This is a genomic window from Brevibacterium casei CIP 102111, assembly GCF_900169275.1.
GTDB lineage: Bacteria > Actinomycetota > Actinomycetes > Actinomycetales > Brevibacteriaceae > Brevibacterium > Brevibacterium casei.
In genome coordinates this window covers 1-91950 of sequence record NZ_FXZC01000010.1, presented here as the reverse complement: position 1 = coordinate 91950, position 91950 = coordinate 1, and the positions used below count along the sequence as shown (strand labels likewise).

The following is a 91950-nucleotide window of genomic DNA, read 5'->3' as shown; positions in this document are numbered from 1 at the left end:
CCGGATCGGCCTGAGCATGAATGACGAGTTCGACGGCGCGAGCCTTGAGTTCGTCGGTGTATTTCACTGGCAAGAGAGAATCTCCTTCTTCCAATCTCCCTGCCTCTATTATCCCCGGGGCGATTCATGGCGTCGCCGGTGAGGGTGAGGAAGGGGACGGTGACGATGACTCCGGCCTGGTTGCGCATCGCCTCGGGCCCGGATTCCATGTCGACGAGGATGGCGTACTCGAGTACTACCGGTTGGGGGCGGCCGTGGGGGAAGAACGATGCCCCAGGTGGGTAGGGGGACTCAATGGTGGTGGCTGCAGGGTCGGTTCCATCTGGTTCGGTTCCCCGTGCTTCGATTCCGTTCGTTGCGGTTGCTGAGGCGTGGGTGCCGACCGGCGGCGTCTGCGTTTGTGCCGCTTTGGATTGGTCTGCGGCTGGGGACAGCGATGCGGCAGTGCCGGTCATGTTCGCCTCGGCTGCACGGTCGGGGGTGAGGAGGTCGGTGAGTCCGGTGATGGTGGTGTCGTCATAGTGGAACCGGGGTTCCCCGTTCTCATCGAGGAGCGGGGTTTCTCGGTGGGTTTCGATGCCGGTGATGGGGTCGAGTTCGCGGACTCGGATGGCCAGTTTCGGGTGGGGGCGGAGGAACATGTCGCACATGAGGGCGCTGATGGTGCGCTCGTCGATGATCTCGACCCCGGCGGGGAGGTTGAGGGTGGTGGTTTGACCGTTGTGGATGGCACGGGCCATGGCGTTCACGCGGGCGTAGGCGGCATGGATTTCATCAGCGGGGGCGGTGATGGACAGGCAGGCGGTGCCGTTGCCGAAGGTATCGACGTCGACGCGGCGGCGCTGGGCGGCGATGTGGGACCGGTCGTCGGGGGTTTGGAGGAGGTGGATGAGTTTGCGCAGCCCGGTGCGCAGGGTGTCACTGGTGACATCGGCACGTCTGGTGGCCAGGTGCTGGTCGAGGCGGGGGAGGTGTTCGAGGGCCACGGTTTGGCAGAGGTCGGCGGCGGTGATCATGTGGGCGAGGGTGAACTCGCTGGAGCGGGCACGGGCGGTGAAGCGGGGGAGTCCGTGGATGAGGGTCACAGCTTGGGTGAGGTGGCGGTAGGTTCGGGCGGTGGTGGTGCCGAGGATCGTGGAGATCGCCCCGAGGTGTTCGGTGGCGACGTGGTCATGGACCCACGCTGAGAAGGTCGTGTCGGGGGTAAATCCGGGGAAGTCGGGCAGGTCCTGGATTGTGGGGTGTTCGATCGTCGAGTCTGCCGGTGCTGAAAGCCGGGGTGATCCTGATTCGTCAGCGGGGACGGGGACGTGACCGGAATCTGCGGGTGCGGAAGGGGCAGTGTTCGATGTGGCGTCGGCTGATTCAGGTCGGGTAGGGGCATCGTTTGCGACGTGGCTGGAGTCCGGTTGTCCGTTGTGGCGGTTGAGGGTTTCGGCGATGGTGGCGAACCGGTAGGGGGTTCCGTCGGTGGGGGTGGGGTGGTCGTGGTCGTGGATGATCTCGGCGAGGATGTGGCCGGCGGTGAGTTCGAAGACGGTGAGGTGGGCGAGGTCGGCGGTGGTGGAGGCGGTGGCGAGGTCGGTGAGGTTCGATCCCAGGTGCAGGGTGTAGCGCGACGAAGCGACCGGGGTGGGGGCACCCGTGGTGGGGTCGTCGGGTCCGCTGAGATCAGCGGTGGTGTCGCGCATGGTGTGTCACCTGTCTCTGACGTCGTTGTCGGGGAAGAGCGGTGCAGGGGGATCGGGTCGTACGGAATGGGAATGGAGATCGTGGTTGCGTGTTTGAGGGGGTGTGTGGATGGCCTCTTGTTCTGTGGTGGTGGTCTGTGTGTTGTTGTGTTTCTATGGTGGCAGACGGCACTGACACGAGAATCAGGCGTGGTTGTGTTGGTGCGGGCGAGCGAAAGTCACGGCCCGCGCACCGGTGGTCAAGGTCTGAACAGATGGGCCGTAACGATGTCACGGAGAGTCAACCGTGGATGGCTCCCGATGCCGTCGTTCCATGCCCTTTGCCAGCAGCCACCGCAGGATCAGGGTCACGGTCAGGCCGCCAATGATGCCCATCCAGCCGATGAGGACTGTCGCTGAATTGAACTGCGACCTCGCCAGCACGGGTGCCGCATACTGGATCAGCTCGACGAGAACCGAAACCGCGAATGCCGCAACGGTGCCCCAAGCGATGGTGCTGCGGCGGGTGAGCAGTCCGCATGCGATGCCGAGAGGAAGGAACATGAGCAGGTTCATCGACTGCCAGTTCACTCCTGCGAAGGCACCGAGGTTCGGCAGAGCCCAGATCCAGACCCCCGAGGATGGCAGGGCGGCCTCTGCCGATCGCGCGTGGCCTGACGGCGTCAGTGTCAGCGACGCCACCAGGGCGAGGCTCGACAGCCAGCAGAAGATCGGAACCCGACGTTCGCCGAGGCGGCGCGCGAGGTGCGTCGCAACGACGAAGGCAATGGCGAGCCCGATTCCGAACGCAGGCAGGGCGTATGGCAGTGCATGGAGATATCGCGTCAATCGTGGCCCTTAGGTGGCGGGGTGTCGGTTTCTGGCGGGGCGTCGTCGCACACGAATCCTATGCGGTGCCCGCCGCCGGCGCTCCCACCGCCTCGGCGAGGGGCTCGGTCAGCCTCCGTACGCAAACAACGGCACGACCCGCCCGCAAACAACGGCGCGACCCGTCCGCAAACGACGGCACCTCCCGCCCGCCAAGAGCGGCAGCTCCCGTCTGCAATGGGTGGGAGGCGCCCACGCACGATGAACGACACCACCCGCCCATGGACTAGAATCGAGGCATTATGGCCACGACTGATCACGCTTCCGAAATCGCCAACCTCCGCCAGACCTACCAGGCGATCCTCGACGTCTCCGACCTGCCGACGCTGCGGGACGAGGTCGCCGAGCTCACGGAGGAAGCGTCGGCCCCCTCGTTCTGGGACGACCCCGATTCGGCGCAGAAGACCTCGGCCAAGCTCTCCCACAAGCAGGGCACGCTCGAGAAGCTTGAGAAGTTCGGCGAGCGCATCGACGACGCCGAGCTCCTCATCGAGATGTCCGAGGCCGAAGGCGATTCGGACTCCCTCGTCGAAGCCGAACGCGACATCGCCAAGCTCAAGGACCAGCTGAGCGAACTCGAGATCTCGACCCTCCTCTCCGGCGAGTACGACGAGCGCTCCGCCGTCGTCACCGTCCGCTCCGGCGCCGGCGGCGACGACGCCACGGACTGGGCTCAGATGCTCATCCGCATGTACATTCGCTGGGCCGAGGGCCGCGGCTACAACGTCCAGGAACTCGACACGTCCTACGCCGAAGGCGCGGGCATCAAGTCCGCGACGATCCAGGTCAACGCCCCGTACGCGTACGGCACCCTGTCGGTCGAAGCCGGCACCCACCGCCTCGTGCGCATCAGCCCCTTCGACAACCAGGGCCGCCGCCAGACCTCCTTCGCCGCCGTCGAGGTGGTCCCGCTCATCGAGTCGACCGACCACATCGAGGTCGACGAGAACGACCTCCGCATCGACGTCTACCGCTCCTCGGGCCCCGGCGGGCAGTCGGTGAACACGACCGACTCGGCGGTGCGCATCACGCACATCCCGACCGGCGTCGTCGTGAGCATGCAGAACGAGAAGTCCCAGATCCAGAACCGCGAGGCCGCGATGCGCGTCCTCCAGTCCCGACTCCTCGAGCGCAAGCGCCAGGAGGAGGCCGCGCAGAAGAAGGAACTCGCGGGCGACATCAAGGCGAGCTGGGGCGACCAGATGCGCTCCTACGTCACGCACCCATACCAGATGGTCAAGGATCTGCGCACCGGCTACGAGGTCAACAACCCCCAGGCCGTCTTCGACGGCGACCTCGACGGCCTCATCGAGGCGGGCATCCGCTGGCGCAAGCAGCAGGAGAACGCCGAGGAGGAGTGACCTCCGCACGCCGGTGACCGTGACAGCGGTGACCGTCGCAGCGGCGGCAGTCCCGCTGCCGACCGCTGTGCCGCCAGCCGCCGCCGACCCCGCAACAGCCGCGACTGTGAACTTCATCAGACGCGCAACACACGCCCAGCCGCCTCCCCGAACATCACGGAACTGTTACGTACAGTGGAAGCGGCCGAGCCATCCGCGACACGATTGAAGACCCTCTTGATCACATTCGACTCCGTTTCGAAGTCCTACGACACCCGCACCCGCAAGGCCCTCGACGACATCTCGTTCACGGCCGACCGCGGGGAATTCGTGTTCCTCGTCGGAGCCTCGGGGTCGGGCAAGTCGACGGTCATCCGCCTCATCCTCCGGGAGGAGGTCCCGACGAAGGGCCGCATCACGGTAGCCGGCAAATCGGTCGTGAAGATGCCCTCATGGCGCGTGCCCTACCTCCGCCGAGGCATCGGCACGGTCTTCCAGGACTTCCGACTGCTGCCGAACAAGACCGTCTTTGCCAACGTCTCCTTCGCCCTTCAGGTCATCGGGAAGTCACGCGCGGCGATGTCGACACTCGTCCCCGACGTCCTCGAGACCGTGGGACTGGCCGGCAAGCAGAAGCGCTACCCGCACGAGCTCTCCGGCGGTGAGCAGCAGCGCGTCGCGATCGCCCGCGCGGTCGTCAACAAGCCCGGCATCCTGCTCGCCGACGAGCCCACCGGCAACCTCGACCCGGCGACGAGTGCCGACATCATGGCCGTGCTCGAGAAGATCAACCGCAACGGCACGACCGTCCTCATGGCCACCCACGACGGCGAGATCGTCAACCGCATGGCCAAGCGCGTCATCGAACTCTCCGAGGGCCGCATCGTCCGCGACGTCGAGCACGGCTCGTACGGAGTCGCCTCATGAGGGCGGGCTTCATCCTCTCCGAGGTCGGCTCCGGCCTGAGGAAGAACTTCTCGATGGTGCTCTCGGTCGTCCTCGTCACCTTCGTCTCCCTCCTCTTCGTCGGCGCCGCGATCCTCCTGCAGATGCAGGTCGGACAGATGAAGGACTACTGGTACGACCGCGTCCAGGTCTCGATCTTCCTCTGCCCGCCCGACTCCGAGGCGACGAACTGCGTCGAAGGCGAGGTCACGGACGCACAGCGGCAGAACATCGAGGACGCCCTCTCCGGTCCCGAACTCGCCCCCTACGTCGACACCGTCTACTTCGAGGACAAGTCCGAGGCGTACAAGCACTTCCAAGAGCAGTTCCAAGGCACGAGCCTCGAGGGCACCGTGCCCGAGGAGGACATGAACGAGTCCTTCCGGGTCAAACTCAAGGACGCTGAGAAGTACGAGATCATCAAGGAGTACTTCTCCTCGACCCAGGGCGTCGAGGAGGTCGTCGACCAGAACCAGCTGCTCGACCGTCTCTTCGGAGTCCTCAACGTCGCGACCGTCGTCGCCGTCGTCATCGCCGGCATCATGCTCCTGTGCGCGATGCTGCTCATCGCCACGACGATCCGCCTCTCCGCGTTCGCCCGGCGTCGGGAGACCGGCATCATGCGCCTCGTCGGCGCCTCGAACGCCTTCATCCAACTCCCGTTCCTCCTCGAGGGCGTCATCGCCGCAGCGATCGGCGCGACCCTGTCGGCAGGTGCCCTCGGCCTCCTCGTCCACTTCGGGGTCAGCGGCTGGCTGCAGGACCAGGCGACCGGGTTCAACCTCGTCTCCGGCGTCGACGTCCTCATCGTCGCCCCGATCCTCATCGCCATCGGCGTGGTCATGGCAGGAGCGTCCTCGCTCATCACCCTGAACAAGTACACGAAGGTCTGATATGAGACGCAGGCTTCCCCTTCTCCTCACGGCCGCGGTGCTCGCGATCGTCCTGCCGGCCACCTCGGCGACGGCCGACCCCCGCGACGACAAGAGCAAAGTCGACGATCGGGTCAAGGAACTCCAGCAGGAGTTCGAGGGACTCGACGAGGAGCTCGCCCGGGTCATCGCCGAACGCGACGAGGCGAAGGAGGCCCTCCCCGCCGCAGAGGAGGCCTCCCAGCAGGCCGACGATGCCCTCGCCGAGGCGATCGAGAAGGACGAGGATCTCGCCGCCCGCCTCACCTCGGCGGAGAATGCGCAGTCCGACCTCAAGGAGCAGATCAAGGACGGCGCCGAGGAGATCGAGAAGCACCGCACGTCAGCGGCCCGGATCGGGCGCCAGGCCTACCAGAACTCCGGGATCACCTCCGACCTCGCGATGCTCCTGCAGATGGCGCAGGGCACGAGCGCCGACGGCGGCATCGGCCGCGTCGACTCGGCCGTGCGCTCCCAGCAGCGCACGATCGACAACCTCTCGGAGCAGCGGGCGCTCAACCAGAACAACGAAGAGCGCCTGTCCGGGGTCACCGACGAGATCTCCGACCTCAAGGACGAAGCCGCCGAGGCGGTCATCGCCAAGGAGGCCGCGCAGGCCGAGGCGAAGAAGAAGGCCGACGACTTAAGCGACCTCATCTCCGCCAAAGACGCCGCCGAGCAGACGATCTCGGACAACAAGGACAAGACCGAACAGCAGCTCGCCGACGAGAAGGCCGAGCAGGACCGGCTGGCGAAGAAGGTCCGCGAGTGGGAGAAGGAGCAGGAGAAGAAAGGCAACTTCGTCTACGGTGACGGCGTGCTCGCCAATCCGGCCAAGGGCTTCCCGATCACCTCGCAGTTCGGCTACCGCATCCACCCGATCACCGGCAACCGCAAACTCCACACCGGCACCGACTTCGGCGTCCCCTGCGGCACCCCGATCCGCGCTGCCGGCGACGGCATCGTCGTCTCCGCCGGCTGGGCCGGCGGCTACGGCAACCGCGTCGTCATCTCCCACGGCAAGATCAAGGGCAAGTCGATCGCCTCGACGTACAACCACAACACGAACGTCAAGGTCCGCGACGGGCAGAAGGTGAAGAAGGGCGACGTCATCTCGATCTCGGGAACGACGGGTGCCTCGACCGGCTGCCACCTCCACTTCGAGATCATGGAGAACGGCGGCTACGTCGACGCGATGCCGTTCATCTCCTGAGCCGGGTACCCCGGGTGCGGTACATGCGATAGACTTGTGGGTCTGCGTGCGACGACGGTATCGCATGTGACAGGCGCTGTCGGAGGAGAGCTGAGAGGAGGCCGACCATGGCGAAGGACACGGGCAAGAAGGTCATTGCGCGCAATCGCAAGGCACGCCACGACTACCACATCGAGGACACGTGGGAGGCCGGACTCGTCCTCACCGGGACCGAGGTGAAGTCCCTGCGCGAGGGCCGTGCCTCGCTCACCGACGGCTTCGCCCTCATCTTCCAGAACGAGGCGTGGCTCGAGAACGTCTACATCCCCGAGTACCTCCAGGGGACCTGGACGAACCACGCCGCGAGGCGCCGCCGCAAGCTCCTGCTCCACCGCGAGGAGATCCTCAAGATCTCCCAGAAGGTCAAGGAGTCCGGACGCACCCTCATCCCGCTCGAACTCTACTTCGACGGTTCCCGGGTCAAGGTCGAGATCGCCCTCGCCCGCGGCAAGCGCGAGTGGGACAAGCGCCAGTCGCTGCGCGAAGCCCAGGACAAGCGCGAAGCCGAGCGCGCGATGAAGTCCAAGCAGTATCTCTGAGCGGAAAGTGCCTCTGAACGATCAGCACCTCTGAGCGGTTTCCGCCACCGGTCGGGAATGCAATTGGATCGGCCGGTGTTGAGAGAGTATGCTGGTGTTCCTGTCCGATGGAACCTGTCAGCGCAGGTGACATGGACAGGATTGGCAACAGAATATGGGGATGATCGGTTTCGACGTTGGACACTGCGTCGGGAGAAGCGGGCCGAGAATGCAGAGTCATCTCGTTAATGTCCTCTGCAAAACAATAGGTGCTAAATCTGAAAACCGCACCGATTTCGCCCTCGCTGCCTGATAGAGCGCGAGCTGCGAATCCGTCAGCCTAGAGTTGCCTCTGCTCTAGATCCTGGCGTCGCTTAAGGGGCCACTGCTTCAGATGCACGTTGGGGGCATCTGAGGGACTCTTACCCAACTCCGTTCGTTGGTCTACGTGTTCGTGCGATGGCCAGAACCTAAGAGACTGCTTCACGAACTGCGCCCGGAGAAGTCCTGACAATCTGCCGACGGACGCGGGTTCGATTCCCGCCATCTCCACAATCACGACGGCCCCGTCCGCTTGGTGTTCACCAGGCGGGCGGGGCTTCGTCGTGCCCGGCAGCGGGCCCCTGTACCCGACGCCCCCACCGCGTGCGGCTCACGCGTTGATGCGGATGACCTCTTCCTGGTACGGCGCGATGACGCCGCCAGAGATGCGCAGGTCGAGGACGAGGAACCTCCGCTCGTCCACGGGAGTCGCCGCCCACTCCTTGAGGACCTCGAGGTCGGCGAGCGAGCGGACGACGACGCCCTGGCCGCCCGCGGCCGTGGCCAGGGCGGCGAAGTCGATCTCGTCGATGAGCATCGGCTCCGTCGCCAGCCCCTTGAGCCCGTAGAGGTTGACCTCCGCCCCGTACGCGGCGTCGTTGAAGACGACAGCGATCCCTCTGCCGCCCGCGGACCGGATCGCCGTGTCGAGGTCGGAGAGCGCCATCATCCCGCCTCCGTCCCCGGTGGTGAGCACGATCGTCGCCTCCGGGTTCGCCCGAGCGGCTCCCGCGACGCTGTGCCAGCCGAGCCCGATCGACTGGAACGCGGTGCCGACCAACGCCAGCCGGTCCGGCGCGCTCGGCTCCCAGAACATGTTCGCCCACGCGATGAAGTGGCCCCCGTCGGAGACGACGACCCGATCCTCGGGCAGAAGCTCGCCGAGGCGGGCGGCAGCGGCCCGCGGATCGAGCCGGCCGTCGGCGGCGAACTCCGTGCCGGCCTCATAGGTGCGGTCGGCTGTGGTGTCGACGCTCTCGCGCCACGTGCTCGGCCGGGCACCGGCAGCGCGCAGACGCGCAGTGAGCTCGGCGGCGGCCAGCCGGGCATCGGCGCGGATGAATCCGCCGACCCGGGCGTGCGTCGGTCGGTCGTCGACGTCGATCTGCCACACCTGAGTGCCGGGGGCGAAGAGCTCCCCGAAGCGCATCGTGAACTGGTTGAGCGAGGCCCCGATGACGACGGCGACATCGGCCTGCCGGACCCTCTCCATCGCTCCCGGCGCCCCGAACCCTCCTGCCACGCCGAGGTCGTACTCAGATCGCGGGAAGATGTTCCGCCCCAGCGCCGTCGTCACCGTCAGCGCCCCGGTCGCGTCGGCGAGCTCTCCGAGCTCCTTCGCCGCTCCTGCCAGCCATGCGCCGCGCCCGGCGAGGAGGATCGGACGCTCCGCCTCGGCGAGGAGTCCGGTCAGACGGTCGAGCGCGGCCTGCGGGAACTCCCCGGTCGGCGAGAGGGGAGAGGGCTCTCCCGGGCCCGGCACCTCGGGGATCTCCCCGATCTCGAGGGTTGCGACGTCGTAGGGGATCGCGAGCACCACCGGCACCCGGTAGGTCAGGGCGTGCTCGATCGCGGTGACGGTGGCAGCTGCCGCGTCGACGCGACCGACCGTGTACGTGCGCACGCCGACGGCTGAGGCCATCGCGATCTGATCGACATCCCACGGCCTCGGCCCCGATGTCGGCTCGTCCCCGACGACGAGGACGAGGGGCACGCGGGCCTGCGCCGCTTCGGCCAGCGCCGTGAGCGTGTTCGTGAACCCGGCGCCGTACGTCGTCGTCGCGGCCGCGATCCGCCCCGAGGTGCGGAAGTGGGCGTCGGCGGCGACGACGGCACCCGCCTCGTGGCGGACGGCGGTGTAGTTCGCCGAGGTGGTCGTGAGCAGGGAGTCGAGGAAGTAGGCGTTCCCGTTGCCCATGAGGCCGAAGACCTCGTCGATGTGGCGGGCGAGGGTATGGGCGACATGCGCCGAGGTGTGTGCCATGAGCGGCCTTTCGCGGAGCGGGATATGGAGAGATCCATATGTGTCTCACTCGCGCACCCGCGGCTTCGCGCTCTTTTTTCGAACGCCGGACTGTCATCTTCGCCACAGTCGGCGGAGCAATCGTCCTGACAGACTCGAATATAGGGCAATCAGAGTTCCGCGCCAAGTCAGAGCCGGTGTGGGCGCGAATGCGGCGCCGAATTTCAGATCCAGAATGCGAGAAATGGCTCTTGCATAGTTGGAAGAATTCACTTACTCAGAAGTAGTTAACTCCCAATACTTCTCGGTAATATAGATAATGAATTGGTCATTCACAGTAAAAGCATGATAAATATAGATAGCGAAAGATGTCGGGATGAATTCGCAGAACTGCGCTGAAAGTGAATTGGTCATTCATGTGAGCGTCATTCCTGTGTTTCCGACAATTCATCATGAATGGCACCGGTAGTGCTGGAAAGTGAAATCACATGAGAATCAATAAGAAGTCTGTCGTCGCAGGTGGAGCCGCTGTTGCACTGCTCGTCGGGGGAGGGCTCACGTTCGCCCGCTGGTACGACGAGGCGTCGCTGGGCCAGGATGCCGCTGCCGTGCAGTCGGGTGTGCTCAACTTCGCGATCGACAACCTCTCGTGCCAGTGGGCTGACGGCGGCGATAATGTCGCACCGGGTGACGCGATTGTTCCCGGTGACACCATGCAGTGCACCGGCAGCTCGAAAGTCGTGACGAATATCAAGGGAAAGAACCTCAAAGCGACGCTGAGCGCGGTTCCGACGGGTGACCTCGCAAAACTCGTCGACGACGAATTCGCGGTGCTCAAGACCACGGTCAACGGCAGCACCTCGCCGCTCGCGCTCACCGCCGCCGATGACGGTGCGACCTTCGACGTCGGCTTCTCCATCTACTTCAAGGAGTTCAAGGACTCCCAGGACAACTCGCTCAACCGCGAGAACCCGGGCACCGACTCTGCGCAGTGGTGGGGCAAGGACAAGCAGGCCTCGGACTTCTCGTTCAACACCGGCGACGTCAAGCTGCGCCTGGTCCAGAGCGACCGCTGAGACCGTCTCCTCCGGCACGGACTCTCCGTGCCGGAGGACACGCGCGAAGAATCGGAGGTGAGATGAGAGTGCGGGTGTTCGCCGCCCTGGCCGCGGCCCTGCTCCTGCTGTCGAGCGGGTTGGGCAGCGGTGCGAGGTGGTACGACGAAGCTGCCTTCTCTCAGGCTCCGATCACCGTCGAGACCGGAGAGCTCAAGGCCACCGCCGCCGATCCCGCCTATCGGGTGATGAGCAGGATCGACAAGGATGCACGGCTGTCGGGGAAGCCCTCGTGCACGGCGACCGGTGACTTCAGGTCGTGCGCCGAGATGACGAAGGATCAGGCGGAGGCCTTCGCCTTCATGCGGGGCGACCGACTCATCGTCTCCTCGTCGTTCGAGGTCGCCGCCGACGGTGAGAACCTGCGGTACGCGGTCACCCCGGACGCGGCACCCGCGAACGTCTCCGCCGCATGGTCGGCAGGGAAGGCGGCGGTGAGTCCGACCGGTCCGCTGACCGGTTCGCAGATCGTCACCGCCGAGCGGCCCTTCGACTGCCTCGGCGCGGCGGCAGGGTCGAGCGATTCCACTGCGCTGACGATTCCGTCGCTGTCCGTCACCGTTGTGCAGGAGGACCGATGATCCGGGGAGAGAACCCCAGCCGCCGAGCCCGCACGGGCCTCGCCGGTCTGTGTGCGCTGCTCTTCGTCGCCGTCGCCGCCGCTGTGGCTCTGAGTGCGAGTCCGGCCACACAGGCCCGGTTCACCTCGGAGGCTGCCGACTCGTCCGGTCTCACGGTTCGGGCCCAGCCCACGGTCATCAGAGCGAAGACCCTCGGGGTCGAGACCCCTGACTACGGAGACTGGAACTGGTTCGACCGGCAGATGAATGAGACCTCGCTGACGCTGACGAACGACTCGTCGACGACGCTGGTGGCGACGATCAGGATCGCCTCGGTGCAGCTCACCGGTGAGAACGTCTCGGAGGCGACTGACACAGCTCAGGCCTGGGTGAGGGACGCCGCCGGCGCGAAGCAGCAGATCGCCGCGAGCGTCACCTCGTCGACGTCGACCGCGCAGTTCCCCGGTGCGACCCTGCAGTGGAGACTCGCTCCCGGAGCCCGGGAAGAGGTCGAGGTCGGTGTCGGAGCGAAGCCCACCTACCTGCTCTACCAGGATCTCACCGAGGCGAGGGGAGCGAAGTTCTCCTTCCGGTTCGCCGTGGAGTGGGCCGTCGACGGCCTGACCGAGGAGGAGAGCGCCCAGCTCTATCCCGACGGTGTGCTCGGTCCCGCCCCCGGAGACCGCTCGGCCTGCCCGGCGGGAGCGACGGCGAAGCAGGAGTGCCGGGGAGTGACGGCGACGGTGAAGCAGCCGGTGATCAAGACCGAGGCGACGCCCTATGAGATCATCACCTGCACCCCCGTCTACAACTCCGACTCCTCCCACACGTTCTCCGTCAGGACGGTGCAGCGTCCTGAGTTCTCCGGGCTGGCGAAGACGGCTCGACGACTCGACGGGGACCCCGAGGACTATGCGTCCTATGTCGCCATCCCCGAGGTGGGGTCCGGCTTCACCGGGGACCGCGTCGAGGTCATCAGGCAGCCCTACGACCGAACGGTCGGCTACGACAGGACCGTCCGGTTCGTCATCCGCGGCACCGGTGGTGCTGCGGGGCACCCGGCAGGACCGAACGGAGAGCGGGAGACCCAGTCACCTGTGTACGAGATGAACATCTACCGGCCGGCGTTCGATTCCAGCCCATCGTGCACCGTCAGTCTGGCGACGCTGTGATCGCCCGCCGCGCACTCACCAGCATCCCGTGGGCCGCATGGTTCGTCGCCGGGCCCCTGGCCCTGGTCACGCTCGCGACGCTCGCGATCGTCCTCGGCGGTTCCTTCGTCACCGTCCCTGCCGCCGCCGGAACCTGCCCGGCCTCGATCGACGAGACCATCACCGTCGCCGAGGTGGGCGGGAGCGGCGAGTTCGCGCCGTCCGAGTTCGAGCGCGCCTTCCCCGAGGTGCCCGGTCTGCTCGCTCCCGGTGCGACCGGCAGCGACGAGCTGAGCATCCGGTCGATCGCCGAGGTGCCGGTGGCGGTCACCCTCATCGTCGAGTCCCAGGACTCCCCGGTGGCGAACATCGATCACGATCTGCGGGTGACGATCACGTGGGCGGGGACGATCGCTGCGACCGGCACGTACAGTCAGGTCGTCGGCGAGCGCATTCCCCTCGGGACGATCGAACCGCAGGCTCAGGACATCCTCCGCGTCGACGTCGAGCTCCCGGCCGTCGCCGAGGAGGACAACGACACCCAGGATCGGACGTGGCCGCTGCGCTTCGACCTCGGCGTCCAGGCCGACACCGAATGCGAGAGCGACCGTGCGGACGATCGGGCCGACTCCGACTCCCGGGGCGGCAGCGACGCGACCGACGATTCGGCGGGGGAGGCCGCCTCGGCGGAGGGATCGTCGTCGAACGGAGACGACGCCCACGTCGACGGCACGGACACGGCGGAGGGGTCGGCGCTGCCGCGGACGGGGATCGGCGGACTCGGGGTCATCGCACTCGCAGCCTTCGTGCTCGCGTTCGCAGGGTTCCTCCTCGTCGCCGCCGCACGCCGGCGATCGAGCGGCGGGCCGGGCGCTGCCGACAGCGAAGGAGAGGACCTCCGATGACCGCAGACACCCGAGCGTCCGCTGTCCCGACCCCAGCAGACGGTGTTCCCCGGCGACGACCGCGTCGTCGCCGCCGAGCGAACCGCATCGTCTCCTGGGTCTGCGGGATCCTCGTCGCGGCCTTCTCAGGCGTCCTCATCGCCACCGTCGCGCTGCCGCTGGCCATGGGCTGGGTGCCGCTCACCGTGATCACCGGGTCGATGGACCCGACGATCCCGCCCGGTTCGCAGGTCATCGTCAAACCGCTCACTCCGGCCCAGGCGCAGAACCTGCGCACCGGCCAGGTGATCACCTTCCAGATCGAATCCGGCGGCGACGAGGTCGTCACCCATCGCATCATCTCAGTCGACGAGGAGAACGGGGAGACCGTCTACCGCACCCAAGGCGACGCGAACGCCGCGGCCGACCCGGATCCGGTCCGTGCCGTGCAGGTACGCGGACTCGTCCGCTACCACGTTCCCCTCGTCGGCTATGTCGCCACGCTCACCTCGCCCGAGCAGAAGCGGGTCGGCACGTGGATCGCCGCCGGGCTCTTCGGCGCCTACGCGGCGTGGGAGATCGCCCGGCCCAAGCGACGCGGCTCCGGCCGGCACTGAGCATCACCGGCTCAGGCGCTCCCGCCATTCGGCCATGATCTCAGGCGGCGTCGGCTTCGAGACGAGGGAGCCTGCGACGTAGCCGAGCAGCGAGGCGAGGAGACCGAGGTAGATCGCCTCGTTCGAGTAGATGCCCAGCGTGATCATCACGACGATCGTCGTCACCGACCCGAGGATCATGCCCGCCATGACTCCGACGATCGTGCCGCGGCGGAAGACGAGACCGCCGAGGATCGGGATGAAGAGACCGGCGACGAGGAGGTTGTAGGCGACGGTGAGCGCTTCGACGACGCTCGGCATGACGAGGGCGAGTGCAAGGGTGACGATGCCGAGCCCGATGAGGTAGATCCGCGAGTCGCGGATCTCATCCCCGGTCTCGCGGACGAGGGAGCGGGTGAGCGCGGTCTTCGCTCCGCCGGATCCGTCCGTCCTCGTCCCGGCCGCGAGCTCCTCGTCGCTCGTCACCGGCATGATGTCGCGCTTGGCCAGGAGCGGTTCGACGATGTCCTGCCGGCACACGGTCGAGGCGGCCATGAGCGACCCCGAGGCCGTCGACATCATCGCCGCGAGTGCCGCGGCGAGGACGAACCCGGCGAGCACCGGTGACATCGATGCATCGACGACGGCGACGAAGACATCGTCGGCGACGGCGATGCCCGGCACGATCCGGGTCGCCGCCATCCCGATGAGGGCACCGGCGACGGCGTAGAGGAGGCAGTAGACGCCGGCCGAGAGCCCGCCCCACCGGGCCACGCCGGGACTGCGCGCAGTGAACACGCGCTGCCAGATGTCCTGCCCGATGAGCAGGCCGAGGGTGTAGATGAGGATGTAGCTCAGGATCGCCTGCCATCCGATGCCCACGGGACTCGTCGCCTCGGCGGGCAGGGACGAGAACAGCTCCGACAGCCCTCCCGCGCGGTTGATGACGAGGGGGAGCATGAGGAGGAAGATGCCGACGGTCTGGATGAGGAACTGGACGAAGTCGGTGAGCGTGATCGACCACATGCCACCGAGCATCGAGTACGTGATGACGATGCCGCCGCCGATGATCACCGACCAGAACTTGTCGAGGTCGAACAGGGCGTGGAAGACCGTCGCGTAGGCGACCGTCGAGGTCGTCGAGATCATGAGACCGTAGGCGGTCATGATCGTCCCGGACACGAGGCGCGAGCCCTTCCCGTAGCGGAGTTCGAGCATCTGGGAGACGGTGTAGATCTCGAGCCTCTGGATCTTCGGGGCGAAGAACAGGGAGAGGATGATGATGCCCATGCCGATGCTCAAGACCAGCCACATGCCTGAGAGCCCAGCGGTGTAGCCGAGGCCGACCCCGCCGATGGTCGACGCCCCGCCGAGGACGACGGCCGACATCGTGCCCGTGTAGAGCAGTCCGCCCAGCCGTCTGCCGGCGACGAGGAAGTCGTCCTGGTCCTTCGCCTTGAACCGGCCCCAGATTCCGAATCCCACCATCGCGGCGAGATAGATGATGACAACGAGTGAGTCCACAGTGACTCCTTATTCCAGGGTCGGTTCAGTCGCCGACGGTGATGTGGATGATGGTGGGAACGGCGCGTCCCAGCGCCTCGGCGACGGCGTCGGGCAGCTCTGCAGTCATCTCCGACTCCCGCATGCTCACCCCGACCCCTCCCATCGAGGCGCCGAGCTGGGCGAAGTCCGGGCGAGCGAGGCGGACGGCGAAGGGTTCCATGTCCCGGTCGACCATCTGCTCCTCGATCTCCGCGTACCCGCCGTTGTCGACGATGACGAAGGGGATCCCGAGGCCGAGTTCGGTCGCGGTCATGATCTCCTGGATCGAGAACATCGCCGCCCCGTCCCCGAGGACGCAGACGACCGGACGCTGCGGGGAGGCGACCTTCGCCCCGATCGCCGCCGGAATGCCGTAGCCGAGCGTGGCGAAGCCGGGCATGTAGAGCAGCTGGTCGGGGGTGTGGGCGAGAAGCGCGTGGACCGAGCCGTCGTAGGTGACTTGGGAGGAGTCCCCGGCGATGACGACGTCCGGGCCGGCGCCGGCGGCAACGAGCCGGGTCACCCGGGCCCCGATCCGCTCGGAGTCGAAGTCTGCGCCCCAGTGCGCGCGGATCGTCTCGACCCTCTCCCTCGCCGAGGCGGTCCCGCCGTCGGTCGTGGTCGTGTCCTCTGCGGGTGTGTCCGCAGCCGCCGGTGCGGCGTCGAGTTCGGCGGCGAGTGCGGTGAGGAACTCGCCGGTGTCGGCGCAGACGAGGATGTCCCCGCTGAGATTCTTGCCCAGCTGGTCGGGGTCGATGTCGCAGCGGATGACGACCTGGTCTGCCGACTCGTCCCTGACCCCGGGGGCGGTCTGGGCGCCGATCGTCCCGCCCCAGAGGTCGGAGTCGGCGAGTTCGGAGCCGAGGACGATGAGGACGTCGGCGGCGGCGGTCTCGGCCTGGACGCTCGGGAATCGGACGTTCGATCCCAGCGAGAGCGGATGGTCCTCGTCGACGATGCCCTTGCCGTTGGCCGTCGTCGCCACCGGAGCGTCGATCGACTCGGCGAGCGCCGCCACCTCGGCGGCAGCCGCACGCGCCCCGCCGCCAGCGACGATGAGCGGGCGTGAGGCACTGCGGATCGCCTCGGCGGCGCGGGTGACGGCGTGGGCGTCGAGACCGGGCCGGCGGGCCGGGATCGGCGCGGGCACGCTGCCGTGCCAGGCGCCCTCGAGGACGTCGAGGGGGACCTCGATGTGGACAGGACCCGGACGGGAGGACGCGAAGAGGGCGAACGCCTCGGCGACGGCCTGGGCCGCACCCTCGGCCGTGCGCGTGCGCTGGGAGGACACGAGCAGGTGGGACAGGGCCCCGGAGGAGTCCTTGGTCTCATGGAGCATGCCGATGTCGGCGCGCTCGAGCCCGGTGGGCACACCGGGAGAGAGGATGAGCATCGGACGCGACTCCGCGTACGCGGTCGCCGCCGCCGTGATGACGTTCGTCAGTCCCGGACCCGAGGTCGTGATGACGACCCCGGGCTTGCCCGAGAGCAGGAAGTACCCGTCGGCGCCGTAGCCGGCACCCTGCTCGTGGCGGGGCGTGACGGCGCGGATCCCGAACGCCGGCAGATGCCGGTAGAACTCGAGGTTGTGGGTGCCGGGGATGCCGAAGATCGTGTCGACACCATGGGCGGCGAGCGTCGAGACGACGGCGAGGCCGCCGTTGCGGTGGGTCGTCTCAGACACCGAGGGCCTCCCCGCTCGGACCCGAGGGTCCGGTGAGCCCGTTCCGCTCGGCCGCCCACAGGGAGAGGATCTCGTAGCCGGCGTGGGCGGCGGCGAGCCCCGTGATCTCCGCATGGTCGTAGGCGGGGGCGACCTCGACGATCTCCGCGCCGACGATGTTGAGCCCCTGGAGCCCGCGGATGGTATTGAGCAGCTCACGGCTCGTCATGCCGCCCGCCTCGGGGGTGCCGGTGCCGGGCGCGGCCGCCGGGTCGAGGACGTCGATGTCGATCGAGAGGTAGACAGGAGCATCGCCGAGGCGCCTGCGGATGCGGGCGACGACCTCGGGCACCGAGGTGAACTGGTAGTCGTCGCTGCGGATGATCTGGAAGCCGAGCACGCTGTCGTCCTCGAGGTCCTTGCTCCCGTAGAGGGGACCGCGGATGCCGACGTGCATGCACGATTCGAGGTCGAGCAGACCCTCTTCGCTCGCCCGCCGGAAGGGCGTGCCGTGCGTGTACGGGGCCCCGAAGTACGTGTCCCATGTGTCGAGGTGGGCGTCGAAGTGGAGGACGGCGATCTTCCCGTGCGTCTTGTGCAGCGAACGGAGGTTCGGCAGCGCGAGCGTGTGGTCGCCGCCGAGGGTGAGGATCTTCGCTCCGTCGGCGCGCAGGGCGTCGGCGTTGTCCTCGACGGTGGCGATGGCCTCTTCGATGTCGAAGGGATTGACGCCGAGGTCACCGCAGTCGGCGACCTGCTGCCACGTGAACGGGTGGACGTTCGTCGCCTGGTTGTAGGGGCGCAGCAGCTTCGAGGACTGGCGGATGTGCGCGGGACCGAAGCGGGCACCGGGACGGTAGCTGACACCGGCATCGAAGGGGATGCCGACGACCTTGACGTCGATCCTCTCACCCGGACGGGCAGCTTCGACCTCGTCGAGGCGGGGGAGGAGACCGAAGGTCGGGGGTCCCGCGAAGCGCGGGGTCTGGCTGTAGTCGGCAGGGCCGAGGGGTTGGGACGGCATGGACTCTCCTTGGGCGTCGTCGGGTGAGGGCGGCAGTGTGTGCCCTCAGCCTAGGACGTGTCATCCCCGTCACAGATATCCACCGCGGACAGTGCATCCGCCGAGCATGGACACAGTGGATAGGATGGGCGCATGGTCACCTTGGGACAGCTGTGGGCGCGGCGCGAACTCGCCCTCGAGATCGCCGTCGATCCGCCGGGCGCGCGGGAGAAGGAGGTGACGATCGTCCACTCCTCCGAGCTGCCCGAAGTCGACGAATGGCTCGCCGGCGGCGAGGTTCTGCTCACGATCGGCGTCGGCCAGGATCTCACCGCGCCCTCGGCCGGTGACTACATCGCGAGACTCACCCGGGTCGGGGTCCACGCGCTCGGCATCGGCCTCGGCAGCGACCTGCCCTCGGTCGAGCTGCCGGCCTCGCTCATCCGGCATGCTGAGGAACACGGGCTCGCGCTCTTCGGCGTGCCCGAACCCGTGCCGTTCGTCGCCGTCGTCGACGCCTTCACGAGGATGCGCGAGGAGGAGACGAACCGCGAGGTCACCCGAGCCTCGAGCGCGGGTCGCCGGTTCGCCACCGCGCTCGCCCGCACCGGTCCCGCCGATCTCGTCGCCGACCTCGCCGACACCCTCGGCGGCGAGGTCCAGTTCGTCTCCCCGACCGGGCGGGGGCTGACCGGTCCGAACCCGCCTGTGGCCGTGCGCTCCGAGCTCATCGGCGAGGCGCTGGGCACCTCGTCGGCTCCGCGTCTGCTCCGGGCAGGCGCGGGAGGGTTTGAGGCCGTGCCGGTCGGTGATGAGCGGGTCGCCGGATGGATCCTCGCTGCGGCGGAGACGACCGTGAGTCAGCGCACCCGCTCCCAGCTGCTCTCGACCGCTGCGGCCCTCCTCGGTCTCGCGATCTCCGCGGGGCCGCCTCGGCGGGGTGAGTCGCGCCTGTTCACGACGTCACTGCAGCCGGCGGAGGCCCGGACGGAGTGGGTGCTGCGCACCGGTTCGCCCGCGGTCGCCCGTGCCCGATTCACGATCTTCGGCGAGGTGCGCGGAGAGACCGCGGAACAGCTGCTCGCCGACCTCGGTCCCGACACCCTCATCGCCCGCTCCGGGTCGATGGTCGGCGTCCTCCACACCGGCGACAGCCTCGTCGATCGGGTCGCGGAGGTGACGGGGGTGGAGAAGCTCTTCGCCAAACTGCTGCCCCTGACCCAGGTCCATCACACGTGGACGGTGTGGCGGACCCAGCATGAGACGGCGAACTCCGATGTCAGGGCGCTGCTGTCGGCGATCGACGAGGCGGCGGCGAACCGCTTCGTCGACCGGGTCCTCGGCGACCTCATCTCCTCGAAGGACGGGCGCGAGCTGCTCCTCACCCTGCGGTCCTTCATCGCCGCCGGGGGAGTGCGGGACGCTGTGGCGACCGAGCTCGGCGTCCACCGGCACACGGTGCGGGCGCGGCTGCAGCGGATCGAACGGCTGCTCGGGCGCGATCTTGCGGACCCGGAGACGACGCAGGCCGTGGCGATCGCCCTCGAACTCGCCGAACTCTGACCGCCGGCGTGCCGGGTCCGGTCAGCCGAAGTGCTCGGCGCGGAAGGCCGCTGCGACCTCAAGGACCCGGTCGAGGGCCTCGGGCGGGCCGATGCTGATGCGCACCCCGTCGCCGAGGTTGCGCACGGCGATCGCGGCGGCGACGCAGGCGTCCTCGAAGGCGTCGGAGAGCGGCCCGAGCGGCAGCCAGACGAAGTTGCCCTGAGCCTCGGGGACCTCCCAGCCCTGGGTGCGCAGGCCCGCGGCGAATCCGTCGCGGATCGTGGCGATCTGCCTTGCGCGGTCGATGACCTCGTCCCAGTGGCGCAGCGACTCGAGCGCCGCGGCCTGGCTGAGGTCGGTGACGCCGAAGGGGATGACGGCCTTGAGGAGGCCGGCGATGACGCTCGGATGGCCGACTCCGTAGCCGACGCGCAGCCCTGCGAGTCCGTGGGCCTTGGAGAAGGTGCGCAGGAGGACGACGTTGGGATGGTCGGCGACGAGCTCGAGGCCGTCGACGGCGCCGGGCGTGTTCGCGAACTCCCAGTACGCTTCGTCGAGGGCGACGACGACATGGTCGGGGACCGCGGTGAGGAATTCGCGCACCTCGGCGTCGCGGAGCACCGGGCCGGTCGGGTTGTTCGGGGAGCAGAGGATGATGAGGCTCGTCGCCTCGGTGATCGCGGCCGCCATCGCCGCGAGGTCGTGGGTGCCGTCGGACCGCAGCGGCACCTCGATGCGGGTCGACCCGGCCAGGCCCGTCGTCTGCGGGTACATCTCGAACGACGGCCAGGGGTAGATCGCCTCGGTGGTCGCGTCCGAGGTGATCTGGGTGAGGGCGACGAGGAGCTCGCTCGCCCCCGTCGTGACGACGAGGTTGTCGGTGCCCACGCCGAGGCGGTCGGCGAGCTCCCGGCGCAGCGCCGCCGCCGCGTCGTCGGGGTAGGCGGCGGGGGCGACGGCGTGGGCGGCCATCGTCTCGAGCACGGCCGGCAGCGGCGGCAGGTGGTTCTCGTTCGAGGAGAGCTTGTACGGGGTGAGACCGGGCACCTCTGCCGGCGGTTTGCCCGGGATGTAGGGCGGGAACGTCGTCAGGGCGGAGCGCAGACGCGGCAGGCCGGGGGCAGCCTCGGCCGAGGGTGAGGTGTCGGTCATGCACTCATGATCGCACAGCGCTCACCACGGCTTGTCCGGGGTCGTGCGTCCGCCGTTGCCGCCGGGTCCCTGCTGCTGTTCGCGGTTCGAGTCCTCGCCGCGCTGGCGCAGCTCCTCACGCTTCTTCTCCTCCTCGGTCATCTCGCCCGAGTCGTCCTTCTGCTCCTCGCTGCCCTGATCGTCCTGGTTCTGGTCGCCGGAGCCCTGCTGGTCGTCGGTGTTCTGCTGGTCGTCGCCGTTCTGCTCGTCATCGCCCTGAGACCCCTGGGAGTCGTCGCCGGATCCGCTGTCCTGGCTCTGGCCGCCGTCCTTCTTCTCCTGGACGCGTTCGCTGGCCTCGTCGCTCTTCTGCTGGGTCTCGCTCTGATCCGGCCGGCACTCCTCGGGAGCGTCGGCGAGCGTGGCCAGCGCCTGGTCGTAGAGTTCTCCGGACTTCTTCTCGTCCTGGCCTGCGACCTGGTCGGCGAGCTTCTCGTAGACGAAGGAGAGGTTGATCCGCACCGCGCACTCGTCCCGCGGCGGGGTGAGGTCGAGCGCGGTCTCGAGGTCCTCCTGCGCGGGTTCGAAGTCACCGACGGCGGCCTTCGCGGTGCCCCGGTTGTAGTAGCCGATGTGGCGTTCGAGCGGGCTGAGCGCAAGGAAGACGGTCGCTGCCTTCTGGGCTCCGGGGAAGTCGTTGGAGTCGTAGCGGACCTGCGATGCCGCACCGAAGTAGACGGTCGTCGCGATATAGGCGAAGGCGAGACCGAGCGCCGTGCCGAGGAGGAGGTTGATCTTCGTGAGCAGACGCAGGCGCGTCCACAGGCGGGTGAGTCGCCTCATCGTCGTCCTCCGCTCTCCGGACGCGAGGGAGCACCGACCGGCATCGGGCGGCGGGGGTCCCCGTGTGGCGGTCCGGTGCGCGGTGGCGGTCCCGAACCCGGTGGGGGACCGAAGGGCCGCGGGGGTCCGCCGGGCAGCGGCGGCCCGGACATCGGCGGCCCGGACATCGGCGGGGGCGCGGCTGCACGCCGACCGCCTCGGCGCGGGGGCATGATCGCCCGCAAGCGGACGAACTCCCGGAGGGCGAAGACCATCTCCACGGCGATCCACGCGAAGACGAGCGCGAGCGGGAGCCAGTAGTACTCGTCGACGGTGACGCGTCCGTCCTTGCGCACGAGCTGCTGATCGTAGGTCGGTGCGGTGTAGACCGAGGACATCGGGGCGCTGCCGTCGCGCAGGTGGTAGGGGACGCCGAGGTCGGAGCTCAGCTGCCTGAGGTTCGCCTCGTCGATCGTCGAGATCCCGAGGTTGCCCTCGGCGTCGCGGATGTACTCATCGTCCGGGGACGCTCCCGAGTCGAGTCCGCCGCCGTCCTGGCCGGAGCTGTCCTGATCCCAGGGGTCCTGGTCGGTGCCGCCGGGGAATCCGCCGGAGCCGAAGGGCTGGGACTCCTTCATCTTCCCGCCCGCGGTCGTGCCGTAGCCGAACACGGCGCCGGAGTCGATGCGCGAGGCGAAGGAGGTCCACGAGTCCGGCTGACCGGGCGCCGTCTGCTCTCCGTCGCCGAAGTAGAAGACGAGGGTCTTGTTGCCCGGCCGGTCCTCCTCGTTCGAATCCATTCGGGCCTTGAGTTCGTCACCGGCCTCGGTGATCGACGAGCCGTTCGAATTGAGCGAGTACTCAGGGGTGAGCACGTCGACCGCCGAGGCGAAGGCCGCGTGGTCGGTCGTCAGGGGCATCGCCGTCGAGGCGGTCGAGGCGAAGGTGATGATGCTCAGGCGCGCGCCCGGCAGCTGCTCCGCGAGCGCGAGCATGTCCTCCTTGACCCCGTCGATGCGCGGGGTGGTCCCGTCGTAGTCCTCGGCGGCCATCGACGTCGTCGTGTCGACAAGGAAGTAGACGTCGGCGGCGGTCTCGTACTCCTCGGTCGTCGACTCGGTGGTGACGCCCGGGCGGGCGAGGGCGAGGGCGAGGACGGCGACGACGCCGATGCGCGCGAACCACTTCCACTTCGGGCCCCGGCCGCGGATGAGGGGGATGAGGCAGACGGTGAGGAGGACGGCGACGATGACGGCCGTGCCGATCCATCCGAGCAGCGGGTCGAAGGTCATGATCGCACCCTCCACGCGAGGACGAAGACGCCGATGAGTCCGAACGCGGCGATGAGCAGGGGAGCGGCGGGCATGTCGTGGACGATCGTGTACGAGCGCCCCGGAGTGTTCTCCGCCTCCTGGCTCTGGATCTCCGAGACGATCCGGTCGATCGTCGTCGCCGAACCCATGTCGAACTGCTTGCCGCCGGTCCGATCGGAGACGGACCTGAGCTCTTGGGTCTGGGTGGTTGCGAGGATCGACGGCGGGGAGAGGCTGTAGATCCGGACGTTCGCCTCCACGGCGATGTCGGCGGCCTCGTTGAGCTCGAACAGGGGCTCACCGGCGAGCATGTTGTCGGTGGCGAAGACGATCGAGCGCGACCGGTCCTCGTCCTTGCGGTCGAAGTTGTCGATGCAGGACACGAGTCCGTCGCCGATGAGCGAGGACCCGCCGATGTTCGGCGGCGAAGTCGACCATGAGTAGTCGGTGCCCTCCGAGCCCCACGTCCGGAACCCCTGCTCGGCGTCCTCGAGGTAGTTCTGCACCATGTCGTAGTCATCGGTGAGCGGGAACGCGGAGACCGCGGTCGCATTGAACACGGTCATGCCGATGCGCTCGCCGTCGAAGCGCTCGACGAGCTCCTGGTAGGCGGCCAGCAGGTCGGCGTCGTAGCCGAGCATCGAGCCGGAGACGTCGAGGCAGAGCATGACGTCGCGCAGCTTCTTCTCCGGGTTGACGGTCTCGATCCAGGCGGGCCGGGCGACTCCGGCGAGCGCCCCGAGTCCGGTGAGGGCGATGACGCCGAGGAAGGCGGCGGTGAGCGTCATCTTCCTCCGCATCGCACGGCGGAACCCGGGAAGGCTCGTCATCCGTGCGCTGTGGGCGACGGGCAGGGAGGAGACCGTGCGGCGCGGACGCCGGAAGACGACGACGGCGAGTGCGGCGAGGACGAGGAGCGCGAGCGCCAGCCACCAGAACATCAGGACCATCGCGCCACCAGCTTCCTCGCCTCGGCGATCTGGCCACGCAGGTCCTCGGCCTCGTCCTCGGCGAACTCGGCGGTGTAAAGCCCGCGCAGGGAATCGGCGAGGTCGTCGAGGCCGGCGACCGCGGCATCGCGGTACGTCAGATGCTCCGAGCGCACGCCCCACGCGTCGCGGGCGAACTCGCGGACGATCTTCGCCAGCGTCCGTGCGCCCTCGCGGACGTCGGTCTCACCGGCGGCGAGCTCCGCCTCGACGTCGGCGATGCGGGTCATGTACGTGCTGCGGACGGGGATCGGGATCCGCGGCTGCGCCTTCGCCGTGGCGCCGGCGGCCGCGCGCAGGAGCGGGGCGAAGAGGTTGACGAGCGCTGCGAGGAGGACGATCGCGGCGGCGACGTACCACCACACCGAGATCTGCAGCGGACCCATGAGCTCAACGGGACCCACGACGGTGCCTCCAGAGCAGGGAATGCAGGCTGCCGAGCGCCTGCTCGGGCTCGGACACCTCGGTGTGGGCGATCCCGAGCTTCGAGAGCAGGTCGGTGCGGTGCTGACGGCGCTCCGCCTCGGCGACGATGAACTCCGCCTGCACCCGGGGGTCGGCCATGACCGAGGACGGCAGGCCGACGTCGGCGCGGGCGACGTCGAAGGGGGCGGCGGCGGGGCCGAGACGCGCGAGGTCGGCGTCGGTGATGGTGATCCAGAGGATCTCGTGCTGCGCGCGCAGGCGCCTGATCGTCGCCTCCGCCTCGGGGCCGAGCGGCGCCTGGTCGGAGATGACGACGATGAGCATCCGGTGGGTGATGTGCCCGGCGATCCACTGCAGCTGCGCGTCGATCGACCCGTCGGTCGTCCCTCCGGCCTCGGCGAGGATCTGCTGGAGGAGGTGCTCGAGGTGGGCCTCGCTGCCCTTGCGCGGGGAGGCCAGCGTGTGCTCGGCGTCGCCGTGGATGAGCATGACGTCGTCGCCGTGGCGCACGGCGAGGTAGCCGGTCATCCCGGCCATGAGGATCGCGAGCTGCCGTTTGCCCGCCCCCGCCGAGGTGACGGCGTCGAAGCCGCGGGAGGTGTCGACGACGAGGGCGAGGATGTGGCGACGGTGGGCGACGTAGCGCTTGACGAGCGGATCCGCATGGCGGGCCGTGGCCTTCCAGTCGATGTCGCGGATCTCGTCACCGGGGATGTAGTCGCGCAGGTCGTCGAAGTCGAGGCTGTGGCCGTGGAAGACCGAGGAGTAGTCGCCGTCGAGGAGACGGCGCGTGCGCCGGTGGGCGTGGATGGTCATCCGCGCCTTGATCCGATTGAGCAGAGCAGTCATCAGGGCACCTGGTCACGGGGTCGGCACTGCCATGAGGAGGGCATCGACGACCTGGGCGCTCGTGATGTTCTCCGCGGCGGCCTCGAAGTTGAGCTGGATGCGGTGGGCGAGGACGCGGTGCGCGAGATCCTTGATGTCCTCGGGGATGACGTAGTTGCGACCGCGGATCATCGCCAGCGCCCGCCCGGCGTTGGTGAAGGCGATCGAGGCGCGCGGGCTGGCCCCGTACTCGATGTAGGGGGCGAGGCGACCGAGGTACTTCTGCGTATTGCGCGTGGCGTGGACGAGTTCGACGAGGTAACGGGTGATCGAGGGGTCGATGTAGATGGTGCGCGCGTAGCGCTGCATCGTCATGACGTCCTCGAGCGTGCACGAGGCCGCGGGCACGGAGTCCTTGTCGAAGACCCCGGAGTCGAGGCGGGCGAGGATCTCGACCTCTTCGTTCGGGCTCGGGTGGGTGAGGAGATCCTTGATCATGAAGCGGTCGAGCTGGGCTTCGGGCAGCTGGTAGGTGCCCTCCTGCTCGATGGGGTTCTGGGTGGCCATGACGAGGAAGGGCCTGGGCAGGTCGAAGCGCTGTCCGCCGATCGTCGTCTGCCGCTCCTGCATCGCCTCGAGCATCGCCGACTGCGTCTTCGCCGAGGAGCGGTTGATCTCGTCGAGGAGGACGATGTTGGCGTGGACGGGACCGAGGACGGTGTTGAAGGAGCCTTCGCGGGCGTTGTAGATCTGCGAGCCGATGATGTCCGCCGGCAGCAGGTCGGGGGTGCACTGGATGCGGGAGAACTTCCCGTCGACGGCGTTGGCGAGGGCGGCGGCCGCCGTGGTCTTCGCGAGTCCGGGGACGCTCTCGAGGAGGAGGTGGCCGCCGGAGAGGAGGCCGATGAGCAGGGACTCGCGCAGTCGCTGCTGCCCGACGACGAAGTGGTCGAGATACGATTCGAGCCCGCTGAGGAGGGACTTCGCGTGGGCGATCTCCTGCGTGTTGGCCGGTGCCGTTGCCGTCATGCGCGTGCTGCCCTCTCGTGGTCGTCGTTGCTGTCGGTACCCAGCATAGGAGCGGACCCTGACACGTGACTGGGTGTTCTCGTGTCAGTACCGACACATAGTGTGAAGGTCCGGACACAGTCGTCGACACGCCGGGCAACACGCCCACAGGGAACGAATTTTTCCTGTGGACAACGGTGGATAACCCAGCCCGGATCCCGACCCCGAATCGCTGTCTCGCCCGGAGTCGCGCGTGTCCGCGCTGGTGATCGAACTACACCGTTGTCGTTCACAGCCTGTGGACGACTGTGGAGGACTTCGGGCACAGGGTGTGGACGGTGCTAATCACACTGGTGTAACACTGGATATAGGGGTAGGCTCGTACCCGAACACAACATCTAGTGGTCATCGCCGGTCGCCTTGACAGTGATCCCTCCCACTCGGGAGGCCGCGTCGCCGGCATGGCCCACCCATCGGAAACACCCATCCAGCACAGAGACGAGGAGTCGCCATGATCACCGTGTACACCAAGCCCGCTTGTGTCCAGTGCAACGCCACCTACCGTGCGCTCGACGCCAAGGGACTGAAGTACACCACGGTCGACCTCAGCGTCGACGAGAACGCCCTCGACGTCGTCAAGGCCATGGGCTACATGCAGGCGCCGGTCGTCGTCACCGACAGCGACCACTGGTCGGGCTTCCGTCCCGACAAGATCGCCGCCCTCGCCGGCCAGCAGACGGCGGCCACCGTCGTGGCCTGAGATGCTCGTCGTCTACTACTCCAGCTCGTCCGAGTACACCCACCGCTTCGTGGGCAAGCTCGATCATCCCTCCCGCCGTCTGCCGCTGCTGACGAAGGATGAGACGCTGCTGGTCGACGAGCCTTTCGTGCTCGTCACCCCCACCTACGGTGCCGGTCCCAACCGCGGGGCCGTGCCCAAACAGGTGATCAAGTTCCTCAACATCGAATCGAACCGCCGGCACCTCGTCGGCGTCATCGGCGCCGGAAACACGAACTTCGGAGCCGAATACTGCAAGGCGGCGATCAAGGTCGCCGCGAAATGCCACGTTCCCCTGCTGTACCGCGTCGAACTCCTCGGCACCCCCGAGGAGGTCGCGGATGTGAACCTAGGATTGGACAAACTGTGCGAGAGCTCGCTGAAGACCGCAATGTAGAGGACATCATCCGCGAAGAGACGGACCTCGACTACCATGCGCTCAATGCCATGCTGAATCTCTACGACATGGACGGGCGGATCCAGTTCGAGCGGGACAAACAGGCTGCGCGCCAGTACTTCCTTCAGCACGTCAACAACAACACGGTCTTCTTCCACGATCTCAAGGAGAAGCTCGACTACCTCGTTGAGAAGGACTACTACGAGCCGGAGGTCTTGGAGCAGTACTCCTTCGACTTCATCGAGTCCCTGTCGAAGCGCGCGTACTCGCACAAGTTCCGCTTCCAGACGTTCCTCGGCGCGTTCAAGTTCTACACCTCGTACACGCTCAAGACCTTCGACGGCAAGCGCTACCTCGAGCGCTTCGAGGACCGCGTCGTCATGGTCGCCCTCTTCCTCGCCCGCGGGGACGAGACGCTCGCGACGCAGCTCGTCGACGAGATCATCACCGGCCGCTTCCAGCCGGCCACCCCGACCTTCCTCAACGCCGGGAAGAAGCAGCGCGGCGAGCTCGTCTCGTGCTTCCTCCTGCGCATCGAGGACAACATGGAGTCGATCGGCCGCTCGATCAACTCGGCCCTGCAGCTGTCCAAGCGCGGCGGCGGCGTGGCCTTCAGCCTGACGAACATCCGCGAGTCCGGTGCTCCGATCAAGAAGATCGAGAACCAGTCCTCGGGTGTCATCCCCGTGATGAAGCTGCTCGAGGACTCCTTCTCCTACGCCAACCAGCTCGGTGCGCGTCAGGGCGCGGGCGCGGTCTACATCCACGCCCACCACCCGGACATCTACAGCTTCCTCGACACCAAGCGAGAGAACGCGGATGAGAAGATCCGGATCAAGACCCTCTCGCTCGGCGTCGTCATCCCCGACATCACGTTCGAGCTCGCCAAGCGCAACGAGGACATGTACCTCTTCAGCCCCTACGACGTCGAACGCGTCTACGGGATCCCGTTCTCCGACGTCGACGTCACGGAGAAGTACGAGGAGATGGTCGACAACGCCTCGATCCGGAAGAAGAAGATCAACGCCCGCGAGTTCTTCCAGACGCTCGCGGAGATCCAGTTCGAGTCCGGCTACCCGTACATCATGTTCGAGGACACGGTGAACCGGGCGAACCCGATCGACGGCAAGATCATCATGTCGAACCTCTGCTCGGAGATCCTCCAGGTCTCCGAACCGTCGAAGTACGACGAGGATCTGGGCTACGACGTCGTCGGCAAGGACATCTCGTGCAACCTCGGGTCGCTCAACATCGCCCTGACGATGGACTCCGAGGACTTCGGGCGCACCGTCGAGACCGCGATCCGCGGACTCACCGCCGTCGCCGAGACCTCGGACATCCAGTCGGTGCCCTCGATCGCCCGAGGCAACGACATGTCGCACGCGATCGGGCTCGGCCAGATGAACCTCCACGGCTACCTCGCCCGTGAGCACGTCTACTACGGCTCCGACGAGGGCCTCGACTTCACGAACATGTACTTCTACACCGTCGCCTACCACTGCGTGCGGGCGTCGATGGAGATCGCGAAGGAGCGCGGCTCTGCGTTCGCCGGCTTCGAGCGTTCGAAGTACGCGACCGGTGAGTACTTCGACAAGTACATCGATGAGACATGGGAGCCGCGGACGGCGCGGGTCGCCGAGCTCTTCGCCGAGGCGGGCGTGCACATCCCCACCCAGGACGACTGGCGTGAGCTCAAGGCAGCGGTCGCCGAGCACGGCATCTACAACCAGAACCTCCAGGCCGTGCCGCCGACCGGGTCGATCTCCTACATCAACAACTCGACCTCGTCGATCCACCCGGTGGCCTCGAAGATCGAGATCCGCAAGGAGGGCAAGATCGGGCGCGTCTACTACCCGGCTCCCTTCATGGACAACGACAACCTCGAGTACTACCAGGACGCCTACGAGATCGGCTACGAGAAGATCATCGACACGTACGCCGAGGCGACGAAGCACGTCGACCAGGGCCTGTCCCTGACGCTGTTCTTCATGGACACCGCGACGACGCGCGACATCAACAAGGCACAGATCTACGCGTGGCGCAAGGGCATCAAGACGATCTACTACATCCGCCTGCGTCAGCTCGCGCTGCAGGGCACCGAGGTCGACGGCTGCGTCTCGTGCATGCTGTGACGCCGACCGACCGCTGACACCCCGCTGAACTGACGAACTAAGAAGAGAGAACACCTCCGTGGAAAACCTCACCCTGGCCTCACACGTCGACGCCATCAACTGGAACCGCGTCGTCGATCCGGTCGACGACGACGTCTGGGACCGCCTCACCGGCAACTTCTGGCTGCCGGAGAAGGTGCCGCTGAGCAACGACGTCCCCTCGTGGGCGACGCTGACCGATGAGGAGAAGATGCTGACGATGCGCGTCTTCACCGGGCTGACCCTGCTCGACACGATCCAGGGCACGGTCGGCGCGATCTCGCTCATCCCCGATGCGGTGACCCCGCACGAGGAGGCCGTGCTCACGAACATCGCCTTCATGGAGAGCGTCCACGCGAAGTCGTACTCGTCGATCTTCTCGACCCTGACCTCGACGAAGGAGATCGACGAGGCGTTCCGCTGGTCGCGGGAGAACACGTACCTGCAGCAGAAGGCCGACATCATCCTCAGCTACTACCGGGGTGATGATCCGCTCAAGCGCAAGGTCGCCTCGACGCTGCTCGAGTCGTTCCTCTTCTATTCCGGGTTCTACCTGCCGATGTACTGGTCGTCGCATGCGAAGCTGACGAACACCGCCGACCTCATCCGCCTCATCATCCGCGATGAGGCCGTCCATGGGTACTACATCGGCTACAAGTACCAGCGGGGACTCGAGTCGCAGACCGCGGAGCGCCGTCAGGAGCTCAAGGACTACACGATGAACCTCCTCTTCGAGCTCTACGAGAACGAGGTCTCCTACACCCACGAGCTCTACGATTCGGTGGGACTGGCCGAGGACTGCAAGAAGTTCCTCCACTACAACGCGAACAAGGCGCTGATGAACCTCGGCTACGAGGCGATGTTCCCCAAGGAGGTCACGGACGTCAACCCGGCGATCCTCGCGGCGCTCTCGCCCAACAGCGATGAGAACCACGACTTCTTCTCCGGCTCCGGGTCGTCCTACGTCATCGGCAAGGCCGAGAACACCCAGGACGAGGACTGGGACTTCTGAGTCGCTGACCCTCACAGCAGCGCGCTGCCGACTGGCGGCCCGGTCGATCGACCGGGCCGCCTCTGCTTTCTCCTTGACATGCGCGCCCACGCGGTTACGATCACGAGTACCCCCATGGCCGTCCCGTCTCAAGGAGGAATCGTGAACTCAGTGCAGTCGTTCAGCGAAGTGCCCGAGCCGGACCGGATGGAGCAGGCACAGGACCTCGACGACCCCGAGGGCGTCGTCGGCACGGAGCCCACGGGTGAGGACGCGCAGCCGACCGGATCGTTCCCCGCGGTCCGCGAGGCCGATGGCGCCGATGTGGCCGAACAGTCCGTCGAGGTCGGCCTCGACGACGAGGACCACCCTCAGACGTGAGCCGATTCAGTCGGTGATTCTTCGGCGTCCCGGGCTCGGCGTGCCGAGGCGACATCGTCGACGATGACGGCGATGTGGCGCACGCTCGTGATGAGCGCCCCGTAGAGCGGCCATGCCCGCTGCGGCAGCTCCTCACCGTCCGAGAGCTCCGCGGAGAGCTCGTCGAGGCGGGCGTGGATGGGAGCGACCTCGGCGTCGGGGTCGGCGACCGCCCGGCCGGCGTCGCCGACGATCGCAGCCCAGCGCTCGCGGAAGGTCTCGTCCCAGTCGCCGTCATCGTAGGTCGCTGCGTGGAGAGTGCGCGCAAGGTGGCGGACGTGGGAGACCCCTTCGTCGAGACGCTGGAGGATGTTCTCATAGCTGAGCTCGGCGACCTCCGAGGGCTCGTCGTCGTGCCGACGCAGCACCCGCCGCAGCGACCGCAGTCGGGTCCGGGGATTCGCCCGCCTGGACTCACTCGCCAGGTGTACCGTCTGCCACGCGGCGGAGAGTTCACCGCTCATCGATTCCGTCTCCGCGAACCAGACCCCAGCCCGATCAGTGTCCCAGGACACGGCGAATTCATCACCCATGTTCTCCAGCACCTCGCCGATGCGCCGGTTGACGCTGTCGATGTGCTCCGCCGCCTGCTGGTCGCGCATCGGTGGGACGATGAGGAAGTTCACCCCCACACCGACTCCGACGCCGATCGCGAGCTCGACGATGCGTTCGAGGAGGAACGGCTCCTGACTGTCGAATCCGCTGCCGAGGACGAAGATCGCCGTCGTCGCGATCGCGATGCCCTCCTCCCGGATCCACGGAAGACGGGCGAGGAGGACCCCGACGAGGAGGGCGAAGCCGAACGTCCAGAGGCTCACCCCGAGCCAGTTGCCGATGACGAAGGACATCGCGACCCCGGCGACCGAGGCGACCATCGTCTGCGCTCCGCGTGCGACCGAGCGGTGGATCGTCGCATGGACGGTGAGGAGTGCGGCCCACGGGGCGAGGAACGGCATCTGCGAGTCGAGGACGGCCACCGAAAGCCACCACCCGAGAGTGGCGGCGATGACCGTCTTGGCGACTTGGATGAGATCCGTGACCGTCTCGGGCCGTCGGAGGCGGTCGAGGATCGTTGCGAGAGAGGGTGTCACTAGGGTCGTCCTCGCTTCCTGGAAAGGGATTCTCGTGCCGGTCGAGACGAGTCGTGCGCTCGCCCGAAAAGACAAGGTACCTGTTCATTTTCGGGGACGCAAAGACGCCCGGATCATGATCCTCGAACAAGGAGGCACATGATCCGGGCGTCGTGGTCGGTGCCGGGGGAGCGGGCGCACTGCGTCAGACCCGGCAGTGCGCTGCTCCGCTCCGGCGGAGGCTGCGCTCAGGCAGCCAGCGGCGTGGTCTCACGCAGCGCCGAACCGGTGAACAGGACGGTGCGGCCGGTGGCGTCACTGATCGTGACCTCCCCGTGCTCCGTGCTGATCTGCGGGTCGATGAGGCCGGCATGCTCGACGGCACGCTGGACCCACTGTGGGAACTCAGACATGGGTTCCCCTCCTTTCTGTCGACGACAGGACAGGCAACGACGCCTGGGCCCTGTCGTGTGGTTGATGCGGCGATGGGTGGTCGCCGGTGCTCGGCGATGGGTGGTCGCCGGAAGACGGCAGGATTCCTGCAACGGTCGTCGTCGCATTCTCCTGCGGGGTTCACCGTGATGCGGGTCGATCCCGACGGTGACGGGACTGCACTGCGAAGAGACACGGTGTCCGTGGTGGTTCGTCTCGGTCGGCGGCCGTCATGATCGGCCTGCCGTCTCCGTCGTCGCCCGGCCGATGCATGCCAGGGCGGTCACGGACGCTTCGAGCGCAAGTGACCAGAGTAGACCCTCCAAGCGTCGGGAGTCAAAACGACGCCTCAGCTCAGCGTGCGATGCCGTTTCCGCAGACGCCCCCAGAGCAGGATCGCTGCGATGAGGAGGACGACACCCCCGCCGAGGAGGACGAACGGCAGCACCCCGCCCCACGGAACCGAGGTCTCATTCCCGGCTGCCTCGGCAGACGGCGCGGCATCGGCGTCGGCGGTCCCGCCGGCGTCGCTGCCGCTGCCCGAGGCCGTGGCCGTCGGACTCGGCGTCGCCGCCGGTCCGACCGGCACCGTGGCCAGCGTCTCCGGGTTCGTCTGTGCGAAGTCCCATTCGAGGAGGTCGACGGCGGCCTGCCGGGAGTTGTTCTCCGACCCGAGCAGCGCGGAGACGACCCGTCTGCCGTCGCGTTCGGCCACGGCGATGTAGGAGCCCTTCGCGGCCTTCGTGTACCCGTTCTTCAGCCCGAGGCCGCCCTCGACCTGACCGACGACCTTCGTGTGGTTCTGGATCTCGTAGCCCTTGAACTTCTCCTTCGTCTCCGGGTTCGTCCCACCCGGGAACTTATACGTCTGCGTGCCGATGATCTCCATCAGCCGCTCGTTCTCGGTCACCGCCCAGGCGAGCTTCATCATGTCGGAGACCGTCGTGTACTGGTCGGGGTCGTCGAGGCCGGTGGTGTTGGCCGCGCGCGTGTTCGTCATCCCCAGCGACTTCGCCTTCTCGTTCATCAGCGCCACGGCCTTCTCCTGCCCGCCGGCGGCCCGACCGAGCGCATTGGCCGCATCGTTGGCGCTCGACATGAGCATCGCGTGGAAGAGGGTGTCGACAGTGTACGAGTTCTTCTGCATGAGCCCGACCTTCGTCCCGTCGATCTCCATGTCCTCGAACGTCGCTTCGACCTTCTGCTCGGGGTCATTGAGGACGTCGACGAGCGCGAGCGCCGTGAGCAGCTTGATCGTCGACGCCGGCGCATGCCGGACATCGATGTTCTCGGCCACCTGCAGCTCCCCGGAGTCGAGGTCCCCGACGAGCCATGCGGTGCCGATCGGTGCCGGTGGCTTCGTTCCGTCGCCGAGGTCGGACCGCGTGACGTAGATCTTCTCCCCCTTCTCGGTCGGCTCGGGCTGAGCATGCGAGGTGCCGGGGGAGAGGACGAGCTGTGTGAGGACGAGGAACAGCGTGAGGATCGCGGCGGTGACGGCGCGCGGGCGCGAGGCGGCAAGGACACGCGGGGCGCAGCGAACGGTCGGAGAAGCAGAGCGCATGCCGACCAGTGTACGGATCCTCGGTGTCGCCGATCCTCAGGTTTCGCATCCCCGAAGCGACGGGGAAACCGACGAAGGCGGCCGTGCCTGTGCACGGCCGCCTCGGCGGGGGATCCGGTCGATCCCAGGGGGATCCGACCGATGCCGGATCAGCGCTGGATCAGAACGCGCGCTGGAGGATCGCCTGCTTCACCTCGGCGATGGCCTTGGTGATCTCGATGCCGCGCGGGCAGGCATCGGTGCAGTTGAACGTCGTGCGGCAACGCCACACGCCTTCCTTGTCGTTGAGGATCTCGAGGCGCATGTCGCCACCCTCGTCACGCGAGTCGAAGATGAAGCGGTGCGCGTTGACGATCGCGGCCGGACCGAAGTACTGGCCGTCGGTCCAGAACACGGGGCACGACGAGGTGCACGAAGCACAGAGGATGCACTTCGTCGTGTCGTCGAAGGCCTCGCGCTGCTCAGCAGACTGCAGGCGCTCGCGCGTGGGCTCATGACCGGAGGTGATGAGGAACGGCATGATCTCGCGGTACGACTGGAAGAAGGGCTCCATGTCGACGATGAGGTCCTTCTCGAGCGGAAGGCCCTTGATCGCCTCGACGGTGATGACCTTGTTCGTGTCGAGGTCCTTGAGCAGGGTCTTGCAGGCCAGGCGGTTGCGGCCGTTGATGCGCATGGCATCGGACCCGCACACGCCGTGGGCGCACGAGCGGCGGAAGGACAGCGAACCGTCGATCTCCCACTTGATCTTGTGCAGGGCATCGAGCACACGGTCGGTGCCGTACATCGTGACCTTGTACTCCTCCCAGTGCGGTGCTTCGTCCGTCTCGGGATCGAAGCGGGCGATGCGGAAGGTGCAGTCGAAGGACGGGATCTCTCCCTGGTCTCCGCTCACATGCGAGGGGAGGTCGACCTTCGACGCCGGCTCCGGGGTGGTGGTTTCGGTGCTCATCAGTACTTACGCTCCATCGGCTGGTAACGGGTGACGACGACGGGCTTGGTCTCCAGGCGCATGCCCGGGATCCCTTCGGCCTCCGATTCCGGATCGAGGTACGTCATGGTGTGGTGCATGAAGTTCTCGTCGTCACGGTTCGGGAAGTCCTCGCGGAAGTGACCGCCGCGGGACTCCTTGCGGTGGATCGCTGCCACCGTGATGACCTCGGCGAGTTCGAGCAGGAAGCCGAGCTCGACGGCTTCGAGCAGGTCGAGGTTGTAGCGCTTGCCGCGGTCCTGGATGCCGACGTTGTCGTAGCGGGCACGGAGCTTCTCGATCTCCGCGAGCGCCTCGCGCAGCGTCTCGTCGGTGCGGAACACCTGGACGTTGGCGTCCATGATCTCCTGCAGGTCCTTGCGGATCGCGCCGATGCGCTCGGGTCCGTCGGAGGTCCGCAGGCGCTCGAGCACGGCGACCGTGTCGGCCTGAGGGTCCTCGGGCAGTTCGACCATGTCGGCGCCCTTGGCGTATTCGGCGGCGGCGATGCCCGCACGCTTGCCGAAGACGTTGATGTCGAGCAGGGAGTTCGTGCCCAGGCGGTTCGAGCCGTGGACGGACACGCACGCGCACTCGCCGGCGGCGAAGAGGCCGGGGATGACGGTGTCGTTGTCGGCGAGCACCTCGGAGGCGATGTTCGTCGGAATGCCGCCCATCGCGTAGTGCGCGGTCGGGAAGACCGGCACCGGCTCCGTGTAGGGCTCGACACCGAGGTAGGTGCGGGCGAACTCGGTGATGTCGGGCAGCTTCTCGTCGATGTGCGAGGGCTCGAGGTGGGTGAGGTCGAGGAGGACGTAGTCCTTGTTCGGACCGGCGCCGCGGCCTTCGCGGACCTCGTTGGCCATCGACCGGGCGACGATGTCACGCGGAGCGAGGTCCTTGATCGTCGGGGCGTAGCGCTCCATGAAGCGCTCACCCTCGGAGTTGCGCAGGATCGCACCCTCACCGCGGGCGGCCTCGGACAGGAGGATGCCGAGACCGGCGAGACCTGTCGGGTGGAACTGGAAGAACTCCATGTCCTCGAGCGGGATGCCGCGGTTGTAGGTCACGGCCATGCCGTCGCCGGTGAGCGTGTGGGCGTTCGAGGTGGTCTTGAAGACCTTGCCGACGCCGCCGGTGGCGAAGACGACGGACTTGGCCTGGAAGACGTGGATCTCACCGGTCGCGAGTTCGTAGGCGACGACGCCGGCGGGACGACGGACTCCGTCGACCTCGGTCATGACGAGGTCGAGGACGTAGAACTCGTTGTAGAACTCCACCCCGTGCTTGACACAGTTCTGGTAGAGGGTCTGGAGGATCATGTGGCCGGTGCGGTCGGCGGCGTAGCAGGACCGGCGCACCGGTGCCTTGCCGTGGTCACGGGTGTGACCGCCGAAGCGGCGCTGGTCGATCTTGCCCTCGGGGGTGCGGTTGAACGGCAGCCCCATCTTCTCGAGATCGAGGACGGCGTCGATGGCCTCCTTTGCCATCACCTCGGCGGCATCCTGGTCGACGAGGTAGTCACCGCCCTTGACGGTGTCGAAGGTGTGCCACTCCCAGTTGTCCTCCTCCACGTTCGCCAGGGCCGCGCACATACCGCCCTGGGCGGCGCCGGTGTGGGAACGGGTGGGGTAGAGCTTGGTCAGGACCGCGGTGCGGGCCCGCTGACCCGACTCGATGGCGGCGCGCATGCCAGCGCCACCGGCGCCGACGATGACGACGTCGTAGTGATGTACCTGCATGTTTCTCCTTTAGGCCTGGCAGAACGACGCGAGCAGCGCGGGGTCGGCTCCGGCAGGGCAGGGATCGAAGGTGAAGATGACGAGCGTGCCGAGCACGAGGATGACCGCCGAGGCGATGTAGAGGATGAGCTGGAGGCTCATCCGGGTGCCGGGCTTCTCGGCGTAGTCCATGATGATCGTGCGCAGGCCGTTCGTGCCGTGCAGCATCGCCAGCCAGAGCATGAGGAGGTCCCAGATCTGCCAGAACGGGCTCGCCCACTTGCCGGCGACGAAGCCGAAGTCGATCTGCTGGACGCCTTCGCCGGCCCAGAGGTTGACGAAGAGGTGCCCGAAGATGAGGATGACGAGCACGATGCCCGACAGACGCATGAAGAGCCACGCGAACATCTCGAACTTCGAGCGCGTGGACTTGTGGCGGGAGTAACCGGTGCGGGGCGCCGGAATCGATGTTGTGCTCATATCAGCCTCCGAACGTGTGCATCAGCTGGCGGGGCACGAACGCGACCATGACGATGAGCCAGAGGATCATGACCCCCCAGAACAGCTTCTTCTGGTTCTTCGGTCCGCCCTTGGAGAAGTCGATGAGGATGACGCGCAGGCCGTTGAACGCATGGAAGGCGATCGCGGCGACGAGGGCGATCTCCCCGAAGGCCATGATCGGCGTCTTGTACGTCCCGATGACGGCGTTGTACGCCTCGGGGGAAACGCGAACGAGTGCTGTGTCGAGCACGTGGACCAGCAGGAAGAAGAAGATTCCGACGCCTGTGACGCGATGCGCGACCCAGGACCACATTCCTTCTCCACCGCGGTACAGAGTGCTCGTTGACGCTTGGGCCACGGAGCATCCTCCATCTTGGATGAATCGACGATGTACAACATGAAACTACGCCCAACGCCCCGCAGTTGCCAGTCGGTCCGCCGCTGAGCGGGATGGATCACACCCAGACCCTGGCAGTTCCCTCACAGCGACTGATTCCGCGTGCTGGGACGGCGATTTACCGCATATTCATGTGCGGTAATTCGCGGCCCGGTGCGCTCGGGTTCTCCTCACCCCGACACGGCGGAGAACTTCGCAGAGGCGGTGCCCGGACTCTGAGACACTGAGGGGGTGAACACGCACTTCCACGCCATCATCCCCGCGGGCGGATCCGGAACCCGGCTCTGGCCGCTCTCCCGCAAGGCATCCCCGAAGTTCCTCCACGACGTGCTCGGCACCGGACGCAGCCTTCTCCAGTCGACGTGGGATCGGGTCGCCCCGCTCGTCGGCGATGACAACGTCTGGGTCGTCACCGGTGAGAGCCACCTCGACCAGGTCGCCGAGCAGCTGCCCGAACTGTGCCTGAGCCGCATCGTCGCCGAGCCTTCGCCGAAGGACTCCGCCGCGGCCATCGGATTGGCGACCCTCCTCATCGCGAAGACCGACCCCGAGGCGATCGTCGGCTCGTTCTCCGCGGACCACTCGATCACGAACGTCGACGAATTCCGTTCCGTCATCGAACAGGCCTGCGCAGCCGCGGAGACCGGTGACATCGTGACCGTCGGCATCATGCCCCGGAACCCCGCGACCGCCTACGGCTACATCAAGACCGGCAGTCTGCTCGGCATCCCCGGCGCTCCCACCGCCCGCCGGGCGCTCGCGTTCGCGGAGAAGCCGGCCGCGAGCACGGCCCGCCGCTACGTCGACTCCGGCCGCTACCGCTGGAACGCCGGCATGTTCATCGCCAAGGCCTCGGCCCTCCTCGAGATCCTCCGGACGGAGGACCCGACCCTCTTCGAGGGCCTGTCGCAGATCGCCGAGGCGTGGGACACGGAATCCCGTGACGCCGTGCTCGCCGAGGTGTGGCCGGGCCTGGAGAAGCGCGCCATCGACTACGTCGTCGCCGAACCCGCCGCCGAGGCCGGTCGCGTCATCGTCATCCCCGGCGACTTCGGCTGGGACGACGTCGGCGACTTCGACTCCGTCGCCCGGCTGCGTCAGCCCGTGCCCGGCGAACCGCGCGGGGTCATCTCGATCGGCGGGTCCTGCGACCTCCTCGAAGTCGACGCCTCGGGCGTCGTCTTCTCCGAGCAGCCGCGCACCGTCGCCATCGTCGGACTCGAGGACCTCGTCGTCGTCGACACCGAGGACGTCCTCCTCATCACCTCCCGCTCACATGCCCAGGACGTCAAGAAGGCGGTGTCTCTGGCCGGTGAGCGCGGCCTCGACGACCTGCTCTGAGCCTCACTTCGGGCTCTGCGCCCAGAGGTCGGGTCCGAAGACCTCGTAGTGGATGCGCTCGGCGGGCACGCCTTTGTCGATGAGCGCGAGCCTCGTCGCCTGCATGAACGGCAGGGGACCGCACATGAACACCTCTGCCTCGGCGGGCACGGCGATGCCGCTGAGGTCCATGAAGCCGCTGCGCGCGGGGTGGAGGGTCGGAGCCTCGGTCGCGCCCTCCTCGTACCAGTTGAGCGCCTGCGCATCGGTCATCGCGAGGATCTGCCGGCGCAATCCGGCGTAGAGCGCGTGATGGGCGTGTGAGCGGTCCGCGTGGTAGAGGCGCACCGTGCGGTCGGGCTGGCGCCGCGAGAGGTCCTCCATGATCGCGGCGATCGGGGTGATCCCGATGCCCGCGGAGACGAGGACGAGCGGAGCGTCGGACTCGCCGAGGACGACGTCGCCGGCCGGCTGCGAGAGCTTGAGGACGGTGCCCGGCTCGGCATTGTCGAACAGCCAGCCCGAGACGACACCATCCGGCGCCCCGCCGACGCCGCGGACCCGCTTGATCGTCACCCGCAGCGAGTCCCCACGGGGACCCGAGGAGATCGTGTACTGCCGCGGCTGGGTCGAACCGTCGGGGAGCTCGACGAGGATCGCGACGTACTGACCGGTGCGGTGGCTCGGCACCTCGCCGGAGACGGGGGCGAGCAGGAGGGAGAAGACCTCGTCGGATTCGTCGAAGCGCTCGACGACCCGGTAGTCGCGCCACGGGTGCTCGGGATCCGTGCCGCCCTGCGCGTAGAGCCTCGCCTCCTCGGCGATGAGGGCCGTGGCGAAGAGCCAGTACACCTCGTCCCACGCGGCGGCGACCTCGTCGGTGACGGCATCGCCGAGCACGGTCTTCACCGCGCCGAGCAGGTACTTGCCGACGACGAGGTACTCCGAGGCCCTGATCCCGAGCGAGACGTGCTTGTGGGCGATCCGATTGAGCACCGGGGTGAAGTCGGGGGCGTCGGGGTCGATGAGCTGGACGGCGAAGGCGACGACCGAGGCCGCGAGGGCCTTCGGCTGCTCGCCGACGGCCTGATTGGCGGTGTTGAAGATGTTGAGGAGCTCAGGGTGGGCCTCGAACATCGAGGGGTAGAACACCGAGGTGATCTCGTCGGCGTGCGCGGCGACGACGCCGGCCGTGGCCGCCACGATCTCGTGTGACTGCGGGCTGAGCTGCATGGGGATCCTTCGTCAGGGGGCGGTTCGTTGGCTCCAGGGTGGCAGCGGGGCGCGCAGCATGCTTGGGCTTCGACCGTGTTTATTCGGCCGTGACCGTCCGTTCGGCGCTGTGACCACAGCCGTTGTCCCACTTTTCTACGCGGCGTAGAATAGTGGTGCGTTCGACGCCGAGGAACAGGATGCCGCCATGCCGCGCAGGACCACCGACTACAGAGGACTCACCGAGCCCAACCGAGTGCGCCTCCTCGGCGCCGTCCAGGAGCACCCCGACCGCTCCCTCAAGGAGCTCGCCGAGGCGGTCGGCCTCCACGTCAACACCGTCCGCGACCACCTCGGCGTCCTCATCGCCGAAGGCCTCGTCAGCTCCCGGCCCCGGCCCTGCGGCACCCGCGGCAGACCCCCGACCGTCTACCGGGCCGTCGACGATGCGCAGATGAACCCGGCGGCGCGGAAGCGCATCGATGAGGCCCGCCGCCTCGGTCCGGTGCTGCGGCGGATCGGCATGTCGTGCCGGCCACAGCGGGTGCGCGACCTCGGCGAGGACGCGGGAGACCAGTTCGAGACCCTTCTCGAGCACCTCGACGACTGCGGACTCGAACCCGTCGCCGACGAGACCGAGCTGCGCGTCTCGCTCGCCGCGTGCCCGCACCTCCAGCTCGACGGTGACGAGCGGACCATGGCGTGTGCCGTCCATGCGCGGCTGCTCCGCGACATCCTCGCCCAGGTCCCCGGGCCGCTGACGATCGACGAGGTCGAACCGTTCCTCACCCCGGACTCCTGCGAACTCCGCCTCCTCGCCGCCCGCACGAGCGCCCAGACCGCCTGAGGGGCGCGGCTGGGGAGGGAGCGAAGTCACCGAACGTGTCGAATTTGGTCACGAGGGGTCCAAACCCGCGCGCCAGTGTCTAGCATGGCCTCAATGTCACTCAACCCCGATCCCAGCACAGCGATCCACGACGGAGAGCCTCCCAGCGTCGCAGGCACCCGGTCGCGCGCGAATGCCGCTGGCTCCCAGCAGCGCGTCACCGCCGACGCGACGGCTGCCGCCGACGGCGCCGCAGCGGCGACTCCCGCGAGCGTCATCGCCTCCACGATCGCGGAGATCGGCCCCGAGCTCATCGACTTCCGCCGCGACATCCACTCGCATCCGGAGCTCTCCTTCCGGGAGTCCGCGACGACGGACAAGCTCGTCGCCCGCCTCGAGGCCGCGGGACTGACCCCGGTCCACCTCGAGGGAACAGGGCTGATCTGCGACATCGGTGAGGGACCCATCGCGCTCGCCCTGCGCGCCGACATCGACGCCCTGCCCATCGACGACCTCATCGCCGAGGAGTTCGCCTCGACCGTGCCCGGGGTCGCCCATGCGTGCGGACACGACGTCCACCTCACCGGCCTCCTCGGCGCCGGCATCGCCCTGCAGCGGGCCCACGAGAGCACTCCGGGCGGCCTCGGGGGACGGGTGCGCCTGATCTTTCAGCCGGGCGAGGAGGTCACTCCGGGCGGGGCGCTGCGCGTCATCTCCCAGGGCGTCCTCGACGACGTCCCCGAGATCTACGCCGTCCACTGCGACCCCAACGTCGACGTCGGCCGGATCGGTTCGCGCATCGGGGCGATCACCGCCGCCGGCGACACCGTCCTCATCCGGCTCACCGGCCACGGCGGCCACACCTCGCGGCCCCACCTCACCGAGGACCTCGTCTACGCGCTCGGCAAGCTCGCCACCGACCTGCCCTCGACGCTCGGTCGTCTCATCGACCCCCGGCATGCGATCTCGCTCGTCTGGGGTGAGATCAGCGCCGGCCACGCCGCCAACGTCGTCCCCTCCGAGGGAGTGCTGCGCGGAACCCTGCGGTGCCTCGACGTCGACGGCTGGAACCAGGTCGCCGAGGTGCTGCCCGACCTCGTCGAGCGCATCGCCGGCCCGTACGGGGTCAAGGTCGAACTCGACCACCGCCGCGGCGTCCCCCCGGTCGTCAACACCGAGGACCAGGTCGCGCTCATCGAAGCGGCCGTGCGGGCCGAACTCGGAGAGCACTCCGTGCAGCTGACCCCGCAGTCGATGGGCGGGGAGGACTTCGCGTGGTACCTCACGCACGTTCCCGGGGCGCTCGTGCGCATGGGCACACGCACGCCCGGGGGCACCACCTACGACCTCCATCAGGGCGACCTCCTCATCGACGAGGACAGCGTCGCGATCGCTGCGCGCATCTTCACGGCCACCGCGCTCAGGGTCCTCGACTCGAAGCGGTGAGGCGGGCGGCACTCAGGCCCGCCCGATAACCTGGAGCGATGAGAACGAACCTCGCGACCCGGGCCGCCGGTGCCGCCCTCGGCGTGCTCAGCCTCCTCGGGGTGAGCGCGTGTGCGGTGTCGACGCCCGAGGCGGTCGCGGACCCGACGACCGGATGCATGATCTCGGCCCCTGCCGGCTTCGACGACCACTCCGCCGGAGCCATCACCCTCGCCGAGATCGAGCTCGCGCGGGCGGCGGGACTCTTCACCGCGACCTCGAGTCAGCGGGTCTCGAACTCCTCCGCCACCTCGGCGGCCCTGCAGCGAACGACGGGGGAGGCGTGCACGCTCACGACCGTCGTCGGACCCGGCGGCGCGAGCGAACTCGCCGACTTCGCCCGAGGCAACCCCGACGGCCTCTTCCTCGGCATCGCCAGCGGGCACGAGGACTTCCCCGACAATGTGCTCAGCCTCGACTTCGACCTCGTGCCGCCGGCGTTCATCGCCGGCTACATCGCGGCCACGGCGAGCGAATCGGGTGAGGTCTCCGCGTTCGTCTCCCGCGGATTCCCGCAGGCCGAGCAGATCCTCACCGCCTTCGACGCCGGTGTGGCCCTCTACAACAAGGAGTCCGGCGACGAGGTCGAGGACGTCACCTCGTACCGGGAGTCGCGGATCGCCGGACGCACCGTCGACGACACCGACGGCGGCGGCCGCGACTTCTTCGAGTCCGCGCGCAGAGCCGACGCCGATGTCGTCGTGCCCTTCGGCTCGGCTGCAGCGATGGGGGTGCTCGCCGCCGTCACCGAGGAGCGCACCGCCGCGGCCACTGCCACCCCCGACCCCGAGGGCGAGGGTGAGGAGCCGGTGCTGCCGAAGATCATCTGGTACGGCGCCTCGGGCGACTTCAGCGACGCGATCATCGCGACGATCGAACCGAACATCCGCCGCGGGCTGCGGACGATGTTCCCCGAATGGCCGCAGAGCAAGAATCCCGACGAGGTCGTCGAACCCGGTCCCGAGGACCCCGCCGAGATCAACGGCATCCTCGTCACCGAGCACGAGTACAAGGGGACGATCGACAACGGCGGAGTCGGCATCTCTGCCGAGGACGGGTTCCTCAGCCGCGTCTCCGACGCCGGGCGCAGCATCGCGGATCTGCGCGAGCGGATCAAGAGCGGGGACATCGACCCGACCGCGGGGTAGCGTTCCCATGCTCCTCCCGGCCGGCAGCCGATAGACTTGCCCCGTGCATAGAACTCCCGCCGGCGTCGCCCACGACGACCCGATCCTCCAGCTGCCCAAGGTCTCCCTCCACGACCACCTCGACGGTGGTCTGCGACCGGAGACGATGATCGAACTCGCCGAGGCGGTCGGCCATGAGCTGCCCGCCACGGATCCCGAGGCGCTGGCCCAGTGGTTCGCGGAGTCCGCGAACTCCGGTGACCTCGTCCGCTACCTCGAGACCTTCGCCCACACCACCGCGGTGATGCAGACCCGTGAGGGCCTGATCCGCGTCGCCAAGGAGTGGGTGCTCGACCAGGTCGCCGACGGAGTCTTCTACGCCGAAGCCCGGTGGGCACCCGAGCAGCACCTCGCCGGCGGCCTCGACCTCGACGACGTCGTCGACGCCGTCCAGGAGGGCCTCGACGCCGGTGTCGCCGAGGCGTCGGCCGACGGCCGGTTCATCCGTGTCGGTCAGATCATCACCGCGATGCGCCAGGCCGACAACTCGATGGCGATCGCCGAACTCGCCATCCGCCACCGGGAGAAGGGCGCGGACTCCGGCGTCGTCGGCTTCGACATCGCCGGCCCCGAGAAGGGCTTCCCGCCCTCGGCCCACCTCTCGGCCTTCAACGCCCTCCACCAGGCCTACGTGCCGGTGACGATCCACGCCGGTGAGGCCGCCGGGAAGGAGTCCATCCACGAAGCGGTCACGGTCTGCCACACGCAGCGCATCGGCCACGGCGCGCGGATCGTCGAGGACATGGACATCGTCGACGGTGAGGGCCAGCTTGGCAGCCTCGCCGCATGGGTGCTCGACCAGCAGATCCCCCTCGAACTCTGCCCGAGCTCGAACCTCCAGACCGACATCGGCGGCACCATCGCCTCCCACCCGATCACCGGGCTCAAGGACCTCGGCTTCGCCGTGACGATCAACCCGGACAACCGCCTCATGTCGGGCACATCCGTGACCCGGGAGATGCGCCTGCTCGTCGACGAGGCGGGCTGGACCCAGACCGACCTCGAGTGGGCGACCGTCAACGCGATCACCGCGGCCTTCCTCCCGCTCGACGTGCGCGAACGCATGCTCGACGAGATCCTCATCCCCGGATTCGCGCGGGTGACCGTGTGAGGCCGGCGGACGCAGGTGGGGCGCCCGGGTCTCCGGATCCGGACGGTCACGGTGTGCCCACCCCGCGGGCGATGCTCCTCGTCGTCATCGTCCTCGGTCTGCAGGCGCTCGTGCTCATCGGCACCGCGATCTCGTTCGTCGTCACCGCGCTGGGCGCCGGGGCGCTCGCGAGCTCACTCATCGGCCTCGCGGTGATGTTCCTCATCTTCGCCGCCGGACTCCTCGCCGCGGCGCGGGGATCGTGGCGGCTGCATCGGTGGGCGCGGCCCGCGGCGATCGCCTTCGAGCTCCTCGTCATCGTCTTCGGCATCAGCGTCATCGGCGGATCACTGTGGCTCGGCCTCGGATGCCTCATCACTGCGATCGCCGTCATCGTCGGCTACTTCACCCCGCCGGTCGTCGACGCCTACAACCGGGCGCTCGCGTAGCAGGGGCGAGGCGGCTCACTCCGGCGACTCACTCGTACGAGGTCGACGTCACTGACCCAGGTAGGCCCCGCATGCCTCGGTGAGGTAGTCGCCGGCGACGTCGCCCTCTTCACCGAGGCTCCGCGCGGTCATCTGGATGCCCCACCACACCTGCGGGGACGCACCCCACTGCTGGCGGAACTCCTCGCGCTTCGACGGATCCGCGGAGAGGTCGTCGGCGGCCAGGGAGATCCGCTCCTGGGCGTCGTCGGCCGTGCACCGGGCCTCGTCGTCGGGTCCCTGCGGATCGAGTTCGGGGATGTCGTCGGAGTTCACGGTCGTGAGCGTGTACGCGGACTCGCCGATCTCCTCGACGTCGAAGAGTCCGTGGATGAGGACGAACGGGGCCTTGTCCGTCGTCACGTTGCCCGCATCGAGGGTGACGCTGACGCTGTTGGGGCTGTCGGGGGTGACGGTGACCTCGCCGGAGTCGGGGAGGTCCGGGTTGGCCGTGTGGACCCACGTCTTGAGGTAGGCCGGCTTCTTCTCCGCGGCGGCCTGCGCCAGGCCCTGCCACAGCGGGTCGGACTCCTTCGCTCCGCCGGGGGAGGAGTCGACGACGGAGATCTCCGGTGCATCGTCTGGCGTGGCGATCGGAGTGACCTCCTCGGGACTGACCGAGGGGCGCGGCTGGGGCCGCGTCTCCGTCGAGGTCGGCACGCAGGCGCTCGTGGTGAGGACAGCGGCAGCGGTCAGGAGGGCAAGGGAGCGAAGGCGCATGGTTCCTCGAACGTCGGAGTCGTGTCGGACATCAGCTCCAGCCTATGCCGACGGGCCGTCCGGGCCCGGCGGGACGCGCCGATCTCAGCGCCCTGTGGGGTCTCTGTGTCCTGTGTGGACCCGGCGTCTGTCGGTGCTCAGCGTCCCCTGAGCTCGCGCAGACTGCGCCTCTGCACTCCGGCCTCGTCGAAGTTCGCCGGATCGAGCCATGCGGCGAACCCCTTCCGCAGCTGCGGCCATTCGGAGTCGAGGATCGAGAACCATGCGGTGTCCCGGTTGCGCCCCTTGACGACCATGTGCTGGCGGAAGACCCCTTCGGGAGTGAAGCCGAAGCGCTCCGCCGCCCGTTTCGAGGGGACGTTGGCGTCGTTGCACTTCCATTCGAAGCGGCGATAACCGGAAGCGAAGACCGCGTCGGCGAAGAGGAAGAACGCCTCGGTCGCCCCGCGGGTGCGCGCGAGGTCGGGACCCCAGAGGATGTTGCCGATCTCGATGACCCCGTTGGCCGGATCGACGCGCATGAGCGCCTGGCGTCCCACTGCGCGTCCGGTGGCGCGGTCGACGACCGCGAAGAAGAGGGGATCGGGCGAGGCCGCGACCGTGGTCAGCCAGTCGGTGAACTCACCGCGATCGGTTGGTGGGACCTCCGGCAGATAGGCGAAGTGCTCCTCGGCTCCCTCGGCAATCGAGGCCTCGAAGAGGTCGTCGCCGTGACGGAGGGGATCGAGCGGTTCGAGGTCGACGATCGTGCCGTGGATCGTCTCCCGCCGAGGCGGCGCCACCCCGGTCCAGTCGCGCAGGGACCCGGCGGTCGCCTCGGCGGGGTGGAGCACCTCGGCGGGATCTGTCGGGTCGGTCATCGTTCAGTCCTCGTCGCCGTCGAAGCCGGTGGAGAGCTCGCGCAGGAGTGCGGCGAGCTTGCGCCGTCCCGCGGGGGTGAGGCCGGCGAGGATGTCGCGCTCCTTGACGAGGAGGTCGGCGAGTGCCGAGTCGACGGTCGCGCGTCCGGTCTCGGTCAGGCGCACGAGCACCCCGCGGCGATCGGCAGGATCGGGGAGGCGTTCGACCCAGCCGGCGGTGACGAGGCGGTCGATGCGGTTCGTCATCGTCCCCGAGGTCACGAGCGTCTCCTGGAGCAGCGTGGAGGGGGAGAGCTGGTAGGGCTCGCCGGAGCGGCGCAGGGCGGAGAGCACGTCGAAGGCCCAGCCCTCGATGCCGTACTCGGCGAAGCTCGACTTCCGTGCCCGGTCGAGCTGACGGGAGAGCCGAGTCACCCGGGAGAGGATCTCCATGGGGGAGACATCGAGGTCAGGACGCTCGTGTCGCCACGCAGCGACGATCCTGTCGACCTCATCCATGATCCGATTTTACGTCCAGATCAAGAATCTTGACGACCAAGATTCTTTTTCGCGAGACATTCCTTACGTACCGGGCCTGCGAATTTGGTTGCTCGAGTGCGGTTGGGAATAAAGTGGTCTGTGGTTGTTGCATCCGTCAACGCTCTTGCGGGGCCAAAAGACCCCGCACGAATGCTGGGTGAGAACGCCCTGCAGACGAAACGAAGGAAGACACGTGGATCTTTTCGAGTATCAAGCACGTGACCTGTTCGAGAAGCACGGGGTGCCCGTGCTCAAGGCTCAGGTCGCCACGACACCAGAAGAAGCGAAGAAGGCAGCCGAAGACCTGGGCGGCGGCGTGGTCGTCGTCAAGTCGCAGGTGAAGATCGGCGGCCGCGGCAAGGCCGGCGGCGTCAAGGTCGCGAAGAATCCTGACGAGGCGGAAGCGCGTGCCAAGGAGATCCTCGGTCTCGACATCAAGGGACACATCACGAAGAAGGTGATGATCGCCGAAGGTGCGGACATCGCCGAAGAATACTACTTCTCCGTCCTCCTCGACCGCTCCAACCGCACCTACCTCGCGATGTGCTCGAAGGAAGGCGGCATGGAGATCGAGCAGCTCGCGGTCGAGCGCCCCGAAGCGCTCGCGAAGATCCCCGTCAACGCGATCGACGGGATCGACGAGGCCAAGGCCAGGGAGATCGCCGAGGCTGCCGGCTTCGATGCCGAGACCGCTGCGAAGGTCGCCCCCGTGCTCGTGTCCCTGTGGACCGTCTTCGAGAAGGAGGACGCCACCCTCGTCGAGGTCAACCCGCTGGTCAAGACCGGTGCCGGTGACATCATCGCCCTCGACGGCAAGGTCTCGCTCGACGAGAACGCCGACTTCCGCCACCCCGACCACGAAGAGCTGCGCGACATCGACGCCGAGGACCCCCTCGAGCTCAAGGCCAAGGAACTCGACCTCAACTACGTCAAGCTCGACGGCGAGGTCGGAATCATCGGCAACGGTGCGGGCCTCGTGATGTCGACCCTCGACGTCGTCGCCTACGCAGGCGAGAAGCACGACAACGTCAAGCCGGCGAACTTCCTCGACATCGGCGGCGGCGCCTCGGCGGAGGTCATGGCCAACGGACTCGACGTCATCCTCGGCGATGACCAGGTCAAGGCTGTCTTCGTCAACGTCTTCGGCGGCATTACCGCCTGCGACGAGGTCGCCCGCGGCATCGTCAAGGCCCTCGAGATCCTCGGCGACCAGGCGACCAAGCCCCTCGTCGTCCGCCTCGACGGCAACAACGTCGAAGAGGGACGGGCGATCCTCGCCGAGGCCGCTCACCCGCTCGTCACCCAGGTCGACACCATGGACGGTGGAGCCGACAAGGCCGCCGAACTGGCTGCTGCGAAGTAAGGAAAGGTCTCCATACCCATGTCAATCTTCCTGAATTCCGATTCGAAGATCATCGTCCAGGGCATCACCGGCGGCGAGGGCACCAAGCACACCGCGCGCATGCTCGCGGCCGGCTCGAACGTCGTCGGCGGCGTCAACGCCCGCAAGGCCGGCACCACTGTCAAGCACGTCGACAAGAACGGCGATGACATCGAGCTTCCCGTCTTCGCGACCGTCGCCGAGGCGATGGAGGCCACCGGTGCCGACGTGTCCGTCGCCTTCGTCCCGCCCGCGTTCTCGAAGGACGCGGCGATCGAGGCGATCGACGCCGGCATCGGCCTGCTCGTTGTCATCACCGAGGGCATCCCGGTCCAGGATTCGGCCGAGGTCTGGGCGCGTGCCCAGGCGGCCGGCAACAAGACCCGGATCATCGGCCCCAACTGCCCGGGCATCATCTCGCCCGAGCAGTCGCTGGCCGGCATCATCCCCGCGAACATCACGAAGAAGGGCAAGCTCGGGCTCGTCTCGAAGTCGGGCACGCTCACCTACCAGATGATGTACGAACTCCGTGACCTCGGCTTCTCGACCGCGATCGGCATCGGCGGTGACCCGGTCATCGGCACCACGCACATCGACGCCCTCGAGGCGTTCGAGGCCGACCCGGAGACCGAGGCGATCGTCATGATCGGCGAGATCGGCGGAGACGCCGAGGAGCGGGCCGCCGCCTACATCAAGGAGAACGTGTCGAAGCCGGTCGTCGGCTACGTCGCAGGCTTCACCGCTCCCGAGGGCAAGACCATGGGCCACGCCGGCGCCATCGTCTCCGGCTCCTCGGGCACCGCCCAGGCGAAGAAGGAGGCCCTCGAGGCCGCCGGCGTCAAGGTCGGCAAGACCCCGACCGAGACCGCCGAACTCATGCGTGAGCTCCTCGCCGGCAAGTGAGCCGCTGACACCCGGCCGCTGAGACCGGGTCGCCGCGGTCAGCACTGCGAAGCCCGCCTCCGATCATCGGAGGCGGGCTTCGTGCCGTCTGCACTCGCCTCAGCCCCTTCATCCCGCACCCGCAGCGCCACGTCATCCCCGGAGCGTCACGTCATCCCCGGAGCGTCACATCATCCCGGCAGTTCTCCACCCCGCACCCGCAGCGCTGAAAACACCCGGTGCACGGGTAGTTCTTGGTGCTCCAAGTGCGGAATCCGCAGCTGCACACCCTCATCACCGCCGGCAGCACCCCTCATCTCTGAGAGCCGACTGGGCAGAATTCGTGTGCAAGTTGTGATCATCGTGTCCAACTTGTAATGTTTCGCTTTGAGTCCCCACTCAGCACCGATCTCCGGTCCCCTCCCGGATAGTCGACGGTGCTGTCCAACATACAAAGGAATCCCCATGACGCACGTACTTCCACGCGTCGGGGCGGCCATCCTCGCGATGTTCGCCCTGCTCGCAACGGTACTGGTCGCAATCCCCGCGAATGCTGCGCCGCCGTACCAGACCAACGCCTCGATCGACTCCCTCGAATTCCAGCAGGACGAGATCAAGAGCGGCTCCGTAGCCCGCATCGACGGCACCTGGAGTCTCCCCGACAACCCGACGACGCCCGCGGGCTTCGTCGTCGACCTGCCTGCCGAACTGCAGGGCCGTGTCGACGCGTTCGACCTCCTCGATCCCGAGGGCGTCGCAATGGGCGAGTGCACCGTGACCGAGACGCAGATCTTCTGCGACTTCGACTCGCAGTACCTCGCCGACAACCCGCTCAACCTCAAGGGCACGTTCTACTTCTGGGTCTCCGTGCAGACGGAGACGACCGAGACCAAGGAAGTCACCTACGACTTCGGTGAGGTCTCCGACACCGTCACCGTCACTCCGCCCGACGGACCCTGCGAGGGCGAATGCGAGTGGAAGGGCCAGGACTCCTACAAGTGGGGCAGCTACGACCGCGAGAACGACATCATCCAGTGGCACGTCAACATCGCCTCGCCCGCCGGCGGGATGAAGGGCGACCAGAAGGTCACGGTGACCGACCTCGGCGGGGAGAACATCGAACTCATCCCCGGTGAGACCCGTCTGGCCGGCACGAACCAGTTCAACGAGAACGGGCAGCCGGTGGGCTGGGGGCCGAAGCCCGAGGACTTCTACACCGTCTCCGAGGACGGCTCGACCGTGAGCTTCACCTCGGAAGAGGGCTGGGTCTACGCCGTCATCTACCGCACGACGGTCACCGACGGCGGCAAGGCCGGAACCTACACGAACTCGGCGAAGTTCGAGATCGAGGGCGAAGAGACCGTGATCAAGAAGGGCGAGGTCGTCCGCCAGGGCGGCGGCGGCACCGGCGACGGTGACGAGGGCTCCACCCCGACCCCGACCGACACCCCGACCGACACCCCGACTGAGACTCCGACTGAGACCCCGACCGAGACGCCCACGGGATCGCCGACTCCGACGGACAGCCCGGCCCCGACGGACACTCCGACGGACAGCCCGGCCCCGACGGACACTCCGACGGACAGCCCGGCCCCGACCGAGACCCCGACCGCCCCGGCTCCGTCGCCGTCCGAGACGCCGACGGCCCCGGGCCCCGGCGGTGACCTGCCGCGCACCGGTGTCGAGACCATCGGCACCCTCGCTGCCGGCGCGGCGCTGCTGGCCGCCGGTGCCGTGACGCTCATGCTCGTCCGTCGCCGGAAGATCAGCGAGGAGAGCTGAGACCGCGATTGACGGCTGAGACCGTCTGAGCCGGAAGGGGGGGAGTGATCGTCGATCGCTCCCCCTTCCGCCATTCACCGCTCACTCGCCGAGGCGGGATGTCGGTCCGCGGCCCCGCCTGCACGGCGGTGGGGCAGGGCGATACGCTGAGCAGGTGAACGACGAGACTCGCAACGACGCCCCCTCACCCGCCGACCAGGTCCTCGACCCCTCGGCCGAACCCGCCACGCCCGAGCAGCCGCACCTTGCCGACCGCGTGAGCACGGATCCCGTCGACCACCCCCGCAACTTCGGTTCGGACAACTGGGCAGGCGCGCATCCCGAGGTCATCCAGGCGCTCATCGACGCCAATGTCGGGCACACCCCCGGCTACGGCGGGGATCCCTGGACCGCGCACTTCCACGGCGTCATGGAAGGACACTTCGGGGCGCGGGCGCAGGCGTTCCCCGTCTTCAACGGCACCGGCGCCAACGTCCTTGCCCTCCAGTCGGCCCTGCCCCGCTGGGCCGCGGTCATCACGGCCGCGAGCGCCCACATCAACTACGACGAGACCGGCGCACCGGAGAAGGTCGGCGGGCTCAAGATCGTCGCCGTCCCGACCGCCGACGGCAAGCTCACCCCGGAGTCGATCGCCTCTGCGATGGTCGGCCGCGGCAGCGAGCACAATGCGCAGCCGCTGGCCGTGAGCATCTCCCAGTCGACGGAATGGGGGACGACCTACCGGCCCGAGGAGATCCGCGCGATCGCCGACCACGCCCACGCGAACGGGATGATCCTCCACGTCGACGGCTCCCGCCTCGGCAATGCCGCCGCCTTCCTCGGCACCGACCTCGCCACCCTGACCACGGACGTCGGCGTCGACATCCTCAGCCTCGGCGGGACGAAGAACGGCCTCCTCGGCGCTGAGGCCGTCGTCGTCCTCAACCCCGAGATCGGGCAGGGGATGCGCTTCCTGCGGAAGATGAACCTCCAACTGTCGTCGAAGATGCGCTTCCTCTCCGCGCAGCTCAACGCCCTCTACGACGGGGACCTGTGGCGGAGGTCGGCGGACCACGCCAACGCGATGGCGCGGTACCTCGAGACCAGGCTCGCCGAGGTGGCCGCCTCCGGCCGTGTCCCCGGGCTCGACCTCGTCCAGCCCGTCGAGGCCAACGTCGTCTTCGTCCGCATGCCCGCCGAGGTGGCCGCCCGGGCCCGACAGCGCTTCGCGTTCGCCGACTGGCCGCTCGAGCGGGACATCGTCCGCCTCATGTGCGCCTTCGACACGACGACCGACGATGTCGACGCCCTCATCGCCGCCATCGCGGGGGAGTGAGCGTCACCGCACGGACGCGGTCGATGCCGATCGGTCGGCGTCTGCGGCGGTGAGAGCCGTCAGCGGGAGCGATCGGCCTTGACGGAGACGACGGGGACCTCGGCTTCGAGGATGATCCGCTGCGCGGTCGAACCCATGATGAGCTTGCCGACGGGGGAGCGGCGACGGGAACCGATGACGATCATGCGGGTGTCGTCGGTCGCCTCGGCGAGGGCCAGGAGCTCCTCGACGGGGTCGTTGCCGCGGAGGAACTGGAGGATCTCGTGGGAGACCTCGGAGTTCAGCAGGGTCTGCTTGAGTTCATCCATGTCGGCGTTCGTCGCGACTCCGTGCTCGTCGGGCGTCTCCCCGATGCCGGCGTTGAGGACGATGAGGGTGTCGTCGAAGGCGCGAGCCTGCTCGATGCCGAATGCGACCGCGGCCTTGCCTTCGGGCGAGGGGGAATAGCCGACGAGAATGGTCATGGTCTCTCCTGGTGCGTCGGGGGATGAGGCTCCCTCAATTAGTAGCACATCTCACGCCGGGCCCGGTCGCCGACAGGTGCGCACGAGCGGGCGCGCATTAGACTGAGCGGATGCCCGCCTCCCTCCTCGCCTCCGACTCTGCGGCCCTGCGCACCCGCGACGACCTGCTCGCCCGGATGCCGTGGCCCGCCGACGCCCCGGGGCTCGCCCAGGCGCGGCTGCTCGCCGACTATGTGATCGGGCGTCGCACCGGTGAACTCGACGTCTCCGGACGGTCGAGCGAGGGGACGTTCACCGCCCCGAGCGCTGCCCCCGACGAGGTCATCCTCGTCGACGACCCACTCGGCCTCCAGACCCGCGTGCTCTCCGAGCTCACCGCCGTGCGCACGTACAACGACCGCCTCGACGAGGCACGGAACGTCGCCGCGGAAGCCCCGGGTGCCGAGCCCGTCGCCGACCTCGCCGACGTACAGCGCACCGAGAGCGGGGACGTGCCCGGCGAGACCTGGGCGGTCGTCGATGCGCCGAAGGCGACACATGCCCTCGCCGAGGCGATCACCGTCCTCCACCCGCTCGTCACGACACTCATCGTCATCGGCCGCAGCGACGTGATGAGCCGGGCGGTGAACAAGGAGCTCGCCCGCGCCTTCGGTCGCGTCGACGTCTCACCGGGAGTGGGGAAGAACCGTCTGATCATCGGCAGCCGCCCCCTGACCTCCCCCTCGCTCACCCGTTTCCCGCGCACCGGGGTCATCGACACGCCCGCGACCGGACCGCTCACGGTCAGCGCCCACGGCGCGTGCTTCTCCGGGACGAAAGCCGACGAAGGGTCATCGCTCCTGCTCACCGCCCTCGCCGAGGCGTCCGCTTCCCCGGATGCAGTCCCCGCGCTCGCCCGTCCGGCCTCCGTCCTCGACCTCGGAGCGGGCAACGGCTGGCTGCTCACAGCGGCGATAGCCGTGACGGGAGCGGACACGGGAGTCGGCGTCGACGTCTCGAAGGCGGCGGTCGCCTCGGCGAGGGAGACGGCGGAGGCCAACGGAACGGCCGTCGACATCATCCTCGCCGATGCGAGCGGTGCCGATGCCGGCGATACCGACAGCGGCGGTACCGACGACCCGCTCGGGGGAGCGTACGACCTCATCCTTCTCAACCCGCCGTTCCACCACGGCACAGCGATCGAGACGGACACGGCGGCGGGGATGATGCGCACGGCTGCAGCCCACCTGACCCCCGGCGGCCGCGTGCTCACCGTCTTCAACTCCCACCTGCGCTACCGGGATCGGCTCGAGGACCTCATCGGTCCGAGCGTGCAGCTCGCCCGGACGGCCAAGTTCACGGTCGTCGAGAGCCGCCTGCCCGGAGAGTGACCCACGTCACCTGCTATTCACGTCGTCGTCCTAGTCTCGGGGCATGAACGACTTCGATCGGATCGAATACAGCCAGCTCGACGACATCCTCTCGTGTGAGAAGGACAGCTCCCACCCCGTTCTGCTCACGCAGGAGGCCCTCGATGGCACCGCCGCAGAACTCGTCGACTGCAACCGCGGAATCGTCGCCGGTGCACTCGATCGCGTCGATGACACCGACGCGATTTCCCAGGACGCCCTGCGCAGCAGCTATGTCGACCTCTACCGTGCGGCGGTGAGCGAGCACGGGCTCGCCTGGTACCGGACGCACGTCCCCCGACCCGCCCGAGAGCTCGCGCTCCAGGGGCTGCGGCTGATGAGCGCCCCCGAACACCTCGACCTCGCCGTCCGGGCGATCGAGTCCGACCTCGACGACGAAGCCTTCGCGGCGGCCTTCGCCTCCGCCGAGGCGGAGCTCCCGCTCGAGGAAGCCAACGCCGCGTACCTGCGCGACCTGCCGGCGATGAGCATCCTCAAGGACGCGGACATCCCCACCGCGATGAGCATCGAGTTCACCGGCTCCGGGGCGTCGAGTGACTACCCGCGCGCGTCCTCGGGTGATCGGGGGGCCATACTCCTTGAGGTCGAGCGCCTCACTCGGCGAGATCGAGCGCCTCACTCCTTGAGATCGAGCGAGGGTGTGGGCCGGCGGAAGCCGCGGGTGACGAACGCGAGGTAGGCGACGCCGAGGGCCAGCCACACCAGCCCGATGATGAGCGTGCGCGGGGACAGGCTCGTCCACAGCCACACGGTGAGGCCGAAGCCGATGCCGGGCAGGACGACGTAGCTGAGGATCGCACGACCGCCTCGGCGACCCCTGTCGATGACGAAGTGCTTGATGACTGCGAGGTTGACCGCGGAGAACGCCATGAGCGCGCCGAAGCTGACCATCTCCGAGATGAACGTGAGGTCGACAGCGAGCGCGAGGAGGGAGACGACGCCGACGGTGACCGTCGCGAAGACCGGGGTGAGGAAGCGCTTCGACAGGCGCCCGAAGAACCCGCGCGGAAGCACCCCGTCGCGGCCCATCGCGTAGAGGATGCGCGAGACCGAGGCCTGCGAGGTCAGTGCCGACCCGCAGGCGCCGGCGACGTAGGCGGCGGTGAAGAAGATCGTGAGGAACTGCCCTCCGGCGGCGGCCATGACGTCGAGCGAACCGGACTCGGGGTCGGCGAACGCGTTCGACGGGAAGACGAGCTGGGCGATGAACGAGAGCACGATGTAGATGAGCCCGCCGGTGAGCGTGGCGATGACGATCGCCCGCGGCACCGAGCGCTTGGGATCCTTCGCCTCCTCCGACAGCGTCGAGACGGCGTCGAAGCCGAGGAAGGACAGGCAGAGGATCGCGGCACCGGCCATGACGGCCCCGAACCCGTCGACGGTGCCGTCGCCGGTGAACGGGGCGGCGAGATCGACCGAACCCGAGCCCGAAATGGTGGCGAAGGAAAGGACGGCGAAGGTGAGGATGAAGATCCCCTGGGCGGCGATGATGACGATGTTCGCGCGCGCCACCGAGACGATGCCGATGATGTTGAGGATCGTGACGAGGACGATGGCGACGAGGACGAAGACCCACGAGGGGACCATCGGCAGGGCGGCATTGAGATAGAGGCCGATGACGAGGTAGTTGATCATCGGCAGGAAGAGGTAGTCGAGCAGCAGCGCCCACCCGGCGACGAAGCCGACGCCGGCGCCGAAGGTCTTCTGCGTGTACGTGTACGCGGAGCCGGCGAAGGGCAGCTCGCCGGCCATCTTCGCGTACGAGCGGGCGGTGAAGACCATCGCGACGAGGGTGATGACATAGGCGAGCGGCACGCGCCCGCCGGTGATCTCGGTGACGATGCCGTAGGTCGTGAACACCGTGAGCGGGACCATGTAGACGAGGCCGAAGAAGACGAGTGAGGGAACGCCGAGGGCGCGGCGCAGATGCCCGGTCTCGGCGGGAGCGGTGGTGCCGTGGTCGTCGGACATGACGGTCCTTCCGGTCAGACTGTCGGGGCGGCGAGGCTGCCGCGCAGGTAGGTGGCGCGCACGCGCAGGGCTGCGAGTTCCGCGGCGGTGAGCGTGCGCGGGTCGGCGTCGAGGATGACGAGGTCGGCGCTCGCCCCGGGACGGATCTCACCCCAGGGTGTCGGCGCGCGGTCGGCGAAGGCCTGATGGGCCACGGACTGAGAGTACGCGTCGAGGGCGGGCCCGATGCCGACGATCTCATCAGGTGTCCATCCGCCTGCCGGTTCGCCGTCGGCGGTGCGCCTGCTCGTGGCGATCGCAAGCCCCTCGAGCGGGGCTCCGGAGGAGACCGGCCAGTCGGAGCCGAAGGCGAGTCTCGCTCCGGAGTCGAGGATCGAGCGCATCCGGTACTGCTCATCGGCCCGATCCTCGCCGAGACGGGGGACCGTGAGCACGGTCATGAGCGCATCGAGCTGTGCCCAGAGCGGCTGCATGGTCGCGATGACCCCGAGCTCGGCGAAGCGGCGGAGGTCGGCTGCGTCGACGAGCTGGGCGTGCGCGATGACGGGGCGGCGGTCGCGGGGACCGTTGATGGTGATCGCGGTCTCGATCGCATCGAGGGCCTGTCGGACGGCGGCATCGCCGATCGCGTGGATGTGGATCTGGAAGCCCTCGGCGTCGACGGCGGTGACCGCCTCGGCGAGGGAGTCACCCTCCCACACGCGCATGCCGTGGTTGTGCAGGGATGAGCAGTACGGTTCGAGGAGGGCACCGGTCTCGTTCTCGACGACGCCGTCGGCGAAGAACTTCACGGTCTCCGCGGTGAGCAGGTCAGACCCGGCGGCGCGGACTCGCGCACGGGAGGCGACCATGCCCGGCAGCTGTTCGGCGAAGTGCCGGGGGTCGGCGTAGAGGGCGAGGTTGACGCGGATGCCGAGGTCGCCGGACCTCGCGGCGGTGAGGTAGGTGTCGACGTCGGCGGGTTCGACCCACGCGTCCTGGACCCACGTCACCCCGCGGTCGAGGAGGTAGCGGGCAGCGCGGTCGAGCGCGCGGAGGCGGTCGTCTTCGGACTGGGGTGGGCGGACGGCGTCGATGAGGTCGACGGCACCCCATTCGCGGAGGATGCCGAGCGGGGAGCCGTCGGGCAGGCGGGGGATCTCGCCGAGGACGGGGTCGGGGGTGTCGGCGGTGATGCCGGCGAGCTCGAGCGCCCTGGAGTTGCACCACACCGTGTGGTAGTCCCACGCGCGGAGGACGACCGGACGGTCGGCCACCGCCTCGTCGAGCCAGCGGGCGTCGAAGAGTCCGCCCTCGACGAGGCTGCCGTCGTACGAGGCGCCGACGATCCAGTCGGCCTCGGGGTTCGCCTCGGCGCAGCGTCGGACCTCCGCGACGATCTCATCCACCGAGGTGCATCTGCGGACCTGGGGGCCTGCGGCCTCGAGCCCGCCGAACATCGGGTGCGCGTGCCCGTCGCCGAAGGACGGCATGAGGAACCCGCCGGCAAGGTCGACGTGTTCGACTGCGGTGTCGGCGGGAAGTTCGCCGAGGCGGGCCGCGACGTCGGTCGCCCCGACGGCGATGACGATGCCGTCACTGATGAGGAGGGCGTCACTGGGCTCGCTGCTCGCACCGCGCCAGATCGTGCCGCCTGAGAAATGGGTTGTCGTCACAGGACTCCCTTCCGCTCCATTGCGTACGAACAGTGTTCGTATTTGTGACCCTCAGCACGATACACTCTTCACGGAGTCAGGGGAAGTGGTGATCATGCGACTCAATCGGGACCGGCTTGTCAGTGCCGCCCTCGATCTCGTCGATGTCGAGGGGGCCGAGGCGCTGTCCATGCGCGTCCTCGCCGATCGGGTCGACCGCCAGGTCTCCTCGCTCTACAACCACGTCAGCGGGCGCGATGACCTCATCGAGGCGATGCGCGCGCGGATCGTCACGGGCATCGACGTCAGCGCCTTCGCCGAGTCGTCGGGTCTGGCCTGGGACGAGGCAATCGAGGTGTGGGCGCGTTCGTACCTGCGGGTCTTCGCCGCCCACCCCAACCTCATCCGCCTGCTCGCGACGACCTCGATCCGGGACCGGTCGACGTATGCGATGTACGACGCGGTCGTCGCGGGCCTGCGCCGAGGCGGTTGGCCGGAGTCCGAGGTCATCGCGGTCGTCCGCACGGTTGAGGCGCATGTGCTCGGGTCGGCGCTCGACATGGTCGCCCCCGGTGACCTCCTCGCGCAGGAGGCCGCCGATGAGCAGTTCCCTGCCGTCCATGCGGCGCTCGCCGCTCACAATGCCGACTCGTACGGGGCGGAGCCGTCGTTCGAGCTCGGGCTCGCTGCCCTTCTCGACGGGTTGCGGGTGCGACTGGCAGCCCGAGTGGCGTGAGCGGCGTTCGCGTCCTATAGGCGCGGTTCGCCCCAGATGCCCATCGCGAGGAAGATGACGGCGGCGAGCAGCGTGAGCGCGGTCGCCCAGGGGCGGAGGTTCGCGTTCGCGATGCGGGTGAAGAACGCAGAGAGTTTCGCAGAGACCTTCGGGAAGCGGTTCCATGCCCAGGTGAGGAGCACGTAGGGGGCGATCATCGCGGCGATGAAGACGAGGTAGACGATGCCGCGGATGATGATGTCCTCGCTCACGGCGCGGACGATGCGGGCGACCATGTACATCGTCGCGAAGTCGCTGAAGCTGATGACGGTGTTCGAGATGCCGATGAGGACCATCGCCCCGGCTTTGCCGGTGGGCTTCCTGTGCGGCCTCTTCGGTTTCGGAGGTCGGCGCAGCCGCACGGCCATGATGATGCCGGCGGTGAGGAAGAGGGCGCCGGCGGCGAGGTCGACGCTGTGACGGACGAGGACCTTCTCGATGTCGCGACTGACGAGGGTCTCGAGCGTGTGTGGGTCGATGACCTGGAGGGCGAGGAGGATGACCGTGGCACCGAGGATGAGTCCGAGGAGCATGAAACCCATCGCGCGCTTGGCGCGGGGAACATCGGTGAGGACCCGGAAGGACACGGCGATCGTCGTCGGACTGATGCCCATGACGAGGCCGAGGCCGATGAGGCTGATCGCAGCGCCGACGAGACGCACGAGGTCTGACACGAGCATGGAAGCAAGACTACCGGGGTAGGGTCGGTCCATGGACGACACGAGGCTTGCCGATTTCTGGGCGGGAGCGCGGGCGGCGTCGCCCGTCGTGTGCGAGCAGTTCCGAGTGGTCTACTCGGCAACCGGTGCCGCGTCGTAGGTGAGCCAGTTCGTCTTCGTCGCGACCTGGTCGTAGAGGGCCTGTGCCTGCGTGTTGTCGTCGGCGGTGATCCACCGGACGACCGAACGCCCCTCCTCGGCCGCGATCTCCTGCAGCCGGGCGATGAGCGCGCGACCGGCCCCGGTGCCGCGGGCTTCTGGGTCGGTGAAGAGGTCGTCGAGCCAGAGGCCGACGGTCCCCGTCGATGGACGGGAGAATCGTCGGTAGTCGGCGATCGCGACGATCCGCCCATCCGCCTCGGCGACGAGTCCTTCGCACTCATGGGACGGATCCATCAGCCATCCCCAGACGCGCTCGACGACGTCCTCGGATTCGGGGAGCTTGTAGAACTCCCGGTAGCCGCGGAAGAGCTCCTTCCAGCGGGACTCGTCGGAAGCGGTCACAGGGCGAACGGTGAGGTCGGCGGTTGAGCTCATGAGCCCACTGTAGAGGTCCGCTGAGCCCGCGGGAAGCGACCGCCGGTAAGCAACAATGGTTGACAGGCGGCGCGTTAGCAACGTAAATTGACAGACATGGAATCGACACAGATCGCCGATGTCGCGGCCGACACGAGTGACCCCCGGGCGGGGCTGCGGGCAGTGTCATCGTTGCGCGCACTCACCGAACGCCTCGAACTCGCCCAGGTCGAAGCCGGACTGCGAGCCGGGATGAGCTGGCAGGACGTCGCCGACGCGCTCGGCGTCTCCCGGCAGGCGGTGCACAAGAAGTACGCGAAGAGGATCGATCCGACGATCCCCGTCCCCAGGAGGGCCCGATGAGCAGGTTCACCGATTCCGCATCGACGTCGTACTCGCTGTCGATCACGGCGATGGAGGAAGCCTCGCGCGTCGGCCAGCGTGAAGCCGACATCGACCACCTGTTCCTCGCGCTCACCGTCAGCGAGCAGACCGCCGGTCAGGTGCTGCGCAGTCTCGGCATCACGATCGACGACGCCCGGGAGGCGGTTGCCGCGCAGCATGCCGAACAGCTCGCCGGACTCGGAATCCGCATGGACCCGCCCGAGCCCGGCCGTATCGTCTTCCACGAGACCGAGGGCTACGAGTGGGGTGACCGTGCGGTGAGGATCCTCCAGTCCGCGAACAGCTCCGGCAAGCGAGGTGACGCGGCCGCGGTGCTGCGCGACCTCGTCGTCGAACCGAGCGGCATGATCGAATCGATTCTCCAGCGTTTGGGCACCTCGCCCGAGGCTGTGCTCGCCGAGCTCGACAGAGTTGAGCGTCTGTCGGACCGGCGTTCGGGCTCGACGAGTGCGGATGCGCTGTCGGGCACGGCTGCGGCGTTCGTCCCGGCGCCGATCGATGACGTGTGGCGCCTGATCTCGGACGCCTCGCGACTGCCCGACTGGGATCCGACGATCGACGCCGTTGAGGACGGCGCCGCTGCCACCTCGGCGGGTCAGTCGTGGGCTGCTCGAACGCGCTCGACCCGGCGCGATGGGACGCCGGTCACCGTCAAGCCCCACGTGGTCAACCAGCGAGTGGAGGTCGTCGAGGCCGATGAACCGCGGTTCATCGAATGGCGGGCCACCTACCCCGATGCTGCGCGGGCCAACGCCCGACGCACGTCGATCGCCCTGGAACCGGCGGCCGGCGGCACCCAACTGCACATCGAGTACGCGTGGGTGCGCACCTCGACCAGCCTCGTCCGCCGCCTCCTCGGGCTGGTCCTGCGGCCGCTTCAGCGCTTCCTCATCTGGATCCAGCTGGGGCAGCTGCGTGCCGGGATCAGCCGCGCGTTCCGGTGACGGCCCGGTTGTGCTCGAGGGCCGCATCGACCCACGCGCTCAGCCCGGCGTCGTCGCCGATCGCCGTGGCAGCGACGTCGATCCACCCCGGACCCATCGTCCGTCCGGCACCCATCTCGGCCTGCCGAGCACCCGGCCGGCCGACGAGCTCGTCGTGACGGTCGGCGTCGATGCGCACGAGCAGGCTGCCGGACTTGAGTCCACTCACGGCGATCTTCTCGCTGACCATGAACGACCGACCGCCGAACATCGCGACCTCGCGCACCGCCGGCTCGTCGGCGAGCAGGGCACGGAGTCGGTCGACGAGGGCTCCTTGTTCGGGAGTCATCGCTCACTCCTCACTGGTGTGCACGCGTCGACGTCGATCATGACGGGTTCGGCGGACCGTAGGAGAGCCGGTCGAACATGAGCAGGCTCTCGGTGATCAGACCGTCCCGGACCGTGAAGAGCTCAGCGGCCGGAGTCGTCGACGTCGCAGCGGTCTGCGGGTAGTAGAAGAGGGCGACCTGATCGCCGTCGGAGAAGTCGGTGACCTCCTCGATGCCGGTGAGCATGGGGGCGAAGCCGCCGATGAACTGCCGGTAGGCGTCCTTGCCGGCGATGTCCATGCCGGGGGCGCGGCACGCGATGTCCTCGGCGACGTGCTCCATCGCCTCATCGACGCGGCCGTTCGTCCAGGCCTCGTGATACTTCCTCACGGTGTCGTATGCGGTGGTCTCGGCCATGGGATTCTCCTCATCTCTCGGTGTTCCCAGTTCCTGTGAATAGTCTTCCGTCGGATCGGGCGGAGTCAGTGCGGGCGGTCGGGCAGCGGCACCCACGTGTCGGGTCCCGCGTCGCCGCCGGTCCCGGCGATGACGAGGCGGGAGAGGAAGTGCGACCAACCGTCCGCATGGCCGGGCACACTGACCTCGGGCAGGTCCGAGTGCCGGAGATCGACGCGCGTGCCCGCCGAGGTCGGAGTGAGCCGGAATTCGACGGTCGAGGCGCCGGCGGGCAGATCGTCGCTGCCGGCGAACCCCCACGAGACGACGACGCGGCTGTGGGGATCGACGTCGAGGAACTCACCGCGGACGGGATGGCCGGCGATGTCGACGGCGAACTGACCGCCTCGGCGAGGGTCGAGGTCGGCGAACTCACCCATCCACGCCGTCATCCCCTCGTTCGTCGTGAGATAGGCGAAGACGGCCTCGGGTGGGGCGGCGATGTCGATAGAATCGGTGAACTCAGCCATGATCACTCTCCACGGCGGCCTTGAGGGCGGAGAGCTTGGTGGGCCAGAAGTCATCGAGGTACGTGCGCACCGCAGCGAGGCCGTCGGTGCTCACCGCGAAGAGGTGCCGCGTGCCCTCCCGGGTGCCGACGGTCAGTCCCGCCTTCCGCAGCACGCCGAGGTGGTGCGACGTCGTCTGCTGGGAGAGGCCGAGCTCCTCGGCGATCGTCCCCACCGGTTTCGGGGAAGTGCGGATCGCTGCCAGGATGGCCCGACGGTTCCCGTCGGCGAGCGCGCGCAGCGCCCGATCGAGGTCTGGTGCGGCCTCAGCGTTCATCGCGATCCCAATCGTTCGGACTGTGCTGTGTACCCTCACTGTAACACAAATGAGTGTTTGTACTCATAGAGATGAGTGAATTAGGACTGTGCGCCTGTAGAGTTGAAGTACAACGGCAAGACCTACGACACGTTCACGACCAATGTGCCAGTCTCGTACCGAGGGAAGAACGTGGTTACATCATTCCCTGCAACGAAGTGCTGATGACTGAGAAGATCCACGACCTTGACTACGTTCTCGCCGGGCGGCTGGCTGACATGGTAGGTGCAGTAGGCGACGTTGAAGTTCATGGCACCGAAATGACATTCCCAATGCGTGACAACGAAGGCTCAATTGTCAGTTTCAGTATCGACGTTCGTGAACTTGCAGACGAAGTCGAGGCGAATAGTTCTGACGCGGTCGTCGCGATGGGAAACAGCCGTGGACGACAGCATGCAGCGCTCGCGCTGATCGCAAACCGAATCCTCGAGGATCATCACGAAGACTGGGACACGTCCTCCAGCGATGAGGTCGAGCATCGCATTGACGATTACGAACCGATCGTGATCGACATGGAGAATTTCCCGTCGAAACGACGTAATTAGCGTCATCTCGTGTAGAACGACCAGCCCCGGGGGCTGTTTGCGTGGGAGACCAGCCGTACTTGGTTCTCCACTTATAGTTCACAGTAACTCTCCCGGGTCAGGCCGCGTGCTGCGAACATGATCGTTGCCGTCCTCACCGCCGACCACATTCACATGTGCCTGGACCAGGTCCGTGTCGACGTCCTGCACACCACTGAAGTGCGGGAGGTGTGAAAACGGCAGCGGCCAAGAGCGACTGGATCCGGCGAAATGGCAAGGACCTGAAAGCAGCGCGGCGACAAGTGGAAGAACAATCCGTCCGCGTTCTGCGCAGGGTGAGGGCGATGTTGCGCTGCTGACGAATCACTCGGGGCCGGTCGTCTTACGCGGCAGCGTGTCGACGAAGGCGGTGATGGCGGTGGCGAGTCCGGCGGGATCCTCGAGCATGGGCACGTGCCCGGTGGTCAGCTCCCGTGTCCACTCGCCGCCGAGGTTCGCCGCGAAGCGCTTCTGCAGCGCCGGCGGCAGCTCCTTATCGGTCGTCGACATCACGTATCCACGGGGTGCGCTCCACGTGCCCGGGCTGAGGTGATCGCGATAGTAGGCCTGGGGTTCGGGGGTGAAGTCGCTGATGAGACGGTCGACGATCTCACCGTCGAGGCCGCTGGCGAGGTTCTTCCGGATGGCCGACTCGGGCGGCCTGGTCCCGGCGAACCTCATCGCCGCGCCGAGCACCCACCGGTTGGGCGCGGGCATTGCGGAGACGAACGACCCACCGGCCGGCGGCACGATCGCGCTCACCGCGAGGAAGCCGGCGACCCGTTCGGGAGCGAGGCGGGCGATCTCCGAGGCGACGACGCCGCCGGCCGAATGGCCGACGAGGACGACCTGCTCGGTCGGCATCGCGGCGATAGCCGCCTCGGCGTAGTCGCGCAGACGCGCGGATTCCGAGGTGGGGCGTGGGGCGACGACGGAGGTCATCTCCTCGCCGAGGTGGTCGCGGGCCTGATCCCAGATCCACGAGGGGAGTCCGGCGCCGGAGAGGAGGAGAAGTGACTGCGAGTGCGTATTCATGGAACCATCATGACCGACTCCGATGTCACTGGTATGTCACCATTTATCCATGAATCGCATCGATCGTCTCTACGCCCTGCGCGAGGAGCTGCGCCGGGCCGGTTCGGCGGGTCGGACGGCGGAGCGGCTGTCGGAGATCTTCGAGGTGAGCGTGCGCACGATCAAACGCGACATCTCGAGCCTGCAACAGGGTGGTTTCCCTGTCTGGGCGCAGCCGGGCCCGGGCGGCGGGTACGCCGTCGACGCGGCGGCGACCCTGCCGCCGGTCAACTTCACCGAGGCTGAGGCCTCGGGGCTCGCCGCTGCCGTCGCCGCCCATCGTGGTCAGCCCTTCGACGGCGACTCTCGGGCGGCGCTGGCGAAGGTCCAGGCGGTGATGGACGCACGCACACGGGAGCGGTCGGACCGCCTCGGCGCGCGGATCTGGATCGATCATGCCGATGAACCGGGATCACCGCAGGTGAGGAGGGCCGTCGAACGGTCGCTCGAGGAACGGAGAGTGCTGTCTCTGCGCTACCGCGATCGGAACGGGCGCGAGTCGGCGCATCGGGTCGATCCGATCTTCCTCGCACACACGCAGAGTCGGTGGTTTCTCGTCGCCCACAGTCGCGACCGGGAGGCCATCCGCTGGTTCGTCCTCGACCGGATGCTCACCGCCCACCTCACGGCGGAGCCGGCGGCCGACATCCCCGTCGCCTCGGTCGGTGCCCCGCCGACGACGGCCCGGGCGGTCACAGGCGGGGCCTGAACGACACTGTGCCGCGACACCGATCGGTGTCGCGGCACAGACTGCGTACGCGAGAGGGGACTTGAACCCCTACGTCCGAAGACACTGGAACCTAAATCCAGCGCGTCTACCAATTCCGCCACTCGCGCGTGGCCGCATCAAGCCTAGCAGGACGCGGGCAGGCGGCCGAAAGCCCGAGCTCGCGGGCGAGCGGCCGCTCAGGCGGCGTCGATGCCGAGCGCCTTGCGCAACCTTCCGACGTGACCGGTGGCCTTGACGTTGTACTGGGCGAGTTCGACCTTGCCTTCGGCGTCGACGACGACGGTCGAGCGGATGACGCCCTGGACGACCTTGCCGTAGTTCTTCTTCTCGCCGAACGCGCCCCACTCGTCCATCATCGCCTTGTCCGGATCGGAGAGCAGCTCGAAGGTCAGTCCTTCCTTCTCCTCGAACTTCTTGAGCTTCTCCGGCGAATCGGGGGAGACGCCGAGGACGACGAGACCGGCGCTCGTCAGCGCGGAGAGCGAATCGCGGAAGTCACACGCCTCCGTCGTGCAGCCGGGCGTCATCGCCGCCGGGTAGAAGTAGACGACGACCCGCTTCCCGCGGAAGTCGCTGAGGCTCACGGACTTCCCGTCCTGATCGACGAGCGTGAAGTCCGGGGCGGTGTCGCCGACTGACAGACGTGGCATGAGGTCTCCTCTTCGTGATGCTGACGTTTCCGTCCACTCTATCCGCCGGGACGGACACGGCAGCCGCCGGGACGGACTCGGCCCATCCGACCTCACCGGATCCGGGCGATGGCCTCCCCGACGGCGACGACGTCGCCGACCGACGCGACATGGGTGAGCGTGCCCGCGGCTCCCGCCTGCACCCGGGTCTCCATCTTCATCGCCGAGAGCACGGCGACCTCGTCGCCTTCGGCCACCTCGGCGCCGTCATCGACGAGGAAGTCGACGAGGCTGCCGGGCACAGGCGCGGTCACCGCAGTCGATCCGTCGTCCGAGGCCACCGATCCCTCGGCGCGGTCCCCGTCCTCTCCGGTCCCCGCCGAGGCGGTCCCGCCGACCGGTCCGAGTGCTGCGAGCAGTGCGTCGGGCAGGCCGAGTGTCGTGAGCTTCCCGTCGATCTCGATGTCGACGCGGGTGATCCCGTCGTCCGATACGGGCGCGGGCCTCTCCTGCGGGGCGAACTCGGGCAGCAGCTGGGATTCGATCCACTGCGTGTCGATGCCGAGGCTCTCGCCGGCGAAGGCCGGGTGGCGGAGGATCGCGAGCGAACACGGGAGCACGGTGGCCGGGCCGACGACGTCGAGCTCGGTGGCCGCGGTGATCGTCCGCGCGATCGTCGTGGCCCGGTCAGGTCCGTGGACGATGAGCTTCGCGACGAGGGAGTCGAAGGCCGGTTGGACGGTGTCACCGGCACGGACCCCGGAGTCCCAGCGCACCCCGGGCCCGCCCGGAACGGTGAGGGTCTCGATGCGTCCGGGCGTGGGGAGGAAGCCGCGGCCGGGATCCTCGGCGTTGATCCGCAGTTCGATCGCGTGCCCGCGGACCTCGGGGGTCGCCGACAGGGAGAGCCCCTCGCCGAAGGCGATGCGGAACTGCTCGGTGACGAGGTCGACCCCGGTGACCGCCTCGGTGACGGGGTGTTCGACCTGGAGCCGGGTGTTGACCTCGAGGAACGTCATCGTCCCGTCGGCGGCGAGGAGGAATTCGACTGTGCCGGCGCCTCGGTAGTCGACCTCGGCGCAGATCGCCTCGGCCGAGCGCTGGAGGCGTTCGCGCTGTTCCTCGGAGAGGTTCGGGGCAGGGGCCTCCTCGACGAGCTTCTGGTTGCGCCGCTGGGCCGAGCAGTCCCGGTCGCCGACGGCGACGACCGTGCCCTTTCCGTCGCCGACGACCTGGACCTCGACGTGGCGGGGGTGTTCGAGGAACTTCTCGACGAAGCATTCGGGACGACCGAACGCCTCGATGGCCTCCCGGGTCGCCGATTCGAAGGCCCCGGCGACCTCGGAGATCTCGCGGACGATCTTCATCCCGCGACCACCCCCGCCGTGGGCGGCCTTGATGATGATGGGCAGGCCGTGCTCGGCGGCGAACTCCTCGACCTCAGCGGCGTCGCGCAGCGGCCGGTCGATTCCTGGCGCGAGCGGTGCCCCGGCCCTCTGGGCGAGCTGCCGGGCGGTGACCTTGTCCCCGAGCGCGGTGATCGAGTCCGGGGTCGGTCCGATCCAGATCATCCCGGCGTCCTCGACGGCGGCGGCGAAGTCGGCGTTCTCCGAGAGGAACCCGTAGCCGGGATGGACGGCGTCGGCGCCGGCCCGCCGGGCAGCTGCGATGATCGCCTCGATGCTGAGGTAGGTCTCGGCGGCGGTCGTCCCGGGCAGGGCGATCGCGACATCGGCGAGCTGCACGTGCAGGGCGTTGGCGTCCTGATCGGCGTAGACGGCGATGGAGGTGTGCCCGTTCTGGGCACAGGCGCGGATGACGCGCACGGCGATCTCGCCGCGGTTGGCGATGAGGATTCTCGACATGGTTCAGCTTTCGTCGGTGGTGGTGGAGTCGACGGTGGCGGCAGTGTCGACGGTGGCGGCAGTGTCGGCAGGACCCGAATCCGAACGCCGGAAGCGGATGCGGACACCCGGGGCGAGCTGGGCTGCGAGGTCGGTGTCGTCGACGCTGCCGATGATCGGGTAGCCGCCGGTGTGCGGATGGTCGGGGCCGAAGAGCACGGGCTGGCCGTTCGGCGGCACCTGCAGGGCACCGGTGACCGCACCCTCGCTCGGCAACTCCCCGGTTCGTGCCCGCTCGAGCGGAACCTCCCCGCTCAGCCGCAGGCCGACCCGGTCGGATTCGTGGGTGACCGTCCACTCCTGGTCGAAGAGGGTGGCGACCCCCGCGGGGGTGAACCAGTCATCGCGCGGTCCCAGGGTGACCGTGAGTTCGACGACCTCACCCGGTGTCGGCAGGTGCCTACCCTCGCCGAGGCGGGGGCCGGGATCGACGAGGAACGGTGCGTTGGCGGGCCCGTGGAGTCCGATCGTGTCCTCGGCCGTGAGCGCTGCGGGTCCGAGGTGCCCGAGGGTGTCACTCGACGCACTGCTGAGCGCGGTGGTCACCGCCAATCCGCCGCGGACGCTGAGGTACCGGCGCAGCCCACGCTCGCTCGCCCCGATCTCGAGGCGGTCGCCGTCGACGAGGGAGAACGCCTCCCCGACTTCGGGCCGGACGACGTCGCCGTTCGCACCGGTGAGCGTGATCGGCCCCTCGGCCCCGGTGACCGCGGCGACACCGTCACCGGTGACGTCGAGGACGGTTCTGCCGAGGCTCTCGAGCGCCGCCGTATCTTCGGCGTTGCCGACGAGGCGGTTGGCTTCGCGCAGGGCCGCCCGGTCCGCGGCTCCCGCGCTCGAGACGCCCATCGAGGCGAACCCGGGCCGCCCGAGGTCCTCGACGAGGAGCTGGAGTCCTGGTTGGACGACGGTGAGCGCATGGGGCGCCGAGGCTGAGCCGGATCCGGAGTCGGAGTCGGTGACAGTCTCCGTCGAGTCCGCGGTCGGTTCGGTGTCTCGTTCGGTGTCCGCGCCCCCGACCCGCACCATCTCCCGTTCGGCCTCGCGGAAGGTCACGAGGGTGCCGGGGACGAAGAGCGCAGGCGGGTCCCGGTCGAGGTCCCACAGCCGCGCGTCGGTGCGGCCGATGAGCTGCCATCCTCCAGGAGAGCTGCGGGGGTAGACCCCGGTGAACTCCCCGGCAAGGCCCACGGATCCGACGGGAACCCGGGTGCGCGGACTCGACCGGCGGGGCACGTCGAAGAGCGGGTCGTCCCCGGCGAGATAGCCGAAGCCGGGGGCGAACCCGGAGAACGCGACCTGCCAGCGGGCCCGCTGGTGGCGGGCGACCACCTCGGCGGGGGAGACGTCGAGGAGGTCGGCCACCTCGGCGAGGTCCTCCCCGTCGTAGCGGACGTCGATGGTCACGGTGCGGGCATCGTCCTCGCCTCCAGAGCTGAGGTCGAGGCCGCGGATCGTCGTCTCGAGCTCCCGCGCCGAGGTGCGTTTCGTGTCGAAGCGGACGAGCACGGTGCGGGCGGCGGGCACGAGTTCGAGGACGCCGGTCAGCGCTGCCGTCTCGAGGCTGTGGTGGAGGCGCATGGTCGCGGTGAGGTCGGCGCACTCGACGAGGAGGTGCTGCCGGGAGGCCGTGCGGAATTCGGTCACTGGCGGTAGTCGCTTTCGGGGGCGTCGGTGATGAACATCCGCCCGGGGGAGTGGGTGATGGCGAAGGGCGGCGCCGATTCGGCGATGGCGACCTGCGGGGTGACTCCGCACGCCCAGAAGACGGGGATGTCGCCTTCGGCCATGACCGGGGCATCGCCGAAGTCGGGGGAGTCGAGGTCGGTGATGCCGATCGCCTCGGGGTCGCCGATGTGGACGGGAGCGCCGTGGACGGCGGGGAAGCGGTCGGTGATGCGCACCGCCTCGGCGACCTGATGGGCGGGGATCGGGCGCATCGAGACGACCATGTCGCCGGCGATCCGACCGGCCGGTCGGCATCGGGTCGACGTCCGGTACATCGGGACGTTGCGCCCGGCCTCCTGGTGGCGGATGGGGATGCCCGCGTCGAGGAGTCCGGTCTCGAACGTGAAGCTGCACCCGATGAGGAAGGACACGAGGTCGGGGTGTGAGCCCCAGATCTCGGTGGCGTCGTCGATCTCCCCGGTGAGCTCACCGTGCTCCCACACGCGGTAGCGGGGGAGGTCCGTGCGCAGGTCGCTGCCCTTCGCGAGCGCCGATTCGACCTGTCCCGGTTCGAGGACGTCGACGATCGGGCACGGCTTCGGGTTGCGCTGGGCGAAGAGAAGGACGTCGAAGGCCCAGTCGGCGGGAACGGCGATGAGATTGGCCTGGACGAATCCCGGCGCCATCCCCGAGGTGGGGCCGGTGAAGCCGTGGCGGATGCGCTCGCGGGCGGCGGCGCCGGTCACGACCGCGCACCGGCGAACGGAGCGATGATGACGCCGGCCTCCTCGAGGACGGCGCGGGAGGCCTGCGCCATCTCGATCGAGCCCTTCGAGTCCCCGTGGAAGCAGATCGACTGGGCGTCGACGGTGATGGTGCTGCCGTCGATCGCCTCGATCTGCCCGGTCTCGACGAGGCGGAGGACCCGGGCCGCAACGAGCGCCGGGTCGTCGAGGACGGCACCGGCTTCGGTGCGGGAGACGAGCGAGCCGTCGGGGTTGTAGGCGCGGTCGGCGAAGGCCTCGGCGGCCACGGTCAGTCCCACCTCGGCGGCGACCCGGTTGGACACGCTGCCGGCGAGGCCGAGGAAGGTCAGGTTCGGGTCGACGGCTTTGACCGCCTCGGCGACGACCCTCGCCTGCGCTTCGTCGTGGACGATCGCGTTGTAGAGACCCCCGTGGGGTTTGACGTAGCCGACGGTGCCGCCGACCGCGGTGGCCAGGCCCATGAGCGCACCGATCTGGTACTCGACCTGGGCCTGCAGGGTCGCCGCGGGCACGTCGAGGGCCCGCCGACCGAAGCCCTCGTAGTCATCGTAGCCGGGGTGGGCTCCGATGACGACGCCCCGGTCGGTCGCCTCGGCGAGGGTGGCCCGAATCCCCTCGGGACTGCCGGCGTGGAACCCGCAGGAGACGTTCGCGCTGGTGACGATGCCGAGCATCGCCTCATCGTCGCTGACGATGCGGTCGGGGACGTTCTCCCCGAGGTCGGAGTTGAGGTCGATCGTGGGTGCGTGCTGGGCTGTGGTCATTCTCAGGCTCCGATTCCGATCATCGCGAAGATGGGGCCGACCGACTGGACGGCCATGTACCAGGACACCAGTGTCGCCGCCGTGCCGAGGACGAGCAACCACTTCGGGTACGAGTCGGTGCGCAGGAGCTTCGGGCGGAACCAGCCGATGTACATGAAGATCGTCAGGCCGATCGGCAGGATGAGGCCGTTGAACCCGCCGACGAAGACGAGCAGGGTCGCCGGTGCGGTACCGACGATGAGGTAGACGACGAGCGAGACGACGATGAAGGCGACCGTGGCCAGCTGGAGCGGCCAGCCGCCTGCGAGCTTCTTCGAGAACGCGGAGAGGAAGGTCGCCGAGGTGTAGGCCGCCCCGATGACCGAGCTCAGTGCCGCTGCCCAGAAGATCGCCCCGAAGATCCGGATGCCGGCGTCGCCGAGGACAGCGGCGAAGGCCTGACCGGCGGGGTTGGCGACCTGGCTCTCGAGGTCGAGGACGACGCCGGAGGCGACGACGCCGAAGATCGCGAGGAAGAGGACGTAGCGCATGATGCCGGTGACGACGATGCCCGAGAGCGCCGAGCGCATGACCGCCGGTGCGTTCTCCGGGCCGGTCTTACCCGAGTCGAGGTAGCGGTGGGCACCGGAGTAGGTGATGTAGCCGCCGACGGTGCCGCCGACGATCGTCGTGATCGTCGCGAAGTTGATCGTCTCGGGCAGGAAGGACTGGCGCAGGGCCTCACCGACCGGCGGCTGGGAGACGACGGCGACGATGACGGTGAGGATGATCATGCCGACGCCGAGGATGAGGACGACGGTGTCGACGACCTTGCCGGCGCGCTTGAAGAGGAAGATCCCGATCGCGAGGACACCGGTGAGCAGGCCGCCGAGCTTCGGATCGATGCCGAGGAGGGCGTTGAGGCCGAGACCACCGCCGGCGATGTTGCCGATGTTGAAGGCGAGGCCGCCGATCACGATGAGGATCGAGAGCAGGATGCCGGAGCCGGGCACCGCGGACGAGGCGAGCTGGGCTGCGCGTTTGCCCGACGAGGTGATCATCCGCCAGATGTTGAGCTGGATGGCGATGTCGATGAGGATCGAGATGAGGATCGCGAAGGCGAACGCCGCCCCCATCTGCGCGGTGAACGTCGCCGTCTGGGTGATGAATCCCGGACCGATCGCCGAGGTGGCCATGAGGAAGATCGCACCGACGATGGCACTGCGGCTGATCTTCTCGTGCTGCCGGCCGAGCGGACTCTCCTGGTCGGGCGGGGGCGAGACGGGCGTCTGTGACATGGGCTCTCCGATGAGGTGTCGCGGTGTGTGGTCGATGGTGCGCTCGGACGTCGGCGAAGGACGACTGCTGTGTCCTGCTTCACGCGCTGTCCGCTGAATTAGTAAACAATCTACCAACGATTGTTCAACAAGAGTAGACGTGGATCACAGAATCGTCAACGGCGGCGGTCGACACATCAGGGCGAATTGTCGCCCCGTCCAACGTGCTTCGCTGCGCGGTCACTAGGATGGAGATGTGAATCACGAATCCTCCCTGGTCAATCGGCTCACCGATCGCCTCATCGCCGGTGAGCTCCGTCCCGGCGCTCGTCTGTCCGAGGCGGCGCTGGCGAAGGAGTTCGACGTCTCCCGGAACACGCTGCGCGAGGCGTTCCGGGTGCTCGGGGAGCAGGGGCTCGTCGACCATGTTCCCAACCGCGGCGTCTCGGTCGCCTCGCCGTCCACGGCCGATGTCATCGACATCTACCGGGTGCGCCGGACCGTCGAGTGCACCGTGCTCGCCCACGCGCCCCGCAACCATCCGCGGGCCGCGGACATGCTCCGGGCGATCGAGGAGGCGAAGGCCGCGGCCGAGGCGGGGGACTGGCTCCAGGTGGGCACGGCGAACATGGCGTTCCACAACGGCGTCGTCGCGCTCTCCGACAGCGTCCGCCTCATGCGGTCCTTCGGTCATGTCCTCGCCGAGCTGCGGCTCGCCTTCCTCAAGGTCGAACTCCCCGATTTCCTCCACGCCCCCTTCGTCGAGCGCAACGAGGAGGTCTATGAGACCTACCTCGGCGACGGCCCCGCGGCCGCCTCGACGCTGCTCGGGAACTACCTCGGCGATTCCGAACGGCAGGTGCTCGGCGCCTACGCCCGCGCCGGGCAAGGGTGAGGCCCGCACCTGCGTCCGCAGACGACTGTGAATGCGAAAGAACCGCCGTCCGGATGATCCGAACGGCGGTTCTTGGCTGGTGCGCCCCCCGGGACTTGAACCCGGAACCCACTGATTAAGAGTCAGTTGCTCTGCCAATTGAGCTAGAGGCGCCTGTTGCACTTGCCGCGCAACGAGAATTAATACTACTCAGGGGCGCGGCGCTCGTGCAAACCGAGACGGGCCATTATTCGGTTTTGTGACTGAGATCGCAGGTCAGAGGTACATTCCCGCGCTCGACTGCTCGGCGGGTTCGGAAATCGCGTGGACGTCGCGCTCCCGCAGGAGCACATACGCCTGCCCCTCGAGCTCCACCTCGGCGCGGTCCTCGGGATCGTAGAGGACGGTGTCGCCGAGGTCGGCCTGCCGCACATGCGGACCAGCGGCGACGACCTCGCCCCAGACGAGGCGCTTGCCCATCGTCGCGGTCGCGGGGATGACGATCCCCGCCGCGGACTTGCGTTCGCCGGCCTCCTCACCGGGGTCGATGAGGATTCGGTCGTGGAGCATGCGGATCGGAAGAGCGGAGTCAGCCACGCCGATCTCGACCGGAGAACCCGACGACGAGGGCGGCGATGCCGAGCACGGTGCCGGCGCCGAGCGCGATGGCCTCGGGCTTCGGGGACCCGTCCTCTTCGATGACGGTCGACTTCGCCTTGTTGACGGCGCGGGTGAGGAGGACCTTGGGGTGGAGGCGTCCCACCAGTTCGTCGATGTTCTCCGAGAGGCGCTCCTCGCGCAGGCGGATCGACTCCGACAGCTGCGCGGCTGTCGCATTGTCGACGGTCACATCTGAGGTGTAGACGTTGTCTGTCATCGGGTCGCATCCTCCGGATCGCACGTGCATGTCCGCCTGTGACCGGCAGTCACAGGCCCTGCCGCCAAGCTTAGCCGTTGAGTTCTCACAGTGTCAGTTCGACGCCCCCGGATTCCCCGCGAGCTGCGTCCCCGACCTCGGAGTTCGCCCCCTCGCCGAGGCGGTGGGGAGGGTCAGGCGGTTTCGTCGCGCCGACTGCGCCGGCCGACGAGGAAGAGGATGAAGCCGACGGCCCCCATGCCGAAGGCGGCGAGGACGAGAACCGGCCACGAGCTCACGATCGTCGAGACGAACGACTCGCCGAACGACGACGAGGCCTGGTTGTTGCCGCGCGGCGCCGGCTGATCGCCACCGGTGATGAGGTCGGTGTCATCATCGGGGGTGGGGGAGTCGGGGTTGCGCGGGACGGGATCCGAGTAGTCGGGGTGCGGGCCCTCGCCGGTCGCGCCCGGCAGCCAGTCGGCACCGGTGTCGCCCGGGATGACGTCGCGCCCGGGGCCGGACCCATTGCCCGTCGAGGGAGCCTCCGTCGTGCGACCGTCCTCGGACTCGCCGTCCGCGGAGTCCGAGCCCTGGGTGCCGGAGCCGTCGGTGTCGGAGCCGGCTCGTGTCGACCCCCCGCTGTCGTCGCCGTTGCCCGTCGGGTTCGAAGCGCCTTCGGAGGAGGCGTCGGCATTCGCGCGGCTCGACGATCCGCCCGAACCGTCGGCCTGTGATCCGGAGTTCGCCGAGGCGCCCGATCCGGAGCCCGACCCCGACGATCCGCCCTCGGAGTCGCTCGGGGCGTTGGCATCCGCCGAGGTGGACGAGCCTCCGCCGTCGGATCCGGACCCGCCGCTCGCCGAGCCGTTCGAGTCCGAATCCGCGGAGTCGCCGGAGTCCGTGTACGGGGTGCCGCGGACGACGATGGTGCCGTTGTCGACCTCGAACTTCCAGTTCGGGTTCGAGGTGAAGCCGCTGAAGGTGTAGCGCTCCGAGGAACCGGGCAGGGTGACGTAGCCGTCCGAGTTGAGGGAGAACTCCGTCGGGACCTCCGGTGCCCGCACGTCGATGGGGTTGCCGCTGTCGTCGGTCTCCCCGGTCGAGTCGGCGTCGGCAGGGCTCTCGGTTCCGGAGGCATCGCCCGTCGAATCCGATCCGGAACCGGAGGTGGTATCCGAGGAATCGGTCTCCGCATCGGAGGTTCCCGACTCCGCGGACTGCTGGGCGGGAACACTTTCCGGCTTCGGGCCTGCGAACCGGGCACCGACCCAGCTGACGGGCATATTCGTCTTAGGATCGGAGTTCGTCGTCGGAAGCTTGAGGGTCTTGGCCTTCCCGTCCCAGGTCGCGATGAGAGGGACGGTCGCCGCCACGCAGGGCTCGTCGCCGGTGGCCTCTTCGGGGTTCTCGCAGGCTTCGTCGCCCTTGAATCCGTCGGCGTCGGAGCCGGCGTTGTCCGACCCCTCGGCGTTCGCGTCGCCGTCATCGGCGATGGGACCGCTGCCGGCGTCGGCCGTGCCGTCGCTCGAGGAGTCGGCGCTCGAGGAGTCGGCGCTCGCCTCGGACCCCGCGGTCGCACTCGAGTCGGCGGTCGCCTCGGCGGTGGGGGTCGGAGAGGGGGAGGGGGAGGCAGCGACGGGGGAGCCGACGGTCAGGGGCAGGGCCGCGAGGGCAAGCGCAGTGCCGAAAGCGGCCGCGGTGCGGCTGAACTCTCGTGTGGTGATCGGCACTGGGATCCTTCGGTCGGGGTTGCCGGTCATCGGCCCGTCAAGGGGACATGACGTCACGGCACGACGGCCACAATCATAGTGGCTCGGCGTGCGCTGTTAAAGCTCCGCTCATCCGTTCGCGGTCTGCGGGCGCTTCGGATAGGCCCGGATCGTCGAGTCGACGCCGTCGACGATCGCCTGGTTGCCGTTGTCGGTGACGGCGAGGAGGCGGGTGTCGCTGCGGTACGCGGTCTGGCCGGCGATGAGGCACGCCGCCTCGTTGTCGATCGTGCACGGAACGATCGTTCCCCGCGGTTCGGAGAGGTTGACGTCGGCGCGTGTCGTGTCGGCGAGCAGGAGACCGGTCTCGAGGTCGAAGAGGTAGGGGCCGATGTAGGCCCGTTGTCCGCCCTGGCCGCGGACCCACGACATCTCGCCGACGATGTCCGTCGTCGTCGTCACCGTCGAGAGGATCGAGCCGTCGTCGAGGGAGTGGACGACGAGCTGGATGCGGTGCCCGCTGTTCGTCGACGCCCCCTGCTCGCCCCACAGGGCGATGACCTTGCCGTGGCCGGCCGAGATCCATTTGATGATCCGGAGACCGTCGGCAGGGGCCTCGAGTTCGATGTCGCGTTTGTCGCCGGACTCGATGTTCGTCGCCACCACCGGCCCGTCGAAGTCGGCGCTGTAGAGCTCCCCGTTCTCCACCGCCATCGGCGTCGACCCGCTCTCCGGGGTGGGCACGTCGATGAGCCCGTCCTCGCCGAAGGTCGCGAGGCGGTTGCCGGACTTGACGAGCACGCTCGTGCCCGCCGAGGAGATCCGGGTGTTCGGGGGCAGGCTGTAGGACTTCGGGGTGGATTCGCCGTCGAAGAGCGCCTGTGCGGAGTCGCCGACCTGCCAGAGCAGGGCCGCTCGGCCCCCGATCCTCGTGTCGACGGCGAAGGTCGGCGCCTGATCGACCGTGCCCGAGTAGCGCACCGCACCGGTGGCTGAGTCGAGGACTTCGAGCTTGTCGCCGTCGACGACGAGCACGCCGCGATCCGACGCCGTTACCGAGGCGCTGCCGGGGATCTTCGCCTCCCACGTCGGTGTGTTCTCGAACGTCGGGACGATGTCGTCGGTCGTCTCCACGGTGAGGTCGGAGGCGGCGTCGAGCTGCTGGTCCGAGTTGATCGTCTGTGGGGATTCGGGGGCGCTGGTGGGGACGATGTTGGGGATGACGAAGGCGCCGATCATGAGGATCGCGATGCCGATGAGGACGAGGCCGGGCACGGTGAGGCGTCCGAGTCGGCGCTGCTTCCTGCCCGCTGGACGCTTCCGCGCGGGCTTCTGCCTCGGCTTCTGCGTGGGCGGGGTCTGGGCTGCCGGTCCCGAGTACGGGGTGCCGAGTGGGTACTCCTCCCCGGCGGCCGCCTCGGTGGACTCCGGCGCACGCCCGGCGTCCGCGCCGGTCGTCGGTGCGGGGTCCGTGCCCATGGCCGCCGCCGGTGCCGCGTCCGCCGCAGTCTCGGAGGAGGGGGAGACTCCGCTCGCCGAGGTTGTGGTCGGGTCGGTCTCCTGAGCAGCCGGTTCGGTCGGGGTCGACTGAGCAGGCGTGGTCGACTGGGCAGCCGGGGTCGGCTGGTCGGGCTGTGAGGTCGGGGCAGGTGCGGAGGCACCGGGAGCCGCGGCCTCGGCCGTCGCGGCAGGTGCGGGCTCCTTCGGCGCAGTGCTCTGGGCGGGGACGATCCGGCCTGCGGCATCGATTTCGACGTCGACGCCCTGGTCGCCGTTGTCGATGGTCACCGACACCGGAGTCTCGGTGGCGCGGGCATAGTCGCCGAGGTAGGTCATCGCCTGGCCCGTGTCCGAGTAGCGACTCGTCGCCCCATCGAGGGACAGGTAGGTGTACCCGTCCTGGGAGACAGAGATCAGCGCACGTGGCATGTACCAGGGGTCCTTGGGAAGTCGACGGCAGGGCGGTGACAATCCTAGTGAATGAGGATGGGGCCTCCCACCGCTTTTCCGAAACCGTTATACATCTCTACGGAATCGTTGCACGTCAGGAGATCTGCGTCTCATTATGCACCTGACCGCCTGTGCGTTTGCCCCACCGCAGTGCGGGACGTTAATATGTATCTTGCTGTCTGCGCCGAGGTGCAGGCTGTGTGGTGGGTATAGCTCAGCTGGTAGAGCGCCGCGTTGTGGTCGCGGATGTCGCGGGTTCAAGTCCCGTTACTCACCCCAAATGTGCGAGGTGTGAACTTTCGCCCGAGGAGCCATCCTCGGGCGGGGTTCGCACCTCGTTCTCGTTCCGGGCGTTGTCCGCCCAGGTCAGCGCATCTGCCTGGACCTCGCGGCTGGTCAGCGCGTCGAACGGTCGGGCGTACCCGGCCCGGACCTCTCCCTCTTCCTCGATGTAGATCGCGGTGAAGAAGGCTTGGTTGCACCGTCGGCGGTTCGCGTCGTCACAGCGGGCGTAGATGTCCACCGCGTGCTCCAGCAGGTTCAGCGAGTCGTCCAGGTTGTCGCGAGCCGTGGCGTACTCGTCGTGGTGGGCATCGATCCGGTTCTTGATCGTCTCCAGCCCGCCGCTGATGCGGTCCTGTTCCTTCTTCAACAGGTCCAGCGGGATCGCTCCGGCGTAGTGTGCCTGAAGCAGTTTGCCCTGCTCCTCCTCCAGCCGAGCCCGTTCCTTCGTCAGGTCCGACAGCGCGTCCGACTCCGAAGCCATGAGCGCGTCGAACTTGGCATGCAGATGTGCCCCCACGGCGTGCCGAGTCTCGCCACTGATCTGCACCTTCTCGTAGTGTCGCTCGACCAGCCGCTCGACCTCTTCGATGAGCATCGCCTGCCGGGTGCAGTCACCGCGCCGGGCGTGACGGTCGGCGCAGACGAAGTACGGGTAGATGTTCCCGGTGCTGCTCTTGGCGTTGCATACCAGCAGCCGCGAACCGCACTGCCCGCAGAACACGGTGCCTTTCAGGTAATGGTCATGCACACGACTAGCATCCGCCGCGGTCCGGTGCGACTGCAAGACCGTCTGCACCTGGTACCAAACCTCCGGTGGCACAAACGGCTCGTGCGTGCCCTTGTAGGTCACGCCCTGATAGCGGACATCGCCCTTGTAGTACGGGTTGGTCAACATCCGCTGGATCGAGGACTTCCCAATCGGGCGTGACGGCCGCCGTGGCGTCGCGGGCGTGCGCAGACCCCGCGCGGTCAGCTCCTCATGCAGTTGGCTCGTGGTCCATTCCCCGGAGGCGTAGACCATGAACGCCCAGGCCACGAGCTTTGCCCGTTCCGGATCGATCTCCACGGTACGGACCTCACGCCCGTTCTCATCACGGACCCCGACGTTGCGATACCCCAACGGAGCCTTGCCGATCGTGCCGCCCCGTGCAGCTTTCTGCGACAAACCCTTGACTGTCTCAGTCGCCAGGTTGCGCGAGTAGAACTCTGCGATCGTGGACATGATGCCGTGCAGCAGCATCCCCGACGGAGTCTCATCGATGTTCTCGCTCGCTGACACCAGCATCACACCCGCGTCGCGCAGCGCCAGATGGATCGCGACGTCATCCGCCCGGTTCCTCGCCAGACGGTCGACCTTGTGGACGATGCAGTAGTTGACCTTGTGCGTAGCGACGTACTTGATCATCCGCATCAGATCGGGCCGATCAGCCTTACGAGCAGACTCACCTGCGTCCACGAACTCTTCCACGATCGTAGCGCCCATCTGCTCCGCTTTGCGCTGGTTCGCCTCGCGCTGGGCCGGGATCGAGTACCCCTCGTCGGTGCCGCCCTTCTCCGCCTGCTCCTTGGTCGAGACGCGCAGGTAGGACACGGCGATCGCCTCACCGGGAGGGTTCGGTGCCACCAAGCTATTCACGGCGGACGCATCGTCAACGATCGTCATGGCTCTTCTCCTTCAGTCGGTGATCCTGATTCCCGACAGGAGAAGACGACTGCGGATGTTGAGCGAAGAGAATGAGCCCGATGGGCCGTAAGGACAAGACCACGAGGGTCAAGTGGTAAGTTCCCCCACCACCGTGGTGATGAGGTTCAGGATCACAACACCCGCCTCCTGGCGGGATGCTCTCATTCTACGCCAGGGCGGCTCATCGTCCCCGGGTGCCGAGTCGCCTCAGGCGCGGTCCGATCCCCTGGGGTGCTCGACTGCCGGAGCGACAGACGGATCAGCAGTTCGGTGAGCTTGTCGTAGTCGGGCGGATCACGTTGCTCAGCGCGCACCGACAGACGCCGCTCCTCCTGCCGCCGTTGGCCAGTCTTCTTCACGTACTTGCCCATCAGCCGGTCACCTCCCCAGTGACTGGGTCGGCGCCGGCGTAGAACGCGTCTTCTGCGGCGCGTCGTTCGGCGACCTGGGCGGCGACGTAGTCCACGAAGTCGCGGTCGCGGTCGGCGACGAACACGTCCTCGATGGGGTCGGCGGGCTCTTCGCCGGGCCAGGTGGTCTGCCGGGTGGGCCGGTCGCGGTCCAGGCGGGTGCCCGAGGCGGCGACCCATTCGCGCAGTCGGGCGCGGGCGTCGGCAAAGTCCCGATGCCAGCCAAACGGGGCGGACCCGTTCTGCTCAGGGTGGTAGGCGCAGAGCCAATGCAGATGCAAGCCGCTGAGCTCCCAGAGCAGTTCATCGTGACGGTGCCAGAACGGCGGGATCACGCTGGCGGGCAGCCCGTAGGTACGGCGCAGGGTCTCGACCCACCGGTTGAGCTCGTACCATTCGGCTTCGAGCTCGTCGGCGCGCAGCAGGTACCAGTTCACCGGATGCGGCGGACCAGGATCGTCCTCGTCCTCGTTCTCGCTGTCGTAGTCGTCGTACTCCTCATCGAGGTCGTCGTCGGGCAGGTCCTCGGCCTGCGGCTCATCCGCCGCAGGCTCGTCAGGGATCTGATGTTCGGGGGTCGGGTCGGTCATGATCGTGGCTCCTTGCTCTTCACAGGCCCATCGCCGGCGGCTGCTGCTCGGCCCGCTCGGGCGCGGCGAAGCCGGGCGCCTGGTCCCAGGGGCCGGCGGGCGGCAGGTTCAGCCGCGACCGGTCCGCCTCCGGGGTGTGCTGGGCGACGGTGCCGCGTTCGGCGGCCTGACGCTCGGTGGCCGGACGTTCGGTGGCCTGCTGTTCGGTGGCGTCGCGGCGGGGGCTGCGGTCGACCTCGTAGCGGGTGTGGGCCATGTCGTGGCCGAACCCGGTGGCGGCGAAGCGCTGCTTCATCTCGCCGGTGCGCTTGGAGAGGTAGTCCTCCATGCGTCCTTCGGCGATGAAGTAGTCGTTCTTGGCGAGCTGCTTGTAGGCGCGGACCGCGGCGCCCTTGTAGGCGACGAGATCGTGGTAGGTGTTCGGCAGCCTCGTGTAGGTGCCGTCGGGTTCGTAGCGCCAGTGCCGCTGCTCGACCTTGGCGTAGAACTTCGCCTTGCCCTTCGAGGTGGTGCCCAGCGTCGGCTCGGACTTGATGCGCCCCTTGAAGGACTCCCGCACATCCGCCTCCGGCGTCGGCGATGGTTCTGGTTCTGGGGCTGGGTGGGGCTGTTCCTGATCGACCATGGGTCTGCTCCTGTCTGCCTGATCGGGCCACCGGTCGGTGGTGGCCGTCGTGGCAGACAGGTGCACGGCAACTGCCCTGGGCTACCGCGGGGTGTCGGGGCGGCGCAGCAGGCCCTCGATCTCGGCCCGATCCGCCTTCAGCTGGCCGGCATCGGCGCGGTCGGGCCAGGCGCGCAGGTCGGTCACGATCGGTGGCGCGGCGCGCAGCAGGGTGACGGCGGTGCCGAAGGCCAGGGTGCGGATGCGGTCTGGCGGGAAGATCGCCACCCGGCGCACGGAACGCTGATTGCTCATCGTGCCGTGGTCGCCGAGCGTCACGCTGTCGGTGTACTCATCTCGCTCGCCGATCAGGGTGGAGAGGTCCTGGAGGTCCTTGGAGCTGGATGCGCCACCGAGGATGATCTTGACGATGCTCGCGTCCCAGATCGCGTTGGCCTGGTTCTCGTTCCACCGGTCGCGGGCTTGGGCGAGGGATTGGAGGACGGGCATGCAGGTGATCCCGGTGCCGCCGCCTTCGGCCATCAGCACCGGCAGCGAGGGCAGGGGTGCGAGGTTGGCGATCTCATCGAGGGCGAGCAGCAGCGGCGGATCCAGCCGGGCACCGGGTGAGCGGGCGGCGATGCGGCGGGCGGTCTCCACGAGGTCTTCGACCAGCGCCGCCACCAACGCCGCGCTGGCTCCAGCCCCTGCGCCGGTGGCGAGCAAGAACAGGGTGCCCTTGTTGCGGATGAACGTCTCGGGGTCGAAGTCCTCACCGGAGCCGGGGCTGACGGCATCGAGCACCCGCGGATCGGCCAGGGCACCCAGTGCCAGGCTGACGCCTTGCCAGATGGAGTCGCGGGTGCGGGGGTCGGCGTCGATCATCGACTCCAGCGAGTCCGCCCACCCGGTCGCCGCATTCGGTGAGTTGGTCAGGATCGCGACCGCCTCCGCCGCCGCAGACGGGTCGAGCGGCCAGCGGAACAGCTCGGCTGGTGAGCGGCCGTCCAGGGCGGCGGCGTGCAGCAGGGCTTGCAGCGCGGTGCGGGTCTTGCCTTCCCAGAAGCCGCCGGACTCGACCCCGCCGGCGGACAGGCCGGTGGCCGAGGCGAGGCCGGTGGCGCGGATCATCGCGGTCAAAGGGTCGGCGCAGCCGCGGATGGGTGACCAGCGCATCCCCGCCGGCACCCCTTCGGCCAGATGCTGCGGGTCGAACACGGCCACGGGGCCGACACGTGTGCGGGCGCGCAGGGTCGCGGTGAGGTTGTCTGGGCGGGTGCTGGTGACCACGACCGCGCCGGGCGCGTCCAGGATCGCGGGGTGTCAAGCCCCGGGTTTGATGGAGGCTGTTGTATCTGGTTTTCATCGGTGTTGGGATGGGTCTCAAGCAGCGAGTGTGCTCACTTCGCGGTTGTCGGCCCGGAAAGCAATCGGAGTCGCTCCAGCCAGTGACCCGTGGGGGCGGAACGTGTTGAACCAATGCACCCATTCCGCGGTCGCGGCCTCGACATCATCGATGCCTTCCCATGGGCCGCGATTACGAATCAGTTCAGCTTTGTAGAGCAAGTTCAAGGCCTCGGCGAGAGCGTTGTCATATGAGTCGCCTTTTGACCCGACTGACGCCACAGCATCCTGCTCAGCGAGAGCCTCGCCGTAGCGAATCGCACGATACTGAACTCCGCGATCACTGTGGTGGATCAGCCCGGACAGGTCATCACCTGCACGTTTACGCTGGTAGATGCCCATCTGCAGAGCATCCAGAGCGAGTGTTGTGTGCAATGACCTCGATACCTGCCAACCCACGATCTCGCGGTTGAATCCATCGGTGACGAACGCGACGTATACCCAGCCGGAGAAGGTGCGCACATACGTGATGTCCGCTACCCACAAGTGGTTCGGGGCACACGCTTCGAAATGCCGATCGACGAGATCGGTAGGGCAGAGCTCCCTCGGCGCTGAACGAGTCGTGTGCGGGGTCTTCTCCCGCCTGATCCCGCGCAGCCCCAGATCACGCATGAGACGTTCGATCGTGCACCGGGCGACATGCCCGCGGTCGGGCCTGGCGGGCTGCCGGTTGAGGACGATATGCATCTTCCTCGCGCCGAACGCATCATAGTTCTCCGCGTGCACGCGACTGATCTCCTCCTTCAGGACCTCGTCTCGTCGGTGGCGTGCAGACGGCTGTCGGTGGATTCGGGCGTAGTAAGTGCTCGGAGCGATCTGCACGCCAGCATTGCGCAGCGTGGTGCAGATCGGCTCGACTCCGAACTCTTCCTTGTACTCGTCGATGTACGAGCAGATCACCGTGATGGGCGGTCGAGCTCCGCTGCGAAAAAAGCTGAAGCGGACTTCAGGATCTGGTTTGCTCGACGGAGTTCCCGAACCTCTCGTTCCAACTCGCTGATTCGCATCGACTCAACAGTGGTCGTGCCGGGCCGATCGCCGGCATCGATCTGTGACTGCTTGACCCAGGAACGCAGAGTCTCGGAGTTCACACCGAGCTGGTCACCGATGCGGCGGTACAGACCGCGTTTCGAATCGGGATCGGACTCGAGAGCGTCGAGCACCATGCGAGTCGCGCGCTCCCGTAGTTCGAGAGGGTACTTACGTTGGTTCGGCATGACAGGAAGGTCCTTTCCGTGGCTTCACTGTCTCCAGTATTCCCGGGGCGATGCAGGTGGCTTGGTACAACCACGTCCGACTGCATTCGGCGCTGCACTACCGACCGCCGATCGAGGCGCATTCTGATTGGATCAAACAGCAGACCACTACAGGCGTGGCCGCATAGGAAACCAAGAAAAGAAGCCTCTACCAAACCCAGGGCTTGACAAGGCTCCCGGTTGGTGGTGACAGGCACGCCGACGTCCCTGCTTCCCGGCGAGATCCGCTCCTGAATCCACCCCAGCGGTGAGTGTCGGGGGAGCGCAGAGGGCCACGGCCCTCAGTACTTACTCGGGCGTGGGCCAGCACCCGGTCCGGGCCCGGGCCTTTGGCGGTCAAGTCGTGGGACGGCTGGCGTCGAGCTTGGCCTTGGCCGCCTCGACGTACTCGGCCTCCACGAGGATCTCGTAGGAGGACGCCTCCAGGCCCTGGACGCTACTGAAGTCCCGGCGCCCGCCGGTGGCCGCGTGGCCCAGCAACCCGAAGATCAGCCCCCACACCGCGCCCAGGAGCACCGCCCACAGGATTACCCACAGCCACCCCACGACCGTGAAAAGACCCAACAGCAAGCCAATGAGCAATCCCAGCCAGGCCCCGGAGGCGGCCCCGTACAGGGCGGCCTTGCCGTAGGTCATTCGCCCGGTGACCTGCTCAACCAGGCGCAGATCGGTGCCGACCAAGCGCACGTGCTCAACCGGGAACCCGGCGTCGGAGAGTTGATCGACAAGGCGCTGAGCCTGGTCATAGGAGGGCACTGTGCGCAGGACCTGGTAATGAGCCGAAGCAGTGGGTGGAAGAGAGGAGGGATGGGACATGCTTATCGTTTCCTGTTCGTGGTGACGATCCGACCCGGACGGTGGTCTGCACCCGGGGTTGCCGGGCACCTGGGTCGGGAGTGGACGGAAAGTTAGGAGGAGAAATCGCGGAACAGGCCGGGCACATCAGCACCCCTGGCCTCCCTTCTGGCCTCCCTTCCTCCCCCTCGAAATGTCGCGGACATTACCAGGATAAGCATATTTATCTCTGCAGTAAACGCCCGGCCCGTCTTCGGCGCCTCGTGCCACACATGCCTTCCCGCTCGGGTTGCGGCGGGCCATAATTCGCCTTTCACGTGCCCGGCTTGCCGTCTTCGGAGCTGGGCCTTGACACCCCTGCACCGGGTACCCCCGCATCAGTACCGCACCTGCCGCTGGGCAGTCGATGCATCACCTGTCCGAACGGAATCGACCGGCCCCACGCTGATCACTGCTCCCACACCGCCGAAGCACTTCAACCGATCCGTCACTGCAGCATCATCGAGAAGCCGTCCTCGACACCGGCAGGTCCCGGGCCCGCTGACTGTGATGTCTTCGCGCTGGCGGCGTCGGCGGGGAGAGGATTTCGCAGTGAGCAGCACCGCTCTTTCCGGGATCGAGGCGACCACCGAATCCGGCCCGCGGTGCTGCACGAAACCTTGGGGGCTCCATCGAGCCAGTGGCAGTCCGGCCCGTGGTAGCCTTACAATGGAGCGATGACTGCTGAGCGTTGCCGATCCACCGCCGATCCTGCCGAACCCCTTTCCGATGCCGAGCTGCTCATCGGCCTGGTGGTCTCACCATCCCTGAGTGCGGTGCTCGGCCCCGAGGTCACCACCTCGGTGCGCAAGATTTTGGTGCAGCGGTATCCGGGAGTGCGCTGGCAACTGAAGATGGCCGAAGACCGGCTGGTCGATCCACCCACCGAGACCTTGGACCTGCTGGAGGCGGCCCGAAACCGCGTGCTGGAGGAGAACTGGGATTTGGCCGTGGTGCTCACCGAGATCCCCCTGAAGACCGGCCGACGTCCGGTGCTCGCCCAGCTCAGCCCCGTGCACGGGGTGGGACTGGTCTCCGTCCCAGCCCTGGGAGCCGTGCACGTGCGGCAGAAGGCGCAAGAGACCACCGTGGACGTGGTCGGGCAGCTCCTGGGCTACGACGCCGAAGACCGCAACGCCCAGCGGGATCTTGCTCGAAGAGCCCACCAGCTGTCCACCGATCTCGACGAACGCCCGGACGACAACGTCGTGCAGTTCACGGTCCGAGTGCTGAGCGGCAACGTGCGGTTGCTGCTGGGCATGATCCGCGCCAACCAGCCTTGGGCCTTCGTGGCCCGGCTCTCCCGGGCGATGGTCGTGGCAGCGGCCACCGGCATGCTGACATTGGTGGCCTCGGACCTATGGGTACTGGCCATGGACTACGGGCCGGTGCGCCTGGCCCTGCTGGCGGTGATGGCGATCGGGGCGGTGAGTGCCACCCTGATCCTGGGAGCCGGCTTGTGGGAGCGCCCACGGCGGCGAGCCCAACGTGAGCAGGTGATCCTGTTCAATTTGGCCACCACCGCGACCGTGGCCATCGGGGTTGTGGTGTTCTACCTCGTCTTATTCATCCTGTCCTGGGCCGGCGCGCTGCTGCTCATCGACGAGCAGGTACTGGCCGATGTCGCCGGCCACCCAGTGAACGCTTTGGACTACGCGAGGATCAGCTGGCTCACCGCCAGCCTGGCCACCGTGGGCGGAGCACTAGGAGCTGGACTGGAGGACGAAGATGTGGTGCGCGCCGCTGCCTACACCCGGTCCAGCACCTGACACAGCCCCAGCACAGAAGAAACTGAAACATCTCCGCGTTGATGCCACGTCTATGCAGGTGTCATTGCCGGTCGCGATGACTTGGTGGGCTCAGCGCAGTGCGCTGCCTCGTACTCGGCGGGTGGGGCGTTGCCGAGGCGGGTGTGCGGGCGGGCGCTGTTGTACCTGTAGATCCAGGCCAGGGTGAAGCACTCGACGTCGTCGACGGATCGCGGCGGTCCGGGCTGAAACCGGGAATGATCCCGGACCGCTTCGTTTGACGAACGCAGGAGGTGTCTAAAAGTGCGCTGTCCGCCGTGGGAAGCGACGATCTTCTCGCGACTGGTTACCGGCGCCTGGTCATTGCCAACATGCGGCAAAGCCTTGTGGTATCCGTGTAGGGCGATGGGGACTGCCGCACGAACAGGCGACAGTTGGGGTGTCAGGCCGCGAGGCTCACGGTGAACCGGCCCAGGTTTGATGCCGCTGCTGTTTAAGTCCGAGAGGATGGACAGCATGCCGAAGAAGATCGATCCCCAGCTGCGCGCGAGGTGCGTGCGGCTCGTGCGAGAGCACCAGCAGGAATACCCCTCCCAGTTCGCCGCGGTAGTCGCGGTCGCCCGCCAGGAAGGCGTCTCGAAGGAATCCGTGCGGCGGTGGTTGGCGCAGGCCGACGTCGACGACGGCACCCGGCCCGGCGTGACTAGCGAGGAGTCCGCCGAGGTCAAGCGCTTAAAGGCTGAGAATCGGCGGTTGCGGGAAGACAACGAGATCCTCCGGAAGGCGTCGATTTTCTTCGCGGGGGAGCTCGACCCCCGCAACCGCTGATCATCGCGTTCATCGATGAGATGAGAGCCGAGGGTTTCGCAGTCGAGTCGATCCTCCGTGTCCTGCGCCAGCAGGGCCTGAAGATCGCTGCAAGGACCTACCGGTCTTGGAAGAGCCCGGCCCGAATCGCGACCCGCACCGTCACAGATGCCCTGGTAGAAGACCAGATCCGCACCCTGGCCTGGAAGGGTCAACGAGGCCACCGGACTGATCCAGATGACTCCCGAGGGTCTCTACGGGCGACGGAAGTGGGTCGACCTGCTCCGCCGCCAGGCGGGGCTTGCCGCCACGTCTCGCGGCGCAGTGGACCGGGCGATGCGCACGCTTGGCCTCGAAGGTGTTCAGCGGGCGAAGAAGCTGCGCACCACCATCCCTGATCCGGACGGGAAACGTGCCGGTGACCTGCTGAACCGTGACTTCACCGCGGCGGCTGCGAACCTGGTCTGGGTCACGGACTTCACCTACGTCCGCACCTGGGCGGGATTCGTCTATGTCGCGTTCGTCCTGGACGTGTTCGCCCAGCGGATCGTGGGCTGGCACGCGTCCTCGAGCAAGAAGGTCGACTTGGTCATGACGCCGCTGCGGATCGCGCTATGGCAGCGAGAACGGGAAGGAAACCCCATCTCACCAGGAGATCTGATCCACCACAGCGACGCCGGATCTCAGGACACAGCGATTCGGTTGACCGAGCATCTCGCGCTCGAGGGCATCGCCCCGTCGATCGGTACCGTCGGCGACGCCTACGATTGTCAGACTGTTTCTGCCGGGTTCCGCGAGAATCGGGTAGTCCCGGCCGGCGCGGTTTGACCCTTGCTTATGATTGGCCCGCATGGTGCCTTTGCGTTGATCTGTCGACCGTCCGGCCGGGGCTGTATCAAGCGCTGCCGCCGGTCGGGCGTGACCTAATAGGAGCCTGGAGCATACTTTCGACAGCGTCCCCGTGACAGTCCTGTCCACCCGCCGACGACAGCGTGAAACCCACGATAACGGGCGAAGGAGACAGCATCATGGACGATGTTGAGCAGTTCAGATCAGGGCACATCGTAATCGGCATCGACACCCACAAACACATCCACGTCGCAGCAGTCATGGACTCTGTCGGCGGGATCCTCGCGACTCTCACGATCGCGACCGACACCGCCGGGTTCAAACAACTCCTTGAGTGGGCTGCGGGATTCGAGAAGATCATCGCGTTCGGCATCGAGGGCACCGGCTCCTACGGGGCCGCGCTCACGTCTTTCGTCCGCCGTCACGGGCACAAGGTCATCGAGGTCTCCCGTCCTGATCGGCGGCTGCGGAGACTGAACGGGAAGTCCGACACCCTCGACGCAGAGAACGCTGCCAGGGCAGTGCTCGCCGGGTTCGCGACCGCGATCCCCAAAACCGCGGACGGCGTCGTTGAGATGATTCGACAGCTGAAAGTCGCGCACGATACCGCGGTGAAGGACCGCACCGGCGCGATGGTTACCCTCAAAGCGATGCTCGTCCACTCTTCTGAGGACCTTCGCCGGGAGACGGCGAAGAAAACGCAGAAGATGGTCGCGAGGCACTGCGCCGCGCTCCGTCCGCGGGGTTTGAGGACGCCAGAAGATGCGAACCGTTACGCGCTCAGATCGATCGCGAAGCGCTGGATCGCACTAAGCGAAGAAACCAAGGAACTCGAAGCACAGATCGAGCAGCTCGTGCTCCAACGCGCGCCGCACCTGCTTGACGAATTCGGGATTGGCGTCGATACCGCCGCGGAGATCCTCATCGTCGCCGGTGACAATCCCGAACGAATCCGAAGCGAGGCCGCGTTCGCGAAGCTCGCCGGAATCAGCCCTGTTCCGACCGGTTCAGGAATGACCAGTGGGAAGCATCGCATCAACCATGGCGGACATCGGCAACTCAACGCGGCGATCTACCGGACCGTGATTGTCAGGATGAGATTCCACGAGCCCACGATCGCCTACGTCGCCCGTCGCACCGCCGAGGGCAAGAGCAAACGCGACATCATCCGCTGTCTGAAACGCTACGTGATCCGCGAGGTCTACCACCTCGTCAAGACCGACCCGCGAACCGGCGAAATCATGAGTTGACAACTATAGGAGCATCAACGCCCTGGCCGAGACGGTGAACGGGTACTACAAGGCCGAACTCGTCCGCGGGCCGGCCCGGTCCGGGCCGTGAAAGACGGTCGAGAATCTCGAGCTCGCCACCCTCGGTTGGGTGCACTGGCACAACACGCAGCGCCTCCACGGCTACCTCGGCGACGTCCCGCCCGCCGAGTTCGAGAACGCGTTCTATGCTGTCCAAGCCGACCGCGAACACCTGGTCGGAATCAAATAGCGCGAGTCTCCATCAGACCCAGGGCGCTTCACTACAACCCCACTGCCGATGTTTGTTCGACGGTCGGAGGTGTAGACCCCACCTGGACGATGTGGTCCAAGCAGAGGCGCGAACGCTCGCGGGGCGAAACGTGTTCTGGCGCCAGCATGGACCCCACGTAGACATTTCGCAAGTCATTTGCTTGACGAATGGAGCCTGACCAGCTTTTCCGGACACCGACTTTGAGGCGATATCGTCTCGGAAGGAGTCCGTGACATGCCTGCTGCCCACCCGCCGGAGTTCCGGCGTCGAGCCCTCGATCTTGTTGCTCAGGGCAATCCCAATGCGCAGACCGCGCCTGACCTCGGGATCAGCGAATCCTGCCTTCGGAACTGGACGAACCGTGACGCTGTCGACTCCGGCCGCAAGGCCGGGGTCACCATCGACGAGCACAAGGAGCTCGTCGAGTTGCGGCGCCGGAACCGGGTGAATGGACGAGCCGGACGCCGTCGCGGCGCGCGATCGCGGGTGCGGAACTGACGATCACGATCCGCCGGCTCCACTTTGAGTCGGCGAAGACGATGAACGCGACGATCCCGGCGACGGCAGGCGGAACTGCCGTCGCCACCGCTGCCGACGTCTCGAACGAGGATGACATCGTCCGCGTCGTGGAGACGGCGAAGGAGTCGTTCGGCGGCATCGATGTCGTGTTCAACAACGCCGGCATCATCCGCCGCACCACGGCCGTCGAGACCACCGTCGAGGAGTGGGATCGCGTGTTCGGCGTGAACGTGCGCGCCATCTTCCTGATGTGCAAGCACGTCGTGCCGATCATGAAGGCGAACGGCGGCGGCTCGATCGTCAACACCGGCTCCGGATGGGGCCTGAAGGGCGGCGGTCAGGCGATCTCGTACTGCGCGTCGAAGGGCGCGGTCGTGAACATGACCCGTGCGCTGGCCATCGACCATGGTCCGGACGGCATCCGGGTCAACTCCGTCAACCCGGGCGACGTGGACACGGGGATGCTGCGCGACGAGGCTCGCCAGTTGGGACAGGACCAGACCGGATTCCTGGCTGAGGCGGCCGAGCGCCCGTTGAACCGCATGGGACAGCCGAGTGAGATCTCGGCGGCTGTCGTATGGCTCGCGAGCGATGAGGCGTCGTACGTGACCGGGGCGGCGCTGGTCGTCGACGGTGGCGGCATCGCCTGATCCGCTGATCACCTGCTGAGCGATCCTTCGGTTGGTAAGCCTCGCCCAACCCGTGTCACGTTAGGCGAGCCTCACCGTGACCGGCGCGTCCTGCGCCGGTCACCGAATCCGAAGGAACGCCCGTGCGATCTTTGAATCGCTCTGGGTTTCGTTCCGTTTTTCAAGCAAGTATGGAGATCCGCAAGCTCGGCCGCACCATGAAGCAACGCGCCGACATCCTCGCCTTCTTCGACCGGCCCGGCACAAGCAACGGGCCCACGGAGGCGATCAACGGCCGGCTCGAGCACCTCCACGGCTCCGCCCTCGGGTTCCGCAACCTCACCCACTACATCGCGAGATCGCTGCTCGAAGCCGGAGGCTTCAGACCCGCGCTACACCCTCATTCGTGAAGGGCCCTTTTCAGTCTCCGGGGTGGGCGGTCTGGTCCGCGAGGAGACGAGCGGCCTCCGCAGCGTATGGTGCTTCCACTTGGACCTCGTAGTGGCCCGCCTCAAGGGTCTCCAGTGAGTCGAAGTCCCGTCGGCCGCCCTTAGCCAGGTGTCCAAGGAAGTAAAGCAAAGCGCCCCAAACTGCGCCAGAGGCGACCGAGATGATCAGGATGGCCAGCCAACCGAATCCGGGGGCGAACAGCCCGAACAGCAGACCTAGTGTCCCGCGCCGTTGATTCGTTGTAGAAGTCGTCCGATGGAGGTGAGAATCTCGTCGGCGGTCTTGGTCCAGATGAAGGGTTTCGGGTTCTCGTTCCATGCTTTGATCCAGCCGCGGAGGTCT

The 91950-nt window shown here is 67.6% G+C and carries 88 protein-coding genes, 3 tRNA genes, 1 other RNA gene, 6 pseudogenes and 1 other annotated feature; of the genes and pseudogenes, 43 read left to right on the top strand and 55 right to left on the bottom strand.

All coding sequences use genetic code 11. The features are described from left to right. Positions 1 to 1691: pseudogene (locus BC102111_RS16935) on the bottom strand (hypothetical protein); the annotation flags it as partial. 270 nt (positions 1692 to 1961) lie between these two features. Beyond that, a complete protein-coding gene (locus BC102111_RS16930; RefSeq protein ID WP_095376026.1) occupies positions 1962 to 2519 on the bottom strand; it encodes a VanZ family protein in 558 nt (185 codons plus the stop codon). Positions 2520 to 2800: 281 nt separating this feature from the next. On the opposite strand from BC102111_RS16930, the gene prfB reads away from it, so the two are divergent. The 6 genes from prfB to ssrA all read left to right on the top strand — a co-directional run bounded on the left by prfB (position 2801) and on the right by ssrA (position 8079). Beyond that, positions 2801 to 3919: a peptide chain release factor 2 gene (gene prfB, locus BC102111_RS16925; protein ID WP_009379560.1), complete on the top strand. Its 1119-nt coding sequence runs from the start codon at positions 2801 to 2803 to the stop codon at positions 3917 to 3919. A 216-nt stretch (positions 3920 to 4135) separates the two neighbouring features. Then, the gene (ftsE, locus tag BC102111_RS16920) at positions 4136 to 4825 is read left to right on the top strand and encodes a cell division ATP-binding protein FtsE (RefSeq protein ID WP_009379555.1); all 690 of its coding nucleotides are present in this window, start codon (positions 4136 to 4138) and stop codon (positions 4823 to 4825) included. Further along, complete coding sequence (ftsX, locus tag BC102111_RS16915; RefSeq protein WP_009379553.1) at positions 4822 to 5736, top strand: permease-like cell division protein FtsX; 915 nt, start codon at positions 4822 to 4824, stop codon at positions 5734 to 5736. Before ftsE ends, ftsX begins: the two co-directional genes overlap by 4 nt. Before the next feature lies 1 nt (position 5737). After that, complete coding sequence (locus BC102111_RS16910) at positions 5738 to 6967, top strand: M23 family metallopeptidase (RefSeq protein ID WP_009379551.1); 1230 nt, start codon at positions 5738 to 5740, stop codon at positions 6965 to 6967. 107 nt (positions 6968 to 7074) lie between these two features. After that, entirely contained in the window at positions 7075 to 7545 is a 471-nt protein-coding gene (smpB, locus tag BC102111_RS16905; RefSeq protein WP_009379549.1) for an SsrA-binding protein SmpB, read from the top strand. Between the two features lie 156 nt (positions 7546 to 7701). Next, positions 7702 to 8079, top strand: a transfer-messenger RNA (tmRNA) gene (gene ssrA / locus BC102111_RS16900). 97 nt (positions 8080 to 8176) lie between these two features. Here the strand turns inward: ssrA and BC102111_RS16895 are convergent. Beyond that, positions 8177 to 9829, bottom strand: a complete 1653-nt coding sequence (locus BC102111_RS16895; RefSeq protein ID WP_009379547.1) for a thiamine pyrophosphate-binding protein — start codon at positions 9827 to 9829, stop codon at positions 8177 to 8179. A 467-nt stretch (positions 9830 to 10296) separates the two neighbouring features. Here BC102111_RS16895 and BC102111_RS16890 point away from each other — a divergent pair, with 467 nt between their 5' ends. From BC102111_RS16890 to BC102111_RS16870, 5 genes are all read left to right on the top strand, one after another. Next, positions 10297 to 10884 (top strand): hypothetical protein, encoded by a 588-nt coding sequence (locus BC102111_RS16890; protein WP_009379545.1) that lies wholly within the window; start codon positions 10297 to 10299, stop codon positions 10882 to 10884. A 62-nt stretch (positions 10885 to 10946) separates the two neighbouring features. Next, the gene (locus BC102111_RS16885; RefSeq protein WP_146001452.1) at positions 10947 to 11504 is read left to right on the top strand and encodes a hypothetical protein; all 558 of its coding nucleotides are present in this window, start codon (positions 10947 to 10949) and stop codon (positions 11502 to 11504) included. Next, a complete protein-coding gene (locus BC102111_RS16880; RefSeq protein ID WP_101624904.1) occupies positions 11501 to 12655 on the top strand; it encodes a hypothetical protein in 1155 nt (384 codons plus the stop codon). Before BC102111_RS16885 ends, BC102111_RS16880 begins: the two co-directional genes overlap by 4 nt. After that, on the top strand, positions 12628 to 13539 hold the full coding sequence (locus tag BC102111_RS16875; RefSeq protein WP_146001451.1) for a hypothetical protein: 912 nt from the start codon (positions 12628 to 12630) through the stop codon (positions 13537 to 13539). Before BC102111_RS16880 ends, BC102111_RS16875 begins: the two co-directional genes overlap by 28 nt. Then, positions 13536 to 14135, top strand: a complete 600-nt coding sequence (locus BC102111_RS16870; protein WP_101624902.1) for a signal peptidase I — start codon at positions 13536 to 13538, stop codon at positions 14133 to 14135. Before BC102111_RS16875 ends, BC102111_RS16870 begins: the two co-directional genes overlap by 4 nt. A gap of 3 nt (positions 14136 to 14138) precedes the next feature. Here BC102111_RS16870 and BC102111_RS16865 read toward each other — a convergent pair whose 3' ends face one another. Genes BC102111_RS16865 through speB form a run of 3 tightly spaced genes read right to left on the bottom strand, consistent with a single transcriptional unit; the run spans position 14139 to position 18346 of the window. Next, positions 14139 to 15638: a sodium:solute symporter family protein gene (locus BC102111_RS16865; RefSeq protein ID WP_232252482.1), complete on the bottom strand. Its 1500-nt coding sequence runs from the start codon at positions 15636 to 15638 to the stop codon at positions 14139 to 14141. Between the two features lie 25 nt (positions 15639 to 15663). Next, positions 15664 to 17343 (bottom strand): thiamine pyrophosphate-binding protein, encoded by a 1680-nt coding sequence (locus BC102111_RS16860; RefSeq protein ID WP_101624901.1) that lies wholly within the window; start codon positions 17341 to 17343, stop codon positions 15664 to 15666. Continuing rightward, positions 17336 to 18346, bottom strand: coding sequence for an agmatinase (speB, locus tag BC102111_RS16855; RefSeq protein ID WP_101624900.1), 1011 nt, complete (start codon positions 18344 to 18346; stop codon positions 17336 to 17338). Before speB ends, BC102111_RS16860 begins: the two co-directional genes overlap by 8 nt. Before the next feature lie 132 nt (positions 18347 to 18478). On the opposite strand from speB, the gene BC102111_RS16850 reads away from it, so the two are divergent. Continuing rightward, the gene (locus tag BC102111_RS16850) at positions 18479 to 19888 is read left to right on the top strand and encodes a PucR family transcriptional regulator (protein WP_009379530.1); all 1410 of its coding nucleotides are present in this window, start codon (positions 18479 to 18481) and stop codon (positions 19886 to 19888) included. Positions 19889 to 19909: 21 nt separating this feature from the next. Here BC102111_RS16850 and BC102111_RS16845 read toward each other — a convergent pair whose 3' ends face one another. Genes BC102111_RS16845 through BC102111_RS16815 form a run of 7 tightly spaced genes read right to left on the bottom strand, consistent with a single transcriptional unit; the run spans position 19910 to position 26408 of the window. Further along, on the bottom strand, positions 19910 to 21022 hold the full coding sequence (locus tag BC102111_RS16845; RefSeq protein WP_009379528.1) for a histidinol-phosphate transaminase: 1113 nt from the start codon (positions 21020 to 21022) through the stop codon (positions 19910 to 19912). Positions 21023 to 21043: 21 nt separating this feature from the next. Then, on the bottom strand, positions 21044 to 21844 hold the full coding sequence (locus BC102111_RS16840) for a tetratricopeptide repeat protein (RefSeq protein WP_101624899.1): 801 nt from the start codon (positions 21842 to 21844) through the stop codon (positions 21044 to 21046). After that, entirely contained in the window at positions 21841 to 23115 is a 1275-nt protein-coding gene (locus BC102111_RS16835) for a vWA domain-containing protein (RefSeq protein WP_101624898.1), read from the bottom strand. The genes BC102111_RS16840 and BC102111_RS16835 overlap by 4 nt, the downstream gene beginning before the upstream one ends. Continuing rightward, positions 23112 to 24086 carry a vWA domain-containing protein gene (locus BC102111_RS16830; RefSeq protein ID WP_101624897.1) on the bottom strand — a complete coding sequence of 325 codons (975 nt, stop codon included), beginning with the start codon at positions 24084 to 24086 and terminating at the stop codon, positions 23112 to 23114. Before BC102111_RS16830 ends, BC102111_RS16835 begins: the two co-directional genes overlap by 4 nt. Next, entirely contained in the window at positions 24077 to 24529 is a 453-nt protein-coding gene (locus BC102111_RS16825) for a hypothetical protein (protein ID WP_232252481.1), read from the bottom strand. The genes BC102111_RS16830 and BC102111_RS16825 overlap by 10 nt, the downstream gene beginning before the upstream one ends. After that, positions 24516 to 25400, bottom strand: a complete 885-nt coding sequence (locus BC102111_RS16820) for a DUF58 domain-containing protein (RefSeq protein ID WP_101624895.1) — start codon at positions 25398 to 25400, stop codon at positions 24516 to 24518. Before BC102111_RS16820 ends, BC102111_RS16825 begins: the two co-directional genes overlap by 14 nt. Positions 25401 to 25412: 12 nt before the next feature. Next, on the bottom strand, positions 25413 to 26408 hold the full coding sequence (locus BC102111_RS16815; RefSeq protein WP_009379514.1) for an AAA family ATPase: 996 nt from the start codon (positions 26406 to 26408) through the stop codon (positions 25413 to 25415). Between the two features lie 490 nt (positions 26409 to 26898). Here BC102111_RS16815 and nrdH point away from each other — a divergent pair, with 490 nt between their 5' ends. The 5 genes from nrdH to BC102111_RS16790 all read left to right on the top strand — a co-directional run bounded on the left by nrdH (position 26899) and on the right by BC102111_RS16790 (position 31084). Then, positions 26899 to 27147 (top strand): glutaredoxin-like protein NrdH, encoded by a 249-nt coding sequence (gene nrdH / locus BC102111_RS16810; protein ID WP_009379512.1) that lies wholly within the window; start codon positions 26899 to 26901, stop codon positions 27145 to 27147. A gap of 1 nt (position 27148) precedes the next feature. Continuing rightward, positions 27149 to 27562, top strand: coding sequence for a class Ib ribonucleoside-diphosphate reductase assembly flavoprotein NrdI (nrdI, locus tag BC102111_RS16805; RefSeq protein WP_009379509.1), 414 nt, complete (start codon positions 27149 to 27151; stop codon positions 27560 to 27562). After that, positions 27448 to 29694, top strand: a complete 2247-nt coding sequence (nrdE, locus tag BC102111_RS16800; protein WP_179952599.1) for a class 1b ribonucleoside-diphosphate reductase subunit alpha — start codon at positions 27448 to 27450, stop codon at positions 29692 to 29694. The genes nrdI and nrdE overlap by 115 nt, the downstream gene beginning before the upstream one ends. Before the next feature lie 58 nt (positions 29695 to 29752). After that, entirely contained in the window at positions 29753 to 30724 is a 972-nt protein-coding gene (gene nrdF / locus BC102111_RS16795; protein ID WP_009379500.1) for a class 1b ribonucleoside-diphosphate reductase subunit beta, read from the top strand. Between the two features lie 141 nt (positions 30725 to 30865). Further along, entirely contained in the window at positions 30866 to 31084 is a 219-nt protein-coding gene (locus tag BC102111_RS16790; RefSeq protein WP_009379498.1) for an Rv3202a family protein, read from the top strand. Here BC102111_RS16790 and BC102111_RS16785 read toward each other — a convergent pair. The 7 genes from BC102111_RS16785 to sdhC all read right to left on the bottom strand — a co-directional run bounded on the left by BC102111_RS16785 (position 31075) and on the right by sdhC (position 37739). Continuing rightward, positions 31075 to 32214, bottom strand: coding sequence for an FUSC family protein (locus BC102111_RS16785; RefSeq protein WP_009379496.1), 1140 nt, complete (start codon positions 32212 to 32214; stop codon positions 31075 to 31077). The two genes, BC102111_RS16790 and BC102111_RS16785, sit on opposite strands and share 10 nt — an antisense overlap. Before the next feature lie 227 nt (positions 32215 to 32441). Continuing rightward, entirely contained in the window at positions 32442 to 32606 is a 165-nt protein-coding gene (locus BC102111_RS17855) for a hypothetical protein (RefSeq protein WP_156491127.1), read from the bottom strand. A gap of 368 nt (positions 32607 to 32974) precedes the next feature. Beyond that, positions 32975 to 34189, bottom strand: a complete 1215-nt coding sequence (locus tag BC102111_RS16780) for a D-alanyl-D-alanine carboxypeptidase family protein (protein ID WP_009379494.1) — start codon at positions 34187 to 34189, stop codon at positions 32975 to 32977. A 160-nt stretch (positions 34190 to 34349) separates the two neighbouring features. Further along, a complete protein-coding gene (locus BC102111_RS16775; RefSeq protein ID WP_009379493.1) occupies positions 34350 to 35141 on the bottom strand; it encodes a succinate dehydrogenase iron-sulfur subunit in 792 nt (263 codons plus the stop codon). Further along, positions 35141 to 36901: a succinate dehydrogenase flavoprotein subunit gene (sdhA, locus tag BC102111_RS16770; RefSeq protein WP_009379491.1), complete on the bottom strand. Its 1761-nt coding sequence runs from the start codon at positions 36899 to 36901 to the stop codon at positions 35141 to 35143. The genes BC102111_RS16775 and sdhA overlap by 1 nt, the downstream gene beginning before the upstream one ends. A 9-nt stretch (positions 36902 to 36910) precedes the next feature. Next, positions 36911 to 37360 carry a succinate dehydrogenase hydrophobic membrane anchor subunit gene (locus BC102111_RS16765; RefSeq protein WP_009379489.1) on the bottom strand — a complete coding sequence of 150 codons (450 nt, stop codon included), beginning with the start codon at positions 37358 to 37360 and terminating at the stop codon, positions 36911 to 36913. Position 37361: 1 nt separating this feature from the next. Further along, positions 37362 to 37739, bottom strand: coding sequence for a succinate dehydrogenase, cytochrome b556 subunit (gene sdhC / locus BC102111_RS16760; protein WP_009379486.1), 378 nt, complete (start codon positions 37737 to 37739; stop codon positions 37362 to 37364). A 270-nt stretch (positions 37740 to 38009) separates the two neighbouring features. On the opposite strand from sdhC, the gene BC102111_RS16755 reads away from it, so the two are divergent. Further along, positions 38010 to 39119, top strand: coding sequence for a mannose-1-phosphate guanylyltransferase (locus BC102111_RS16755; RefSeq protein ID WP_009379484.1), 1110 nt, complete (start codon positions 38010 to 38012; stop codon positions 39117 to 39119). A 3-nt stretch (positions 39120 to 39122) separates the two neighbouring features. Here the strand turns inward: BC102111_RS16755 and BC102111_RS16750 are convergent, their stop codons facing one another. Next, the gene (locus BC102111_RS16750) at positions 39123 to 40331 is read right to left on the bottom strand and encodes a globin domain-containing protein (protein WP_009379482.1); all 1209 of its coding nucleotides are present in this window, start codon (positions 40329 to 40331) and stop codon (positions 39123 to 39125) included. 187 nt (positions 40332 to 40518) lie between these two features. Between BC102111_RS16750 and BC102111_RS16745 the strand changes: the two genes are divergently transcribed. The 5 genes from BC102111_RS16745 to BC102111_RS16725 all read left to right on the top strand — a co-directional run bounded on the left by BC102111_RS16745 (position 40519) and on the right by BC102111_RS16725 (position 45347). Next, the gene (locus BC102111_RS16745) at positions 40519 to 41157 is read left to right on the top strand and encodes a helix-turn-helix domain-containing protein (protein ID WP_009379480.1); all 639 of its coding nucleotides are present in this window, start codon (positions 40519 to 40521) and stop codon (positions 41155 to 41157) included. Positions 41158 to 41250: 93 nt separating this feature from the next. After that, positions 41251 to 42582 carry an amidohydrolase gene (locus BC102111_RS16740; RefSeq protein WP_009379478.1) on the top strand — a complete coding sequence of 444 codons (1332 nt, stop codon included), beginning with the start codon at positions 41251 to 41253 and terminating at the stop codon, positions 42580 to 42582. A 38-nt stretch (positions 42583 to 42620) separates the two neighbouring features. Beyond that, positions 42621 to 43769, top strand: coding sequence for a BMP family ABC transporter substrate-binding protein (locus BC102111_RS16735; protein WP_009379476.1), 1149 nt, complete (start codon positions 42621 to 42623; stop codon positions 43767 to 43769). Between the two features lie 43 nt (positions 43770 to 43812). Next, positions 43813 to 44919 (top strand): adenosine deaminase, encoded by a 1107-nt coding sequence (locus BC102111_RS16730; protein WP_009379474.1) that lies wholly within the window; start codon positions 43813 to 43815, stop codon positions 44917 to 44919. A gap of 53 nt (positions 44920 to 44972) precedes the next feature. Beyond that, a complete protein-coding gene (locus BC102111_RS16725) occupies positions 44973 to 45347 on the top strand; it encodes a hypothetical protein (RefSeq protein WP_223289954.1) in 375 nt (124 codons plus the stop codon). A 48-nt stretch (positions 45348 to 45395) separates the two neighbouring features. On the opposite strand, the gene BC102111_RS16720 is transcribed toward BC102111_RS16725, so the two are convergent. The 3 genes from BC102111_RS16720 to BC102111_RS16710 all read right to left on the bottom strand — a co-directional run bounded on the left by BC102111_RS16720 (position 45396) and on the right by BC102111_RS16710 (position 47464). Beyond that, the gene (locus BC102111_RS16720) at positions 45396 to 46106 is read right to left on the bottom strand and encodes a hypothetical protein (RefSeq protein ID WP_009379470.1); all 711 of its coding nucleotides are present in this window, start codon (positions 46104 to 46106) and stop codon (positions 45396 to 45398) included. A 137-nt stretch (positions 46107 to 46243) separates the two neighbouring features. Further along, positions 46244 to 46966 (bottom strand): GNAT family N-acetyltransferase, encoded by a 723-nt coding sequence (locus BC102111_RS16715; protein WP_009379469.1) that lies wholly within the window; start codon positions 46964 to 46966, stop codon positions 46244 to 46246. A 3-nt stretch (positions 46967 to 46969) separates the two neighbouring features. Continuing rightward, a complete protein-coding gene (locus BC102111_RS16710) occupies positions 46970 to 47464 on the bottom strand; it encodes a MarR family winged helix-turn-helix transcriptional regulator (RefSeq protein ID WP_009379468.1) in 495 nt (164 codons plus the stop codon). A gap of 214 nt (positions 47465 to 47678) precedes the next feature. On the opposite strand from BC102111_RS16710, the gene sucC reads away from it, so the two are divergent. The 4 genes from sucC (at position 47679) to BC102111_RS16690 (ending at position 52845) form a co-directional block, all read left to right on the top strand. Beyond that, entirely contained in the window at positions 47679 to 48848 is a 1170-nt protein-coding gene (sucC, locus tag BC102111_RS16705; protein WP_009379467.1) for an ADP-forming succinate--CoA ligase subunit beta, read from the top strand. Positions 48849 to 48866: 18 nt separating this feature from the next. Then, on the top strand, positions 48867 to 49769 hold the full coding sequence (gene sucD, locus BC102111_RS16700; RefSeq protein WP_009379466.1) for a succinate--CoA ligase subunit alpha: 903 nt from the start codon (positions 48867 to 48869) through the stop codon (positions 49767 to 49769). Between the two features lie 444 nt (positions 49770 to 50213). After that, positions 50214 to 51530, top strand: a complete 1317-nt coding sequence (locus BC102111_RS16695; RefSeq protein WP_101624894.1) for a collagen binding domain-containing protein — start codon at positions 50214 to 50216, stop codon at positions 51528 to 51530. A 154-nt stretch (positions 51531 to 51684) separates the two neighbouring features. Further along, the gene (locus BC102111_RS16690) at positions 51685 to 52845 is read left to right on the top strand and encodes a threonine aldolase family protein (protein WP_231882172.1); all 1161 of its coding nucleotides are present in this window, start codon (positions 51685 to 51687) and stop codon (positions 52843 to 52845) included. A 59-nt stretch (positions 52846 to 52904) separates the two neighbouring features. Here BC102111_RS16690 and BC102111_RS16685 read toward each other — a convergent pair whose 3' ends face one another. Further along, positions 52905 to 53309, bottom strand: a complete 405-nt coding sequence (locus tag BC102111_RS16685) for a universal stress protein (protein ID WP_009379462.1) — start codon at positions 53307 to 53309, stop codon at positions 52905 to 52907. A gap of 110 nt (positions 53310 to 53419) precedes the next feature. Between BC102111_RS16685 and BC102111_RS16680 the strand changes: the two genes are divergently transcribed. Both BC102111_RS16680 and BC102111_RS16675 read left to right on the top strand, forming a co-directional pair. Beyond that, positions 53420 to 54679, top strand: a complete 1260-nt coding sequence (locus BC102111_RS16680) for a class I SAM-dependent methyltransferase (protein WP_063249136.1) — start codon at positions 53420 to 53422, stop codon at positions 54677 to 54679. A 43-nt stretch (positions 54680 to 54722) separates the two neighbouring features. Then, positions 54723 to 55397: a hypothetical protein gene (locus BC102111_RS16675; protein WP_040342082.1), complete on the top strand. Its 675-nt coding sequence runs from the start codon at positions 54723 to 54725 to the stop codon at positions 55395 to 55397. On the opposite strand, the gene BC102111_RS16670 is transcribed toward BC102111_RS16675, so the two are convergent. Continuing rightward, positions 55334 to 56689, bottom strand: coding sequence for an APC family permease (locus tag BC102111_RS16670; protein WP_009379459.1), 1356 nt, complete (start codon positions 56687 to 56689; stop codon positions 55334 to 55336). The genes BC102111_RS16675 and BC102111_RS16670 overlap by 64 nt on opposite strands. A 14-nt stretch (positions 56690 to 56703) precedes the next feature. Beyond that, positions 56704 to 58344 carry an amidohydrolase gene (locus BC102111_RS16665; RefSeq protein WP_009379458.1) on the bottom strand — a complete coding sequence of 547 codons (1641 nt, stop codon included), beginning with the start codon at positions 58342 to 58344 and terminating at the stop codon, positions 56704 to 56706. A 94-nt stretch (positions 58345 to 58438) separates the two neighbouring features. On the opposite strand from BC102111_RS16665, the gene BC102111_RS16660 reads away from it, so the two are divergent. Then, positions 58439 to 59059: a TetR/AcrR family transcriptional regulator gene (locus BC102111_RS16660; RefSeq protein WP_040342135.1), complete on the top strand. Its 621-nt coding sequence runs from the start codon at positions 58439 to 58441 to the stop codon at positions 59057 to 59059. 14 nt (positions 59060 to 59073) lie between these two features. Here the strand turns inward: BC102111_RS16660 and BC102111_RS16655 are convergent, their stop codons facing one another. Together BC102111_RS16655 and BC102111_RS16650 are read right to left on the bottom strand one after the other, a co-directional pair. Then, complete coding sequence (locus BC102111_RS16655; protein WP_009379454.1) at positions 59074 to 59778, bottom strand: hypothetical protein; 705 nt, start codon at positions 59776 to 59778, stop codon at positions 59074 to 59076. A 111-nt stretch (positions 59779 to 59889) separates the two neighbouring features. Continuing rightward, positions 59890 to 60354, bottom strand: a complete 465-nt coding sequence (locus BC102111_RS16650; RefSeq protein WP_063249135.1) for a GNAT family N-acetyltransferase — start codon at positions 60352 to 60354, stop codon at positions 59890 to 59892. A 96-nt stretch (positions 60355 to 60450) separates the two neighbouring features. Between BC102111_RS16650 and BC102111_RS16645 the strand changes: the two genes are divergently transcribed. Both BC102111_RS16645 and BC102111_RS16640 read left to right on the top strand, forming a co-directional pair. Further along, entirely contained in the window at positions 60451 to 60696 is a 246-nt protein-coding gene (locus tag BC102111_RS16645) for a hypothetical protein (RefSeq protein ID WP_009379447.1), read from the top strand. After that, positions 60693 to 61682, top strand: coding sequence for an SRPBCC family protein (locus BC102111_RS16640; RefSeq protein ID WP_063249134.1), 990 nt, complete (start codon positions 60693 to 60695; stop codon positions 61680 to 61682). The genes BC102111_RS16645 and BC102111_RS16640 overlap by 4 nt, the downstream gene beginning before the upstream one ends. Here the strand turns inward: BC102111_RS16640 and BC102111_RS16635 are convergent. The 4 genes from BC102111_RS16635 to BC102111_RS16620 form a co-directional block, all read right to left on the bottom strand. Then, positions 61663 to 62010 carry a TfoX/Sxy family protein gene (locus tag BC102111_RS16635; RefSeq protein WP_063249133.1) on the bottom strand — a complete coding sequence of 116 codons (348 nt, stop codon included), beginning with the start codon at positions 62008 to 62010 and terminating at the stop codon, positions 61663 to 61665. The genes BC102111_RS16640 and BC102111_RS16635 overlap by 20 nt on opposite strands. A gap of 37 nt (positions 62011 to 62047) precedes the next feature. Beyond that, positions 62048 to 62407 (bottom strand): nuclear transport factor 2 family protein, encoded by a 360-nt coding sequence (locus tag BC102111_RS16630; RefSeq protein ID WP_063249132.1) that lies wholly within the window; start codon positions 62405 to 62407, stop codon positions 62048 to 62050. A 65-nt stretch (positions 62408 to 62472) separates the two neighbouring features. Next, positions 62473 to 62916 carry an SRPBCC family protein gene (locus BC102111_RS16625; RefSeq protein ID WP_063249131.1) on the bottom strand — a complete coding sequence of 148 codons (444 nt, stop codon included), beginning with the start codon at positions 62914 to 62916 and terminating at the stop codon, positions 62473 to 62475. Further along, entirely contained in the window at positions 62909 to 63232 is a 324-nt protein-coding gene (locus BC102111_RS16620) for an ArsR/SmtB family transcription factor (RefSeq protein WP_063249130.1), read from the bottom strand. The genes BC102111_RS16625 and BC102111_RS16620 overlap by 8 nt, the downstream gene beginning before the upstream one ends. Positions 63233 to 63435: 203 nt before the next feature. On the opposite strand from BC102111_RS16620, the gene BC102111_RS16615 reads away from it, so the two are divergent. Further along, a complete protein-coding gene (locus BC102111_RS16615) occupies positions 63436 to 63816 on the top strand; it encodes a hypothetical protein (RefSeq protein ID WP_063249129.1) in 381 nt (126 codons plus the stop codon). A gap of 342 nt (positions 63817 to 64158) precedes the next feature. On the opposite strand, the gene BC102111_RS16610 is transcribed toward BC102111_RS16615, so the two are convergent. Next, a complete protein-coding gene (locus tag BC102111_RS16610; RefSeq protein ID WP_063249128.1) occupies positions 64159 to 64869 on the bottom strand; it encodes an alpha/beta fold hydrolase in 711 nt (236 codons plus the stop codon). 49 nt (positions 64870 to 64918) lie between these two features. Here BC102111_RS16610 and BC102111_RS16605 point away from each other — a divergent pair, with 49 nt between their 5' ends. Next, positions 64919 to 65617: a helix-turn-helix transcriptional regulator gene (locus BC102111_RS16605; protein WP_063249127.1), complete on the top strand. Its 699-nt coding sequence runs from the start codon at positions 64919 to 64921 to the stop codon at positions 65615 to 65617. Between the two features lie 46 nt (positions 65618 to 65663). On the opposite strand, the gene BC102111_RS16600 is transcribed toward BC102111_RS16605, so the two are convergent. The 7 genes from BC102111_RS16600 to BC102111_RS16570 all read right to left on the bottom strand — a co-directional run bounded on the left by BC102111_RS16600 (position 65664) and on the right by BC102111_RS16570 (position 72647). Next, a tRNA-Leu gene (locus BC102111_RS16600) sits at positions 65664 to 65745 on the bottom strand. Between the two features lie 69 nt (positions 65746 to 65814). Further along, a complete protein-coding gene (bcp, locus tag BC102111_RS16595; protein WP_101624893.1) occupies positions 65815 to 66288 on the bottom strand; it encodes a thioredoxin-dependent thiol peroxidase in 474 nt (157 codons plus the stop codon). Positions 66289 to 66380: 92 nt separating this feature from the next. Then, entirely contained in the window at positions 66381 to 68132 is a 1752-nt protein-coding gene (locus tag BC102111_RS16590) for an acetyl/propionyl/methylcrotonyl-CoA carboxylase subunit alpha (protein WP_101624892.1), read from the bottom strand. Between the two features lie 3 nt (positions 68133 to 68135). Then, a complete protein-coding gene (locus BC102111_RS16585; protein WP_101624891.1) occupies positions 68136 to 69818 on the bottom strand; it encodes a 5-oxoprolinase subunit B/C family protein in 1683 nt (560 codons plus the stop codon). Further along, positions 69815 to 70585, bottom strand: coding sequence for a putative hydro-lyase (locus tag BC102111_RS16580; protein WP_101624890.1), 771 nt, complete (start codon positions 70583 to 70585; stop codon positions 69815 to 69817). Before BC102111_RS16580 ends, BC102111_RS16585 begins: the two co-directional genes overlap by 4 nt. Then, entirely contained in the window at positions 70582 to 71370 is a 789-nt protein-coding gene (locus BC102111_RS16575; RefSeq protein ID WP_101624889.1) for a LamB/YcsF family protein, read from the bottom strand. Before BC102111_RS16575 ends, BC102111_RS16580 begins: the two co-directional genes overlap by 4 nt. 2 nt (positions 71371 to 71372) lie before the next feature. After that, entirely contained in the window at positions 71373 to 72647 is a 1275-nt protein-coding gene (locus BC102111_RS16570; RefSeq protein WP_101624888.1) for an NRAMP family divalent metal transporter, read from the bottom strand. A 235-nt stretch (positions 72648 to 72882) separates the two neighbouring features. On the opposite strand from BC102111_RS16570, the gene BC102111_RS16565 reads away from it, so the two are divergent. Next, positions 72883 to 73521 carry a GntR family transcriptional regulator gene (locus tag BC102111_RS16565; RefSeq protein ID WP_101624887.1) on the top strand — a complete coding sequence of 213 codons (639 nt, stop codon included), beginning with the start codon at positions 72883 to 72885 and terminating at the stop codon, positions 73519 to 73521. Positions 73522 to 73598: 77 nt separating this feature from the next. On the opposite strand, the gene BC102111_RS16560 is transcribed toward BC102111_RS16565, so the two are convergent. The 5 genes from BC102111_RS16560 to BC102111_RS16540 all read right to left on the bottom strand — a co-directional run bounded on the left by BC102111_RS16560 (position 73599) and on the right by BC102111_RS16540 (position 77997). Further along, positions 73599 to 73674 (bottom strand) — tRNA-Lys (locus BC102111_RS16560). Between the two features lie 102 nt (positions 73675 to 73776). Then, positions 73777 to 74097 (bottom strand): GroES family chaperonin, encoded by a 321-nt coding sequence (locus BC102111_RS16555; RefSeq protein WP_009379413.1) that lies wholly within the window; start codon positions 74095 to 74097, stop codon positions 73777 to 73779. Beyond that, positions 74090 to 74377: a DUF3618 domain-containing protein gene (locus BC102111_RS16550; RefSeq protein ID WP_009379411.1), complete on the bottom strand. Its 288-nt coding sequence runs from the start codon at positions 74375 to 74377 to the stop codon at positions 74090 to 74092. The genes BC102111_RS16555 and BC102111_RS16550 overlap by 8 nt, the downstream gene beginning before the upstream one ends. A 173-nt stretch (positions 74378 to 74550) precedes the next feature. Then, positions 74551 to 76089 carry a hypothetical protein gene (locus tag BC102111_RS16545; protein WP_101624886.1) on the bottom strand — a complete coding sequence of 513 codons (1539 nt, stop codon included), beginning with the start codon at positions 76087 to 76089 and terminating at the stop codon, positions 74551 to 74553. A 108-nt stretch (positions 76090 to 76197) separates the two neighbouring features. After that, positions 76198 to 77997: a hypothetical protein gene (locus tag BC102111_RS16540; RefSeq protein WP_101624885.1), complete on the bottom strand. Its 1800-nt coding sequence runs from the start codon at positions 77995 to 77997 to the stop codon at positions 76198 to 76200. Between the two features lie 224 nt (positions 77998 to 78221). Here BC102111_RS16540 and BC102111_RS16535 point away from each other — a divergent pair. Continuing rightward, positions 78222 to 78297: transfer RNA gene (locus BC102111_RS16535), tRNA-His, on the top strand. Here the strand turns inward: BC102111_RS16535 and BC102111_RS16530 are convergent. From BC102111_RS16530 to BC102111_RS16495, 7 genes and pseudogenes are all read right to left on the bottom strand, one after another. Beyond that, a complete protein-coding gene (locus BC102111_RS16530; RefSeq protein ID WP_101624884.1) occupies positions 78290 to 79966 on the bottom strand; it encodes a recombinase family protein in 1677 nt (558 codons plus the stop codon). The genes BC102111_RS16535 and BC102111_RS16530 overlap by 8 nt on opposite strands. Positions 79967 to 80148: 182 nt before the next feature. Then, complete coding sequence (locus tag BC102111_RS16525) at positions 80149 to 80358, bottom strand: hypothetical protein (protein WP_101624883.1); 210 nt, start codon at positions 80356 to 80358, stop codon at positions 80149 to 80151. Continuing rightward, complete coding sequence (locus BC102111_RS16520) at positions 80358 to 80987, bottom strand: hypothetical protein (RefSeq protein WP_101624882.1); 630 nt, start codon at positions 80985 to 80987, stop codon at positions 80358 to 80360. Before BC102111_RS16520 ends, BC102111_RS16525 begins: the two co-directional genes overlap by 1 nt. 19 nt (positions 80988 to 81006) lie before the next feature. Further along, the gene (locus tag BC102111_RS16515) at positions 81007 to 81612 is read right to left on the bottom strand and encodes a single-stranded DNA-binding protein (protein WP_146001450.1); all 606 of its coding nucleotides are present in this window, start codon (positions 81610 to 81612) and stop codon (positions 81007 to 81009) included. 81 nt (positions 81613 to 81693) lie between these two features. After that, positions 81694 to 82911: pseudogene (locus BC102111_RS16510) on the bottom strand (type IV secretory system conjugative DNA transfer family protein); the annotation flags it as partial. A gap of 63 nt (positions 82912 to 82974) precedes the next feature. Beyond that, a protein-coding gene (locus BC102111_RS16505) for an IS3 family transposase (protein ID WP_373270487.1) occupies positions 82975 to 84212 on the bottom strand; the annotation gives its coding sequence in 2 pieces (ribosomal slippage) (positions 82975 to 83924 and positions 83924 to 84212; 1239 coding nt in all). After that, positions 83803 to 83931, bottom strand: a sequence feature (AL1L pseudoknot). It overlaps the preceding gene by 129 nt. A 375-nt stretch (positions 84213 to 84587) precedes the next feature. Beyond that, the gene (locus BC102111_RS16495; RefSeq protein WP_232252480.1) at positions 84588 to 85007 is read right to left on the bottom strand and encodes a YflT domain-containing protein; all 420 of its coding nucleotides are present in this window, start codon (positions 85005 to 85007) and stop codon (positions 84588 to 84590) included. Positions 85008 to 85762: 755 nt separating this feature from the next. Between BC102111_RS16495 and BC102111_RS16485 the strand changes: the two genes are divergently transcribed. Continuing rightward, the gene (locus BC102111_RS16485) at positions 85763 to 86854 is read left to right on the top strand and encodes a hypothetical protein (RefSeq protein WP_101624877.1); all 1092 of its coding nucleotides are present in this window, start codon (positions 85763 to 85765) and stop codon (positions 86852 to 86854) included. 50 nt (positions 86855 to 86904) lie between these two features. Here the strand turns inward: BC102111_RS16485 and BC102111_RS18245 are convergent, their stop codons facing one another. After that, positions 86905 to 87351, bottom strand: a complete 447-nt coding sequence (locus BC102111_RS18245; RefSeq protein ID WP_101624876.1) for an integrase core domain-containing protein — start codon at positions 87349 to 87351, stop codon at positions 86905 to 86907. Between BC102111_RS18245 and BC102111_RS18110 the strand changes: the two are divergent. From BC102111_RS18110 to BC102111_RS16445, 6 genes and pseudogenes are all read left to right on the top strand, one after another. After that, positions 87350 to 88408, top strand: a pseudogene (locus BC102111_RS18110) (IS3 family transposase); the annotation flags it as partial. The gene BC102111_RS18245 and the pseudogene BC102111_RS18110 sit on opposite strands and share 2 nt — an antisense overlap. 260 nt (positions 88409 to 88668) lie before the next feature. Further along, positions 88669 to 89739 (top strand): IS110 family RNA-guided transposase, encoded by a 1071-nt coding sequence (locus BC102111_RS16465; RefSeq protein WP_101624873.1) that lies wholly within the window; start codon positions 88669 to 88671, stop codon positions 89737 to 89739. A gap of 16 nt (positions 89740 to 89755) precedes the next feature. Further along, positions 89756 to 89989: pseudogene (locus BC102111_RS16460) on the top strand (integrase core domain-containing protein); the annotation flags it as partial. 255 nt (positions 89990 to 90244) lie between these two features. Then, the gene (locus tag BC102111_RS16455) at positions 90245 to 90508 is read left to right on the top strand and encodes a transposase (RefSeq protein WP_101624872.1); all 264 of its coding nucleotides are present in this window, start codon (positions 90245 to 90247) and stop codon (positions 90506 to 90508) included. After that, positions 90490 to 91179, top strand: coding sequence for an SDR family NAD(P)-dependent oxidoreductase (locus BC102111_RS16450; RefSeq protein WP_101624871.1), 690 nt, complete (start codon positions 90490 to 90492; stop codon positions 91177 to 91179). The genes BC102111_RS16455 and BC102111_RS16450 overlap by 19 nt, the downstream gene beginning before the upstream one ends. 170 nt (positions 91180 to 91349) lie before the next feature. After that, positions 91350 to 91568 (top strand): annotated as a pseudogene (locus BC102111_RS16445) (transposase); the annotation flags it as partial. A gap of 255 nt (positions 91569 to 91823) precedes the next feature. Here the strand turns inward: BC102111_RS16445 and BC102111_RS18105 are convergent. Then, positions 91824 to 91950, bottom strand: a pseudogene (locus BC102111_RS18105) (IS630 family transposase); the annotation flags it as partial.

Bases quoted from the DNA above. Each gene is read 5' to 3' on its own strand.
- prfB (WP_009379560.1), top strand. From the start codon at position 2,801: ATGGCCACGACTGATCACGCTTCCGAAATCGCCAACCTCCGCCAGACC.
- ftsX (WP_009379553.1), top strand. From the start codon at position 4,822: ATGAGGGCGGGCTTCATCCTCTCCGAGGTCGGCTCCGGCCTGAGGAAG.
- smpB (WP_009379549.1), top strand. From the start codon at position 7,075: ATGGCGAAGGACACGGGCAAGAAGGTCATTGCGCGCAATCGCAAGGCA.
- BC102111_RS16610 (WP_063249128.1), bottom strand. From the start codon at position 64,869: ATGAATACGCACTCGCAGTCACTTCTCCTCCTCTCCGGCGCCGGACTC.
- sucD (WP_009379466.1), top strand. From the start codon at position 48,867: ATGTCAATCTTCCTGAATTCCGATTCGAAGATCATCGTCCAGGGCATC.
- BC102111_RS16660 (WP_040342135.1), top strand. From the start codon at position 58,439: ATGCGACTCAATCGGGACCGGCTTGTCAGTGCCGCCCTCGATCTCGTC.
- speB (WP_101624900.1), bottom strand. From the start codon at position 18,346: ATGCCGTCCCAACCCCTCGGCCCTGCCGACTACAGCCAGACCCCGCGC.
- BC102111_RS16910 (WP_009379551.1), top strand. From the start codon at position 5,738: ATGAGACGCAGGCTTCCCCTTCTCCTCACGGCCGCGGTGCTCGCGATC.
- BC102111_RS16520 (WP_101624882.1), bottom strand. From the start codon at position 80,987: ATGACCGACCCGACCCCCGAACATCAGATCCCTGACGAGCCTGCGGCG.
- BC102111_RS16680 (WP_063249136.1), top strand. From the start codon at position 53,420: ATGCCCGCCTCCCTCCTCGCCTCCGACTCTGCGGCCCTGCGCACCCGC.
- BC102111_RS16820 (WP_101624895.1), bottom strand. From the start codon at position 25,400: ATGACTGCTCTGCTCAATCGGATCAAGGCGCGGATGACCATCCACGCC.
- BC102111_RS16635 (WP_063249133.1), bottom strand. From the start codon at position 62,010: ATGACTCCCGAACAAGGAGCCCTCGTCGACCGACTCCGTGCCCTGCTC.
- BC102111_RS16645 (WP_009379447.1), top strand. From the start codon at position 60,451: ATGGAATCGACACAGATCGCCGATGTCGCGGCCGACACGAGTGACCCC.
- BC102111_RS16575 (WP_101624889.1), bottom strand. From the start codon at position 71,370: ATGACCACAGCCCAGCACGCACCCACGATCGACCTCAACTCCGACCTC.
- BC102111_RS16675 (WP_040342082.1), top strand. From the start codon at position 54,723: ATGAACGACTTCGATCGGATCGAATACAGCCAGCTCGACGACATCCTC.
- BC102111_RS16815 (WP_009379514.1), bottom strand. From the start codon at position 26,408: ATGACGGCAACGGCACCGGCCAACACGCAGGAGATCGCCCACGCGAAG.
- BC102111_RS18245 (WP_101624876.1), bottom strand. From the start codon at position 87,351: ATGCTGTCCATCCTCTCGGACTTAAACAGCAGCGGCATCAAACCTGGG.
- BC102111_RS16550 (WP_009379411.1), bottom strand. From the start codon at position 74,377: ATGACAGACAACGTCTACACCTCAGATGTGACCGTCGACAATGCGACA.
- BC102111_RS16715 (WP_009379469.1), bottom strand. From the start codon at position 46,966: ATGACCGACCCGACAGATCCCGCCGAGGTGCTCCACCCCGCCGAGGCG.
- BC102111_RS16620 (WP_063249130.1), bottom strand. From the start codon at position 63,232: ATGAACGCTGAGGCCGCACCAGACCTCGATCGGGCGCTGCGCGCGCTC.
- BC102111_RS16845 (WP_009379528.1), bottom strand. From the start codon at position 21,022: ATGACCGACACCTCACCCTCGGCCGAGGCTGCCCCCGGCCTGCCGCGT.
- BC102111_RS16650 (WP_063249135.1), bottom strand. From the start codon at position 60,354: ATGAGCTCAACCGCCGACCTCACCGTTCGCCCTGTGACCGCTTCCGAC.
- BC102111_RS17855 (WP_156491127.1), bottom strand. From the start codon at position 32,606: ATGTCTGAGTTCCCACAGTGGGTCCAGCGTGCCGTCGAGCATGCCGGC.
- BC102111_RS16870 (WP_101624902.1), top strand. From the start codon at position 13,536: ATGACCGCAGACACCCGAGCGTCCGCTGTCCCGACCCCAGCAGACGGT.
- nrdI (WP_009379509.1), top strand. From the start codon at position 27,149: ATGCTCGTCGTCTACTACTCCAGCTCGTCCGAGTACACCCACCGCTTC.
- BC102111_RS16485 (WP_101624877.1), top strand. From the start codon at position 85,763: ATGACTGCTGAGCGTTGCCGATCCACCGCCGATCCTGCCGAACCCCTT.
- BC102111_RS16840 (WP_101624899.1), bottom strand. From the start codon at position 21,844: ATGAGGCGACTCACCCGCCTGTGGACGCGCCTGCGTCTGCTCACGAAG.
- BC102111_RS16890 (WP_009379545.1), top strand. From the start codon at position 10,297: ATGAGAATCAATAAGAAGTCTGTCGTCGCAGGTGGAGCCGCTGTTGCA.
- BC102111_RS16750 (WP_009379482.1), bottom strand. From the start codon at position 40,331: ATGCAGCTCAGCCCGCAGTCACACGAGATCGTGGCGGCCACGGCCGGC.
- BC102111_RS16530 (WP_101624884.1), bottom strand. From the start codon at position 79,966: ATGACGATCGTTGACGATGCGTCCGCCGTGAATAGCTTGGTGGCACCG.
- BC102111_RS16625 (WP_063249131.1), bottom strand. From the start codon at position 62,916: ATGGCTGAGTTCACCGATTCTATCGACATCGCCGCCCCACCCGAGGCC.
- BC102111_RS16465 (WP_101624873.1), top strand. From the start codon at position 88,669: ATGGACGATGTTGAGCAGTTCAGATCAGGGCACATCGTAATCGGCATC.
- BC102111_RS16850 (WP_009379530.1), top strand. From the start codon at position 18,479: ATGGTCACCTTGGGACAGCTGTGGGCGCGGCGCGAACTCGCCCTCGAG.
- BC102111_RS16895 (WP_009379547.1), bottom strand. From the start codon at position 9,829: ATGGCACACACCTCGGCGCATGTCGCCCATACCCTCGCCCGCCACATC.
- BC102111_RS16630 (WP_063249132.1), bottom strand. From the start codon at position 62,407: ATGGCCGAGACCACCGCATACGACACCGTGAGGAAGTATCACGAGGCC.
- BC102111_RS16655 (WP_009379454.1), bottom strand. From the start codon at position 59,778: ATGCTCGTGTCAGACCTCGTGCGTCTCGTCGGCGCTGCGATCAGCCTC.
- nrdE (WP_179952599.1), top strand. From the start codon at position 27,448: ATGCCACGTTCCCCTGCTGTACCGCGTCGAACTCCTCGGCACCCCCGA.
- BC102111_RS16540 (WP_101624885.1), bottom strand. From the start codon at position 77,997: ATGCCACGTGCGCTGATCTCTGTCTCCCAGGACGGGTACACCTACCTG.
- BC102111_RS16615 (WP_063249129.1), top strand. From the start codon at position 63,436: ATGACTGAGAAGATCCACGACCTTGACTACGTTCTCGCCGGGCGGCTG.
- BC102111_RS16830 (WP_101624897.1), bottom strand. From the start codon at position 24,086: ATGGTCCTGATGTTCTGGTGGCTGGCGCTCGCGCTCCTCGTCCTCGCC.
- BC102111_RS16695 (WP_101624894.1), top strand. From the start codon at position 50,214: ATGACGCACGTACTTCCACGCGTCGGGGCGGCCATCCTCGCGATGTTC.
- BC102111_RS16605 (WP_063249127.1), top strand. From the start codon at position 64,919: ATGAATCGCATCGATCGTCTCTACGCCCTGCGCGAGGAGCTGCGCCGG.
- BC102111_RS16515 (WP_146001450.1), bottom strand. From the start codon at position 81,612: ATGGTCGATCAGGAACAGCCCCACCCAGCCCCAGAACCAGAACCATCG.
- nrdH (WP_009379512.1), top strand. From the start codon at position 26,899: ATGATCACCGTGTACACCAAGCCCGCTTGTGTCCAGTGCAACGCCACC.
- BC102111_RS16590 (WP_101624892.1), bottom strand. From the start codon at position 68,132: ATGTCGAGAATCCTCATCGCCAACCGCGGCGAGATCGCCGTGCGCGTC.
- BC102111_RS16740 (WP_009379478.1), top strand. From the start codon at position 41,251: ATGTCACTCAACCCCGATCCCAGCACAGCGATCCACGACGGAGAGCCT.
- BC102111_RS16745 (WP_009379480.1), top strand. From the start codon at position 40,519: ATGCCGCGCAGGACCACCGACTACAGAGGACTCACCGAGCCCAACCGA.
- BC102111_RS16835 (WP_101624898.1), bottom strand. From the start codon at position 23,115: ATGACCTTCGACCCGCTGCTCGGATGGATCGGCACGGCCGTCATCGTC.
- BC102111_RS16570 (WP_101624888.1), bottom strand. From the start codon at position 72,647: ATGTCACAGACGCCCGTCTCGCCCCCGCCCGACCAGGAGAGTCCGCTC.
- BC102111_RS16640 (WP_063249134.1), top strand. From the start codon at position 60,693: ATGAGCAGGTTCACCGATTCCGCATCGACGTCGTACTCGCTGTCGATC.
- BC102111_RS16720 (WP_009379470.1), bottom strand. From the start codon at position 46,106: ATGCGCCTTCGCTCCCTTGCCCTCCTGACCGCTGCCGCTGTCCTCACC.
- BC102111_RS16885 (WP_146001452.1), top strand. From the start codon at position 10,947: ATGAGAGTGCGGGTGTTCGCCGCCCTGGCCGCGGCCCTGCTCCTGCTG.
- sdhA (WP_009379491.1), bottom strand. From the start codon at position 36,901: ATGCAGGTACATCACTACGACGTCGTCATCGTCGGCGCCGGTGGCGCT.
- BC102111_RS16765 (WP_009379489.1), bottom strand. From the start codon at position 37,360: ATGAGCACAACATCGATTCCGGCGCCCCGCACCGGTTACTCCCGCCAC.
- BC102111_RS16455 (WP_101624872.1), top strand. From the start codon at position 90,245: ATGCCTGCTGCCCACCCGCCGGAGTTCCGGCGTCGAGCCCTCGATCTT.
- BC102111_RS16780 (WP_009379494.1), bottom strand. From the start codon at position 34,189: ATGCGCTCTGCTTCTCCGACCGTTCGCTGCGCCCCGCGTGTCCTTGCC.
- bcp (WP_101624893.1), bottom strand. From the start codon at position 66,288: ATGCCACGTCTGTCAGTCGGCGACACCGCCCCGGACTTCACGCTCGTC.
- BC102111_RS16710 (WP_009379468.1), bottom strand. From the start codon at position 47,464: ATGGATGAGGTCGACAGGATCGTCGCTGCGTGGCGACACGAGCGTCCT.
- BC102111_RS16525 (WP_101624883.1), bottom strand. From the start codon at position 80,358: ATGGGCAAGTACGTGAAGAAGACTGGCCAACGGCGGCAGGAGGAGCGG.
- BC102111_RS16685 (WP_009379462.1), bottom strand. From the start codon at position 53,309: ATGACCATTCTCGTCGGCTATTCCCCCTCGCCCGAAGGCAAGGCCGCG.
- BC102111_RS16880 (WP_101624904.1), top strand. From the start codon at position 11,501: ATGATCCGGGGAGAGAACCCCAGCCGCCGAGCCCGCACGGGCCTCGCC.
- BC102111_RS16735 (WP_009379476.1), top strand. From the start codon at position 42,621: ATGAGAACGAACCTCGCGACCCGGGCCGCCGGTGCCGCCCTCGGCGTG.
- BC102111_RS16670 (WP_009379459.1), bottom strand. From the start codon at position 56,689: ATGTCCGACGACCACGGCACCACCGCTCCCGCCGAGACCGGGCATCTG.
- BC102111_RS16775 (WP_009379493.1), bottom strand. From the start codon at position 35,141: ATGAGCACCGAAACCACCACCCCGGAGCCGGCGTCGAAGGTCGACCTC.